Origin of the sequence: Sodalis endosymbiont of Henestaris halophilus (genome assembly GCF_900161835.1) — a bacterium.
In the GTDB taxonomy this organism is placed as follows: Bacteria; Pseudomonadota; Gammaproteobacteria; order Enterobacterales; family Enterobacteriaceae.
Genome location: NZ_LT897836.1, coordinates 1,384,117 through 1,499,459, shown reverse-complemented (window position 1 = coordinate 1,499,459; position 115,343 = coordinate 1,384,117). Strand labels below are relative to the sequence as shown.

The 115,343-nt window shown below is 34.4% G+C and carries 31 protein-coding genes, 3 tRNA genes and 1 pseudogene; 17 read left to right on the top strand and 18 right to left on the bottom strand.

Going from position 1 to position 115,343, the window contains the following annotated elements; genetic code table 11:
* The first annotated feature begins 1,079 nt into the window (after positions 1 to 1,079).
* Both pgl and HBA_RS03630 read left to right on the top strand, forming a co-directional pair.
* The gene (gene pgl, locus HBA_RS03130) at positions 1,080 to 2,075 is read left to right on the top strand and encodes a 6-phosphogluconolactonase (RefSeq protein ID WP_097032550.1); all 996 of its coding nucleotides are present in this window, start codon (positions 1,080 to 1,082) and stop codon (positions 2,073 to 2,075) included.
* A 3,278-nt stretch (positions 2,076 to 5,353) separates the two neighbouring features.
* Positions 5,354 to 6,303: pseudogene (locus HBA_RS03630) on the top strand (excinuclease ABC subunit B); the annotation flags it as partial.
* Between the two features lie 16,175 nt (positions 6,304 to 22,478).
* On the opposite strand, the gene adk reads toward HBA_RS03630, so the two are convergent.
* The 5 genes from adk to apt all read right to left on the bottom strand — a co-directional run bounded on the left by adk (position 22,479) and on the right by apt (position 29,068).
* Positions 22,479 to 23,123, bottom strand: a complete 645-nt coding sequence (adk, locus tag HBA_RS03120; protein ID WP_097032548.1) for an adenylate kinase — start codon at positions 23,121 to 23,123, stop codon at positions 22,479 to 22,481.
* A gap of 3,093 nt (positions 23,124 to 26,216) precedes the next feature.
* Positions 26,217 to 26,396, bottom strand: a complete 180-nt coding sequence (locus tag HBA_RS03535; RefSeq protein ID WP_457920943.1) for a DNA polymerase III subunit gamma/tau C-terminal domain-containing protein — start codon at positions 26,394 to 26,396, stop codon at positions 26,217 to 26,219.
* Between the two features lie 50 nt (positions 26,397 to 26,446).
* Positions 26,447 to 26,647 carry a hypothetical protein gene (locus HBA_RS03110; protein ID WP_097032546.1) on the bottom strand — a complete coding sequence of 67 codons (201 nt, stop codon included), beginning with the start codon at positions 26,645 to 26,647 and terminating at the stop codon, positions 26,447 to 26,449.
* Positions 26,648 to 26,657: 10 nt separating this feature from the next.
* The gene (gene dnaX, locus HBA_RS03105; RefSeq protein ID WP_097032545.1) at positions 26,658 to 28,439 is read right to left on the bottom strand and encodes a DNA polymerase III subunit gamma/tau; all 1,782 of its coding nucleotides are present in this window, start codon (positions 28,437 to 28,439) and stop codon (positions 26,658 to 26,660) included.
* A 77-nt stretch (positions 28,440 to 28,516) separates the two neighbouring features.
* Positions 28,517 to 29,068 (bottom strand): adenine phosphoribosyltransferase, encoded by a 552-nt coding sequence (gene apt / locus HBA_RS03100; RefSeq protein ID WP_097032544.1) that lies wholly within the window; start codon positions 29,066 to 29,068, stop codon positions 28,517 to 28,519.
* 350 nt (positions 29,069 to 29,418) lie between these two features.
* Between apt and priC (HBA_RS03095) the strand changes: the two genes are divergently transcribed.
* From priC (HBA_RS03095) to bamC, 6 genes are all read left to right on the top strand, one after another.
* The gene (priC, locus tag HBA_RS03095; protein ID WP_097032543.1) at positions 29,419 to 29,616 is read left to right on the top strand and encodes a primosomal replication protein PriC; all 198 of its coding nucleotides are present in this window, start codon (positions 29,419 to 29,421) and stop codon (positions 29,614 to 29,616) included.
* Complete coding sequence (gene priC, locus HBA_RS03090) at positions 29,559 to 29,894, top strand: primosomal replication protein PriC (RefSeq protein WP_097032542.1); 336 nt, start codon at positions 29,559 to 29,561, stop codon at positions 29,892 to 29,894. The genes priC (HBA_RS03095) and priC (HBA_RS03090) overlap by 58 nt, the downstream gene beginning before the upstream one ends.
* A gap of 6,018 nt (positions 29,895 to 35,912) precedes the next feature.
* Positions 35,913 to 36,065 (top strand): hypothetical protein, encoded by a 153-nt coding sequence (locus tag HBA_RS03530; protein ID WP_157774260.1) that lies wholly within the window; start codon positions 35,913 to 35,915, stop codon positions 36,063 to 36,065.
* A gap of 2,456 nt (positions 36,066 to 38,521) precedes the next feature.
* A complete protein-coding gene (gene upp / locus HBA_RS03085; RefSeq protein ID WP_097032541.1) occupies positions 38,522 to 39,148 on the top strand; it encodes a uracil phosphoribosyltransferase in 627 nt (208 codons plus the stop codon).
* A 1,376-nt stretch (positions 39,149 to 40,524) separates the two neighbouring features.
* Complete coding sequence (dapA, locus tag HBA_RS03080) at positions 40,525 to 41,403, top strand: 4-hydroxy-tetrahydrodipicolinate synthase (RefSeq protein WP_097032540.1); 879 nt, start codon at positions 40,525 to 40,527, stop codon at positions 41,401 to 41,403.
* A 16-nt stretch (positions 41,404 to 41,419) separates the two neighbouring features.
* Complete coding sequence (gene bamC, locus HBA_RS03075) at positions 41,420 to 41,752, top strand: outer membrane protein assembly factor BamC (RefSeq protein ID WP_097032539.1); 333 nt, start codon at positions 41,420 to 41,422, stop codon at positions 41,750 to 41,752.
* Positions 41,753 to 44,154: 2,402 nt separating this feature from the next.
* On the opposite strand, the gene HBA_RS03070 is transcribed toward bamC, so the two are convergent.
* The 4 genes from HBA_RS03070 to lptF form a co-directional block, all read right to left on the bottom strand.
* Positions 44,155 to 44,227: transfer RNA gene (locus HBA_RS03070), tRNA-Phe, on the bottom strand.
* A gap of 2,469 nt (positions 44,228 to 46,696) precedes the next feature.
* A tRNA-Leu gene (locus tag HBA_RS03065) sits at positions 46,697 to 46,778 on the bottom strand.
* A 3,279-nt stretch (positions 46,779 to 50,057) separates the two neighbouring features.
* Positions 50,058 to 51,128 (bottom strand): LPS export ABC transporter permease LptG, encoded by a 1,071-nt coding sequence (gene lptG / locus HBA_RS03060; RefSeq protein ID WP_097032538.1) that lies wholly within the window; start codon positions 51,126 to 51,128, stop codon positions 50,058 to 50,060.
* Positions 51,128 to 52,228 carry an LPS export ABC transporter permease LptF gene (gene lptF / locus HBA_RS03055; protein WP_097032537.1) on the bottom strand — a complete coding sequence of 367 codons (1,101 nt, stop codon included), beginning with the start codon at positions 52,226 to 52,228 and terminating at the stop codon, positions 51,128 to 51,130. Before lptF ends, lptG begins: the two co-directional genes overlap by 1 nt.
* 306 nt (positions 52,229 to 52,534) lie before the next feature.
* Here lptF and pepA point away from each other — a divergent pair, with 306 nt between their 5' ends.
* The 3 genes from pepA to HBA_RS03040 all read left to right on the top strand — a co-directional run bounded on the left by pepA (position 52,535) and on the right by HBA_RS03040 (position 57,443).
* Positions 52,535 to 54,046 (top strand): leucyl aminopeptidase, encoded by a 1,512-nt coding sequence (gene pepA / locus HBA_RS03050; protein WP_097032536.1) that lies wholly within the window; start codon positions 52,535 to 52,537, stop codon positions 54,044 to 54,046.
* Between the two features lie 78 nt (positions 54,047 to 54,124).
* The gene (locus HBA_RS03045; RefSeq protein WP_097032535.1) at positions 54,125 to 54,571 is read left to right on the top strand and encodes a DNA polymerase III subunit chi; all 447 of its coding nucleotides are present in this window, start codon (positions 54,125 to 54,127) and stop codon (positions 54,569 to 54,571) included.
* Positions 54,572 to 54,587: 16 nt separating this feature from the next.
* Complete coding sequence (locus HBA_RS03040) at positions 54,588 to 57,443, top strand: valine--tRNA ligase (protein WP_097032534.1); 2,856 nt, start codon at positions 54,588 to 54,590, stop codon at positions 57,441 to 57,443.
* 2,538 nt (positions 57,444 to 59,981) lie between these two features.
* On the opposite strand, the gene pssA is transcribed toward HBA_RS03040, so the two are convergent.
* The 3 genes from pssA to HBA_RS03020 form a co-directional block, all read right to left on the bottom strand.
* Positions 59,982 to 61,343: a CDP-diacylglycerol--serine O-phosphatidyltransferase gene (gene pssA, locus HBA_RS03035; RefSeq protein WP_457920942.1), complete on the bottom strand. Its 1,362-nt coding sequence runs from the start codon at positions 61,341 to 61,343 to the stop codon at positions 59,982 to 59,984.
* Between the two features lie 10,064 nt (positions 61,344 to 71,407).
* Positions 71,408 to 71,962, bottom strand: a complete 555-nt coding sequence (gene speG / locus HBA_RS03025) for a spermidine N1-acetyltransferase (RefSeq protein ID WP_097032531.1) — start codon at positions 71,960 to 71,962, stop codon at positions 71,408 to 71,410.
* Between the two features lie 42 nt (positions 71,963 to 72,004).
* Positions 72,005 to 72,334 carry a DMT family transporter gene (locus HBA_RS03020; protein WP_097032630.1) on the bottom strand — a complete coding sequence of 110 codons (330 nt, stop codon included), beginning with the start codon at positions 72,332 to 72,334 and terminating at the stop codon, positions 72,005 to 72,007.
* Positions 72,335 to 79,779: 7,445 nt separating this feature from the next.
* Between HBA_RS03020 and HBA_RS03015 the strand changes: the two genes are divergently transcribed.
* The 6 genes from HBA_RS03015 (at position 79,780) to ubiD (ending at position 100,458) form a co-directional block, all read left to right on the top strand.
* Positions 79,780 to 79,856: transfer RNA gene (locus HBA_RS03015), tRNA-Pro, on the top strand.
* A gap of 11,170 nt (positions 79,857 to 91,026) precedes the next feature.
* Positions 91,027 to 91,842, top strand: coding sequence for a uridine phosphorylase (gene udp, locus HBA_RS03005; RefSeq protein WP_097032529.1), 816 nt, complete (start codon positions 91,027 to 91,029; stop codon positions 91,840 to 91,842).
* Positions 91,843 to 92,453: 611 nt separating this feature from the next.
* On the top strand, positions 92,454 to 93,983 hold the full coding sequence (gene rmuC, locus HBA_RS03000; RefSeq protein ID WP_097032528.1) for a DNA recombination protein RmuC: 1,530 nt from the start codon (positions 92,454 to 92,456) through the stop codon (positions 93,981 to 93,983).
* Positions 93,984 to 94,134: 151 nt separating this feature from the next.
* On the top strand, positions 94,135 to 94,893 hold the full coding sequence (ubiE, locus tag HBA_RS02995; protein WP_097032527.1) for a bifunctional demethylmenaquinone methyltransferase/2-methoxy-6-polyprenyl-1,4-benzoquinol methylase UbiE: 759 nt from the start codon (positions 94,135 to 94,137) through the stop codon (positions 94,891 to 94,893).
* Between the two features lie 639 nt (positions 94,894 to 95,532).
* On the top strand, positions 95,533 to 97,167 hold the full coding sequence (gene ubiB, locus HBA_RS02985; RefSeq protein ID WP_097032525.1) for a ubiquinone biosynthesis regulatory protein kinase UbiB: 1,635 nt from the start codon (positions 95,533 to 95,535) through the stop codon (positions 97,165 to 97,167).
* 1,824 nt (positions 97,168 to 98,991) lie between these two features.
* Positions 98,992 to 100,458: a 4-hydroxy-3-polyprenylbenzoate decarboxylase gene (ubiD, locus tag HBA_RS02980; RefSeq protein WP_097032524.1), complete on the top strand. Its 1,467-nt coding sequence runs from the start codon at positions 98,992 to 98,994 to the stop codon at positions 100,456 to 100,458.
* Positions 100,459 to 106,397: 5,939 nt separating this feature from the next.
* Here the strand turns inward: ubiD and rapZ are convergent.
* The 6 genes from rapZ to kdsD all read right to left on the bottom strand — a co-directional run bounded on the left by rapZ (position 106,398) and on the right by kdsD (position 113,041).
* Positions 106,398 to 107,252, bottom strand: coding sequence for an RNase adapter RapZ (gene rapZ, locus HBA_RS02975; protein WP_097032523.1), 855 nt, complete (start codon positions 107,250 to 107,252; stop codon positions 106,398 to 106,400).
* A 93-nt stretch (positions 107,253 to 107,345) separates the two neighbouring features.
* A complete protein-coding gene (gene ptsN / locus HBA_RS02970) occupies positions 107,346 to 107,825 on the bottom strand; it encodes a PTS IIA-like nitrogen regulatory protein PtsN (protein ID WP_097032522.1) in 480 nt (159 codons plus the stop codon).
* 1,850 nt (positions 107,826 to 109,675) lie between these two features.
* Positions 109,676 to 110,401 (bottom strand): LPS export ABC transporter ATP-binding protein, encoded by a 726-nt coding sequence (gene lptB, locus HBA_RS02965; RefSeq protein WP_097032521.1) that lies wholly within the window; start codon positions 110,399 to 110,401, stop codon positions 109,676 to 109,678.
* A 29-nt stretch (positions 110,402 to 110,430) separates the two neighbouring features.
* A complete protein-coding gene (gene lptA / locus HBA_RS02960; protein ID WP_097032520.1) occupies positions 110,431 to 110,949 on the bottom strand; it encodes a lipopolysaccharide ABC transporter substrate-binding protein LptA in 519 nt (172 codons plus the stop codon).
* A 137-nt stretch (positions 110,950 to 111,086) separates the two neighbouring features.
* Positions 111,087 to 111,518, bottom strand: a complete 432-nt coding sequence (lptC, locus tag HBA_RS02955) for an LPS export ABC transporter periplasmic protein LptC (RefSeq protein WP_457920923.1) — start codon at positions 111,516 to 111,518, stop codon at positions 111,087 to 111,089.
* A 536-nt stretch (positions 111,519 to 112,054) separates the two neighbouring features.
* Positions 112,055 to 113,041, bottom strand: a complete 987-nt coding sequence (gene kdsD / locus HBA_RS02950; protein ID WP_097032519.1) for an arabinose-5-phosphate isomerase KdsD — start codon at positions 113,039 to 113,041, stop codon at positions 112,055 to 112,057.
* Positions 113,042 to 115,343: the final 2,302 nt, after the last annotated feature.

The window sequence follows — 115,343 nt, the reverse complement described above, 5'->3', positions numbered from 1 at the left end:
CAACAAAGACTAGCTTACCCGTTCGCTTTACTACTTCTTGTGAAGAAACATACAGGCCATAGAGCGGCTCATATCGCATCAATAAATCCGGTGATGTGCCATAAACAGCTACTTGTACAGCCATAGTTTATATAAGATTAGTCGGTATAAAATATTTGAATAACCGCATTAGTAAATAATGAATTATTAATTAATATAATAAGAGTTGTTAACTTATATTATTTATTAATATGTTATTAAACAATTTTATCTCATTACTGCTGGTATTATCTTAACCGAGAATCATCAGGTATGTATTAATCTGCTGCTACTTTGCCCCCAGCCGCTAGCCTTATCTTAAAGATAAGGCATCAATTCTCCTCATAATTATTGCATTTTTTTGCTAGATTTAGCGTATTTTTTTCGCTATCGTTGACTGCAGAGACAGCCCCTTTTAACCGGTATAAATACATATTTCCCCAAAGGACAATAAGTAAATATTTTAAAGCAAAATACAAAATTTTCAACTCACGATATTAATCGTGTCTTTAAACACAATTATTATGGTAGATCTTAAAAAATTGTTGCGAGGATGTAGATTATATCAATAAGTTTTTAGCAAAGCATGGTACGGATTACTTTGTTACATAAAATGTATTGTGGTAGGTTGAGTTAACGATAACTTCAAATTATAGATTACCGGACGCATAGCATCGTAGTACAGCTGTTTTCTTATGAGGATGGAATATTATGTGGATAAACCTTTGCTAACCTTTCATGGTTTAAATCCTAAGCGTTTTATAGTAGCGTTCTATAGTTTAGTGCCTTCCGTAAGTGCGAAAAGAAACAATGTTAGTATTGTTTTAGTGGAAAGTAACGTATTGTTGCTCCGATCAGGCGCAATACAGTCGATAATTAATAAAATTTTTATCAGGTAAGTATTTTAATCATATTGTGATATTGTACCCTGGTACAGTAGTGAAAACCGGGGTGATTACGGCTGCCAATTTGTAATAACGGTGACATTAATCAAATGGATACAGTCAAGATGATTAATGTAATAAAGGCTATATATCACAGATGCACAATAAGGATAATAAGTGAAACAAATTGTCTACGTAGCCAGTCCGGACAGTCAGCAAATACACGTTTGGCAAATGGATGGTCAGGGAATGCTAACATTATTGCAAGTAGTCAATACGTTAGGGAAAGGGCAACCGATGGCAATCCATCCAAAGAAAACACACCTTTATATCGGTATCCGACCGGTTTTTAGCGTGATTAGTTACTGCATTGATGAAGAAGGGTTGCTGACGGAAGACAGCATAGCTCCGTTGTTGGGTAGTCCGACTCAAATTACCACCGATTTGCAGGGTACAACCCTATACAGTGTTTCTTATAGTAGCAGCTACCTGAGCGTTAGCCCCATAGATGAGCGAGGTGTTGTCGGAGCACCGCAGCAAACCCTTAAAGGTTTGACCAATTGCCATTCTGCTAACGTCGATACGACTAATCAGGTGCTTTGGGTGCCTTGCTTGCAAGAAGATCGCATTCGACTTTATAAGATTGGCCAATCCGGATGTTTAATGCCCTTCAGTCCCGCGGCACTAGAATGTGTGGCAGGCTCAGGGCCTCGCCATATGGCTTTCCATCACGGTGGAAATTATGCTTATGTTATTAATGAACTTAGCGGTACAGTCGATGTAATTGATATTCACTCTGCGGGTTTTGGTCCGCGTATTATACAAACATTAGACATCATGCCAGCTACTTTCAGCAATATTCGCTGGGCGGCGGATATTCACATTACCATCGATGACCGCTGGCTTTACTGCTGTGATCGTAAAGCCAGTATCATTAGTCGGTTTTCGGTGTCGGAAGATGGCTCTGTATTGAGTTTGTTGGGTTATCAGGCAACAGAAACCCAGATTCGTGGTTTTAATATCGATCCTCAGGGACGGTTCTTGGTAGCGGCGGGGCAGAAATCAGATCATATTGCTGTATACGCCATCGATGCGCAATCGGGCGTTCTATCATTAATAGAACGTTATGCGGTGGGGCGAGGACCAATGTGGGTGTCTATCTTGGTGATGTAAGTCTCCACGTACATCTATAGTGATCTCTCAGTTTTTATTTTTTTCACTCGTATGCGTAAAATAAGTCTCCGTGTTAGCAACGCTCCTAGTCATCGGTGTACGGTAGTTTATTGAAAACAACCTGTGTTATACATCAGGTGAAAATACATGTTACAGTCAATCATTGCCCTGCTGGTGTTTCATTAATATTTTTAGATAACTAACTTAGTTAGCATATGTCCTGTAAAATGATAGCGATGAGCTGTTCTTGAGTTGATGGCTTTGTCATAGTCAGTGCTGCTGACATATTCATGATATTTTTAGCCTGACCTGTATTTATTAGCCAATGGCCTCTAATTGAAGCCCGCATCTTGGGAGTAGCATGCCGTGTGTATACCGCTAGAATATTGATTAGCCGTTAGAGCTGGCCATGCCATGTACCATAATCAAAAGTGGTCTTCGTAAAACTTTTACGATACTCATAAATATATTATCTCAAGCTAGATGCTTAAAAATATTATTACTTCTGTATATAATATATATGATTATGATACTTATTTTATATCATTAAAGATGTGATACGTTGGTAACGTCGGTTTAGAATGCAGTTTACTTTACTCATATAAGGTAAGTATTTGATTACTTACTCATTAGATCTTATTGATTAAATTTTTAATAAATTATGTGTGATATTATCGTTAATGTGAAGTTTTTACTAGTGAATTTATATTACTATTTATAGCTTAGTATGGCTACCAACTTTTGGTATGTTCAGGTTATCCTCCCTTTTGCAGTAGAATTTATTATATACTTAAAAACGACATTATCTTGGTCAATTCAACCCCTTGTTATTCGTTATTGGTAAAACTGTTTACACGCTTACTTTGGCTGCTAGCAGTGTGCCACGTTAGTTTTTTCATGGCTCCAATATGCATGCTATGCATATAGCAGACGGTTACAATCGGTTTGACATCATCTAACGTTTGCTTATAGTAAACGTAATAAAATGATGGGATTTATTCGCTACGTACCGCCAGTAGCAATGGCCACGAGAGAATAAAATAACGCATTAAAACTTTTTACCCGCCGCGTATTTATCTTGATGGGTCTGCTAACGCCCCTATTACTAGGAGCATTAGGTGAGTAAAAGTTTTGTGCCAGGTTATCTGCGCGTCCAGCTTTCACTCCTTTAGACTAGTAGTTGTTAGCTATATAGCTAATAATATTCCCCAAAATTATTAATTCTCAAGATCATAGCAATTTTTTATCTCTCGATTAAGACGAGAGAAATAATGACGTTTAATGAATTACGCGAATTACTGGTTCCTTGAATTTATGTTTAACGATCATGTGACTAGTTACACGCATCAGCATGGTAAATCGCCGTAGATTAACTAGTAATATAAGAACAAACTAAAGCTGGTTTTTCCTCTAGGGAAAAACAATGCTAGTTAATGCCTGTTGTTTGTATCCAATGGAATATCGGCAATTCTGATACTGAGTATTATGCATGTGAATTTATCTTAATCATTCATTTCTCATAGCGCTTGTAATGCCTCATGCGGGGCTTAGTATGAAGAACATAAACCTAATCCCTTTTCATGATGCTGCAAAAAGGCTGTCGACTTACTTTTGTGAGAAATAATAAATTAAATTATTGGATTTAACACCGTAGAACATGTGTTGTCGACAGAGTATTTTAGTCTGGTTTTGTCTCCTTACTGTTTAAACTAGATTTTCTGACGCAAAAGTATGGCGATGCCATTTATGTCTTTGTCATCAGCATGTTATCTCTAATAAGACATTTTGTTACAGTAGATAGATTCAACATCAGATAAGGATCTAATTGTGTATTAAGGTCAAAAATTCTAGATAGAGTGTTAAAACAACGTTCTATCCTTTTTGTCCAGTGAGCCGCCATGGGTTTATATTGCGTTCGCCATAAATCAGACAAAGCAATGATAAAATCAAAACTAAATTTCGTGCTGCATGATTCAAAGAATATAGTATAGTTCTTGATATATTATCAATAATAAGTCGCTATTGTTATAGTCGAGAATTAACAGCTTTAATTTTCATCATGGGTGCTATTATGTAGCAATGTAATGTAGTGAACATAGCGTTCAGATCATTTCTTACAATTTATTCTTGGTAGATTCATTATAGCCGTCTAGCAATGACGCCTTATATATTATTATTTTATACTTAATTAAGGACAATGTGTCACCATTGAGATTGTAACATAACCGATGCTGAGCAATGCACGCATTGCGGCGTGATACATAAACAAGTTTTGTCCCCTATTCTGGTTGCCAAATGACGTTGTCTACCCACATACGTCCTGGTAGGCAATTGATTAAGGTAATTGTGATAATTCCGTGTCGCCTTAAAAGTTAACTATATTTACCGTACGACAACTTTAAATGAATCTATTACATAGAATTTTCTTGATCGGCTGTGGAGTTAATTTACCGTGTTCATGGTAGTGGTATCATGTTATAATGGATAACTTACTTTGTAAAAAGCCATCTTAAGATATCTGTATATCGCTGCAAGCAACTTCGCGGTTATGCCGACTATAGGTTTTAGCAACTATTAAGCAATCAGATCCAACCGCTAGCGTGATTGATAGTTGTGCCGAATAGGTTATAGGACGTCTAAAACATATAAATTCTTTATAAGAACGGTTTTTCTAATATAGAAAAGTAATTTGTTTTGTCTTTTTTGAGCGCATATTTTGTGATTTAAATGTGCTTTAAAGTATTTGTAATGTGCGCCAGCGTTGTTTACTTAACTATAGCGGAGACATTTTGCCACTTATATTGACTTTGTCAATATAATATTTGATTATATCAAAACTGATAATAGTTAACCTCGTTCATTTTTTAAGTTATGTCGTTTTATATAAAAGATATAATTTAAATAGTACACGTTATTTGTTATTCCCATCGATAACCTTTAAATTAATTAATTTTAGGAAAACGTGTAGATGCGATAGCTAGTTATGCGTTACTTTTTTTTGCTTTTTTTGTTTATGTATTTATAACAAGTGCAGCATGATGAACAGTAGTTGCACTTCTCTCTAAGGGATGTATTTATAATTTTGTTTAAGCATTTACTCGGAAAGTTAATACTTTCCCTTTATTGAAAATAAAATATACAATATAGATTGTAGATAATTACTGGTGTTGTATCTAGGTGTTATTCATTAAAAAATAATATTTTATTTTATGCTCATAGATTATTCTATGCCCACTGTTCCTAACAGTGGTAATCGTAACTAACGAGTAAAATTTAAACTGGTTTCATTGTTTAAACCGTCCGAAGATCAATCGAATGCTATTCGTCGTTTAGAAAATAGTTAAAAATAATTTAGCTCGTCAGCGCCCATTAGGCGTGACCGACTCAGCTATAACTTTTGCCATAGCAAAAGTTATAGCTGATTATCAATCGGCTACCATTGTATTGGCACCAAATAAAACGCTGGCGGCACAGTTGTATAACAAAATAAATGCTTTGCCCCCGAAAAAGCGGTAGAATATTTCGTTTCCTATTACAGCTATTATCATCTGGAAGCTTATTTGCCTAACTCTGATACTTTTATCGAGAAAAACGTGTTAGTTAACGAGAGTATATTGAGCAAATGAGATTATCCGCTACGAAAGTCTGCTAGGGAGGCGTGATGTCATCGTAGTAGCGTTAGTTTTCTATATTTGTGGCTTATAAGTTCCAAGTAATTGTTTGAAAACCATTCTTCATCTAATGCGCGGTATAATAATCCCTCATAGTAGTATAATGAATCAGCTCTTGAAACTGCATTATACCCGCAACGATCAAGTTTGTCAGCGCGGTCGTTTCCTGGTACGAGGTGAAGTCATCAATATTTTCTCTGCTGAGACCGACGGAATTGCGTTGCGTATTGAACTGCTTAACGATGAATTAGAGCATCTATTGTTGTTCGATTTACTAACAGGATGGATTGTTCAGACAACATTTAATTATACTATCTACCCGAAAATACATTATTTAGTTTCATGGGCGAGTTTGTTGCAAGCAATGGAAGAAATTAAAAGCAAGCTATCTGAAAGACGCTAGATGTTGCTAGCCAATGGCAAGCTTCTAGAGAACGACTATATCAACGTACAGCCTTTGATCTAGAAATGATAAACAAGCTAGGATATTGTCGGTTATCGAAAACTATTCTAGTTACCTGTCAGTCCGTAGGCCGGACGAGACGCCGCCGACTCTTTCTGAAATCCGCTCATATAATAGAATTTATGCAGCTAAATAAAAGCAGTTGCGCAATAAATAATTGAGCAGGGTAATCATGATGAATTTATTAGTTACATGGTAAAACTGCTCGCTAGACTCATCGAGCAGTTTTATTTTACCTAAACTATCAAAGCCTACCAGGCAGTAATAGTGATGCATGTTATTTATCTCAAATAGGAGATGCCTAACTGTGATCATATGACTACTTTAGTTAAAGTATGATTTCTATATTCCCACCACAGCGCGTTAACGTTCGGCATGTTCAGTCTATTAAGTCGGACATCTGTTAGCGCGCCAATGCCGTTAAAACAGCCCCAAATGAAAACCATGAAAGCACATACTTTGCCGGACATTACTACCAAGAATTATAATACTAGGATAATCAATCAAATAAGATTTGATCGCAGAACTAGCTATGTAGTCGCATACATCAACACTTGCATCTATGTACTTATCATAAAAAAGTCACATAAGATTATTTTAACATGGTTATCAAAATAGATATCAAACTTGCCTAATAATGCTAAATAATACAACATTCTCTTATTTTGCAGAATTAACAGAACGCGTTTAATAGTAATAAACTAATACTAAGAGGTCATGTATTTAGGTATCCTAAAAATCTAACGAAAATGTCTATTTCTAAACAGTGATTCCACTGAAGGTGAAATATATTAGACTGTAGATTATTTAGAGCACACTAGCTCCTAATAAGTTATAATCATGAATGATCTTATAGCAGCGCCCTAATTGTTTAGCTATTTAGTCGAGCTAAACTTCGCCACCAACTCATTGGCCTAAATAAATTTAGGTTTGCAATATGTTTTAGTGAAGTAATAATTTACAAGATTTTCATTTTTTGTGCTAATACTTTGCTTTAAAGAACTGTTGCTTTACCTCCGCTCTTCTGCACTGGTACGCAAGTGATCGTGGTTCTATGAATAAGCTCTAGTCAAAACTAAACTTGAAGCTCAAAAAGCAGGTTAAAACTAAAAGGAGCTAGACATAAACCTCTTCGATGTCAGTTTTGAATAATGCTGATTCTAGCTACTGTGTATATCTGTCTGGTAACAAATAAATGTCGTCTAACTCATAGTAAACGCAGTTATTCGACCAGTTCCGTAACTTTACAAACTGGGGCTGGACCGCGCATATGTACCCATCTGGATCAGTCCTGTGATATCGTCGGTAGGCTGCTATTTACACTCAATCCCTAAATTAAATTAAGAGTTATTGCTAAATATTACGCAATATTCTTGCAATAAGAATGATTCTTGATACCGTACATGTTAATACTGACGCGCGATTATGTTCAAGTAGTTTCTTCATTAAGTAAGCGGTACCACCTTTCGGTTAGCATTTATTTAACAACTAGCTTTGGGAGTGGAAGGTTGCAGAGCAACAGCTCTTTCGTATTTTTAAAAATCTATTAATTTAACCGTGCAGCTAACATTTTTAAGCGTAAGAAATTTAGTCGTTAAGTAAATTTTGGGTGAGAATGTTATTCTATAATTGTTTATTAAAAATGACGTCCATAAATTATAGACCATTCATCTTTGCCAAAAATTTTGCGTTAATAATTTTAACAATCAGCTGTTGCTGATTGTGCTTGTGAAGATTAGGTGTATATGGCGGCATAGCAGAATAAATGCACTTTATCGACTATTTTTGAAAGAGGGCAGATTTTTCTGGTTCATAAGATCTATTTTTTGCCATAAACCTCTTGCATTATCATTTTATTTACTCACTACTCATTGATAATAGAGCGAGCTAACGCAAGCCGCGAGATCTCTGTATGCAAAAATATCTTTAATGATTACTTCCCAGAAAATAATCTTCAACGATATTAAAATTTATATTGTTTAGGAGTTTATCGATTTGTATCGTTTGTGCTGTATATTTTCTGGTCGGCTATCTTGCTAAAAATTATGAAAGATATGCAAACATGTTACACCATGCTATATATAATGATATATATAGTATATACATCAAAGATAATAAATAGGCTAAGTAAGTAAAACTAAAAGCCGGGTTGTAGTAAATACTTTTAGCTAAACTTCGATTATATCAATTCGGGTTTGAAACAGCATAGCGCTAGCGAACTATTCAAACAGGATCGTATTAATCAACTTAGCAGTTAGTTAAAAATAGTGAGAGTTAGAGAAGCATATTGCTTTCCCATCTTAGTTTGCAGTGTTTATCAGGAGAGCTGTTATCCCTGATGAACACAATGATATTACTGACAACTAATCAATACTATTTACCGAGTACTATACTGCCATTCTCAGAAAACCATATCTTTTCGGTAGATCTTCGGTTCTTTAATGAGCATAAATGAGAACCAATGAAAAATTGGAGGTGCATTTGCTCAACTACTATCAAGCGTTAATGACCGATCATTTATTGTGTTTATATTTTTGTTTAGTAGTTTAGTTTCTACTATGATTAAGAAATTATCATTTACGATGTCGGCTAGTCCCTGTTATGTATAATCGATAATTCTTTATTTGCGTTCACCAGCCTCATACTTTAAATATTTTGCTTGCCGGATGCAATGATCAGTTTTCCTCAATTTTGTCTAATCGTGCCGTCAATGTATTTTCCATCGCATTGTACAATTTAGTGAGATTATGAGCATCGATCTGTTATTTTCTGGTCTCTTATACTTATAAGGTGAATTTATTAACTACCTGATCTAGCTTAACATCAGCTTTTTCGACGATTATTGCGCTACTATCGGGTATGGATTTATAAAATTAATATTTAGGTTTCATTTAGAGCTCTGCACGCCCATTACATTGTCGTGCAGAGCTCTTTAAAAGATACTGATGTCTTGCCAAAGTTAGAGGAGAGCAGGCATCGTCGCTGCGGAAATATGTCAGTTAGCAAAATGTTACTATTTTTTAATCGTTATTTACATAGATTATGTAACTACTTTATAGAGATACATCACCGTTCGGCCACTATATAAACCAGATGCCGCTGATGTTGCCCATATGGCCTCGCACTAAGCCAAAGTTTCTGATTGTCAGATTATGGATTTTGCCAAGTTGGCACTATTATTTTCATGCACTTTTTGGCGACTAAGTAGCTAGAGCTGACTCGTATGTTTTACAACCTTGTATTGCAATAATTTCCGGATACGACTTTGCTTTTCTACTCTGATTAACATATTAATTATGTAATTAATTAAGTAAGGTATAAACATGGTGAAATAATGGTACCTTGGCAATAACCATGAGGATATTTGCTTATGTAATAAGCATTTTGTTGCTGCATCGGCGATTTAAGGCTCTACCAAGCGCTAATGCCAGCTGCAATATAACTGATAGAGGAACAGTGATGTTGTTATGCTGAATAAGCATGTATTGTATTAATTATACACAATGAAATTAATCTTTAGTTTATTGACAGCATGCGCAGGATACATATCAACGCCCTTAAGTAGTTTGTATTTGAAATTGTTTTGATTTGTGCTATTTAGATCCTGAATATTCCTTGATGAATATCAACCTGGGTACTATTTTAGTATCCCTTTGCGGTAAAGGGATTTTTTGTTCACCACACATTATGACATATAAAATTACTTTTAATAAAGTATCTACTTTAGATACCAGTCAATTTCTTTTTTAACTGAAAAAAATTCGGTTAATTTCATCGAATATTTTCTCAACTCTATTAAAATAGAAGTTTCTTCAAGAAGAATCTTTCTATTTTTTTTGATTAATTGCTGATGTTAGCAAAAATCATCCTAAAAAGGGCACAGCTATAATTCGTCTTATTTTGAATTAAACCTAGGATAATCTATAAAAGATTTTACAATAGAATGCGGTTGCGAAATAAATTTTGTTGCGCTGGAAGGAAAAGTGACTCGATTACACCGTTTATATTTTAACGATAAAATAACTAAGCAAACATTGTGTTTAATTTTAACAACAACCTATTGTAGATGATTGCCGATACCTACTTATATGTCTCTGGTATGAGGGTAAATGCTAAATAGTTTATGTTATACGGCAACTGGTATGATGCAGTTTTCATCTTATGACTATGGTTATATTGCGTTTATCTATGACTAGACAAAAACTGAAAACTTCACCTATAATTTACATAAATTAGTGGGTGCTCCTGCATTATTAATTATTTTAAGAATATATGCGTATGAGTATTTGTAATTATAAAAACTTATCTGATGACGCTTCGTTAATTTGTGGGTTAAATTATATGTGAAACTATTCTTTCTCTTAAATGCTAGAGAAAAGCTTATGATTTATTATTGCAATCGCAAGCAGATATAGTACTTAACTTTATTAGGCGCATAGTATCTCATGTTCTAAAAGAGAGACAAATTCAGTACGTTTCAGTACCTCTCTTCAGAGAATGCTACTACCGATAGATAAAATTGATTAAGAGACTTGCAGCCAGCAAGTCGCCGGCACTCATATATTAACTTTATGTTTATGCAATTAAACTTCACGCCGATATTTACGCAGTTTATTTTCACTGCTGATTATATGTATAACGATGCTGAATACTCCCGCAGCTATCTTGTTTAAAAATACCATTGCCGCGAATCTTGATTGTTATCTCTTACCATCTTTATTCTTACTATTAATGATGGAAATCTGCGAGCCTGCTTTTAAAATTGGTTATGGCCAAACAGCACAGCTGGTGGCATCAAGAGGAATTGTTACATAATTTAGCCCATGAGGCTTGCAAATTCTTTGTGGAAGTCATGTGCTTTTTTTTACACATATTCTTTTCCATTTTGCTATCATCTTGATATTTTGCGGCATGTAATGCGCTTTACTTTCCTACTCGAGTTTTTTCTATTGGCGATATTCTCAACTGCACGTTGTTGCTGCATTTTGCGGTATAAGAAGCTCATGTTAAAATATTAGTGAGTATCTTTTGCATTATACGTGTAGGTTTGCTGACCCAAGAGGGTTAGCTCAGTTGTGCTAGGAGCAGGAATATGATTTCTTCTCCTAAAGTCTAAACAGGATATTGTTAATCGCATGTTTTAACCTGCGACTGAGTAATTCAATTATTGTTGTAAGTGCTGACTATTATTTTAATAGAGTAATAGCAAGTTTACGGCTTAGTGTTGGAATGGCTAATGTGTGTTTTTGTCTGCGCTAAATCTTGCTACGGACATCAAATTTTGAAATTATTCAATGATGTTTTAGTATCTGCCGCCTAATTCTTTTGGTTATATAGCAAAATTTGAATGCTACTAGGTAGCGGATGACGGACGTCTCTACCTAGTTGCCTTCGGCTACGATATCAAAAATCGATCGACAAGTGCGGACGTGCAAAGCAAGCTTAGCCTGTTGATTACTTTTATTCTATAAAATATATACGAATAGTAGCTCGATATCAGGCTGAGCCTGGTTGAATTTGTATTAAACGGTTTACGGTTCGTTAAGCATCATAAAATGTGACATATCAGTGCTCTTATACAGAGACATCAACGGATGGTGTACTAGCATTTCTGTAAAAAGTTGCTGCTAAAGCATCCACGTATGTTTAACAAGACTAGATGCTGAAAATTAAGTTTGACGAGCAGCACTAAGCTCTACAGTAGTTCAATCAGCCTAAGTATAGCACTCCTGATAGGAGTGCGCGCAGCCGATTTATAGTTAGTTCAGGCTGTCTATGATTTTTGATAAGTACAATTTACAGATTAAGCGTTTAGTATGCAAACCTCCAGCTGTACGAGGAGATAAGTTAATCTGATAAACCGATTGTTTCGGTATCTTAATCATGCTGTGGAGATCAAAATGTTCTATTTTAATCAAAATTTGGATTTTTATCCAAAACAATAGCGTTTGAGTGAGTTTTTACAGCGCGGTTAATATACAAGAAAAACATTAATTTTTAGTAACTAACTGATAATGTTAGCACTCAGGGAGCTAAAACGTTATTTTAGCGCTATAGATAAGCGCATCGTTATTGCAATCATGATCGTTTCGCAGCAGCAATCTAAACAAAAATAAATTCAGAAATAGTATAATTGAGTATTAAAATATTTACGACTTTTGGGGCATAAAATACTTTGCGAATTGTCGGTGTAAAATTGCGTCACGTTACATAATCAATCGTATACATATTTTGGTAAATCATTCCATTGTACTAGTTAACTAGACAATAACTACATCAATGCTTATACTTTACTCTATGTTAATTTGGTCAAAAGTTTATGTCTATTTCCTCTTGGTATTTATAGTTATTTTAACGAAATAACCTGACGTTATGTCAGTACCTCTTATTTGCTGAAGAATTATATTCTGATTTTTACTTTGCGGAATACGCGCCAGTAGATAGCGCCAGCAACTTTTGCTTACAAAACGGTTAAATACGCAAAAAAGGGGCAGTTTACCCCTATATGGGGTATGTTTTTGTTACGCTGGGCTTTCAGCGACGCATTTAAAAGCTTTAGGTCGAGTTATCTGTATTAATTGCTTCATGCGAATAAATAGTGCTCAGATAAAATTCTAGTTGCTGCATATAGTCTTGCAGAGATCAAAGTATAAAACCATCGCACAGTATTCCTCGCGTCAAACAACGACAATTCGTATTGTTCAATCTCTTTTTTTAAATAAAGTATGTAACCATGTTTGGTTAAGTAAAAACATTATTACATCGGAAGTAGCTAGTTCTTTGAGGATAATGTGTAAACTGCACAAAGAAGAAAATTACGATAGCCATATGCGTTATGTAACATGAGAGCAACGATACGGAAGCTAAGATCGCCAGTTGTTGACAAAACGTAAAGCAGTGTATGTGACAGTAAAACATGGTATTTGTATAATTAATTCGGTAAAAATATGCACTGAGTTCAACAAAATAAGTATAGCCAAATCTGGAGCATAGATCTGCTGACCACATCAATTAAAGAGACCACTACCTTTTGAGATTTACTGGTGAATTCTAATAGAAGGTAAACACGGTTGCATGTGTTCAATAGGCGCACGCTGATGATGGATAATGTTGCTTTACTGTAGTTTAAAGCGACAGTCTTGTTGTCAACATTGTATGATGAATAGTGTGAACCTTGTTCTATTAATAAGGTTAAATACAATAAAACGCTGACAATGACTTGCGATGACGCATCGCGCCGGTTATCAGAACGGTTTTATTGCATTGATAACATTCAACAGTAAAACTATGTGCGTTATCTTCTGGTCTGATTAAAATAAGGATATGAGTCCAGGACAAAAAATTTATTTACTCCTACTAGGAGTGCACCATTATATAAAATAACCGTCTTAATTAGCGATATCTAGTTACTTTTATTGCCTAGTTGTAGTACCCCAAAATTCTGAAGGAGAATCTTATTCTCTCCTTACCATATAACAATAATTTGTAAAATTGATTTTAAGTCTGAACTTAATCTTACCTACTTAGCTATTACTAGCAACTAGTTTATAACTAGTAGCAAACTATGATGTGTGTATTTGCAATAAAGCTTACAAAATAGATAGCAACGCAAGTTGCGTTAAGCTTATTTAGAACAGTAAGGGAGTATATTGAAACAAAATTAATAAATATACTTTTAATAAAGTTAACAAAACTCGCTTTAATGATGTGACTGCTACAATCTTCCTTTAGTCAAAATTAATCAATGAAGTTTGAGAATAACTACCGATAAAACTGCTGTATTATCAATGTTTCCTGATCACGTAAGTCAAATAAATAGTCAATATTCTTTGTTGTAGTTTATGATAAATAAGAATTGTATGCTATTACGTAAGTTCAGCACTTAAATTAGATAAATTTTCAAACTCACGATATTTTAAGGGCAGGTTAGATAAAATCGATATTGCAAAATAGAAAATTGCTGTTAAAATAGAGATCTTGACAAGAAATATCTATGTGTTTTTGTTAAAACACCGTAGGTGGAATAATAAAAATGAGTTAAAAGCTACTATAACCCAGTGATATATAAGGTGACTATTTACTCTAGATAATGGCAGCATAATTAAGAGTGTAAAACTAGTTGTTTGCGACGATATAACAATTTTCTCTGATCGAAGCAAAATGGTTTTATTACCTAGTACATAACTTGCAGCATATATATGCGTTTAAAGTATCGATGCTTGTATCGCTAAATTAATAATATATTTCTTTGTGATTTTAGATTAAAAGACTGCATTTTTATGCAGTGCTGATTAAATTATAAAAGTTAAATTTACCTTAGTTATTGCATTTTAGTAATACTATAGTTGGTAATTATACCCATAAGCAAAAATGCTATAACTATCAATATTAGCTGTAAATTATCATGATCATGTCATGGAGCTGAAAGATCGCTTCTTCTACTAAGAAGATTACCCATTAATTAATTTAATGTTACTATTGAGCAATATTTAATACAATACTTATTGTAAGTAATAATATATTTGTCAGTAAATTAGCAGGGATCTAAGTGACTATAGCACTGTTTAAGGGCTCGTCATTTATCAGCCTTGCTGTTAAGTTAATTTAAGCAATTTAGGTTATTGGTTTAGCTATTTGCGCTGAGAAGTATACCGACATAAATGCTAACAAAAGCATTTTATTAATTACTTGAGAGTATTACCTAGATATCATCAAATTTATAGTTATCAATACATTTACGATACTTAAAATTACAATTAAGTTATTTATGTATTTTATTGTTTTCTTTCTCCTCTGATTTATGCAGGTTTTGATTGACTTTAGTATGCTAAACTGATTAAATTTTTAGCGCAGCTTAATTATTAATAAAATTAAAATTAGTAATTTATAATATTAAATGTTTTATTTTTTGCAAAAGATCGCATGCAAAATTTTGTTTAAAAACGTAATATCGATACATTTTGTTAAAAGTATTTTAATTTAGAAATAACTTTTATTTAATTTATTCTAAGTTTATTAATTAATTTATCATTTTAAATTTTAATCATGAATTAATTTAATTGTTTTAATAAAGCAATTAATGATATCACTTAACAAGTGTGTAAATTCTTTGTTTAATTGAATTTTTTAAATAAAAGACCTGTTTGTATGTTAAATAGTTGTAATTTATCAATTTTGGTATTTAATTATATTAAATAATTTGTTTTGTATGTAAAATATATAGTAGGGTTTAGCATATCCCGTGTAGTTATGTTTATGACAGCATTATTTATATAAATATTTATTGATATTTATATAAATAATATTGTATGATCACATCATAATATATAATGATGTAATTAATAAAACAAATAACCTAACAGTAAGTAATGCATCACTTACTTATGACTAAGTGTAGTTTACATAAATAGTAAATTATTGTAATTAAGTATGTTGGTTAAATTTAAATTTAACCATGAATATGATTATAATAACTGCATATTATCAGAGATAATTTATGACTGAAATCAGTCATAGATAAATTATTAGCATAATAGATTATTTACTTCTGGCAAGATAGTCAACAGACAGCTTTATAACTAAGCAATAAAACTTATTTTTAAAGAAACTTACACACAAGTTCTCTGATCATTTTCAGGAAATATTTTGTTGTATATGTTTTGTAATCGTTATGCGTTCCATTGATAATGTTGTTCCTCGATACTATGTAAGGATAGATTTGATGTCTAAAGTGGCGTTTGCTTTACTGTAAGGATAATTAATAGTACTTCAAGATATAAAACTTTGATCTTGGTATCTTTAACAAATTTAGCAACCGCCTAAACTCTATAGTTAGTACTGCATATATTGCAGCTATAAATATGTGGTTTTAATAACTACAGCAAAAACATATGTCGATTGATTAGTCTAGTGTAAAATAAGTTATGTAATCAAATGATTACGTAATATACAAATCCGGAATATTATTACTTTTAATAAAGTATTGTCTTGCGCAAAATGCTGTTACAGCACGGTGCTAACATAATGCATCAAGCGAGACACGATCAGCTTTTTTAGTAGTCTTTACATTAAATAAAAATAAACTTAGATAGTATCTCATACTATGGTTTTTTTTGAATAGATATATCTAAATACTATTTCTTGATGGTGTTTTAGATAACACTGCTAAATGTTATTACTATAGTATTTAAATTGAAGAATTGCTACAAATAAAGAAGGCAAATAGATTTATAAATATTTTAGTTGCATCGTTTTCTCTAATAAACATGGTTTAATAATAAATTATGTTGTAAAAGTAAGTATTTATTATCGTCTACGTATGACTATGATTATATTTCTGCATGTTATCAAAATTATTAAGTCATCAATAAACTGCAGTGGTTATTAATATCGTGACTCATATTGGTTGATTTTGGATTATGATCCTAGTTGGCTAAAGTATTTTACAACTAATGTTTTATTTTGAGTGGTGTCTTTTGTTTTAATTCCTTATTTCATATTCATTGTAAAATATTTGATATGAATGATCACTTGAGAATTGAGCATAAATATGATAAATTTTATTCAATTATATGTTTGATCAGCGTTAAAGATAAAACGGTTAATTTTATCTACCTGATAGAGATGATATCAGCTTATTTATAGCAATAAAATTACATTTATAAGATATGCATCTTAAGATTATTAAATAGGTTTATTTAATTAAACATTATTTGATAAGTAAAAGACAAAACTAAAATAGAGCAAGACCTATATATAAGTACACAACTTATGATAATTTAATGTTAATTATCAAGCCTAGTAATTATTTGTCTTATGCAACTCTAAGTATTTTATACCATAAGTTTTATATGTTTCTTTATGCATTGATATTTAAGAAGTGTATTTGATATTAATAATAAGTGATATTTAAAAAGATAGTATATATACTATCTTTCATTTTTAAAATCGTTTAGTATAAGATAATATCTTTATACCTAATATCTGTATTTACTTTTGATAGAAATTTAGTAGTATAGCATATCACTAATGTTTTTACGTTGTGATTTCCTCTTATTATTACTTTAATAAGGTTAGAAGATAAAATACGCTTAATAAATTATGGATACTCCTAAGGTTGGTCTTGGATTTATTCGTTGACCGCTATATTAATATAGCCTTAAGACATTAGTTATGTTTGCTTGATAAGCTTTATTAATCTCTAGAAATTAGTTGTTTTTAAAGTAAAAATTTATGATAGCGCACAGATGATTTTAAATATACTTCCGTTCGCAGTAAGGCAATTATCTACTAAGTTTGATGTTTATCAAACTATTTTTTTGAATTGCGAAAACTTTATAATGTAACGTTAGATTAGTAATCAGTTGCCTATAATTTATCTTATAACAGTTTTGCGAGCTTAGATAAAGCTATCAATGACGTTTAATTTTGAAAGTGAAATAGTTAATAAGCGCATCCTAATCTTGGTTAATAAACTGTTAGTGGTAGATATTTAATGCATAAATTAGTTAAAGGAGTCGTTTTCATGGATATTATATTTATCGTTGATAAATTAGTGATTTTTTAAATCGATCGTTAGCAGTTTAAAAACCAGAATAAATATTCTATAACATTTATGTTAATATATATAAATTTTAAACACGACTAATATTACGCATTTTGTTTTATAAAACAAAGTTACCTAAGCATGCTTAGCACATATATTTTATATACTACAGAAATATTTTGTTAAATTAAAATAATTAAGCATGACTTATTGTCAATTGTAGAGAAAAAATTCTGCAGAGAAAATTAAACACAAAAATATTTTGCACATCATAATCAACTGACATGCTTTTACTATTATTTATGAATATAAAAGAGTTTTAATATTAATGTATTGTCAATTAACAAAGCTACTATTGCATTTCAAGATAATGCCGATGTATTAAAATGTGATAATTGTTAGCTCACTATTTTGTTTCAAACGCAGACGTGCTGCTAGTAATACATGCATATAATAAATTAAGTATCTATGATATTTTGTTTATTTAATTATCACAACGATGCAGATTTTTTTATACGCTATGCATAGATATATTTAAATAAATTTTAGTAAATTTATATTTTATTTATGTAAATCGATATGATACTTAGTACGTTGTTTATACCTTGTGTTTTGACGTGATGCAATTGCAAATTTAAAGATAATTAAAATAATTGCTTTTAAGCACGTATATTATTAACGAGTTATTAACAGCATTAGTGTTGTTATTTGCACACTACACGTTAATTATGTTGATGGCTATAGTTATTAAATTCCAGAATGGAAAGTTGAGATTTATATCTTATCACACCTTGACTGGTTATCGGTGATCTTTCTAACGCTGACTGTTATGGTTCGTAATTTACGCTTTGCAGCAAGAAAAAATATAATTATCAGTTTGGTTATACTTAACTCCGCACTATCACAGATAGTCTTGGTATGTAAGCTACACGCCTAGGACATCGGAGCCTGTGCTGCTTAACAATTAATAGGACGCAATATTTTTCGGGCGATATCTGGCTTAAAGTGGTTTTATGCTGACCGATGCGTTCAAGTTACAATATAATCGCCGCCGCGGCAGATACAGATAGCTTGTTATTTATTTAAACTAAGCATGAGTAAGTAGACCACGCGCTAGACAGAATAATATAGCAAATACTACAGAAGTAAAAGCAGTAATCTATGCGCCATGTATAATCATTTGGCTGAATAGAGATATAATAGGTGTTTATGCCCCGTTATGGTAGTCATCGTGTTGATTAGTGCTGACCTTGGATTGTGTATCTAAAGCACAACGCTTTTGCCTATAACACTGGTTGGTATTAAAACATTTATAATTTTTTCTCTTTCCGCAGAAATCTTCGCTACATACTTATCCTAGCTATTTCCATGTTTTTATTGCTGCCGAGTGGATGTATCAGAATTCTGGAGTACCGATGTGTGATGCTGATGAGCTTTAGCAATATACTAACATTAATATCTAGTGCTAGATAAGACCGTATGATCATTGGATTATGGTACATAAATGGTGGCTATCAAGATTCTTTTAAAGTTTAATGTAGCTATTATGTTATGGAGTTAACCATGATTATAAAAAAGTACTCTGATCATTTATTTTGCATCTGCTATTTGCACGTGCACAAGGACAGGCTTTGCCGTCGTAAATTCAGCCGTAACGCACTTCTTCTGCCCCACCGCTAGCCAGTCTTGACGTTATCACCCGGTTGCGAATCATTTCTTTTTACTTTCAGTTACAAATTTATAACTACTTGATAAGTAATTAATCATTACTAAAAATTTTGTTACAACAAATGCCGTTGGGTACCTATGTAGTGGCTGGTTAGCATCTTTTACTTTAATCTTATTTATTTATTTTACGTAAATAACGTGTCTTCTTATGCAAGACACCGTAAACTTAATACGAAATATTTTAAATTAACTGATAACAGAAAAGTTTTGATGCATCAGGAGACGCCTCTTATTAATATCATTGTATGAAGGATTATCCTTGCATTTTTCTGGAAAATAATTAGATTAATTGCGTATCTATCTTCTAGTCGTATATATTTACTACCAGTGTGTGTTAGTCGTCCCCCACGGATTAGTTGCCCCCTAGTTAACTATTAAGCTAACAGAGCTGGGGGATTTTATAATGTTTGACTTCAGTCTACATTTCTCCTTAAAGATTTCATTGCGATTAAACACATCGCCATTCTGGGTGCCGTCGCTCAAATTGCGGTAGTGATGTTTATTAGGATGGCTTGTTTCCTGCGTTATGAGCTAAACATTGCTCAATGTCCTGGTATTTTGGTTTACGTCTATCTATCACAAACACTTTAGTGCTACTACGCTCTTTGTAAGAACAATAAGTTTTATTGATAGATAGCTGCGTTCCAATTGCCATTGGCTAGCTTATCGTCAAAAATTTGATTATAGTGCTAAAGCTGGTATTATTATCAGCTGTCTGCTATAACATCTCGTACCCAGAATGCTAGCATCGCTAAACGTTGTCTCTAGCTGTAATATTCAATATCGTTAAAGTAGGTTACTTGTATCACGATGATGATCGTATTAAGTTACCATTCTGTTGTCGTTGGTATTAGCAAATAGTGTGTTAGTGCCGAATACTGTGATTTGTTCATCACTGCTGTACTTGCATTAGTACTGAGTATTGATTTCGGTGCGGTCGAGCTCTTCGAGATCTTTTTACTTTCTGCGCTTTTGCTAGCGCAGGTGTTAAATAAATTTGAATTCAGCCATTAAATCGCATACTAGACAATGTCGTTACGTGACGCATTACCATGCTATTGTTTGTCTTCGTAGGTATGCTGTTTGACTCCACTATTTTGCTGTGTGATCCGCTGGTAATGATGGTAACTATGGCTATTATTTTACTGGGAAATAAGTTGCAGCTCTCGTGGTAGTCAAGTTGTTCGGCGGGACACAACGAACTACCTTGATTATTGCCGTAATAAGAATGGTTTAAATTGGATAATTCGTGTTTATTTTAGCCGGTCTAGGAATCATGCTTAGTATACTTTACGAACAAAGACATCATTTAGTACTGATTGGCACGATTCTATCAATAATGATTAATCCTTTGATATTCGCTCTGTTAAAGGGTTAACTAACGAGTTATGCTAATAAAAGAGATGTTATCGAACCCAAAAAGGAGCACAAGGCTCCTTTACCTTTTTGATAAGTGATCCATACGTCTTGTTCGTAGTTTATGGCCTTGTCGGAATTATGATCGGAGTAAATCTGCTGTGCAGGTGGGTATGCCCGATGGTAGTGGAGAGCATACCCGCTCTCGTGTGAATGTTCTACGTGATTAGGGTACAATGCGGTATTAGGAAATGCTGTGCGCGCTGAGATTATAAAACTAACGCGACTAGATACAGCCCGCTAATTTTTAGTGACTTATTCTCAATAGTTTTTTAGGCTAGGGTTGTGGCGCTCTGGCTCGCTAACATTAATACGATTTAAAGATTATAGTGCGTGAGCACTATGATAAGGGTGATTACATCACCAGCGTGGAGCAACGTAGGTAGTTGATCAAAGGCGAGAAATTGCCAAAGTATGATTGCTCTGCTCATACAGGAACTAAAGTAAATAGTTTTGCATTCTACCGCTTTGTTTAGTGTGCGCTACAAATATGCACTGGCGCTTATATTAGAGAAAAGTGTCAGCAAGTATGCGGCAATGATTGTTATTAACCCGCCGTAATAAGTTAAAGTAGCATCTTTAAATAATTTATATTGCCTTTCAGCGACGTAATATATAGCATATTTATGCTTTCCAGCATAAATTTAACTATTCTATAGTTTTATCTCGATATGTTTAATTATTTAGGTAATTGCATCGAAATTAGATTAATTAAACACTCTATATTACCCTTATCTTCGGTAAGGATTTATCGTGTTATGCTTGTATGGAAAGTGACTAAGAATTTTTGGTCAAATCTTATTGATACAGTACGGCGTTAGCCTTTTTAAGTTGTATACATGCTACCGCGTCCCAAATTGAGCCTCTGTTCTAGCAGTAACATTATAATATTACGTATATGGCAATAGAATTATAAATTGGCAATTTATTGATTACAATAAGTAGCGCTTGCACGCTATTCTACAAGTTTATCGGTTCATGCATTCTTAATGTTTTGATACATTTTAGCCATATTTAATAGACATGATAACATACATAGCATCGTACAGCATTTATAGTAAAATGCACGCTATGCACTACCATTGTTTATCGTTGAAAATTTGGCTAAATAGCGCTCCATATGGAATAAAAATTTTAGTGTAGTAAGATCTATCATTAGTATTCCGTATTTCTGAACTCATTACCGGTTTCTTATGGATTCTCGTCGCTAGTTACAATAGTATAAATTTATAAAAGTTAATACATGCTGTCGAAGGCGGTATTGTAGTAATAATTTATTATTAATTGCATTTGTGTTATTTAAAGAAATGCAACTAGCAGTGTCAACTGCCCACAGGGGAGAGAATACAAAAGTATAATCGATTTTTAGAAAAATCTTCTAAAGACGCGATGTCAACAAAAAACTAAGAGAGCTAAGGTTTACTCATGAATGTTTCTGGATGTAATGTCCACTTTTTCTCTCACCCATTGGCCGATAAATAGTGACTTGTAGTAAGTAAGGTCTATTAATTTTGTCTTAATTTTATGTTAATTAGTCGATTAGTTATACAAAAATAATATAGAATAATATAGTAGATGAATTAGCCGAGTATAGTTGTCAGTTTGGCTCTAATCTCGTTAACTTGGCGAGTGCCGTCAATAGTAAAATAACGAGTATGACCGGCATTTGCTTCTTTACGGTAATAATCTATTAAAGGTATAGTTTGTTTATGGTACTCTACCAAACGTTTGCGTATGGTTTTCTCCTGATCATCCTGGCGGGTAGTCAATAGTTCGCCGGTTAAGTCATCTACACCCTCATTAATGGGTGGATTAAACTTCATGTGATAAATTCGTCCTGAAGACGCGTGCACTAGACGACCGACGATACGGTCAATGATAAGTTCATCCGGCACCGCAAACTCCAGCACATAATCCACTAGGATACCCGCTTCTTTCATAGCATGTGCTTGGGGCATGGTACGAGGGAACCCATCTAGTAAAAAACCATTACGACAATCATCTTGTTTGATGCGTTTTTTGACTAAAGCTATAACCATTTCATCGGTTATTAGCTGACCATCATCCATAAGTGCTTTGGCTTGCTTGCCAGATTCGGATTGTGTTTTAACCTCAGCACGTAGCATATCTCCGGTGGATATCTGCAGGATACTATATTTCTCTGTAATAAATCGTGCTTGAGTGCCCTTACCAGCTCCAGGAGCACCAAGTAGAATAATCTGCATTGCGTTAATCCCCTTTGCTAATTCAATAATATTATAAAATATAAAAAACACAACAATCCACGTAACTACTAGTACGTATTTTCATGTATTTTTTAAGCTATTATTTTCAATATAAGATATTTTCTTAACTTTTGGGTTTCCTTAAAAAACCACATGAAATAAGTGTATTTAATTACAAAGCAAAATCGTTCTAGCGATGCCAAAATACCCTATTATAGGGAAAAAGGTTTATTGCCAGATGACGAAAAAATTTCCCGTTGATGAATGTAGGAGGCTTGATTAAAGTGCGCTCTACGTGCAAAATTCTAAGAGAACGCAGTCACAAACCGAGCATGGCACTACACAATAGGAAGACCTTGCATAGATAAGTGTTTATATGGTCGATTAACTGATGAAGTTCCTTATATATATCTTGTTTAAGTAACTGCTAATTTAGCAACAACTCTACTTATCTGTCGATGCAAGGTCATTAGCTATATAGGCAGTACCTTTTATTAGCGGGTATTACAAAGTAAGTGTTAAATATATTTAATTTTCGGCGCTACAATGATTCTAGAGTAAATGGTTTGCCTATTTGCACATTTGTGGAATTTAAGTTAGTGGTGACAAACGCTAGTGGATTAGTTACGTGCAGTGTTTAAATACGCTTGTTAGTAGCTAATTCATATCCTTCCCTTAAGGTTAACTGCTTAATAAAATATTGTTTTATATGCTTGTAGCGTATCACATCTATTTTATTTCTAATTTTCTGAAGAGAGACGTTATTTAACTGTGAATGCGGCAGTGATGTCGTAGATTAATATTTTGCATTATTCTTGGCCTCACACAGTGCCTATCAATTTTTACGGCTAGTATAAAGGAGTTATTAGTGTGTGGCTATTGTGGAAGTTTAAATGAGAAGTTTAACCACGCGTTCCCTAACCATCTAAAAGCTTTAACGGTTAGGGTTCAGTCAGGTTAGAACGACATCATTCAGTTTACTAAGTTTACGGACAAGCAAATTCAACATCACCTTAAGATAATTCCAGAACTTACTCGTCCAGATGTCAGTAATGTGGTTCCAGATCAAAAGAGGCTATGTCTATAAGAATCGACAGTCGAGAATATCTGGCTTTCCAACGTTTGCTTTGCCTGCGAGTTTGTGTCTTTGAGTTAACAACCAAACATCTGCTAATAATGGCATTAGGTTGCTAACTCTTAATATTTTATTATTAATAATACGGCATTGTTGTAAACATCAAAATTTTGGTGTAACGATGGTCTTAGGTATTGCGCTTTAAGCGCATCTATTAACGCGAACTGTTGAGTAAATTTTATATCAAGAACAACCTATTTTTAACATATTGTTTTACACTTTAAAAGTATTTTGCTTGATAACTATATCTTCAACCTGTTTAGGAAATGAATAGCAAATTTTGCGGAGATTTTTCCTCGGTTGAAGCGAGCGATTAGACATGTATACGGATAACCAAACGGCTGACGTTTTATATATTTAGAGCTGACTTTTGTAAACATGTAAAGTTGTTCGAGTTCTTGTTTGGTTGTTTTGAGTCTTAATGTAGCAATAAATGCTTTTCTTAATTAAATTACTTATAAATATAAAATATTTCAAATATTAATTGCTTAACCCTAACTTATGAGCTAGTGGCCGCGTGTGACCATTTTTTGTTAGTATACTTATATAAGGTAAGCTTGTCACACGCTAAGTAAAAGTATTTAAGTGCTTTTTGAACTCATAATTCTTTTCTTTTTACTGTTTGCTAGTTTATACATCGCTGGCTTATTAACTTGACTGTCAAGTCATATCAGATAGTTAATTATTTATTTGTCAATAATACGAGATGAGAGTAGGTACATGTTGATGCTTTCTTAGGTATCAACTACAGATGGAGCGACATAGCTTTTGGGGGAGGATAATATAGTGCATTCTTCATGTACTCAATTTACTCTTCTGTTAAGAAGATTTGTGTCTGGTTATTTCTGTGTTTCTATGTAAAATGCAATGGGTTAGCTTATCCTTTTCATTGAAAAACTCTTTGTTCGTAACTTTTTTAGCACAAAAACTTGCCAAAATGATTGATAAATTAAGTTATCAGTTTTTACTGATTTTCCAAGATCTACATATCAAATTTGATTACAGTTGTTTTTAGATTGTACATAGTATGAGCTAATTGAGCTGCACGATTTTGCGCGATAATTTCAGTAACAGATCATTGTAATCAATTAATTACTTCACAAAGTGAATATATTTTAATATCTCTCATTCTATAACATTAATGATGAATATGTTCAGTACGTAGATATTTAACTCGTATTTTTGATTTCGGTTCTGAATATATATACTAAATTACTTGCATTTAGTAGTACAATGTATTTAGTTGTATATGTATATTTTACTATAGTTTTCCTTGTGTCATATTATCTATTAAAGTAGATAAGATACATGTATATATATTTTATATTCTTTGTTACAGCCGATAGGCATCGCCGCTCGCGGTAGTGCTAATATTTATTAGGTTTTATCAAACCAAGATTTATTTGGAACTATTATTTTATTTTTTTGGTATGCGTCTCAATTTACGTCGTCACTTATTCAGTAAAGTTGCATAGTAATTCGTGTAGTGTTCGGTTGTGGTATTGTGCGGGTTCAGCATTTGCTATAGCGCATTTTATCACTACAATTGCGTAGCAGTAAATAGAGCAAACTATGCGCTGATCCGATCAAGTTTTCAGCAAATTAGAACTGGCTTCTACACGATAGCAATTATATGTATCATTGACCTTAACTTTAATTTTGACCAGACTAAAGTTTGATTTACTATTTATTACCTCTAGTTGTACGAACTATTCTTGCATCCGCTGCATTTTTCCTATATTTATGGGTCTTGCTGCATTAAAATTTATCATTCTATTTTTACTAAACATCTTCTTCTCCCGCATCTTTTATTGGCATTTAGTTGCCACTGGCAATATCTTGTCGCATTATGGTGAATTATACTGATCGGATACTATCTTCATCCCACTCAGCGTCAAAAAAAATTCTGCAGCATTTGAATCTTCGAATCGGTTATAAGCACTTCCCGTGTGTCCGCATTAACTTCTCTTTATAAATGGTTTGATGCCATTCCATGGGTGTTTTATCGCTAAATTATCATCTTCCGTTACAGTTAATTCAACTGACGTCCCTAAATCTATACGCAAAGCTCTGCGCAGAGTGCTTTGTGCCGTAATTGAATTTAGATGATGTTTGGAGCCACGCAGGTGTAAACAGATCTTTCTTGGTACTAAATCTTCTTTCCAGTAGTTTAGCGCAAGCTGCTGTACTAGTTGTAGGCACTTTCAGCCGATTCACTTGTTTCTGCCCAGGCATCGTATTCCAACGCATATTCCTCTATGTACAATTTAATATTCGATGTTTCTTCATGAGTAAATGTTGTGCGCAGAGCTTGCGAGATATTTACAGGCATGAGATCAGCTTCATGTTGCTGGCTGTTATCACGCCAGCGGTAAGCTTTCGTTTCCAAGGGGTATTGTTCACCAGTTTTTTCTGTCCACCGTCTGGTGGACGCGCTCCTTTGCCTGTTTTCCCAAGGCTGCCAGTCTAGCCAGCGCACTTATAACTGTTTTCTGGCGTCTTTGCGCGGATTGATTTTTTTTAGTTTGTTGGTTTTTCTTCTGTAGAAGTAAGGCGGTGCGATCCTGCAAGAGCTGTACGGTCATGTCAGGCAATAAGTTATCGCCTGGCAGAAAAGATGTATGTCCCTGCGTCAACGATTGTGACGCCGAAAAATCACAGGGGACTAGTTGATGTGCTGGTGTGTCTAGTTTAATATCATTACGAGTACTTGCATTTTGTGTTAAGATTTCAAACGGATAATAATTATTCCCAGTGATATGATTAGTATAAGCAGCTTGTTCAGACACGGATTTCGTCTGTTTAGGGATAGGAGGCGTAGCTGACGATTCTTTGGTAACATGGTCACCCCCTCTATAGGGATTATGTACTATTTCAGATCTTGTTAAAAAGGAGTCTTCGGTTACTACCCCAGGTCGGTCCTTAATGAGAGGTGAGAAATCAGTGTTGTTATGCGATGTTTTGCATCCTCCTGTAGCGCTACCACCTGATATAATATATTCGTCATTTAAAAAGATACAGTCACTGGCAATATCGTTAAATTCAGCCGTTTTTTTTTCCTTGTTAGCTGGAATAACTTTTGCTTCCTCTGCGAGGGGATGAAATGCTAACGCACGCAGCAAGGTCATTTCAACCCCCATTCGGGGGGTTGGTGCAAAAGAGAGCTCCTTGCGCCCTATAAGCAATATTTGGTAATACAGCTGCAAATTATCCGGGGTCAGGATACGAGTTAATTCTCGCAAACGCAGCACTATAATAGGATCTTCTTCATTGTTTAATTGGTCAGGTAATAATTGCCCCATCGCGAGATGGTGAAGTAAAGAGAGCATTTCAAGAAGTAGACTTTCCCAATCCATACCGCTCGCGGCGTATTGCGCAAGTTGCGCCATCATCGCGCGGCCGTCGGCGGTGGCTAACGCTTCTATAAGCGACAGCGGCTGCTCGGTATTTAGCGTGCCTAACATCATGCTTACTACTTCAGCGCTGACCTCCCCATGTCCCATAGCGATTGCTTGATCTGTTAGACTAAGGGCGTCGCGCATGCTGCCGTCTGCGGCGCGAGCAAGCAGTTGCAGCCCGCGTGGTTCGGTGGCAATACGCTCTTGCTGCAATATCAGCGATAGCTGGCCGTAAATTTGTTCAATGTTAAGCGCTTTTAGATGAAATTGTAAGCAGCGTGAAAGGATTGTTACCGGTAGTTTCTGTGGATCAGTAGTGGCTAGCAAAAATTTTACATGCTCTGGCGGTTCTTCTAGTGTTTTTAGCAGCGCGTTGAAGCTGTGGCGAGACAGCATGTGTACTTCATCAATTAGATACACTTTAAATCGTCCGCGAGACGGTGCGTACTGTATGTTATTTAGTAGTTCGCGGGTGTCTTCAACTTTAGTACGTGATGCAGCATCGATTTCAATTAAATCAACGAAGCGGCCTTGCTCTATTTCGCGACAATTATCGCATTCGCCGCATGGTTTAGCGGTTATGCCGGTATCACAGTCTAGCGCTTTTGCTAGAAGACGGGCGATAGTTGTTTTACCCACACCTCTAGTGCCTGATAATAAATATGCATGATGAATCCTACCTAATGATAAACCGTTTGCCAGCGCCTTTAGAATATGCTCCTGACCTACTACATCGGCAAATGTTTGCGGACGCCACTTACGGGCTAAAACTTCATAGCTCATGATCAAAAACTGATTTTAGAGTAATTGAAGCCGTCATGTTAACATATCCGTATTCTGCTACGCGAGGTGTTTGTGATTTAGTAACCATGAAATAGTACTAGACTGTAACTTTCTACGCCGATACTGTTAAGAAAAGTTTCACCGCCATGGTCTGCCAGACTAATAACAAACGCTGCATTTTGCACATCTCCGCCGAGCCGCCTGATCAGTTTTACCGTGGCACCGATTGTACCCCCGGTAGCAAGTAGATCGTCCACCACGAGTACTTTATCGCCGGGAATGATGGCATCTTTGTGAATTTCTAAACTATCGGTACCGTATTCAAGCACGTATTTTTCGCTGATGGTTGTTCTTGGCAGTTTACCAGATTTACGCACTGGAACAAAACCGAGTCCCAGCGCCAAAGCGACCGGTGCGCCGAACAAAAAACCTCGTGCTTCTGCACCGACGATTTTAGTAAGGTCGTCATCACGATGACGGCTGGTTAGTAATGCGATGCTGGCGGCATAGGCATGTGGATTTGCGAGTAAGCTAGTAACATCGCGAAACAGAATACCAGGTTTTGGATAGTCCTTAACTAACTTAATGCTTTGTTTGATTAATACTAATTGTTGTTCTGTAGCAGTCATAGGGAGTGTGCCTGAAAAGCCTTAATTCATTATTAACGTGGTTCCTGTTATATCTAAATAAGATTAACCGCGCATGAACGCGTTTAACTCTATGCAAAGTTGCGTAAAAACGCAATTTCTAGTAATGCAACCGCGCTAGTAATTTTGCAATAATTGACATTATGTACCATGCGTTGTTGCCCCCTCGCATTAATACGATGGTATAGTAAAAACATGATATGTTTTATATAAGTTGATTTTGATATTTTGCATTATAGTTAAATAGCTTACACAAATCTCAATTAATTACCTCTCTTGGCCATCGCCTTAAAGATTAAGCTTCATGCATTGAAGCCTAGGTAGACCCTGTAGTGCATCAATCCCGCTTCTATCATCTTCTGTTTAGAACTAATTGCAATCAGCTTATAAATTACCTCTCTGAGAGCCGCATAACGCTTGTGCATTTGACCCAAGTAGTGAAAAAGCAGGGGAACCTTATCAAGCTCGTGGCATGGCTTGCCCAGAGATTAACCGATCAAATGTTGGCTTCTTTATCCTCTGTGAACTAGCTACTCACAATTTACGTCAAACTCTTCCTGCTACAGTTATGGAGAATATTTACGCTCGTCTGGCTGAGTATTATGGCTATAAACGTCGGTTGCTGGCAATGATCCGTGATCGTTATAGTTTACACGATGCTGTGGACGATCTTGTCTACATCAAGCAGTTGCAAAAGGAAATAGCTGCGCTGACAAGTCGTCTGCAACGTTGTCGGCAGGCGCTGGTTCGTCTTGAATACAAAATAAAGTTACGCAAGGATATTGAACAAGAAAAATATGCGCTTTAATAAGATTTATTTATGTAATTCTGCTTATTAAATACGTTTAATATAACTTAATGTTATTTATACTTGTTGGGTATATAATTTGAGTTGTTCAAGAAAATATGTAATACGAAAATTTGCCGCTAAAATTAAGATGACGGTCTCTTTCTATTAAGAAAGATAAAAACTAACATCGGAGTTGGTGCTGTTTACTCTGTAGATTGTCCGGATGATTATTTGCTCACAGTGAATGAAGTGGGGTAAACGTTTAAAGTTATTGTTTATAAACAACTTTATACAATTTTAGAAGCACGTTATTTTGACCTCAAGGCAACTTATGCATATGGTGATTACCATACAGAAGATGTGCAATTCCTTTAGCTAATCAAAGATATGCTAAAGCATAAACAATCAATTTATAAGGCTATATAGAGCAATGCGCAGTACTATTTACGGCACCACAATAGCGCATACTATTGTCAGTTTTTTCTGTTCCATATGTGTATAAATGGGGTTACACGCCGTATTAAATGTTTATTAAAATTGCAATCGTAATCACTAGTATAATTACATTTTACCCACGAATTTACATTAAGGCAAATTATAATTCTATTTAATTATACCAAAGGTAAGTGAAGCTGTTAGTGTCAAGAAATAGATTATTTAAATATTGTATCTTATGAGATATTTATCATCATTGATCTTATTATCACTATATAAAGTGTTTCGTGAAATAACCAATTTTATTTATTAAAAATTAATAAATTTTACTATATTTACCCTGATCAAGTACGTGACGCCATTGAATTACAGGATTTAATTACAGTATCCTATGTATATTAAAATATTTATTAAATATGTAATTGAGTTCTTATTCATATAATGCTATTTTGAATGATTTTTTAGATGTATACATGTAAAGAACACATACAATATAGAATTACAAACAATATAATACGTTACTGCTCTTAGTATTTATAATTGCTTTATTATTAAAACAGTAATTTAACGTTGTATTTATAAGTAATAAATAAGACTCTTATATCTAACGTTTGTTCAGATGACCTCCTGTAATTTACTTATAGTAGACTATGATAATAAATAAAATCATAAATAGGTAATTAGTGCAGGCTCCCAAGTGATGTTTTGTTAATAAATTATCTCTTTCTGTTACCATCTATATATAAACTTGCACCCTTCAATTTTCTGGTAAAGTAAGTCTGTATATATAAACTATAGGATTATCCTAGTACTCACTTTAGTTGAGTGCAGCGATAGTTACTGCAGATGTGGTTTCTAATAGATTAATCTAGTTATCTATCAGTTCGTCTCAAACAGCTTCAAAAGCAATTGAACGCAAAACGATTAGTTTGTGTAAACAATGCTGAAAACCGTCAGTACCAATTTTGGTATACATTCGTTTTTATCTTTACGATAACCGCTTAGTAGTTATACTTAATGTATGTTGATGTTACTGATTGAAGCAATGTCTTTATGCTGTTTCGTCAATAAAGCTGGAAAAGTATATTGAAATTACACGCCAGTAAAGTAACGGCAGCATTTCTGATAGAAATCACTGCTAATCCACGCCAATAAATATTTTAGCGTTTGCCTATGTGAACGATATAATGTAATTATCGGTTTCATTATACCGCGCGATATTGTCTCTCAGACTAATATGCAGTTGTCAAATATGCTTATTGCCGCTAAAATAAATAAAAATTTGATACAATGCATTATCGTTGCCTCAACAAAGTATTAGAGTAGTATTTAAATAAATAGTAACGACGTGCATGATACCGGTGGTAGTTAACAGATAAATAAAAGTGCAATCCGTCAGATCACAGTGTTACAAGCTATCTGCGATAAGAAGATTTAATCATTCTCGAATGAGATAACCGAACAAGAATAAAATTAGCCGTGCATTTCTCAAAAGTCTTAACAGGAAATGGGTAACCCGTATTATTTAAATACGTTACCGATAGCTTTGTATTTTCCTTAGTGGATGTTAATATAATTATATTTGTGGTACATTTGAGATAATCAAACTACTTATAAGACAAAGATCCGGCTATAATCTCGTCTGTTGTTGGATCTGTATTAACGTAACCACCTCGGTATATATACAACAAGGTTGTCAAGATAGTGTGACTCAGAGATAAATGTATCAGAGGAATATGAACAGCATAGGCCATCTAATGTATAATAATGTTTGTATATAACTTTTGAAAATGCTTTATTAAGCATGGCCACTAAATTAATCAAACTGTTCAATCTGGTTTTAAACTATATATTTTGCTCAATTGCATGTGTAAAAAATTGCAATTCGCTATGTTCTTTGTTACTCCAATAATTTTAGTAATAAGATGTACAAGTGCAGTAATCTAGCGTTCTTATCCTTAAATGAAAATCATCTATTTGATTAGATGATCATAACAATATGCTTTAATAAGCTGTTATTGTCTATGTTGTTTTCTATAATCAAGAAAACCATAAGCTACAGTAATGATATAAAGTTCAATTGGTTAGTAACGAATACGCGACACGTACCTAGTTAGGTTCCAATAAGTGCAATAATTTTAGCTAATATTAATTTATGTCATCAGAGTTCTATAAGTCTAAAATAACTATATTACTAGCGGTTAGACGAGTAGCTAGTTAGCTATGAATGGGTAAGAAAAATTAATGCCTTAATCATCATGCATAATTTACTAAAACTCCGTCTAGAGGTACGGAAAATTAGTTGAAAATCAATCCTTATGGATTTTTAGTGTAGTTTAAGGATGTGGTTATTATTGAGATCAGAGATTAAAGTTACGATTTTATCGTCTACATCAATGGTCAATCAGCTATCATAATCTGGGTGTTTAAACTCTTTCTTGGTACCAATGCGAGCTGAATATCACAAACTCGGTAAACACTAAGTTGTCGCGATTTAGACTAATATCACTGCGGGACTAGAAACAAGTTCTACCTTACGAGACCACGCCGCTCATAAATAGTTCTCTTCACCCAGGTGGTACATTTTAACTGGATATTATTATTTTAGTGTTTTTAGTAATGTGTTTATTATTGCGGAATTTACGAGCAAGATGTTTATCTTGACAATAAGCGTGGCAAATATTCCTGCTAGGAGGAATATTTGCCATTATTGAGGCATTAATTAAGCTATATAGTCAATGACTATCATCATGTTTATGTACTCGTGTGCCATCATTCTTTTGGGTATATGTAGTGATCTTTATGGTAAAAAAACTGATCGAGTGATTGCCCAATTAAGAACTAAATTTAATTGAAGTAACTTAGAAATAAATGGGCTATGCCGATAGTACCTTAGTAGATGTTTGCGCTGTTGGTATGTCTTATCTTTCGTGTTTGTACGACGGCCTTTCTACGACTCCTCAATCAGTACCTGTTACCATTATTGCTTTAATTACCCGACGTGTTGCAAAATTCTATCAATGATTATGGCCTAATTTTGATCTCATCACTGTACGTAATTTTGTCTACGATATCAAAAAGCGATAACTATAATATATTATTGGCTTTTAGCCAATCCTAAAAGTTTAAGCAAAACTGCTCAATATAGACCACATATTAAACAAATATAGATTCTATTTATTAATATATCTGTTTATTATTAATAAATATAGTGTCATTTTTATTTATCTTTTACATTATTTTGTCAGATAAAAAACAGAGATTCTTTCCTAGTAATTGATTTTCTGCCTTCGGTGTTACTCAGGAATACATTCATGAGATAATATATGAAGTGACTTAGTATTATTTAAGCAACGAAACATATAATTTTAGGTTAATATTCATTGTCAACAACTTTTGTTTCGTCGGACGTTAATAAAACTTAGGTACCTTTGCTGGTTTATAACTTGCGAGTGATTTTTATACAGTAGTTATTATACGGTCTCGGTTTTGCACTGACGCATGAAGTTTAGATCAGGCATAACTGATTGTGGCGAGAAATTAGTTCTTGGACATAGCAGCGTAACATCTTGATATGTGGGGGTGTGTTTGGACTGATTGTCTATATAAGACACCTAAGTATAAACTAGATTTCGATTAAATAGAAAGTCTTTGTGAAAAGTATAGAAAGAGAAGGGATCTTTGTTAAAGATTAACAGCTCTTCGTGTGGCTTTGCGTTAGTCATTTCAATAACTTCATTAAGCATAGTAGGTTACTACTCACTCATCTATATTATAACTAATTATCTTTAGATACTGTAATACAGTGAAAAACTGTGTATGACTAATTTAGTAATCAAATTATTTTCGTATATGATAGCACTATTTCGCGCAAGTAATACTATTCATTTTGTTGAGCTCATTGATAACAACTTGCCGTCAAGGTAAATCCAGAGGAAAGCTGATTCTGATAACCGTTTCAGTAGAACAATGATATTGATGATGTATAAATTATCAAAAACTGGAATCCTTTATCAAGGACAGTTTATCAGCAACTAGACTCCATTTTTGTATGCGATATTAAGTATTATCTGTGTTCTACGTACTTATGCTTGTTTGAAAAGGGGTATTTCGTTGTTCTAGGCTATTTTGGTAAGTTTCTCTGAAAGGGGAACTTTGCTCTTCGCTACTTTGCGTATATAAAATAATCTTAGCGATTAATTTTCTTTTCTATAGATGTTCTGTGCTCACGATCATAGAAATACTAACCCAAAATAGAATACTAAAATGTTGTATTAATACTGAAGTAGATTAATAATCTTATGCAAGAAAATGTAAATGTACGATAGAATAAACCTTATTAAAAGCGGTACGTTTTTACCTCTAATTCTAATGAATTTACTAATTTTTCTCCTCCCAGAATGCTACTCATATTGATCAGTAGTAGTACTGACTTAAGCTTGCAAAATACAAGGAGGTATCGTTGTTATCTTCGGGATAGTTATTTCCATACTGTTGACTATTTTCTTTTTTATCGTTATTATTTTGCTGATCTTCCACGACTTCGGTAAAATACCTATAAGATAGATCTTGAGAAAAGTACTGTTTTAGGCAAAGGTTATCATCAATGTAATGGCCGTTTTTTATAGTGGCTCTCCTTTAACTCAGGCAGATTTTCCAGCCATAAATTATATGCTTTGCGTTTTTTGTAAGGTTTATTGTACGAGTAATACATAATATATTCTTATGTTAAGCTACAATAGCATAACATAGCAAATAAAAATTATGATGATATTCTCTATTTAACCATCTTTATCACTAAGTAGTTTTTACGGTACCACGACCAAAAACGTTTGGTTTAAGATCAAATCAACTATCGCTTATGAAGCGCGCTCGTTAAGATGCAAGTCATAGACTTATCTATAATTTAATATCTTTAAATGTATAGAGAACATCGCATACGTATTATACAGCAATACCTTTAGCTATTGATAAAAGCCGCACGGTAACTTTAGATATATCAATCCAATCAACTTTAATCTTTTCCTCGTACTATAGTATAGTTATCGGACTAATCTAATAGATCCTAAATCAGGATAGTTGTCGCCTTTAAATAAAAATTAAAAAACTAGATAGCAAATATAATGCTAATAAGAACTAATTACTTAAAGGTAAAACAGTTATGATCGTTAAAGTTACATTACTTTATAACGAGTCAATTGTTTTAATTACTCGTTTCAGGGGGGGGTGAATCAACAAGTTTTACGTCTGATGTTCTCATACTAAAGTGTTTTACCAAGATACAAATGCGAGTGATAAACCTAAAAATTATTATAAATATGATTTTTATCGTTCTCTTTTCCTTGCAATAAACATTTATTTTCATAACATTACCTAATATTATTGCTGTCAGCGCCTTGATTCCTGAAAGGTACAGCGGTAGATAAAGCAACTTATGTAGCTCTTATCACGCGGAAAACGGTGATCCCAAAAGAGTAAAAGAAAATGCAAGATCTTAACCGTGAAACTACCTCTTAAAAAATAAGATTTCTTGTAAAAAAACTGCTGTGTTATTTACACTAAATAAATTTTAGTGTGTTATTTACATGAAAATGATAAAGAATGACACTTACTAATTACAAGCATCAATCGATGATGATGCTACAGCAATTCCTAGATGCTGTCTGCATGATGTCAAAAGCACTTATCTGTAATGGATTTGATAAAAAGCATGACGATATTAAAAAATGCCTGATTAATGAGCAGTTAAAATGACCTAGTAAATGAAAAATAAACTTAGTGCTTCTAAAGAAGCACGTTAGGTTATGAAATATCTTATATGGTTGCGTTTCACTATCCCTCCAATAGGATTGTTACATTGTAACATTCTTAAATAAATTAGATTAGCTATATAGCTCGCGAATCTATTTTCTATCGCGTGTAGTTGACATTTGGCAAATAGGCCCAGTCTTTATTTGCCGGGACGAAAGCGGTGGAGAAAGCCTTTATGTACCTGGAAAAAGAATACTCTATACCAACTATAGACGTAAAATATTTCCCTAAATAAAGTCTTTAAAATCTGATCGTTAGTTCTACTAACTATCTGATAGATATGTTCAACAGAAAAAATGTTGGTTATGACGTGTACTCTGAGTAGATAAATGAGTCAAAGTTGCTGACGCATGGGGATGCTTAGTGAGCTGTTGCTGACAACAGTTACTAGTGCTGCATGTGGATCATGGTGCACGGATAGAATTTCAAGTTCTGCAAGTAAATATTGCGGAACCGAGGATGTTTTATCCTATATTAACTAACTAGTTAGCTACTACAATGCTTATATTGAATTATTTCAGAACGCGAAAATACGTACTAGCTTGTTTAGCTGGAGAAAAGTTTCGCTAAGCTGTGTAGTAAGCTAACGCTTAGTTTTAGTAGTACTACTAAAATTTGTCAAATAAGCCAACGTCGATGATACATGCTTTATTTACATACTAAGCCCGTTGGGCGCGGATAATATTATCGCAAGCGCATGCATACATAGTGTTCGTCAAGCGCACTTATAAAATATAAGTTCAGAACAAGATTTTTGTCTGACAGTAACTTAGTATGCCGTGTAACTCTGATAAGCAAGCAAGGGGTTCCGCTTCCGTACTTACTAGGCGAGAAGCTATAACGCTCCCCGGTCAACAACTAATGGCTGTTCAACTAATAACATGGCATGTATTGCTTTTTATCGTCTTTCACAGAGATCTGCATCGGTGCTTATAAAATATCTAGTTTCTATCTAGTTCGTGGTAACAAATTACATGCAAGAAAAGTGTCATGCTTTTGCATTTAGGTATAGAGCTAAACACTCTAGCGATGGTTATTTGATCTAATGTAACATGTTATTAGAAGCAATGGGATACATATCGTGCATTTAGCCGGTACCAACGATAAAAGATGCTTACATAATCTTAATACTCTTGGACAACGCGACGATAGTGGATGTCCCTGCCGATAAGGGTTTAAAGAGTTACACTAAACGCTTGATACCCAAAAACTACATTAGTTAAGCGATTGTAGCTTAGATATAAGCATCCATGAATTGCGCCGCAATTACTGATAACTGCGATGTTTAGATTTAACCGCTAGTAAAATTTATAGGAGCGCCTATCAGTTTATTTCTTTCACTAAAATCGGTATAACAAGGTTTTTTATAAGTAAATAATTACCTGGTGCACACTATAACTGAGATAAATTTTGCCAAACACTACTTTAGGCGTCAATCCCAGATTTGTGGGAATTACTAGTGCCTGAATAGTGTTATCGTAGATACGTCTATAACTATGCTACTGTCGTTAAAAATACTTTATAATTTCATGCTAACTAACATTGCTTAGTTACTGCTCGTCAGTAAAATAATTATACGAATATTGTTAACTGTTTCATTAAACTCTATCTGGGTATCATCTCTCTGAATTTGTGGAATAATTTTACAGAAATGACCGTATATTAAATGCACTACTGCCTGTTTATGGTTTTATCATCGATACGGAAAAGTCATGCGTTAATGTAGATGTGCAACGCTGTTATCAGCGTATTACCAGCCTGTAAGTTTGCTACCACCCGTCGGCGTTATCATATTTTCCTGCATATGTCCTTAGACATGTTAGTAAACGCAGGTAGCCATAGTATTTATAGAGGAAAACATTTGTTCGTCGCTCTGAACCACTAGTTCGTTGATGTCTATGGCCACTAAATCGTGCCGAAAGTATCGTAACTTCTTAAATTTATAGCTAGACGTAATTTTGGCTTGGCACTGTTGCTGCTTGAAACAAAAATTAGTTTACTATATTTTCGCCCGTATAATAACCAGTGCACCAAAATAACCTGACTGCCGATAATTTTTGGGTGTTTGTTTTGTTTAACAGCGCCTTTTATTCAGTCCACCCATTCATGTCAACATAGATATCTAAACTTGTGTTTTTGTAAACGAAATAGTTTTTGTTGGTTATTGCAGAATATACATGGAGTACAACCCTTTACTTAAAGTAAATTACTGTCAATTTTAACAACTTAGATAATTGGTTGCTAGAGCTATTGCATTCGCGTCGAAGTTTTTGTTGACTGCAATAAATTACATATAAGCTTTGATCCTAAACAGTTAAATATTCATGATGCCGCGAGAAAGTAGTTAACAACATGCGTTTTTTGACTATTAAGCACCCTAAGAGCAGGAGAGAGACAACATGAAGATCGTTGAAGTTAAACATCCTCTAGTAAAACACAAGTTAGGGTTAATGCGCGCCCATGATATCAGTACAAAACGCTTTCGCGAATTGGCATCGGAGGTAGGAAGTCTGTTGACCTATGTAGCTATTGCCGATATGGAAATAGAAACTGTAACCATTAGAGGTTGGTGTGGAACGGTTGAAATTGATCAAATTAAAGGGAAAAAAATCACCGTTGTACCTATTCTCCGCGCCGGCCTAGGAATGATGGATGGAGTACTTGAAAATCTACCTAGCGCGCGTATTAGCGTGGTTGGCGTCTACCGTGAGAAAACAACACTAGCACCAGTGTCTTATTTTCATAAGTTAGTATCGAGTATCGAAGAACGTATGGCACTAGTAGTAGATCCGATGTTAGCGACCGGAGGATCAATGATAGCAACTATCGATCTCTTGAAAAAAGCCGGCTGCCGCTGTATCAAGGTATTAGTTCTCGTGGCGGCGCCCGAGGGTATAGCTGCGCTTAAAAAAACGCATCCAGATATAGAACTTTACACTGCGGCTATAGATAACGGACTGAACGAAAAAGGTTATATTATTCCTGGCCTAGGTGATGCAGGTGATAAAATATTTGGTACCAAATAATCTTAAATTGGCAAATAAGTAGGTTTTTAACTGTGCAGTTTGAGGAAAATCTATATCAATTACCGCACCATCAAGGTATCAAACCTTATCCACTGTTTAAAACTATCCTGTTAATAATGCAACATCTGTTACTCATATGTAACGTCAGGAGTTGGGTGTTTATTTGATTCTAAATCAAACAAGGTCAACCTTTTGTTTTAACGGTATTAAAAGTTTGCTGTAACTTTTTTTGTTTTTTTACGAAAAGTAGGATACCCGTTTATTTTGGTTTTGGCTTTAAATTTTATTACCACGATGATACTTTTAGTATCGCTCTGCTATGAGCGGTATTAGGATAGGTATAGATTGCGTTGCATGATTCTTCTTATTTACCTTATCGCAAGGGGTAAAAAGAAACTAGATCGATATAAATTCCTATTCCTTTTTTATAATCCAGATAACTTCTTCGTTTTCTTAGTACTACTTTTAGTACTTCTATCCTATCCATTAAGTTTCTACATATTTTGGTGTAATTGTACACTTGTATGGTACAACATGGTGTCAACCTTTTGAGATAAAATAAAGTTAATTAATGTTTGTTGTCACTAAAAGTCAGTAATAACTGATTGATTACAATCCTTATTTAGTAAATTAAATTACGGTACTATATCACCATTTTCGATTAGCATAATTGTAATATTCTATCTTTTTTCTGATGTTGTGTATATATTGATAATTATCATATTGCCTTGTGCTTACAAGTTTCGTATAGTTGATGACATTATTTCAATAACCAAGGCTTAAATTTCTACTAATCCGTACACACGCATCTCTAAACGATAACCTTACCAATGTTGTCTAGCTGCTACAACAACATAATTGTTATAGCGTTCGATTAATATAAAAGGATGTTTTACTCTCCCACCGTTAAATTACACCCTGGTCGAGTATGTGTGTTGCAGGTTTTTTTTAAGCTCTAATGAACTTCATGATAATCAAAAATTGTATTTCTGACTATTTTAGCAGCAAAGTAGTATGTAATCTGTGCAATAGCGTCTCACCTATTAGTGAGTATAATAAATAGAGATACACTACTTCCTCCAGTCTGTCAAAGTAGTTATTTTAATAAGATCACATGGTTATACGCAAGAGTTGACGTGACAAATAATAATGTCGACAAAGCTGTACTAGCTTATGTCCAGTTTGATGATAACTAAATAATATTTGCTGTCATTGTGGAAAATGCTGCTTTCTGTTTTTTAGAGTATGACTTACATGCAACTCTAAACAATATGTATTAAGGACTACCTGGCTTTATATTAGTTTGCTTTTAAGTTAATAAAAAAGTATTATATACAAGCAGTGTTATAAATAAGACTGCTTGTGGAGAAATGTTTATGTTTACTGGAAGTATAGTAGCACTAGTTACTCCGATGGACGAAATAGGCGCTATCGATCGTATTAGTTTAAAAAAATTAATTAATTATCATTCTGATAGCGGTACTTCAGCAATTTTAATTATGGGAACAACCGGCGAAACGTCTACCTTAACCCACGAAGAGTATGGTGATATGGTAAAGTGGACCCTTGAGTTCAGCAACGGGCGCGTTCCCGTCATCGTTGGCACTGGTACGAATTCTACTGCAGAGGCCGTTTCGTTAACTCGACGCTTCAACGATAGTGGCGTTGTGGGATGTCTTAGCGTCACGCCATACTATAATCGTCCTAGCCAGGAAGGTTTGTACCAACACTTTAAGGCCATAGCTGCAAGCAGCGATTTGCCGCAGATCCTTTACAATGTCCCGACGCGGACCGGATGCGATATTTTGCCGTCGACCGTAGCTCGTTTGGCAGAGATCAAAAATATTATCGGAATTAAAGAAGCTACGGGTAACTTAAGCCGTGTCAGCCAAATCCAAGAGTTAGTTAATGCTGACTTCCTACTTCTAAGTGGCGATGATGCCAGTGCATTAGACTTCATGCAACTCGGCGGCAAAGGAGTGATTTCCGTAACTGCTAACGTAGCTGCGAAGGAAATGGCACAACTTTGCGTTCTGGCAGCAGCTGGCAATTATGTTGATGCGCGACGTTTTAATAAGCGCTTGATGCCTCTGCATAAAACATTATTTATTGAATCTAACCCTATACCAGTTAAATGGGCTTGTAAGGCATTGGGATTAATAATGACCGATACTTTGCGACTGCCTATGACGTCCCTGACCGAGGCAGGAATTTGCGTAGTGAGACAGGCTTTAACGGATGCATGTTTGTTGTAACCCTTAATGAAATTTTATGGCTTATCTAATGCAACAGTTACTGATATTCAAAGTGGTAGGCATCTCGCTTATTTTATTGTTAGAGGCTTGTGCTAACTATTCGCACAATAAACGTCAGCCACATGAAAATGAAGAGAAATACCTGACTGCGCCATCTCTTCACGCACTTACTATTCCCACTGGGATTATTCTTCCATTGCACAATAGTGACTATGACATTTCTTCTTTTCCGTGCAACAAAGCTGTGAATAATGGTATGGACATCTTTCCTCCCACTAAAACTCTAGAGTTGCAAAATGATGCTTACCCGCAATGTTCTAACAATAGAGCCTTTATTCAATTGAAATAAAGATGTGCAAAGTCGCGATCTTTAGTTGCAAGTATGATAGTAGTGCTTAAAATAAAGTCTGTCGTCATATCCTCAACAGGACTAGTTAAATCTTTTTAATATGTGTTGATAACAATTAACAACACAGCGGCCGTTATTAGATAATACTTGTTAGCTTAAAGCTAACAGACTTCGTCCTTGATCTGCAGTAGCGGGATAAGTTAATCATTAACTCTATTTGAGTACAGCTTTATATCTTCGAGATGCTGAACGGCGTCGTGAATAGAACTATATCAGCTTAATTAATAATCATGCCAGCTTGTTGTATTTGCTTAGGACAAGAATACTAAGATGATCTTGCAACTTCCCGCCGAAAGCGGGTTATTTGTTTCTGTTTGTATTTCACTATATAATAATATTTAATATTAAGTAGATACATCTAACGTTGTCGTTTGCATTTATCCGACATGAAGGTAAAATATAACATTCGACCCCGCATAAACTTATGCCTTTTACCTGTGGCGATATGCTGTGATAAAGTAGCACTTGAGATTACATTCTAGTTGCTAACAATTTGGATTTATACAGTATAATTAAAAGGTCGAGCAATTTCCATAACTGGCGTACTTTGTAGTTCACCAACCTGCAAAGAATATATTCTTTAAAATAGTTGCAATGCTGCATAGCTATCCTTGGCATGCTATGCAGCATTCATCGATATATTAATAAGTTAATGAATAAGGAATCCAATCCTTTTTTACCTATCTTGCAGCATAAATACGTAAATATGCAAAATTTAGCTAATTTGTATTGCAACAAAACTGAAATGGTATACGATCAAATCTACGGTTTACGTATCGAATAATTCGTGCGAAAAGCATACTACATTAGCCATCACTATTATTTAATCTATATTTAAAAATAACTTCTCACTAGCTGAGAATTAATGATACTTATATCAAACGACCTTTGGTTAGTTTAATAGATTTAATATAGCATATAAAGCTATTAATTTATAAAGGTAATTATTTAGTTGGTAAAATTTATACAATGACAAGCTATATTCTGGTAGCTTTTATCTAAATATGTAGACCGTTTAACGGCATGATTGTGTTTGTAGCATGAATATACCTTTGATGGTAGTCATTTGTAATGACAAACACGCTATTTTAAATTAAAGAATGCTTCCAGTTTAGCGCCAAGGATTGCGTTATAAAAGTTCATGATAAGATCTCTAATCTTAGAGATTCTAAGTGAGAATAATCGTTAATTTTACCTGGGTTCATAAGGTTTACAGCTTATCTGAGATTGTAATGATGCATTCATTAATAAAAAAGATTTCAAGTTAAGATAACAATATGTTAGTAAAGTAATTATGAAAATAATTATATGGAAGAATAGATGCATGCAAGTTATCTGGTCTTGGCAGTATCACAGTTCATACTGTTGATTTGCAATAAAAGCAATATTTTTCTGATGATTTTGATTGGTGGTGAATTATAATGGTATCTATCCTCATGCCTTTTCTTACCGGCGGTTCATTTAGGTGTGGTTAATCTCAAAAACGTACGTTTGGCTATCATGATAAGAAAACTGCAAAAGTTTATCACCTTTATGTCCTTAACTACAATCAAAATCACTGACGGTATACTTTTTAAGTAAATGGATAAGACCTATAAGTTATTGACCTTAGTTATTTATAGTGCAACGTATATAGGGTACTTTATCTGCTAATTAATTATATACAAGTTTATTACTAGGTATAGATAGTGTATGTTGATTTATTGTTTTAAGATGATATAAAACACAGGCTCCGTGATCAAATCACTTTATTTCGCAGCATACCTCCTCGTCGATCTTTTCTTTTATCATGAATTGGGTCTCGACGCTTTTATGCGTACGATAGACAAAGCCTTTCTAAGAGAACCTTAAAGGCGGTTAGTAGCTCTATCTCAGGTAGGTAGGAAAAAACACCCCGGTATCGTTTAGTCGTTGGAAATTTAACTCTGCAAGACTAAAATATTATAGTCTTAATATGCTATTCGTAGCATGACGCCGCATACATAGTAACACTATTGCATTAAATATTTTTTATTATCGTTTGCTGATCTGCGTACAACAGTGCTGTGCTCAACTGGGATAAATATCCATTAGTATCTTTATGCGAATGAGTTATATCTAGACTTATGCTGGCAACTTATAATAAATAAGCATAAAAGTCATTATTCTAATTGGTTTTGTAAACACAAAAATCGATTTTATACGTCATTATGTTGACATAGTCAATTGTATCTACTAATTGTGAGATAGTTATCTGCAATGGTAAAATACAGGTTTTTAGGTAATATGTAAGAGAGTTAAATAATCATGCAAACTACAAATCGTAGTATTTTGATCGCGCATTTTAAAAAAATAAGTGTTGATGCCCGGACTCGGAATTGAACCAAGGACACGAGGATCTTCAATCCCCTGCTCTACCAACTGAGCTATCCGGGCAACAAACAATATTAAATCTTATTAGTTTAATATAGTCAACGAGTTTATTCGTGAATTACTTAAGTGGTTATTACATTGATAAGTTTTAATTAAATGTGGCACATTTTGCTTAGACATGTCATTTTACGACACAAGGTTAAGTGCAGAATATTTTGCGAAATAATGCGCTGCTGCCACATACTAATCTTTGTGTTTGACTAGGAATTTGTTCAAGTATTCTTATACTATTAATTTTTTGACTGATAACAATAGGCAGAGTGTTAGTTTGTTATATTAAGTAGCCAATAGGTTTATAATGTAGTAGTAGGGTCGTTTATTTTTTTGATCTGCCGAGACTTTGGAATAATAATTCCAAATTGTAGGGTATACAAGAGCTGCAAACGATGATAAATAACAATTAAAATGACGCTGTTGCTTAATCTACTTTGTTAAGATCACATGATCTTGCTATCAATTATTATGCATAATTGCATGATTTTTGCTTATCTCATCCTTCATGTTTTTAAATAACCATAAAGCCACGTTTTTCGATCCCGCCACAGTAAAGGATGTGATTAGCTGAGTTAGCTACCACATCATTTCAATAGTAATCATCACAGTCATCGTTATTTATGCGAAACTCTATTGTTTAAGCATGTGTTTTGTTGCAGACTTTTGCTTAAAAGTGATGTGTAATTTTTGTGACTGTATATTTTATAAGTTTATTAAAAGAGTTAATAATATAGATACTGATATTTAGTCTAAGATTATTTGTATGTATTTCTGTATTGTACTAACTTTAGTAAAGTTAGGATCATTATGTAACTATTAGATTAATAAGAAGATGCTAGAAAGCTAACAAATCTTAAATAAATATAAAAATAATAAATATATTAAAGATACTTAAAGCGTGCTATAGAGCACGTACGATCAAAGCAAGGATAGTATTGAATATGATCATTGTAAGGTAATAACCTTAATAAAAATAAAGGTTATTTAGTAAAGTTATTGCCCTTGTAATTATTATAATGTTAATAAAACATTAATAATATATTGTTAGATATGTAACTATATTTATAGTGATTGTTTTGAATTAAAAATTAACTATACTTATATTAATAAGTATAGTTACGAGAAGATAAAACATTGCATTTGCTGCAATATTTTAATAACTTAAAACAATTTGTTAGTATTGATAACTTATTTATTTGTATAAATATTTAAACCTTAAGTTGTATATCGATATTTCGTTAGCTATTTATGATTTATTTGCATTTAATATTATTTAAAGAAATTAAAGTTTTTGACAAAGATTTATAGATATTAAGTATAAATATTTATAAAATAAGTAAAAAATTATATTTTATCATGTATTTTGCTGAGGATGTTAATGATATTTAACAGCAGAAATATTGAATATCTGTTTATCGTAATAAGATAGATAATAGTTAAATAACAACAAATCTTCATTGCATATAGCAATACATGCTCTTTAATCATAAAGTAAATGCCAGAAAATATAATAATATGTTAAAGTTAACATCTCTTATTTTTAATACATAATATATTGTAAAATAATACGAATTGCAGTTGTCGCATTAAGATATTGAATATTTAATAAGTATGGCACAATAATAGCTAAAAACTTTACAACTAATCTAGACTTGTAGTCATACGCTACCAATAGCCACTCAAATTAAAATTTAATGCTACCTTTCAATTATTTTGTAGGTTACTTAATGAGTTATAATTTACTGCAAATATATATTTGAAAAGCTAAAATAATAAGCTGCTATCCATTAGCCATGAATGTTTATTTTTAATTTTCCTTAAAATAGAAAATAAACTCCTACAAAACCATAAAGAACCGCATTGGTAGTAACTTATAGCAAGGTTACTATGAACTGTTAGTTAAACAGTTGATGCGAGAGTAATAGACACGAGTCTATAAGTTTTCACTACAAATACAAACGCTCAGGTATTAAATATCTTTAAAGATAATAGATTTTTTATCAGACTATTTAACATACGAGCACCATGGGTGTGTTGACTATTTCTTAATTGCTAACGCAATGATCGCTTCCTAATTAATGCCTTACTTTGGTAGTTTTTATTTTTTAATTAATTATATACATTATAACTGGTTATGAGTTTTGTTTCACTGCCACTTTAGCATAAGATAGAGAAAATTAGGGGGGTATTTATACAACTTTAACACTTTTTTCTGTCAAAGAATATAATCTCTTTGCTAAGGGTTGTAACCGTTAGGGAAGGTACTTATAGCATAACTGCGTTGTTTATAAGTAAGCTTATAAGCTTATGCGTTAAGTTGAGATGCGCAAATATTCATATAATTCTTGTAATAATAAGTATCCTCGCCATGTTATCAAATTGAAATGTAATCTCAAGTACACGCAAGAAAGTAAGTTAATATTAATCAAATTAAATTGATTAAGTGTTGAGCAAGAGATGTTAATTTACTTTTAGTAATGCCGAAGGCCGGATTCGAACCGGCACACCCGAAGGCGGTTGATTTTGAATCAACTGCGTCTACCGATTTCGCCACTTCGGCACTGAAATAATTATATACAGTAATACCAAAACGTATAATACCATTAATAGATTATGACGCAATATGATTTCTTCCGTCTTTTTCAGTTGTTTAATTGCTATAAAATAGTTTTATAGTGCGTTATAGTACCTGTTGTCTAACATTAGCATAAATTCCCCCCGATCTCTGGGGGGATACTTTTCGAGTTTACTTCTTACATTCAGCAGTCAAGACACATATATCTTCCTATGTTTACAGGCTCGTAAGGGCAAGGCAGATACCAATAAAAAACGACTGGAAAGTAATTTTTAATTTCGTAGTCGCGGTATCAACGTACTTTCCAGTGCGGTGAAACGCGCAAAAAACATATCTCCCTAGTAATCTTTAGTGTTTTGCCCAGAGGGGTTTAAGGTAAAAGCAAAATGTCAAGTACAGTGTGAAACACTTAAGTCATTTTCTGTCCCTACTTGATAACTTGCGGTTCACGCTGAGCTGTCATAGCCAAGTTTATCGTAGAGTTGTCACTTGCAATAATTTCCTAGTCTAGCAATTAAGAATTAATCCCGTATTAATACGGCAAGTGAGATAATAAGAAAATCGTTTTGATATTAAGTCGTATTTGTAGAGTGTTTAACTATCAGTTTCTGAAAAGCGTTTGCGTTAACTTCATCTGCGCTTTATATATTAGCACTATAGGTGCTATCAACTTTGATTATTTGCATAAACCGAACAATTGTTTTTATACTATTAGAGTACCAGTTTATTAGGAAAATATGTCAAGGGCGTTTTACCCTGTAACCTAGATCTTATCAAGAGTTTTCCTGGTTAGCTGTTTCTTTTATCATTTTAAATGATGAAGCCTTAAAGTAAGTTAGAATAATTGGTAAATATGATACCGATAACATTAATTTATTGAGTAATCTAATATATTGCCGGTGTTGGGTATTTCTCTTTTTTGAATTATGGTACATGTTAATATCAGGATCTGTTAAAAACTTCTCACCAAAGATCAGGTGCATAAACCTTTACCATTTTATCAGTTACTTTTATCTGACGTCAAAGTATCCAAGAGATCTTTACGGGTGCTACCACACAATCTATCTTTTTAGGTAGAAAATTTCTTGGGGATTTTAACTATTGTCCCTATACGCATATCTCGGGTAAAATGACAAGTGTGTCTTGCACTACTCGCCTAACTTCGGTTAGGCAATGACTTGTGTAACAGTTTTAAATAGATCATGCCCATGGGATCCGTCGCTTATTACCGCTAATATTTAAATTATAATAATTAAAATAAATAACCTGCGCGTTGTGATAGTATTCCTAAAGAAAATGTGCCAAAAAAAACTAAAAGTTTTTACTATCGACAATACATAGCTTGTCTGACAGTTAGTTAGCCGAGGACACTTAATAAGGATGACAGTTAATGGTAGCGATATAGCTGATTAATCTCGGCATTGCGATCATATCTAATATCAATCTAAGTGAGTTGATAATATTTGTCATTAAGATAAAATCTTAATTTTTTTATTTTCTGTGAATGGGTTTTCTCATCTCTGGAGATATGGTCAACAAATGCATGTTAATTAAAAGAGTATCAATATGTTAAACTACTCGATTATTATCGATGTCGATTACTACGAAAAGATAATTATTTTCATAATTAGAGTTAAAATGCCTATTTTTTATGGTATGGCTATAGTATAGGGGGATTGTATAGAGCTAATGTCGATCAAATCTATCAGTGAGTCCTTGCTTATCAACGGAATCAGCCTATAAGTGTTACCGCGTGTTGTCACATTTATGCTATTGTTTTGAGTAATATTTACTCATGCATTTTTATAAATAAGATTTTATCCGGCACTCTATCTTATAGACCAAAATAAATTCCGATAGTTGCTTTAGTTAACAATACAATTAGCCACTTAAGCAACTTTGCTAGCGTTTAAATTGCCGCGATCATTTAAACATAAAAATTAATTGTGTAGTTGATAGCAACATTGTCTAGAGTACTTATTACCTGCAATAATATCTATATTTATATCGGTTATTAGAGAGAAAGCAGTATTATCAGCAAAATATGATAAAATACTCGTATTAATAACGATCGTGAGATATCAAGAAAAACTGAGAGCAATATTATACCGTATTTCTAAGTTTTTACTAAGTATTAACTAATTTATAGATTAATAATAGTATCTTTTACGGAATGATCATTTAATTAGTAATTACATACTCAAAGACTTATTTCATGTTGTTATTATTACAATTAAAATAAATAACCAATTGCCAAAATCAGTTTATTGATGTTCATAGTATAATTTTGTTCCCCAAAAAATTTATAAGTAGATTATTACTGAGATTATTTATTATTAATTTTCCGATAAATCTCATAAGATAATTTTTAGCGTGTGGTGTTTGTAGAATTTATTTTAATTTATTATTAGTTCTTAACTTCTTGTTAAAATTTTATATTAATTATCTAGTTGTCAGAAAGTAAAATATTATTGTGTTAGCTATAAATATTTAATAAAATCACGAGTATTATTTTATGAAGTTATATTTTAGTGTTCGTTGGTAACCACATGATTTTTACATCCTAACTCATTATATTCGAAGATGATGATACATAGTATATTACTTATGTTGATATATATTAATATTGATCTTATTTATCTTAAACGTATTTATATTTTGTAAAGTTACGCACCGCGCGTTGAATGTGTTTAAAAAATGATGTTTAACTAATACCAGGATAGATGTTTTTTCCTTTTTAATAAAATTAATATCTATCTCAGTGAGATATAGAGTTTAAATCATCATATAACTATTTATACTATACGCTAGACAAAGTATTATTTATTTGTCATTATCGACACTTTAGTTTGGTAAAATAAAAACATAAATAATTTATCGAAACCAATAAAAAATATTTTATTAGGATATAATAAACGGACATAAATATTTTTATCCGTCGCTTTATGTAATCAAAGATTGTATCACCGTTACAGGATAACAGGGAATAATATTCCTCATTCAAATTTATTGGCAATTATTTTAATGCTTTCGGCATTACAATAAAAAAGTAAAAAATTTAGTAAAGTTTTTAACTCTGATTTATATTTTAGTAATTACAGTATTATATAAGAATAATATTTAAAATGTCATAATTCACTATGTAATAAATAGTTTAGAAAAACTATCATAATATATTTATTGATAGAATAGGTTATTCTACTAAAATCATAACTTAGCATTCACTATTATAAAATAGTGTTTTATCAGAAAAGATTGACTGCGTCACCGACACCGTAATAGTAGTACGATACTTATAATAAGAAATACCATGCTAGGCAACAATGCCCCGATCACGGGCGGTGTGTTATACACCACACTCAACGGACCAAGGATCTTATTCAATATGTAAAATAAGAAACCAATGCTTATGCCTGTGACCACTCTTACTCCCACAGTCACACTGCGTAACGGTCCAAAAATAAATGACAGCGCCATAAACATCATCACGGCTACTGAGAACGGTAAAAAAATCTTGCTCCACATATTCAGCTGGTAACGGTTGCACTCCTGCCCGTTTTGTTTTAGGTAGTTAACATAATGATACATTCCTGAGATAGACAACGAATTTGGCTTCAGTGAAATGACCCATAACTTATCCGGCGTTAGATTAGTTTTCCATTCACCGGTTAGGGTTTGCCGGCTAATAATTTGTTTGCAGTCAGTCAAATCTACTTCATTTATTTTCGATAATTTCCATTGATTGTTGCTGAAAATAGCGTTGGCAGCATATCGTAAAGATTGTAGCCGGTTCGCCTTATCGAAGTGATGAATATTAACGCCGGCTAGCTTATCACTGCTTACCACCTGTTCAATAAAAATAAAGTCATTACCATCCTTAATCCACATCCCGTTAGAGGTTGATATTATTGAACCATGGTACATCGCCTTTGTGCGGTAATTATAAGCTATTTTTTCGCTAGCTGGCGCAATCCATTCGCCGATGATAATGGTTAAAAACACCAAAAAAATAGCAGTTTGCATAACGAAACTAGCTATCTTAAGCCGACTGAAGCCGGATGATTGCATTACTACTAATTCACTGCGCGTTGCCAGTGAACCTAGGCCTAGGAGTGCCCCCAGTAATGCTGCCATCGGAAAAAAGATCTCGATATCCTTGAAAATACCAAGTAAAGTAAAAATACCAGCACCGAGTGCTGAGTAATCACCTTGGCCTACTTTACGCAATTGCTCGACGAATTTGATAATACTTGATAACGATACCAGCATGAATAAAGTTATCATTATGTTATTAAAAATGATGCTACTAACATATCGGTTTAATACGCTAAACATTAAACTGTTCCTATCGTATGTAGCCAGCTACGCATCTTTCTTGCCGGTATGCTGTCCCACAAATATAGTACCAGAGCTAGTGCTAGATATGCTACATTAGTTAGCCACATCCACAACATCGGATCAATTCTTCCTTTAGCGCCGTTGGTACGCAGAGAAGTTTGCAGTAGAAAAAAAAATAGATACAATAACATGGTGGGCACCATGCCTAATACTAGGCCATATCGCGGTTTAACGACCGATAGCGGCATCACTATCATAGCCATGATGAGTACTGATACCACTAGAGTAAACCGCCAGTGCAACTCCGCGCGTTCCTCTGGCTCTGTCGCGTGCCAGAGTTGACACAACGTCATTTTCGCGGCGTTGGTACTTTCTGCAGGTACCGATTTGTAGTCAATAATTGCTTGATATCGAATGAAATCTGTAATGCGGAAATCTCGTAGCATCGCTGTTCCTTCATAACGTGCTCCCTTGTCTAATATGACTAATAACGATCCGTCCTTTCGTTGGATCATATGTCCTCGGTCTGCAATAACAACAGAAGGGCGCGCATTGCCTTTTGGTTTAATTTGTGCCAGGAATAAATTTTCAAACCCTGTGTCTTTAAAGTTGCCTATAAACAGAACCGCATTGCTATTTTTTGCTGGTTTAAATTTTCCCTCAAGCATCGCTAACATGCTCATGTTGACCTTGGCTTCTAACATAATCAAATCATGATAGCGCGATGACCAGGGAGAAAGCCATATTACATTGACCGTCGCAAATATCGCAGTAATCAAGCTGAGCAATAGCATTGCACGGATTAATATGTTTTTACCTAGGCCACAGGAGTGCATAACCGTAATTTCGTTTTCGGCGTACATGCGGTTCAGTGTCATCAATAGCGCCAGAAAAAGACACATTGGAAGAATTAATTGTGCCATTTCGGGTATGCCTAAGCCGAGTAACGGTAAAACTATATTTTTTGGAATGTAACCATTTATTGCCGTTTCTAAAATTCGCACTAGCTTTTGACAGGAAAAAATAAAAAGCAGGATAAAAAAAATAGTGAGCTGGCTTTTAAATGTCTCTCGCACTAAATATTTAGTGATTATCACGCTTATTTCGCCTGTAAAACTTGATGTTATGCAAAAATCGATAAATTTATCGTTAATTTATTATTAATAGATCTAAAAGATCTATCTTTATTGGTAAATAATTGTATAAAGTATAAAAGTATAATAGCATTATACCGCTTGGTTAAGCTAAGAGAACGGATGTATGTTTTTAACATAAAAGCTCATTCTTATTCATCATGTTAATAAATACGCCAATTAACACATGTGGTTTAATGCAGAGGCGAGATATTACTGAAAAATATTTTCCCTGCGCCAAACTTTTTTCTTTAAGATGCAGGAGAGTGTATGGAGTTCAGTATAAAAAGCGGTAGCCCAGAAAAACAACGCAGTGCCTGTATTATCGTCGGAGTTTTTGAACCGCGTCGTTTATCCCCGATCGCTGAACAGCTGGATAAGATTAGTTTGGGCTATATAAGTGCCTTGTTGCGTCGTGGTGAATTGGAAGGAAAGGTGGGTCAGATGCTGCTGCTGCATCACGTCCCTAATATATCCTCCGAACGTATATTACTTATTGGTTGCGGTAAAGAGAGAGAGCTAAATGAACATCAGTATAAGCAAATTTTTAATAAAACCATTAATACTCTAAACGACACCGGCTCCATGGAGGCTGTTTGTTTTTTAACCGAGTTGCACGTTAAAGGGCGTAATACCTACTGGAAAGTTCGCCAGGCGGTAGAAACGGCAAAAGAGACGCTATATACTTTCAATCACATGAAAAGTAATAAAACTGAGCAGCGTCGGTCACTGCGAAAAATGGTACTAAATGTCCCGACGCGACGCGAATTAGTCATTGGTGATCGCGCTATCACCCACGGGTTAGCTATCGCTTCTGGCATTAAAGCCGCTAAAGATTTAGGAAATATGCCTCCTAATATTTGCAATCCTGCTTATTTAGCTGACCACGCGCGGCAGCTGGCCGATGGTTACGGCAAAACAACCACGACCACGGTTATAGGCGAACAACAAATGAAAGAATTAGGTATGCAAGCTTATCTAGCGGTGAGCGATGGTTCTGCCAATGAATCGATGATGTCAGTTATTGAGTATAAAGGCAACCCCAACGCTGATGCTCGGCCGATTGTGCTGGTGGGTAAAGGGCTAACCTTTGATGCTGGTGGCATTTGCATCAAGCCCGCTGACAATATGGATGAAATGAAATACGACATGTGCGGCGCTGCTACGGTTTATAGTGTAATGTACATAGCTATGGAACTTAATCTGCCATTGAATGTTGTTGGTGTGTTAGCTGGCTGCGAAAATATGGTGGACAGCCGCGCGTTTCGGCCCGGTGATGTGTTGACCACTTTATCTGGACAAACAGTAGAAATTATGAATACCGACGCTGAGGGTCGGCTTGTATTGTGCGATGCCCTTACTTATGTCGAACGTTTTGATCCGGATGTAGTAATAGATGTTGCTACGCTAACCGGCGCCTGCGTTATTGCACTGGGACATCATTTAACGGGGCTGATGTCAAATCATAATCCGCTAGCCCATGAACTTATGGACGCCGCCGAGCAAGCTGGCGACCGCGCCTGGAGTTTGCCATTGTCAGATGAGTTCCAAGAGCAGTTGGAGTCTAATTTTGCTGATATGGCAAACATCGGTGGCCGGCCAGGTGGCGCTATCACTGCTGGATGTTTTCTATCGCGTTTCGCGCGGAAATATAATTGGGCGCATTTAGACATAGCCGGCACCGCTTGGCGATCTGGTAAATCCAAAAGCGCCACGGGTCGGCCGGTGGCTATGCTTTCTCAATTCCTTCTTAACCGCGCTGGACTTGGAGGTGACGAGTAATCTCAAAATACATGCTAATACGGGTAGATCTTATGTTTGTTGTTTGTTCGTTATCTTCTATAGTTAATAAAACGGCAAATGAAAACCGCAATCTTCTATTTGCTAGACGAATACTCCATCAAAGATGGTTTGACTTCTGTGGAGAGAACTGCTTGCGATTTAGCGGCCGATAAATGGCGAGAAGGGAAACGGGTAGTTATTGCCTGTGATGACGATTCCCAAGCGTTTCGAATGGACGAGGCTCTTTGGACGCGTGATCCTGATGCTTTTGTCCCGCATAACCTGGTAGGCGAAGGTTCGCGCTATGGTTCGCCGGTGGAAATTTGCTGGCCACAACGCCGCAGTAATTCTCCGAAGGGTCTGCTGATCAACCTTCAGCAGACCAGCGTTGCTTTTGTCTCCGCTTTTAATGAAGTTATAGACTTCGTTCCAAATCAAACGGTTTTAAAACAGCTCGCTCGCGATCGTTATAGAGTATATCGCAGCATCGGCTTTCAATTGACTACGGCCCCATCGCCAATGTAGTGATTAATAATGCATTATGGATAAAATATATAATCCTCAAAATATCGAGCAGACTTTGTACGAGCACTGGGAGCAGCAGGGCTATTTTAAACCAAATAATGATACCCGGCAGGATAGCTATTGTATCATGATTCCGCCGCCAAATGTCACCGGCGTCTTACATATGGGTCATGCCTTTCAGCAGACTATTATGGATATCTTGATTCGCTATCAACGTATGCAGGGTAAAAATACATTGTGGCAAACTGGAATAGATCACGCCGGAATTGCGACGCAGATCGTAGTGGAGCGCAAAATCGCTGAGGAAGAGGGTAAAACCCGTCACGATTACGGCCGGGACGCCTTTATTGACAAGATTTGGCAATGGAAAGCGGAATTTTGCAAAATTATCACCTATCAGATGCATCGTCTAGGTGCATCTGTAGATTGGGAGCGCGAGCGATTTACTATGGATGAAGGATTATCTATCGCGGTAAAAGAAGTTTTCGTGCGTTTGTATCAAGAAGATTTGATTTACCGGGGTAAACGCTTGGTGAACTGGAACCCTAGATTACGCACCGCAATTTCTGACCTAGAAGTAGAAAAACGCGAGTCAAAAGGATTAATGTGGTACCTGCGTTATCCGTTAGCTGACGGTGTGTGCACCGTTGATGGTCTTGATTATCTAGTGGTCGCTACCACACGACCGGAAACAATACTCGGCGATACCGGCGTGGCTGTAAACCCGTTAGATTCCCGCTATAGTAATTTGATTGGTCAATCTATCATACTACCGCTTATCGGCCGCCGTCTTCCTATCGTTGGTGACGAGTACGCGGATATGTTCAAAGGCACCGGCTGCGTTAAAATCACTCCAGCGCACGATTTTAATGATTATGAGGTAGGTAAGCGCCATGCGCTGCCGATGGTTAATATCCTGACATTTGACGGCTATATTCGTCAGGAAGCTGAGGTGTTTGACACCCACGGCGAGGTCAGCTCAGCACTTTCTGGCGAAATTCCGGCAGTTTTTCGTGGTCTAGAACGTTTCGAGGCTCGTAAGGCAATCGTGGCGGCAATTGAACATTTAGGCCTGCTGATCGAAATAAAGGCTCATGACCTTACGATCCCGTATTGCGATCGAGGCAGTGTAGTTATCGAGCCTATGTTAACTGATCAATGGTACGTACGCACCTTGCCTCTAGCAAAAGTGGCGGTAGAGGCGGTAAAACAGGGTGAGATTCAGTTTGTGCCCAAGCAGTACGAAAATATGTATTTCAGCTGGATGCGGGATATTAAAGACTGGTGTATTTCTCGTCAGCTTTGGTGGGGCCATCGCATTCCAGCCTGGTACGATGCGGATGGTCAGGTCTACGTAGGACTTAGCATCACAGCAATCCGTCAGCAATATCAGTTGGCAGCCGATATACCTCTTCGCCAGGACGAAGACGTTTTAGATACTTGGTTTTCCTCTGGATTATGGACATTTGCCACCTTAGGATGGCCAAAAGACACTAAAGCGTTGCGCACCTTTCATCCGACTAGCGCGGTGGTGAGTGGCTTTGACATTATTTTTTTCTGGATAGCGCGCATGATTATGCTGACCATGCATTTTATAAAGAATGACAATGGCAAGCCACAGGTACCGTTTAAAACTATCTATATAACTGGTCTTATACGTGATGAAAAAGGGCAGAAAATGTCCAAGTCGAAAGGTAATGTTATTGATCCTATAGACGTAGTGGATGGCATTTCGCTAGCTGATTTAGTCCAAAAGCACACTAGCAATATGCTGTTTCCACAATTGGCGAATAAGATCCGTATGTGCATTAAAAAACAATTTCCGAATGGCATCAAGCCGCACGGTGCTGATGCCCTGCGCTTCACGCTAGCAGCTATCTCCTCTACAGGCCGAGATATTAACTGGGATATGAAGCGACTAGAAGGATATCGTAATTTTTGCAATAAGTTGTGGAATGCTAGCCGTTTTGTTTTGATGAATACCGAAGATCATATATGTGGTTTTGACGGCTGCAATAAAGTATTTTCACTAGCTGATCGTTGGATCCTTGCAGAATTTAATGAAACAGTAAAATTTTTTCGCGAAGCACTGGATAATTATCGTTTCGATTTAGCGGCTAGCATTTTATATGCATTCACATGGAACCAGTTTTGTGATTGGTATCTGGAGCTATCCAAACCGGTGATGCGCAGCGGCACCGCCGCTGAACTACTAGGCACGCGGCATACTTTGATCAAAGTGCTAGAAGCATTACTGCGTTTGGCTCATCCTATTATTCCGTTTATTACTGAAACCATTTGGCAGAGGGTGAAAATTCTTATCGGCGAACAGGGCGCTACTATTATGTTGCAACCTTTTCCTACCTATGATATAGCGTTAGCGGACGTCGATGCTATCACCGATTTAGAATGGATCAAGCAAATTACTGTTGCGGTACGCACGATGCGTACCGCTATGAATATTTCACCAGGTAAGCCTTTGGCAGTTTTATTACGCCATGCTTCACCGGTAGTAGTGCGCCGGGTAAACGAAAACTTGAAATGTATACTCACTATAGCGCGTCTTAACAGTCTTATTCTACTGCCAAAGAATGATAAAGGACCAGTTTCCTTCACCCAATTTATCGATGGTGCTGAACTGCTGATCCCGACGGAGGGCCTGATCGATAAAGCTGCCGAATTAAAACGTTTGGCGAAGGAAGCTTTACGCATTGAAGGCGAGATCGGTCTTATTACCGCCAAGCTTAATAGTGTGGGCTTTATTAGTCGTGCACCGGATACAGTGGTGGCAAAAGAGCGCCAGAAGTTGGAAAGCTATCAGCAATCCAGGGAAAAATTATTAGAACAACAAGAGATTATCTCGAGTTTATAACTATGTTTCTTCGGTTTATATATGCACTACCATCGTAGATGAGTAAGTACTTTTATCGACTTTGAGTAATTATCCCTGGTTGCCACGTTCTTCAGGCAACGATAGCCTATGCTGTTATTTGCCTAGTTATCAATGAGTCGTAGTGTTATAGTTTTTAACTTATCGTGCTTTAAGTAAAGTCTATCCGGATTATTACCATGCTTGTTTACAATCGCAAACTGAATTTAGCATTCCTGGCAAAAGGGATGCATATCGTTTAGCGCTTTGGAGATTTTCAATCCTATACTTATTTAGACAAGTATTTATGTGTCGTGATTATTTTGCGATGCATGTCTATGAGCGTACCTTTGAAACCTAACATTTTTGCGGCCAAAGAATTATTTTGAGATAGGATATTTGGGTTTCTCAGCTTCATGACGATTATTATTTTGAAATATAAGGCAATATAAGTAGGAAAACCGGATGCATTTAGGTAAAGCTACCAGGGTTGTAATAAGGAAAGATTCTTAATCTTCTATTGAATTCCTTGATATTGAGTAATTCGGAGCTATGATAGATGCGGAGTAACTTCCATGTAGTATCAATATTAAGAGTTTGGTTTTCTACCATATTAAATATGGCTAGGTCGATCTATTTTAAATAAATATTAATGCTCATGAATACTTAGGTGGCGCGAAAATTTCGTTATAAACCTGATAGTAAATCAACGTGGTTGTTAGCCCATTATTTATTAAGATTTATATATTATACACTATTTTAGTGCGGCCGTAAAGGAATATTTTTTATCCGAACGATTACGATTAGCAATTCATGCGTATTCACAAGGCTGTATGTCTTTGCCAGCATTTAAGGCTCAATGCAAGGATCTGACATAAATTTCATTATCATTTATTAGTAGATCATTTAGAATCTTGTATCCGCCATTGTGATTTGATTTACCCCAGAAAATATATAACTCGTTATCATAAATCATTCTATGCTCAAAGGTCATGCAGCTAACTAATAAACATTAAAAAATGGTATAATCCTTAAGTTGAACATGGTTTTCATATTGTTAAAATCATGATGTAGCTAAAAGCAAGGAATGTAACGTTTATCCTTAAGTTATAAGGATATACTTAAACTAGTTACTAAAATAGGGCGGTATTATGTTCATAAAAAATTTAATAATAATTATTTTATTAGTAAATTAATTATTATTAAATTTAGCTTTTAAAATATTAAAAGAAATCATGATAATATCATTTTAATAAAATAGGGATAAGTCTATGGATGTTAATCCACAAGTTATATTTTTCTTTAAAAATTCTTTTAAATAGCAAAGAAAACTTTTAAAAACTTGTTATTCGCTGTTTAATAAATTAAAACAATAATAGGTGGTATCACACAAAGGTTACAGGTGCTATTGATTGCATATTCATTCAATTTTTGTTATAATCGGCACACTCAAAGCATTATATGTTATAGTATAATTGTATTTGTATTTTTATATTTATTACAGCAAATGATTTCTAATATCAATGCTGTACTAATAATCTTTATTATTCAGTAGATTACTATTAGTAAATAAGCTTAATAAAGATAGCAACAATCTTTTATTTGTTTACCTATCAACGGATAGTCTTTAGTTGAAGGTTGTTTGTGTATTTATGTTGTTTGTTGATTAACCGTTAACCGCGCAAGCGCTTCAGGTAGCTTGGAATCTGCGTGGTTAATATTTTAGTGCGTAATGTTAGTTTCAAAATGTCTTTCATGAATACATTATTATAAATAATGTAGCGCTCTTGAATAATGTAAAGGATGAGTTCTTCTTTATGAGATAACTGCTGATAATGACAGTTTTATCGAACAGCTTTGCATCATTCAATAGGTAAAATAGTTACCTAGATATGTAACTAAATCAGCCCTGACTAAGGCAAAACGTTCAATGGCTTAATAGATGATGTTTCATAAACATTTAGGTAAAATGCTAGTATTAATTGCTTACTATCTTGTGTGTTTTGTATCAGTATGATAAGGAGCATTTAGATCTTAATATCTTGCGGTGATATTTTGACTTTATAATTATACTGATGTGAGCTATAGACATCCGTGCTATATGCATTGAGAGGGCCGATAAAGCTCGTGCGCAATAGAGCTCATTGCTAAGTTTTATCTTTGTAAGATAAGCGAGTAACGCTGTTAGCGTAAATAACAAAAATTAAGTTGCGTTATGGTTTAACACGATGATGTAATAACCTTTATCAGGTGTAGCCGCTAAAATCACACACCAATGTGTTAAGCTTGTGATTAATTTAACGTGAACTAGATAAGTAAGTCAAGCAGTAGGTGTACTTACTATATTTTCAGTATCTTAGGGTCTAGATTTTTGCGATATGGACAGGTTGCCTTAACTCATGAAGGTTGTGAAGCAGGCTCCTTATTTTCTCAAGTAATAGTACCTCCCGGTACCTTGAAGATTTTACGCTAGATCAGTATTACTTAAAATCTTTTAGTAGTTTAGGACGTTACAAATTATAAAGCTCTACTTCTCTACCTTTAGATAATACGACTAATTAAACGATCAATACGGATACGACGTAACCGTCTAATAAAATTGCGTATTTTAATTGGATAGTCGTCGATAGTTTGCAGTTCAGTGAATTGCTGTATTGTCTGGGTATGAGTGCGGATAAGGGTGAGTTCACATTCCCGCTGCTTGCGCAACTCTTGTACGGGATCGTGAATTAACAGTGCGTTTTCCAGATCGAGCCGCCAGGATCGTGGGTTAAGGTTGTTACCAGTCAGTAATTGCCATTCTTGGTCTACCCACACACCTTTCAAATGAAAACTGTTATCTTTATCTTTCCACAGACGCGCAATTAGTTGACCTTTGTCAATATAACGTTGCAGGCGGCTAAGGAAGCGTCGTAGGTTTATTTCGTAGAGATATGGCAGGGCGCCGATTATTTTGAACGGTTGATTCTCCGGGATATAGAAATCGTTGGCGGTTTTATCGCCTACAATAATTTCCACCCTTCTTCCCAGGCGCAACAATCTTATTAAGTCACGGGCTAAAACTGCTGGTAAATTAAAATAAGGAGTACATAACGTTAAGTGATCGCGAACTGAGCACAATAAATAGTGGATAGTTTTGTTTAGCAGACTTTTTTTGCCTAAACCAACCAGCGGGGTTATTGCGAGTTCATGGAGATTTGCCTTACCTTCATAACAATAGTTAGCTTCCCGTAGAGTCTGGCGAAGCAGGCGGGTATCATGTTTTATTTCTATGATTTTCAGCCTGTTAATGTTATCCAACCGGCTGACCGCCGGAGCTGTAAGCAAATATCGTTTAATATAGTTTAGCAGCGTTTCGGCCAATACCTTATTACGAATAGTTTGATATCGATCATAGCGATATTTATTCTGCTGCTGTAGATAGGCATCGTTTAGACTAGCGCCGCTATAAATTACCTTATCGTCGAAAACGAAACCCTTTAAATGCAAAACACCCAAAGCTTCGCGCGTGTTAACTGGAACGCCATATACTGGTACATCCACACCGGGATGGGCTTGCGCCATCCGGTAGTACCAGTCGGCGTTTGTGTCTACGCAATTGCTATTACTACCAATACGTCCACGTTGCGCTCGGTGCCAGTCAACCAAAATAACTATTTCAAGTGTGGGGGTAGTTCGTTTGGCTTGATATAGGGCCTCAAGAATTTGTTGACCGCCCTGGTCTTTTTCTAGATACAGTGCGACCAAATAAATCTTCTGTCTAGCATCAAAGATAGCTTGTATCAGCGCTTTATAAAAGTCTTTCGGGTTGTAAAGAGTTTTAATATTTTCAATTGTTTGAGGGATTTTGGGCAGTTGTGCAAGATGTTGTTGGTATTTGCTGCTTTTAAAAGTTAACAAGATCACATTGCCTTTTTTTTATATTATCGAGGTAAAATTACTATATGCAAAAAGTATATGCGTTTAATTGTCCATAGTACCACTACTTATGTAAATTAGGTGGCTTCTTTAAATTTGCTTGTTTAATATTTGATAGCTACTTCTGGCATTTGCATCTATATACGATTAGAGCATCTGCACCTGCATGCAGATGACATCTTACAATTAAATATTTACCATGAATCTTAATTTTTATGTTCTTATTCTCATTCCACGGTTATGAGTCATAAGAATGACTGTTAGCTACAGTAATTATGAACTGTGAGCTCTAGTTTAATCAATCATCTTCTTTAATAGCATGTATCTGAGCTTTAGTTTTTAAAATTGTGATGCATTATCACTGCAGGTTATCTATTGAAATTATTAAAATTAATAACGGACGCAAGTGATTTTGATGATAATCTTATGTTTTGTTATTGCTTACAGTCTATTATCCTCTATCGATCGTATTTTATTTACATAATATGAACTCAATATTCATCTCTAACTTAGAGAAATTGGTCGAACTAAGTCATTACCCTAGTAACTAATATAGGGATTCATGAGTCATCTATCTTATAAAATTTTATAAATTACAGAATAAATAGCATTGTTTATTATTGAGTGGTCTAGGACCGATGCAGGTATTGCAGCTGAAGAAGGTGGTAGGAGGTATTTTCTCTTAACCTCCCGCGCCGTCGAGATACACACTTAATTATAAGTCGATATTTAGTGTCATCATATCTCTAATACAGGATAGCCATGGGGATATTAGTAGTGTTCAAAATGCGTGAATTTTTTAGTAATTCACTAAAATCAAAAGTTAAACGCTTACACCAGTAGTTAGCTAAACGTTTTTTTAATTACTACAATCCTATATGTTTAGTCAGTGCTATATTGAGCTGGCGGTAAACCTGTACTATCATCACTTGAATGCAAGTCGTTTTCATTTTCTTTTAATCCCATAAATAAGCTAGGGGGAGATTACATTCTTGTTCTATTTCATGCTCTAGATCGGCATAACTTGATTTAAATAATGTATGTTTGTTTAGGTGTTGTTGTGTCTGTTACAGTATCGCGGCGCTTATTTTTGCTATTTTACTTTGTTGCGCATGTGCGATATCGGCAAAAAGTATCTTTATATCACCAGGATGATCTAGTCTGTTCCTGAGCCTCATAACTCTTTGCTGTCAATAAAGAGTTATATAAATAAGATTTTAATGCTTTTTTATTTAAAGAATGGCCTAATATAGTAGAGTTTTAATCGAGTCATACATTTTCAGCACTTAGTCGGTCATTTTTGATGAATATGTGCCACATTAACGGGTTAGGCAACCAATCAATATAGCTAGCTTCTCCATAAACTAATGCTGATTTCTGTTCATGCGTACAGCCGTTAAGAATATAGAGAAAGTATGAATAGGTTATTAGACTCTTTCTGTAAAAACATAAATTGTCTGTGATGCAGTATATGAATTGCTGTTTCAGTGAGTCAAGATAAAGCAATCGGCGAAGAGCTTAGTTTTTAGCATACTATGTTACTGCTATGCTCTGACTGATGAGTACAGTAGTGATTTATAATATGGATTATAAATATTGCGTCGTAAGTCTTAATGCTATAATATTGCCAATAATGTAAAGCGATAGAAGTCTTAAACACATCAATTGCGAAATTGAGTTAATAAGTTGTTAATGCTAACGGTTATGGATATGGTAAGTCGAGTATTGTGTGTGCAGTGTTTTTACTGAGAATTATTATGCGCTTGCAACCTAAGATTTGCATGTAATTTAAGATTTTTCATAGCCGAAAAACATAGTTAATTGTTGTTGCGTTCTGACCATTAAATGGCTAAGTAGCTACTAAGTAAGTACGCAATCATTGCATTTGGATAGTGCGTTTGCTTTTAATGTCTAAAATTATAGTTGATTACGTGCAGCACTGAAGGCGTCGAAAAGAGATGTTTTAGATACAGCGCTTATTACGCTAGTTTCGCCTTTTACACTAGAAATTTAGCATGTCGTTGACATTAATATCGATTCTCTAAATGGAGTCAAGAAAATAAGAGATTAGATGTGGCGTTGCTGCTCTTAGTGAAGCACGGTATTATAAACCGCTACTAATTAAGATATAAACTTAGTTTGCTGCGTTTGGGTATAATCAGTTGAAAATTAATAATTATTGCTAAGTAATTAGCAGTCCTAAACTGTTCAGCGCTAGTATACTAAGATTAAAAATCTTAGTGTAGATACCGTAGCTTATCAAAGTATTTTGTCTAAGGCGATCGTTAAGAAACTACCTGTCGGGTAGTGAGCATGTTATTGTGTGTAAAAACATTGTGTTAATTATTGCAAACAGGATTTACGCATGGCCAAAGAAACAGTTTAAGTCATGAGGTGATCCGCGTTAAAAAACAGTATGAGTAAACCTAAGAACGGTGGGGTATTATGGATAATGCATTTTGCTTCATGTCCGCATTATCGTTTTACAGCCATAACTCGTGGCATGTATTTTAATAAATCGGCTCTACTTTCAGTGCAGATACAGAAAACGAAAAGGTCGTTAGACGGTAGTTTAAATTATTCTATTGCCCATTTTGGGATGAAATTTTCCTTAATAGGGGGGATTAAGTAAATCTTGCTTTAGACCAAGCCGGTCTGCTTCTCATATGGCTATTTTTTAATTGCGCTATTGCAAGCGGTGCTATGTTATAGATGAATGTAGAATTAACTATTAATAATCACTGATCAATCACTCAGCTTGAATGTATCTGGCAGCCACAGGATTTGGTTGCTGGGATAATCAAAGCAAAAAAACACGGCTTACCAGTGATTTTGCTGTAGTAAGCAGTACAATACGCTTTGTAGCACATATTTTACAAGATAAGAGTATCCTGCATATTTAAAAACTTATGGTTTAAGCGATTTCTAATCGCTGTGTTCGCATTTCATGCGACATCGTTTTATAAAGTAGGTAATTATGCTATATGGCAAAAAATATCTAGAAACATTTGATGAGCTAAACAACGGCAGTCATTGCTGCTCTCTATTACGTTCAATGCGCTGCATTTTTAAACTCATTCGTAATGCGAATGACATCATAAAGTTTGGGGTAGTTCAGCGTTGAGTTTATTGTTGTCTACCGAACACTATATGGGCTGGCCTTATATTCCAGCATTACCAATGCCATAAACAAGATTTTAATTACTTAGTCTTTCAGTACACAACTGGGTATTTATTTACTTCACATATAAATAAACAAAACTTACTGAAAAATAAATGAATGTTTTATTGATTTATGCCGTTAATATAGATTTTATCTAATTAAACTAGTTTTTCATCTTAATCACCTTATTAGTGACATGATGCATAATAAACAATATATTTATTTGTATAGACACATAGTTTAATGTAAGTTTTATTGATTTACAAGAATGTCAAATTCATGGTGTTTTATTGCCTTGTAAAGGCAATGTATTGATTTTTTTTAGTACGTTTAATTACAACATAAGTAAGCGTGAATATACCACACACTATATATCAGCGTACCGACCAAAGCTGCAGTTAGCAAAAATTTACAAATAGCACTTGTTGCATCCCAACTATAGTTGGCGTTAAGCCAAACATCAATAAAACTATTATTAAAACATAAGATTAATTAACGTGCAGATACCTAAAACTATATTAAGGTTTAAAGCTCAATGATTATTATCTAATTTTTCCCGTTTAATACAATTATTTTTGCTAATGAGATTAGCATAGTGACGAATTTGTCTGTCAGATAGATACTTTCCCAGGTTCTTTTAATCAGGTAGGGTACTTATCCTTGTTAGTTATGTGTTTGGCGTAAAGTGCTTTAATGAATATAGAAATCACACACTTTTATGTGTCGTGACCGTTCGTGCGGCTATTCACAACACAACGCCTCTACTTAAAATGTTGTAGTAGTTACAAACTGACTCTTATCGACCTATAATATATGACCTTTAACGGTCATAAAACTGAGTTTTACTGCGTTCAAGTCAAAGGATTAACGCCTAAACCAACGCATAACCAATGATAATAGGAAGGTTTATCTTGTATTCAATAATTTACTGTAATTATCGCTTCTTTTTCAATATGTTAAATATATGTAGGTACGATAAAAAAATCGCTTTTTTCCTTTGAAAACCGACTTCGTTCTAGATCTTGCTTTTAAGCCGTTATGGCGGACTCCAGTGCCCCAAGTCTCTATCCGTAAAATAGTTAGTTATGTGACAAAATTTCAGGATATTAAATGCTTCCCCCATGTAGATAAAATTAGCATTTTGTCAATGATATAAAACTCCTCTACATCTCTAGAACGAGCATATTCATGCCGAATGTCAACGACAGCTAATTATATTATTGATGCTAAAAATAAATAGCATCTAGGAGAATAACGGCAAACTCCTCATAAAGATCTTGCCACCTTTGGAGCGCTTTCAGGGATCGTTTAGCAGTACTATAATCCGCGCTCTAGAAAATAAAAGTCGGTCAAAAACGGTTCTTGATAGCATGATCAGCAATTAAAGACCGCTACTAGACATTAATTAACACGCCTAAGGAGGATATCACGAATAAATTGTCAAGTTTGGCCGGTTAGTAGTATCGATCTAACCGGGATTGTAGGCAACATAATTGTTGGCAACGGCCAGATCTGTGATAATATTAATGACAAGCATTAATGCTTGATCGAAGATTTAAGCTTGAATAATGTGTAGAAAGTTTTTTAAAACAATCTGTTAACTAAAGAGTAAACTAAGGTTTTTATGCCTGTGCCTATTTACATTCTACATTAACTACCTAAAACCCCATTTTGCATTTCTCCTTGTTCTATACACGCGTTTTGTGCAATTAATATCAGCAATTAGTCGATCTATGATCAGTTTGACTGATATTAGCTTAACCGCGGCTTATTTTTGTTATCGACTATAAGCATGCTTCTATGATTATGCTATAATTTGACCTTGTTATAACCTTAGTTTTAGTGTTTGCTAGTTGCAATTTTTAATGTCTTAACGTGTTAGTTTATGATATTGTAGTAGATCTTAGTAAAGATACTAATCTAGTCTTATCAAAGAGATTAGCTAATAACGAGATTGCGTAATTAATTTAACGTGAGAATGTTTTATTTGCTACTATCTTTGTATCGATCAAATAACCTTTGGTTTTTTTGACGATTTAATGATCCATACGGCAAAATTTATCATTACGCCTTGGTATGGACATACTTTTTATCATTTACTTTTTTAGTTTATAGTTTGATAAGTGATAACGCAGTTGGCGCACACGTTATATGTGAACTTGTGATTTATTGACTTAGTTCATTAGAAGTATTAGCCTAATTTTAGGATTAATTGTATCGTCTGGGATTTTATCAAGAAAAATGATAGCACAGATATTCTGTATGAATAGCGATGTTATCTCTAGTGCACAGGTAATTGTGTAGTAAAGTTACAATAATGTCTGCCATGTTTAGGCAGAACAACAATTGCATTTTGCCATACTACTATTTGTTAATGATAGTATGTTTATTTGCCAATATTTATTAGTTATAAATAATCACTAAAATATTGGTGAATAGTCAATGCTCGTTTAAATTAAGGTGATTTTCTGGTCGTATATAGCTAAACAGTTTTAGTTAATATATAAACATACTGTTTATATCTATATCTGCACCGTAACTTTTAGTGCTTTTGCATCAGTTTTGCTACAGTAACAGACGTATTTTGTATTATGTTGAATAGGTTTTATTAAGTGTATTAAAATTCAGTATCAGCGCAAAATACCGAATTAATATAATAACTTTACGTCTCATATCGCTTATATTTTGCTTAAATTTTGTCACTGATTTTCTTACTTGTAAGGAAATATTCTTCCCGAGTAGCTGTGAGCAGTATAGTAAATTAAATTTAATATTTTAAATCTATTTTATATCGTATATTAAACACAATTTGGTACTAAAGTGCCAGCTATAGCGCTAATGATGGTCTAATGACGAGTATATAGTTTTGTGGTTTAATCATCGTAGATAGTTAAATAAAATAATATGGAAGCATTAGTTTTAATGCTCACACATCTTAAGAGAGATGTGTATATTGATGGTAAATTCTTCAATTTGCTGGTGAAGAAGGTGCTACATTCTACGAATTATTCGGAAATCATATTAATGCGGTAATTACCGCATTATTAATCCAGTATTTATACTGATAGATAAATACTATAATTATGCCTAAGAGTTAGGCCTTTGTGTTTATGAGTGAACTATACTATGGACTTAGGTACTTGCTAATAATTAATAGTTCTTACATGATTAAGTATTTGATTGCTGTCTATAGCAGTTATAAAATTTATTATCCATGTTTTTGATATTTAATGTTCACGTTATGGTTTTTGGTGTGAAATACAAGTTTGTTTCAGTATAAATAGTAATAATTTTAATTCGTCTTTATTTTTGATGATGTTATATGTTACATAAGTTCTGACACTACATTTGGGCATTTATATCTAAAATACATTAGATGTAAATGTGATCTACACTAAAATTTAAATTATTTATTAATGTTATAGGAAAACTACATTTTCATGAAAAATAAAGATAAATCTTCTCTAGCTATTTAGCTGATTTATTCCAGGTTATCTTTAGTTAACGGTAATAAATTTTATATTAACGTAAGCGATGATGCTTTTAGATTAGTTACTAACTATGCGAACATCTCTTATGATTACCCCAATGCAGAAGTAATGTATAAATTTATTAGAATTTTTCTACAACAAAGTTTTCATGTATCAATCCGTGGCATATGGCCTGCTATAATTAGCACTATCATGCGTGTATTGGTGTTATCTGATGTTATTATTTATTTAGTTACGCGATAATCGTACAACTTAGCTTTGATTTTCTCTTTTAGTTTACTTAGTTCTTCCCAGGTTATTTTATAGGTTGTTTGCAATAGCAGTTTTATGGTACTTTTAGTAAAGTTACATGTTTTTGTAATAGACTTCTTATTTTGTTCCCTATTTAGGAGGTCATTTGAGACTAAATAGAAAAATTCTGCTTTAGGAATTATTCTTAAAAGGCAATAATATGGTTTGTATTTATCCCATACATGGAGCAATTATATCACTTATGCTTGTAATTTTGTGAGGCATGTAGTCAGTTGGCAAATAAGGGTTTACAAGATAGCGGTATGTATAGTCAACTCACGACCTACTTTGAGTTAACTTGCGCAAGTGTATGTATTAGTCGGTCTAACTTACACTTTTATTACCCCTTTAAGGAATCAATCGCGCTTCAGTGATCGCTCCTCTTAGAAAAATAAACCTAGGTCGACTATCATGATCACGTTCTTATTCCGTGATAAATATTTCTTAGGACGAGTCAACTATTTCATGATGAGTTTAAGCAGTTTTAAGGTGTTGCAAGCACGTCAAATAACTTACGAGATCATATGTTTTTCTTAATTTCAATTACTTGTAATAGTGATATGTATATTCATTGCTACATGTACTGTTTAAAATGTAGTAAACATTGGCATTCATAGACAACGTGAATTCGGTGAATTCAATAAACCTGATAGGTTTATATTGCCTTACTTTCATTATGACACTACAAGTAAGTATGGAATTAGATCTTGTTCCGTAAACAAGCTACGAAGCTTATTGTTTAGAATCTTAATGTAAATATTAGGTTACGGTAATTTTTTGCACAGTTTAATAAGAGATCGACAAATGAATTTGGCAGGAAGAGATCATTTGTTGCACGCTAAAACCAAGCATTAATAATTATTTGGTATTTTACGTACAGTTTTTTAGAACGGCGCCAAGATTTTTTCTTGACTAAGGTGAAATTCATTACTATCGACTTTAGTAAATGAAGAGGAAAGTATCAAAAGAGATATGTTCTGACAAGTTGTTATTGCTAAATTTATTGCATATTGGCTGCGTAAGCTAGCCTTCCTTATCCAGCAGCTACAGCTAAGATATACTAATTACAGCACAAATTAGACCAAATAATACAAGGCCACCAGCATGAACGGTATCACATTGCCGTCAAACATTGCTTCGCTGAAATAGCTTTTATAATTTTAATAAGATCTTCAATCTTGACATAGATTGACATATAGCCCGTTCCTGACCGATATACGAAAATATTGATGCTTTTATTATAGTTATACTCAAATTGGTCTTGAGTTGTTGATCATGAGTGACAATATGAAATGCTATTCATCACCTATTCATTGATGTATTTATTTGGTATACTAAAAGATAGTGCAATTCATCTCTGTTTAGTTATCTTGCTTATTTATAATTTAATTGGCTTTCATCAGATTCTTTAGGAAAAGTGATCGCACTTAGTTTTCCTGATGAATGATGAGAATAGAATAAGAGTTCGTTGCAATGTATAACATGATATATTATGTAATATGCCTTGACTTTCTAATAAGTATAATGTAAACATATATGAATAGACGTGATAGATTAAATCTTGTAATAATTATATTTAATTATTGTTAAAATAAATTAATTATTTTATAAAGTAATTTCCGTTACGTGATACAATAAGCTAACTCTATAAGAGTTTTATTCCAGATGAATACTTCTATTTCAGTACTTATGTATTTATAAAATAATGTGATGAAGTATAATGTGATTATATTATACTGTAAAGTAGTTTTATTTTCTTTACCACCTTTGACAGTATTGTAGCCAGAAGCATTGTTCTAGCTAACTAAAAGAGTGAGTTAGGTTGCATTTATTTAGTAAATGCACGGGAAGATATTGCTAAGTCTATATAATTTTAATGTTACGGTTATGGCTTGGCCTTACCTTAGGATTATTACCCACAACGGGTAATAATGGTTATCTACGAGTGAAAAGCAAGATAAGTAGTCTATGATTTTTCTATTATTTCTTTTGCATCAAATGTCGTTATGTTCTTCACAAATCGGTTGGAAAATGATCGTAAATTCCGTGTTTTTCTACAAGGAAATTCTGTCCTGTTTTTAATAGATAATTTATTTTATAATAATACATTACATAAAAACAAAAATTAGAAACATCTTGATACCTCTTGTAGAGATTTTGTTTAGTCAGATAGGAATATAGCGTGATTTCTCTTCTATGAGTGTTTATATTAATAACTTAATAATATTAAGTTATTTGCTCTACAGGGAAACTATATTTTGTTAAAATTTTGACTTTTTGTAAAAGATGAATATTTATTTTTTGTAGTTACTTTATATAAAGTGAATGTAGTGACCGAAGTATTTTACCATAAACGTATATCTTCTCTGTATGAGCAAAAGCACGCTAATATTAAGCAACATTTTATGAATTGCATAATCAAAAGGTATAAGTTTATTGTAGCGATCATGTCGGCTGTGGTAGCAGCTAAATGCTAATATTTATTTAAAGTATGAGGTTATGTACTTAAATGGTGATTTTATTTTTATAAGGTATGATGTGCAAAAGTAATTTGATATTAATAATAGTTACGATTATAATATTTAAGACAAAAGATCTGTGGTGTGTAAAAAGAAAGTAGCGTATCTTATCGAAATAAGAGTGATTAATTTTAGTAAATTCATTAAAATAATAATTGTTTATTATTACATGTACGGTATGGGACATATATTGTTTCTGGCTAAATTAATTAATAAATAAAATAAGCAATCGTGTTATAACTAACATATTTATTTTAAATTTATACAACATATTAATGTTATCACCTTACTGTATTAAGAGTTAAATTACTTACATTAACATCACATTAATTTGTAGTATTTACTTACTCAATACATTATAGTATGACGATCTAAGATATATGAGTCTGACCAATTTTAATTAAGTATCAGTTATTACTAACAAGTATATTGGCGTATGCAGAGATATTATGATCGCCTTTAGAATATTTATCCCTTGTTTATAATTATTTGCACTCTTCTTGATCAGAATTATATATTTTTACTTCAATATTCAGTGAAGTTTTATTAGTTAATTAAATTGCGACTGTAAGTTATTTAGCGTTTTCATTCAAGTACTTTCACGCGGTAGTCTTGATATTCGTGCTGGAATAAGCACATTCTCAGCGTATTGTGGTATTGGCCGTTAATGAAAAATTCTTTTAGTAAAATCCCTTCCTGCTTAAAACCTAATTTAGTATAAATGTGTATAGCTTTGGTGTTATTTTCATCAACGATTAAGTATAGCTTATGCAGATTAAGCACCATAAAGCCAAAATTTATCGCTAAATGAGTTGCTATACTAGCATAGCCTTTGCCTTGATGCTCTGGTACTATTAGAATAGAAAATTCGGAGCGACGGTGAATATAATCGATGTCTACTAATTCTACCAGACCAATGCTGATGCCCTGTTTGTCAACAATAAACCGCCTTTCGCTGATATTGTGAATATTTTTTTTATAAAGATCTTTTAATTCCATATAAGCTTCGTATGGTTCTTCAAACCAATAGCGCATCATTATTTCATTATTATTAAGCTGATGAATAAAGTGTAGATCTTCACGTTCTAATGGTCGTAGCTTAATATGATGATCTGCTGAAATTTGGTTATTTTTTTTCATTAACGTACTCTCCACTTTTTGTGTGAAACATAATGAGACAGGTTAATGATAGGCAGTTTTGGAGAATATATTCATGATTAAAACGCCTCCAATAATCATGATTATACCACATATTGCCACTACATCTAATTTTTGCCCATATAAGAGATAGCCTACGATGGCAACAAAAACAATGCCTAGACCAGACCAGCTCGCATAAGCGATACCAACAGGTATAGTTTTAAGCACCAGCGATAACAGCATAAACGAAATGGTATAGCCTATTATTACTACGATAGAAGGCACTAGTTTACTAAAACCAGCTGAAGCTTTGATAGATGAAGTAGCAATAACTTCTGCAATGATAGCAAAAAATAAATAGAGATAAGCCATATTATGATTATAAATAAAATAAATAATTATTAATGTTAACACTTTTTTTGCTTGAAAAAATACTTGAGCAGTGACCTATTTCGCAAGCTAAATAATAGTTGATATTGATCTAAAGAAAACTTATCATAGCTAAAGTATTAGGAAGCAAACCATTTTTTAATGTATTGACCTGAGAAGTTAATATAGTAATATTTGTTAATGCTAGGCAAAAAATAATACTTTAATATTATTTATTAACAAATAATTGTCACCCAAGTAATAGTCAGTTACCTATATTTTTACTTATGATTATCATCACTACCATTTATTGTTTTCTGTATTGCTAAATCTCTATAAAACATGTTAGAACCGTAGAGTCTTTTATTAGTACTTAGTTTTATCGCCCAAGGTTGCCACCCTAGTTAATCTATTAGCAATGTTTATTGTAAAATGCAACCATAGAGATGGTGGGGTTTATACAACACCTATCCTTACATTAATAGGATAGCCTATTGTAAAACGGTGGATCATCAATATCGCTATGTAGGGATAGCTTACCCTCTAGATTCGTCACTTATGGTTATAAGCATATACGGATCCGCTAGTCAATAAATCTGGTAAAATTTTGGTCAATGGTAACTAACGTTTTCCTGAATATAATTATGTAAAAAGTTATTAAATGGTTTATAACACGTTTCTCAAACACTTTTAGGGAGCGCGTTTTTAGACTCACCGCCTTTACGGTGGTGAAAATATATAACTTGATTAGAAATCACTAACACATCGATGGCGCTAGTTAAAATTTATTGGCAACATTAAAACACGCTTCATAAATCGCCTCATTTATGAAGCGAGGCAAGGCGTATCGCGCTTCAAAAAACGTAAGCTGAGTTTTGTGTTTTTGTTATTCTAGATATCTCTGCTAGTTTCCCTCTACTGAAGATGTAGTTCCTAATTCGCGGGGTCCTCAGAACAAGCCTATTTTATTGCTGTGCTTAAAATGATAATTTTGAGCAAAAAAGAAATCATAAATTATTATGGGTAATGAGTATTATGCATTTTTTAGATAATTATGGTCAGGATAAAAAAGAAACATACAACCCTCTTCATTAAAGATTACCGATTATGAATATGACAACGCAGAATATTACGTTAGCACACAAAAGCGATTCAGTGCAACAACTTATCTCTGCCATGTTTTGCTAATAACTGTGATTAACAATCAATTTTATGTAGCGCTAAACTAGGCAAACATTTTTTGTCCGGCAATAAGTTTTATTGCACTACTTTTACATTGACTTTACTATTGTTTCTATTGTTTTAACGTGAAATAGGCTTGTTTGTCTTACGATCATAGATCTGCCTTTGAAGCTGATCTATTTTAGGATGTTTATCTTGTAAATTTATAACGTGCCATCATACGGCGTTCGAAATGCAGTTTATCCATCAGCTTATCCGAAATTTTTTAGCGTCCAGAGTAATAGTGATTGAGTTTCATCTATTTGGCCATAAGATTGATGTTATGATTCTTTGTTATTGTTGCTGACGGTTTTTTATTTATTGTGTCGTAGAAATGGCTATTTTGGGTGTGGTTGTGGGAAAATAGTTTAGCTAATTTTGTGCTATTCATTTTGTGTTTACTGTATTATTTTGCCTGTTTTGAGACAAAACAAGCGGGATATCATTATTTTTCTGTCATTGTTCGCCAAGCTGTTTGCTTAATAAAAAGTGCATGGTACTCGTATTAATTTATCGGCTATATTGCCGACAGACTTTTAATAACGATTAGTTTTTTCTGGCATCGCATTGAGCTATGATTCGACATGTAAGGTCTTTTTGCTTAGAAATATATCATCGTATGATGACCCCACTGTTTGTCTCCAGTGGTATAATATTATTCATTATAATATGCGTTATTGCAACATAGGCGGCGAGAAATCTTCAGGATTATACTGGGCATTAGAGTCTAATGCGTATCTATCTTTATAATGATAAATTAAAGATCTTTTCTTCAATAATTAATGAGTGAATAATGTCGTAAATCCATCTTAATAGATGAATCATAATAATTTTATGACTGTGTGAAATCATAATAATTAAATGGTCTATTTTGGCTTTTTAGACTAAAATATAAATATTAATAGAATTTTGCGGCGGATGATATCGTGATTTTCATCTCTAGAGATGAAGTTTCGTTGATGTACATTTGCTACTAGCTGATTTGCAACTTTGCTGGTGCATATGTTAATTTGACTAGTTAATTGTGCTAAATGCTTGAACTAAATATCGCTGCTATCGACGACCGGTTAAGAAGTTTTATTTTCTGAGGAAATGTTATTGGCTGCAGATAAGACGTGTGGCTATAAGTGCGATGAAATGTTGGTCTAATAAATACTGCAGCGAATTTTTGGCTTCAAGTACGATTTAAAACTCACTAGCCAAAGCTTTTTACCTAATCTAACAGATGGACGGTAGCGGTCAATTTATTTATGTAAGCAATAGGCGCTATAAGCTTCTGTGTATTGTTAGTAGGTTACTATAACCAGAGAAGTACAGTGGCAAGACAAGTTTCATAGTTTAATAAATGCAGCGCTATCAACATTACCTGCTGTCATATTTTCAAGCTTCCGATTTGTGTTGTTACCGGCTACGTCAGGTTACGACGTAGATTTAGTTTATAATCCTTGTATAAGGTCGCTAAGCTGCAGCTGTGCGACAGCAGACATCTCTTGTGTCATAATATAAAAAGAAAAGCTTTCTAGCGGCTATTGTATGCACCAGGGACTAAATAAAGTGCTTAGATAGACGATTTATCGCCGTTGTTAGATGCTTTGTGGTAGGTGTAATTACTAAGCTTCTGACAGTTATAGAGCTGGTTTCATCAATTTGGGTATGAGGTGTTATGTTTTTTCTCGTTGCTAGATACATAATCAGGATTTACCAATACCCTTTTGTATTTAGTACGCGTGCCTGTAATTAGTTGCGTATTTAATTAAATTTCTGGATTGTAGATGCGAATGAGGTTTATCAATTTAATAAGATTTTTGATATTCTGCTGGTTTGAGGCTAATTATTTCAACTCTCATGCGTTTTACCTGTCTTTATGTTCCCTTATCGACTTGCAATTGGTTGCTATCTGCGAATACTGCGTCTTTTGTAGCTTATTTTAATTCGAAATTTATGCTAAATGGTTGTTCTAATAGATAATTCGATAACTTTAAATTAGATTTACGTTATTGTTAATTATCTGCGCTATTGCTGCAATAAGAAGAAATTGGCTTTTAGTTTGACTCTAATGACGTCTATCTGTCAGCGGATTGGATCGACGTAGTGTTTGTGATTACCTATGCTGATGGTAAAGTAATGTTGTTACTTCTTTATTTTATTAGCTTTAGTATTTTATGCACAAATGGTTAAAGATTTTCTTATTGGTTTTAGCGCCGCTAAAACTTCTATAGATTTACTACACAGGTTATTAAAAAGTTACAGTAAAGTGTATCTGCAATCGCTTCTAGAGCATTAGTTCATTTAAGATTATGAGACACACGAGTATTGTTGTTTTGTGCGAAGATATCAGTGTAGTTCCATCATGTCATAGCCGTTATTTATAATAGGTCTACACGTTATTTTATAATTGTTGTCATAAAAGATTTGGCGTTGCAATGCATACCCCAGCGCCTATGCAACAGCATTTCTATCTACTTTATATGAAATCTAGTAAGATAAAAATCAACTGTTCACAACATATATCTATCTCTGTTTGCGGTCTGTCTCTACCATATTCACCGATAGCTACGAATAAGGTTAATGTAAAATCCGTATCTATTTCAACGCATTTATCAATCTTATAAAATGTTCCAGGATTTTCTGGTCGTAACAAGCGACAGTATCTTGCTAAATATTATGGAAAATATAGAGGATCGTGGTTTTGACCTGCTCTACCTTATATTAAGGAATAGCATATTATTTGTTGTAGACGATAGAAAGCAGTGATTGCTGAGCTGAGTAATAATTAAAATAAAGTTTATATAAATCTGATAAGTGAGCTAAATCAATATATTTTAGAGATTAATATGTACGGAAGTCTTTACATAAACCAGATGTGCCAAACTACCAGTTAAGTTGCTACCGGTTATTATGACACGACGGTAGATGTATACGTTATGTTATGTTTTGAGTAGTAGCAAACTTATTTTGCTAACGTTAAAGTGAAAATTAGTGCGACGTAGGCGGACTGAGCGTATAAGCACAGCTATCTTTTCCAGTACGTAAATATTACATTATACAACTATATAATAGTTGGCATTTTTCCAATATAAAGCAGTATCATATCGCATGGTCATTGTTAAAAGCATAAAAATAAGTAAAGAAAGTCGATCGGTACGAAAAGATAAAGAATTCATTCGGCAACTAATTATTTATGCATAAATAATAATTTATTTTGTTATTACAAAAATAAACAGAGCTTTTAGCGCATGGAAGTATTAAATAACATCATAAGAATATTTTTGTGTAAACAGCAAAATTGCTGCATCTAGAATATTTATTCTTTGTCATGAAAAATTATTTTATGCTTTATTCCATAAGTTGCTTACTCCTTACAAAAGGATGAATTGTTCTTCGAACGAAGGTGGTAGCAAAAAAAAGAAAACAAGTAATAACTGAAAAGTTAACAAGCTGAGCTTTTTACAAATAGAATTAACGCAATCAAAATTACTTCAAGGAATTTGCAAAATTATGTGTCAATAAAAGTAATCATTTCTTCATAACGAAATGTAATTTATGAGTTAAATATTGCTTAATAAGCGAATGATTTAAGTATCACTTAAATTTAGTAATTTGTAAATCAAACAGCATATTGGTAGTATACATGATATGTAGCATTTAATAAAATTTATCATAGAACACTATTAAATTGACTGACTGCAGTCAGGTAATGTGATTGTTTTTTTAAATAAAGAAAGGAATAAGATTAGACTGACTTCTATATTTTTTAAAATAAAATGGCATTTTATATTTATTTCTATCTAGTTATTTATCTTTGATAATCGACGGGTATACTTTAAATGAATAAATTTTAGTTAAACTTTAGCATAAAATGATGCACTCCAGTTTTTATTATTTTTTTTGGAAATTATAAATAGTGCATAATGCGTTTAAAACTCATTTCATACAAAATAAATATAGTTTTTTATTGTTACACTAGGTTTGTGTCAAGATAGTTAACCTCTTTTGTCAATTATATTTCATGTGTCTAAAGCTTCATGCTCTAGATGTTACAATGCTTTTCTTTACTAATTACAGTACAGCCTTGTAGGCTAACTAAGCCAGGCGGATCTTGCATTTTTGTTTTTGCTGCTTCATGTGCTGATTTATGTCGTGCGAGTATCAGCAGTTTTTGTTTTTGTATCTCTGATCTGGTATTTTATCCTTCATGCCAACCATGTTGGTGCTATTTTGTTGTCTTAAGCGACATAATTTCCCCGAAAAATCGCATTTTTTCCAGCGTAACTAAGACTTTTACTCGCCCGCCAGTGACGTTTATTATTGAAGAGTCCTTAGAAATGATTCAACAGAAGCGTTTTGATTGCTCAACTGATGAGAATGTACGATGGCACATTATATTTTCAGTGCAGTACGCTTTACCTGCAGTACCAAATCCTAGATCGGCTATTTATTACCCTCATGTCAGTATTAATAGTTTCTTCAGGAATTACTTGTGTAGCACTATACGAGTCAGAAATTTTACTACATTTGCATTTTAAGAGAATAAACTGTATGATGAATTATGTTAGTAACAAGTTAACCTTATTAAGGAAAATTAATTGCCTGATACCATCAGCAAGTCTAGCTAGGGAATACCATACGTTCATCATAGTTAATTAGTGCTAGCGCTTTCCAGATTATCGATAGTTTTAGGTTTCCGTTATTCACACTAGCAAATCTTGACTCTTAGCCGATGGCTATACGCTACTGCCGCTTCAAGACGGATTGTATTTCGGTACTGACCGGATGTTTTAGTTTATGAATTATCAGGTTCGTATGGGGCAACATTGCCTCGTTTTGATCGCTTACTTATTTCTCTTCCTAGGCTTATTTTGTACATCCTAACTCCGATGGTTACTATGGCTTATAGCAACATATTGATCGATCGGTAATCTGTTAAGCAGTACCTGTCATTCGTTTCGCTTATTTAGTAAAATAAACTTTATTTTTATCAATAGCGGAGTGTCTTATGTCAACGCTGCATTATTTCTAGTTTTTATAAATATAAAACTATTGAATTTATAGTTGATATTTTATCACAGCTTTCTAGCAGGCTGTGCTGCATAATTTTTTCTACTGCTATACTTACCTCAAAATAGAAGTAGATTCTGACGGTGACAGTATGATTAGCGAAGATCATGACTAGAAGTACTACTTTCTTAGCAAGAACGTTAAAGTATGCTGGTTTCAACTATATTTTTTGCGGTAGTTTATCACTTGATTTCTAATCCTAATGTTGGCTACAAAGTGTAGTGTGAGAACACCGAGTTTAAAACATATTGTTCAGATCCTTGTAAATGAGCTATTTGAAAAACTGACTGTTAATTTCAGGGATATCATTCTGTTAATTACTGACGTTTAGCGTTTTGGATGAATTGGTTTTCATTCATATCGTTCCTGTGCTCGATTGATTTTATTTAAAAGTGACTAGGCTATCTTACAGAAAGATAGGCGATTGTTTCTTGTATAAACACTAGGCGTTACCAGGTTTGTTTTATCTATCAAAACAAAATCATGTAGCCTATTTAATAAACAACTTTCAGTCAATTACATGCACATTCAAGTTTTTATTAACTTAATTATCAAGATGTATATGTTTGTAACAGTGTTTGTCTTTTGTTTTGTGCAACTTAACAAAAACAGATAGTTCATTAATGGAAAATTATATTTTTTAAAAAAGACTTATTTCTCCTAATGTGTTGTGATATGTTACATAGAGTTGTCGTTTTGTGGTGTGACTTAATAAGTCTATTTACGCTATTTAGCAAAATATAGTGTATGTCTTGAATTTATTATGCGAATAACGTTTAGCTTGATGAACTTGCGTGATTAGTTGAATTTCACGCTAATCCCCTTGTAGAAGGAATTAAAGAATATTTTCTAAAAATGATAACTGAACGTTGCTGCATATCGATATACTGGTTGAGGCATTGCAATTTTGTTTAGAGAGCTTCAAAAATTATGATGCTTGTATGCAACTAGAATAGCAAGAGTACCTTAGTGCAATTGATCGTATGAAGAATTATTTAATGGTCTGTTATCATGCAAAACAGAAAGTAGGAAATTATTGATATCAAAAAACTGGTTACAAACCTCAGTACCACGATTAATCTTGATACTGAGGTTTGTAACCAGTTGACTATAAATATAAAATGATTGATGTTTTTAGAGTAAAAACAGAGTAGGGTGCAATTGTACGACGGTGAGTAGCGCAGGCTGGTAGCGCAATACGTTCGGGACGTATAGGTCAGAGGTTCAAATCCTCTCTCACCGACCAAACGGCTGCCATAGAATAAGGCGATTAATGACACATAATCGTGTAAAAGTTAATTAACATAACATGGAAACCACAACCTACCCGATTATTTACAATCGGTTGCACTGATTTGTGGGGGCACTACCTCATCTTCGCTATGGGGTTAATAACTATGGTTGTAATACCTACCCTATAGTATTATAATTAGCAGATATTATTTAATACGTCTTCGTTAGCCTGCTCGTTTTAAAGATTCTTCAACTTTAGCCTTATGACCACATAACTAGGGCTTAGAATTATTCTTCTAGAAGTTACCTTGATTGATGATACTTGGCATGATTCTTATAGCGTTATAGTGACTGCCGATATTTACTGCGGTTTAAATAATAACTCCCAGGCCCACCTACAGCTTTATTGGCTAGTCTTAACCTACTTAACGATTATTACCAAATATATTTAGTACCGTTTCAGATAATACCAAAATTTCCCTCATTCATATATTAGTGATGGCGCTACCCTACATATTAACTTTAGCTATATCACTGATAATTGACGATTAAGAAAATTCAACATGCTAATCTGTATTCTTTGCGTCTTCTTTATATTTATGAGTAGTTAATTTATTAGAGCAACCTATTATTAGTTATTAGCTAATCAGTTAGCCCAGTGGTTATAGTGACGATGAAAGTTATGCTGTTTAGCAGCATCGTAGCCCTCTCTAGAGTTTTCAAACTTCTTTTACTAAACTGTGCGTCATTATACGTAGTATAGTAAACGTATCGGCGTAGGTTGTTAATTATCAATAGCCGTTTAGTGAGCCCTACATTAATCATGCCTTTAGTTTTTGAGTTTGTATCTTGCATTTTATGGTTTGGTATTTCCTCATTTATAATTTTTGTATTCAATATATCTATTAATTAATAGCAATTCTGCTAACGTTTTTTCTGCTTATTGCCATCTGAATAGCAGGTGGTTTCAACTGGATGGTTAGTAGCCGTAAAGTTAGATTTTATATCTTTAATTACATATTCATTAGGATAATTGTCATTGACAGTTAGCGCGGCTATTCCAAGCCTAAATACAACAAAAACTGTTTCGCGCATTTACTACGGTAAAAGTTTCTTTATGTCACTACAAAGTTGACAAGATAAGCTAATATAGCTTATTGATCAAGAGTCGCGATGAATATAATGCAGATTTTTATATTTTGTAAGTTTTCGCCAAGTATCATACATAGATGAAAAAAATTGAAAAAATATCGAAAAGAAATTTAACATATTACAATTTTCTATCATCACACGGGGAGTGAATGAGAACGATAATCTTATTTAATTATCTTTTACGAAAATATAGTGCTAAGAAGTTGACGTGTGAATTCCTGTAGTTAGAGATAATAACTATATGAATAATATTCAGCTCATTAAGCTTACTTAGATACCTGGTATTTACTAAGATGATTTAACTTGCTAGTTTTGGTGACAAAGCAATATTTCATTTAGAAATGGTAAATAAAATTCACGAAGCATCAGAACGTAACTTAGCATAACTTCCATACAATATATTTACTCACGATGCTATTGTTCTAATCATTGCTCATCAATTATAAATCAGCGTGTTGAGCATTAAAATTAGACGCAATGCAGCCATAAAATAAGCAGGTTTGTTTGATACCATCTTGTTATGCTTCGCTTCTTTTGTCTTATTTTAGTATATGATTCATATCATAAGCATATCGTTAAAAGATATGTGAGTATTAGGGCGTTATTTAACTAATTGTTAGTCTCGATGTGTCTTGTACTACGTTTTTGCTAAGCATCGCCAACGATATTATTATAATGCTGATCGCAACCTGGATTAACAATGTTAATATTAAATTTGTTAATGGGAAAACTATGATATGGTATTATTATAATTTTGCTAATTTTATTCTTAGGTTTTTTACTGCATATTGTACGAATAGTTAAAGAAGCTTATTTTTTGACTGATATTTTTACTTTATTTGTACTAATAATGATCTGGTTCTAGTTATCAAACAGTAGTGGGAACAAGAAGATAAACTACATAAGTTTACTGTCAACTTATGTATAGTGTTTACATTGTTCTTGCTGTGAGTCTTAATGCTGCGATTAAGAAAACCGAAATTAACTTTTCATTTTTATCCTATAATAATCACAGCCGGTTGGTTATTAGTAAATTCCATTATTTTGATTTTTCTTTTATTATAAATTCAATTCTTTTGCAACCGGTCTTTAATATAACTGCTGACAAAATATATTGTCAAAATTAATCTTATAGATATCAATATTTGCAGTTTTAGGCGTGACAATTTTGTCATGAATCATCTTATGTAAGACTCGCTACTCACTCAGGTACTGCTATTTCTATGGGAAATTTGCATGCATATCGCTGCAATAAAATAAACAGAGAATTCTCTACTTTAGTAGACTAGTATCGTTGCTGATGAGGGGTTATGCAGCATTTTACTGAATGGGAGATATGTGATATCTAACGTCACTATTTTAAAGGTGACCGATATGTCAAAACAATAGTATTTATCACTGTTATTGACGAAGCGGTACTTTCTGTCTATTTGCTATTCGCAATAATTATGTGATCGATAATTTCTTTATAGCTAAAGGTCGTTAAATGTAGAGCACATTTTTCAATATAAAATAGATAAGAATTTTATAGATGCTAAATATTTCTAAAATCTTTTATTAGGATTTCTATAAATATTAATTTATAGAAATTAATTTCTTTTTAGATCAATTTAAAATTACTTAGGCTCTTTTTGTGTGTTTTATAACAGCGGAAATTAAAATACCAGAAGTTTTCTTGAGGTAATAAAATTGTTAATGAAAATTAAGGTGCTAAATATGATTAAATCTTTTAGGTATATACTATTATTAACCCCAATCAGAATATCCATAACCATATTAAATTTTATCACCTTATTTATAGTAACCATCCCGGTCAATTAATTATTAATGGCGTTAAACGCATGAGTAAAACCCTTTTGCTTTCTCAGTGTTAAAAAGATTTTACCTAGTGACAAAAAGCGCTAGGTCTATGGTTTGTGTTGTAATACCTAAGTGAAACTGAGTGCACCAAGCATATTAGCGAATAAAATAGTTTGATGATCATCTAATTAGTATTAGCGCGCTGTGCGCTATCAGTAAACCATTTGGCGTTGATGATAGCGTCCCGGCGGGCATGCTCTGGCATGCTTGATATTGATAAAATATAGTCGACGTAATTTTGTTTCCCGCTGCCGTCAGCGTCTTTTATACGGAAATCATTTTACGACGTGATCTTCAACGTTCACCTTCATGCGCAGAGGCTAATCTAGTCTATAAAACTTAAACGATCACCCTCAAAGATTACTGTAATATAATCCTAACCCATCATGGTTTATCTACCATAAAAACTACAATGAGATAAAAATTATTTTTAACGATATTGAGATTTTGTAATATTGTATTACTGAATTTAAGGTTGCCACAATTTAGTAAAATTTTAAAACTATCTTTACTATTTTGTATCTTCGCTTTTTGCAGTAATATAAAAGGTAACTATAGTAAAATATATGTTTATAGCGATTGCTGTTATTTGTTTTGATTAATTTAATTGTTATGTGCATGAACATGACTCTAAGCCGGAAATTTATCAGTTATTTTGCGCGGCGTGAAACGTATAAGAGCCTTAGTAATTATTTTCAATAATTATTCGATCATATTTGGTTATGCAATCGCATACGGATTGTTCATGAGAGACATTTTAGTAGGATGTTTGCAACGATGCAAACAGAAAAAATATTATGTAGTTTGTCGCCTACATTTATTAAACTTATTCTTTTAATTAAGAATTTTTAATTAAAACCACTGTTACGTTAACGTATTGTAGGGTTCTAAAAAATTAACTCTCTTTATTTTACTAATAGAAAATAGGATTTATCAAGATTATTATGATCATTGTATAATATTGATTAGTTTTATTTCACCTTATTTCTTTAGTAATAATTCATGTAAATGTACATTACTCTATTTTCCTTCGAGTAGATAGTAAAATTTTGACGGCGTTAATTGTGTTTATGTAGATTTTTTACCTCTCTTATTCACAATTCACAGCGAAACGGCGGCTTGTTTTGTTGTCACTATAGCTATGTGACGGTATAATAACATGGTTATTGCTATAATAATAATGTGAATCACCTTCCAGATCTTTATTGCTCTCTCCATCATATACAGCATTTTTAAAAAGTAAACAAAATATTTTGCAAAATATTTTGTTTTAGCAAGTAAGGGATCTTATTAATTAGCAGATATATCAGTAATTGGCATGGATAGTCTTAATAAGATGCTCTTTCTCCGTGATGGGATAATAAAACCGTTAATAGGCAGTGTACTGCGTATTATACGTCTATCTCATATATCGTTATTCGGCATTTAAGATATGTAACTTTAGGATGAATATGACAGAACGGTCATTATCTATTAACTTACTAACTAAGCTGTATGGTAAAGTAGGATTATGTGCATAAACTGATCATAATGTGTTATTACTTAACTGTAAGTTTTAAGAAAACATAATTAACCATTAACTAATTAATTAACTTAAGCATCATATTATCTGTCACTTCTTTGTAGAAGATACTGGCATCTCAAATTATTGCATTATGCAATGCGATGTTGTTAATTATTATACTTATTTATCAAGTTTATTCTTTAACTTAATAAGTAATTATTTTGCTGGTTAAGTAAAAATATTTTGCAATATTAGTTTGATTAACGTAGATAATGCTAATTTATTTATTGACGTATATGCTACTAGCGTATATATAGTAACTAACTGTGGTTATTTCTTTTCGTTATATAGTTGTTTAAAGATAAGATCTATTTTATTTTAACGTGTAAATTTTGCTATTCGCTTTGTTCACGATTCTGTATGTTATAATTATCTACTATCGTTAACATAACCAGCTTTGCATCGTAGTTGTCAAACTGATGCACTTATGATAGAAATCAGTGCAGATAATATATGTGTTTTAATTATTTAACTAATATTTATTAGTAATATAAATGCTAGGGATAGTGAACGGCATCTGTAATGTTAACGCGTAATGATATAAGAAACACCACATTGTGTGTCTTTCTTATATCATTACGCGTTAGCACGGTTACTTTGTTTATTTATGTTTATATGAAACTATGAAGCTCCATTTGGGTCATCATCGCTAAGTTTAGCATCATTAATAATATACATGTTCCTGGAGGCTTGTTGATTAATGTAGCTCTCTGACAGAGAGCTACATTCTTTCTTTGTTTAAACTTTATTGTTGGTGTGACTGTAATTGTTATCTTGCTGTTGAGTACATTAGCATGGGAAGTTGTTGATAGGAACATGTAAGTGTGAAGATATATGTGTGAATATATCGTGGTTTTTGTGATACACTCTTTTAGTTTAAAACTATATGGAATTGCTGGTGTCAAAGTGTGCAGTGTAATCTACATTACTTAATTTATACCTAGAATTTGCACCTGAGATAAATAACGTAGGTATTTTACGGAAAAGATAACATCTTTGTAAGATAATATATATGCTCTGGTGTTATAGCAGTATAATAATGTGAAGTGCTATTTATTTAAAAAAAAGTAATATCTGTTAAATAGCGATCGCGACTTGTATTTGCAATATTAATTACCATTACTGAGTTATATTTGTAATAAGTTATTAGAATAACTAATATATTGGTTGCTATTTTTGATAGATGATAAATAATTATTTAAGGTAAGTATAACAATTTAATGTTCTAAATAAAGACGTAACATGTTGGTGTTTATGGTAATGTAGTTTATTTTAGTCTTAAAATATCTTTATTGCTGTTTTGTTTTATAAAACATATGTGAGACACGTTAATATTACTAATGACACTACGAAAGAATATTAGTAAATAAACCTTACTAATAAATGATCGTTCATGAAGTAAATCAGTAACTTGTTTCCCTTATAATATATTATAAAATTTATTTAAAGTGGTTTATTAGTATTTTAGAAAATGCAATGAAGTGCAAGCAATAAGGTGTTAGTTATATATTTTGTAAAAGTACTTATTTAAGTTTGCAATCGTAATACAGCACTTTAAATAATAACTTATTAACAAAAGAAATATTCTAGCAAATTAAATTTTTTAAGGAATGTTACAACTTACTAAAGTAGACATCTTCTGTTGAGAAGCATAATTACGTAAAATTAAACTAAATAAGTTGTAAGAATTAAATCACGAATACCTTTAATTAAATATTAAAAGCATCAAGTTTATTATATATTAACAATAAGTAAAAGACAATCTTAATAAAATTAACTTAATATTATATACGTTATTTTCAAGGGCACTTGTGGTTAGTTATAGCAAGGAAATAAACAGTTTTTATTTAGTTAGAATGCTATATAATATATGATAACTTATACATGCCCAAAGTGCATGAGAGACGTATTTATCTTGATGAGGCGTTTTACTAAATGGTTCAGCTGTAAATTAAAGAAAAGTTATTAATTTAAAAATTTTTATAAAATGCTATTGTTGCTACAAGTGATAATAAATTTATTTATAATTATATGTTATTTTAATATGATGGTTAAGAAGAAATTATTAGTAAATACGCTACTATATAACTATGCTATTATTTAAATTGAAGACATTATCTTTATCTATAAGATAATGTAACTTTGTTAAAGCAAATTTATAATATCACTAATAGATATTTATTAGCAGAGAAAGTCGGTTAAATTTTACTTTATTTAAGAGATACTTTATTCTAAAGTAGTAACTTACTAGACTGATCTAGTAAGATATTAGTTTTGTTTATGTCAATTTTGTTGTTAGCAGATATACTTCTTGCATTTTCATTGAGTTATTGCTGGCGGCAGCAAATCTGTAATTTGCATAGCTGCATGAGACATAATTAAAAAATTCATTGCCTAATTTAGGTCAATTTGGGACAGACGACGTGAAGTGGCACTTAATCGCCTTTCGAGAAGAAGTTAGCATATGTTAAGCCGTTAAGGAGGTTGTTGTTCACGCTAGCTAGAACAAATAGTTAAAAGTAAATACCAAGCCATGCGCTTTACCCTAATACAACCTCATCTAAGTCATTAATGTGTGATATGAAGTAATAAATCATCTGTTATTATGCGTTGATCTATTATCAACTATTAGTAATAGACTCGTTGTTTGTCAGTTTTTATTAATTATCAGTTTTTAAGTAACGTTAAAAATTATAGATGTGTCTAGACACGCTAGCATAAAGCCAATAAACACGAGTGTTTTGTTTGGTGTCTTGAATAAATTCCTTTATTGTTTTATGGTGCTACACCACTGCTTAACATAGTGGTGTAGAGAAATTTTACAATCTTTTAAAAATTTTCAAAGGATAGATGGTGAATAAGCCCTTTTACCTATTGATATTCAAAACTTTTTATAACCTAGTGTAGCGCCATTTAAAGATGGCTGTGCGTTCAGAAATTATTTAAATTAATATTTATAGTTTATCAATATCTTAATATAGACCTAATATTTGCTATGAGCAGTTAGTGATGCTAAAATACAGATTTTATCATATCAAATAACTTAATAAATTAATAATGTTTCAGACCAGAATTTTGCGGTGCAATTATCTCCTTTGGCCCCTAGAGACTGATACGGCAATAAAAATTACTAAACTTCAAATTAACACATTAAAATAGATAATAACCCGTTGGGTTTCAGGATATCACAGGTTAGCACAAATTTAGTTTACCCTTTTGTAATATTTAGATTTAGTCACAAGTAAACAACTGAGCAAAAATATGAGTACTTGTGGTCTTTGCTAGAAAAACTCAGTTAGCACCATAGCAGCTACTGAATACATTATTATGATATGCGATTTCTAAAAACTTAGAATTTCTGTATTTGCCTTCATACAGCTTTGCTGCGTCTAAGTGTTTATAGATATTTTAGTGTGATTACAATCAGGCATGTGTCATATAATATTAAAATATTCACTTTTGTGAACGTGTATATGACATTTTTATCTTACAAATAAAATATATATAAAATTCTAAGAGAGATAGGAAATAACTCTTATGGTTTAAACACCAAGCTGCATTAAAAATGCAGTTACTCCTCAAGAGTTAAAAAAACTGCAAGCAAGGTATTTGTTTGGAAATATCGACTAGCAACCATTACTTAAAATAGCCTCTTACTGTAAGCGCTTTATTATTAAAAGAAAAATACGCTGCAGTAGACTTTCTACTTTTGTGTTATGTTTTTTTTGCAAAACTAAACCCTTATTTTTCCAATCTGGTATCAGAAGATAACGTCCCGTCACGCGACCTAAGTGTCTTAAATATCAGCAACATCAGAAACTATATTTTATATTGATCGTCGTCTATGCAGATGTACAAATTAATTTAATACTAATTAAAACTATTATAATTCCCATGTTTGTCTTATTCACAGCATTTATATTTAGTCTAGGCACAGTTGCTAGAATAGTTATCTCTAGATCATTGCGTCAAGTTAGTGTTTTTGCTTGGGTTGGTTTGTCACCTAATGTTAAGATAGCGTTGCCAGTCGTAATATGTAGAGTGCAATAGGCCTAACACACTGATCTATCAAGCCTGAATAAGGGCAAGTAAAGTTATTGTTGATGAACGTTTTCATAACATACGGTGGTATGTTAAATATTGTTTTGGCACTATCGATGCCAGGGATGCATATTTATTTGATATGTTGGCTTGGGGGAGGCACCTTAGTTGAATTGCTATGTAGTTTTTGCCGCAAAGTGTGTGTTATCTGCTATGATGTAATCAACAAGTTTAATGTCTAGTACGGCTATTTTCATGACTGGTTTGAACAATCAGAACTGTTGGAAAGTTTATGCAAATTTTGCATATAATATTTCTATATGCTGTTTGATAGTTCGATTAAAATGTGCATTTAAGGTACGGTTAGATGAACAAGTAAAAAATTCATTGGCTTTATGCGACAAAATTTGTCAAGATTGGTTTGTGCAGGACGCTCCCTTTGATTAGTTTACTGTACAATAAGCCAAAGGCTCCTTCTTTCAGATAATGGCAATCGTCAATTTATCTCACTATTTCAAGCGAGATCATTTGGCTAGGTGGCCGCTAGCATTCCTAATTTATAGAGCATATTAAGCATTTGATTTTAAAGTACGAGCTAATATCTTTCATATTTGTAGTTTACGGCAACACTGTAACGCAATAAATAATGGGGTATTTTAGGTAGGGACATCTGGATAAATTCGTTGTTTTTAGAGCTGGTTATCCAAAACTATATGTTTTGCAAAGTTTGAAGATACTCATTATTATGAGTTATTATATTAGCTATCCTAATACGATAGCTGTCTAAAGAAGAGTTTGGTATGCCTCATTGTTTACCAGCAAGTTCGTGAAATATGCTAACTAGCTCGATAACTATGTTTTTGATTTTTCCTACGAAAATAATTTAGGATATTATGGCGTAGTGGATTTAAAATAGCCATCATAAAAATGATTCATTATCGCAAAGTCGGCGATGTGCGATAGTCATATGCTAACGCCTTAAATTTAAGGCGACTATTCAATGTTAGAAGTGGAAATCTTTTCCCGCTGAATATGTCAGAGAATTCGGGCAACACCTATTACTATTTGTAATTTATAACAATTGCATGATATTATAAACTGAGGCACTACGCTTAATAAGTAATTTCTATTAACATATAAACATTACGAGTATACATAGTGTGTCTGAAAATTTTAACACATCAGATTATCTCAAAACAATCAGACGTGTCATATATGACGAGGTCACTTTCTAAATGTACTAAAGTTGGTAAGTTAGGTCGTCTCGTTGCTGCGTAAAACTGCCCAGAGCGTGTTCTGGCGAAGACTCTATAAATAAATTTTAATTACGAATTTACCACTCTGCCGAAAATGATCATTGCTAGTTAACATGGTAATTGTTAGGTAAACCACCCGTGGTGAAAAAAACAGCATTAAATACAAGCACTGTATAGCAACCAGTACTTAGATTAAAAAAGAATTGTATTCTTCTGGTCCTTGCTCAAGAGCTTTTTTGTTGGTCATATCATGTGTTGTACGGAAATATCATTCATGGGTTAAAAGAGGATACGCATAGTGATTCGCAGTTACGTTGTTAAGCTTTAACCTCAAATACCCTCATATCTCGCAATATCGTTAGCGATAACCACCTTTGTGCGGTCTATTATTTTGCTGAGATTAGGTATACTATATTAGTAATATTTAGCGGTTAACTTATACTACGAGTTTGTATTTAGCAATGAGCAATTTCTTGGATTTGCATCTCAATAGTTTAAGGTAAAATACAATTTTTTGTCATGCGCTCTGCTATATAAATATACGTAGAATGTGCGTAAGTAAGAGCTGCAGTAACCACATCCCCAGAGTTTTGGGACCAGTCAAAGTTTTTTGACAAAAGATTTGTCATATGAGGTAACGGCTTTTAATCCTAGATTATGAGCTACATAAAATCAATTAATACTAGCTTCCCATCAAAACTATGGTTTATCGCTACCCAGCGGTTTTGAATTTTCCTAATTCCTTAAATATCATATCAACATCATAATATTTCGTTGGATCTTTTTTGACGGGAGTAAAGATAGAAGTGTTAACTCAATAACTTTATTTAATCAGATGGCGCTAAAGGTCTTTGATCTGTTTATAGAAGTATAAATCCTGCGTGCTAATCAACGGGCGATTTATCCAAATATTTATGGTACCTACTTTGATTTAAAATGGTGTTAAAGTCAAAAATCAAATTTTGACTATCGGTAATGATTTTTATAGATAATATCCTGCTTTTGACACGCACAATAAAACGGTCAGTTCGTGTTGTGGTAAGAAGATGATTAAAGACATTGATAATTGGTAGTAATCTTTTATCATCATTTTAAAAGCAACTACACCTATCAACTTAGGCAACTACCATGAAGTCTATTAATATTGCTACGGAGTAGATCTGTGTGCGCTCTTCTTGTGCTGCTATTTTTTAGTTGTGTTCTCTTTGCTGTGAGAACTATAAATGTTTGTATTAAAATTGTATCGTGGCAATTATGGATAATGAATAATATTGTTAAAGTATAATTTATGTTTTTAAGAGTTATATGTCATGGCGCGTTTTGACGTTTTTCATCTTGGTTTGACACTTTTTGATTTTGCAGGTGCATCCCTTGCCATTTTACCGGGAGACCCACAGCGGGTAGAAAAAATAGCTGGTCTTATGACGAATCCGGTGCATTTGGCAACTCATCGTGAGTTTACTGTTTGGCGTGCTGAGTTGGCAGGTAAGGCGGTGATCGTATGCTCCACTGGCATTGGTGGTCCTTCTACTTCTATCGCGGTAGAAGAATTATCTCAGCTTGGCATTCGTATCTTTTTACGGGTGGGCACCACCGGTGCCATACAAAATACCATAAATGTGAGTGATGTTTTGGTAACCACAGCTGCTGTGCGCTTGGATGGCGCTAGCCAGCATTTTGCACCGCTAGCATTTCCAGCAGTGGCGGATTTTGTCTGCACCACCGCGCTAGTGCAGGCGGCTAAGAAGAGTGGCGCTCGATTGCATGTAGGTGTAACGGCTTCATCTGATACCTTTTATCCAGGCCAAGAGCGTTATGACACTTATTCTGGCCGGATATTAAGGCAATTTAAAGGATCTATGCAAGAATTGCAGGGTATGGGAGTGATGAATTACGAAATGGAATCTGCTACTTTATTTACTATGTGCGCAACTCAGGGTCTGAGCGCAGGTATGGTTACAGGGGTTATTGTTAATCGTTTGCAACAAGAATTCCCTAACGATTTATTTTTGTTGCAGCAAATAGAAAGCAACACCGTGGTTATCGTCCTGGACGCTGCCAAGACACTGTTGACTAAACCTGACAGTGAGGATCAATCTAAGAACTTCGGTCGGCCTTGTACATAATTTTCATTTTTTCTATAAGTTAATGCGCTATGCTGCATTATGTGGTTAGAAATATTAGTTAGAAATAATTTTAAGTAAAAATGAAATTTCCCTATGTTATTCATTTTATGCATATAATTTGTCTGCTAAAACTAAGTGCAGTTGTTGGCTTTTATTTTTATAAGCGACGATTATTCTGCTCTGGGGGTAAGAGGCTAGGTTATGCATTTATTTTAAGTCGGTTTTTTATTGTTGCCGCTGTCGCTAATTTTTTTCGGCGCTGGTGTTCTCCTCATTGGTTAGGTAACCACTATCATTAATGGGTCGATGACCTTTTTTGTATGTTTATTAGCTATACAGCAATGCTGTAGATCAGTTACACATTGTTAAAAACCTTAATTAATGAACATAATTTTTCTCGTTAGGGTTACACCCGTTAACTGTTGTTGTAAATTTGCATGGCATGCTGAAGCTAGGGTTTCGTTAGTTAATCTTTTATCCGGGGCGGCGCTATGAGCGTTCGACTTGCTAACCTATCCGTTGCATTGCTTTAATTAATAAAAGATATGTACTTCTATACAGTTCCCCCTTTAACGTGATTATCAAAATAAATGTTTTGTGGCGAAGGTAATATGATTTATAACTCTTTGTGCGGTATAGGTGGTGCACTTATTGGTTTTTTGCTAGGTTGGCTTATTGCTATCGTCCGACAGCATAAACGGTATGTATCTAAGGAAGCAGAACGAGTAAGTCTTGAGCAGGGACTGCAAATAACTCGTCAGGAACTGTCAGATGAACAATATGCTCGCCGGTTGGCCGAACTAGCGTTGCGTGATTGCGAACGAGAGCAGTGCGAACAGTACAGCCGTCTAGCTATAACCGAAGAGCGGTTGAACTCTTTTGTGCATTTTCGTCAAGAGTGCGAACAACTCAATCAAGAGCTGCGGTCCCAGCGAGAAATCAACAGCCACCAGAAAGCAGAATTACTGGAAGCAGCTATTCGTTTGAAGGAAGCTCAACTAGCAGTAGAAGAAAAGCAATGCTTGTTAAGTAACAGTGAGCAGCAGTTGTCGACGCAGTTTGAGAATTTGGCCAATCGCATCTTTGAGTATAGCAGCCGTAAGGTCGATGAGCAAAACCGCCAAAGTCTTGATCGGCTGCTGATACCGCTGCGTGAACAACTGGACGGTTTTCGACGCCAAGTACAAGACAGCTTTTGTCAAGAGGCGCGTGAGCGTCATACATTGGCGTATGAAATCCGAAATTTGCAGCAGCTAAATGTGCAGATGGCTAAAGAAGCCGTCAATTTGACTCGGGCTCTCAAGGGCGATAACAAGGCGCAGGGGAATTGGGGTGAAATGATACTCAGTAAGTTACTAGAAGCATCTGGGCTACGCGAAGGTCATGAGTTTGAAACTCAGTTCAATATTCAGCAACTAAATGGCCAGCGGCTGCAGCCTGATGTGATAGTTCATCTACCTCAGGGGAAGCATGTGATCATTGACGCAAAAATTTCGCTGGTAGCCTATGAACGTTATTTTAATAGCGATAATGATGCTGACCGCCAACTTGCGCTAACTGAGCATGTCAACTCGCTTCGATCCCATATCAAATTATTGGGTCGTAAAGATTACGAACAATTATTAGGGTTATGTTCGCTAGATTACGTTTTGATGTTTGTCCCTATTGAGCCTGCTTTTATGGCGGCGATTTGTCAACAGCCGGAATTGATCAGCGAAGCTCTGGGACAGAATATCATGTTGGTCAGTCCTACCACGTTGCTCGTTGCGTTACGCACGATAAACAATTTATGGCGCCATGAAAATCAAAATCGCAACGCTCAGCATATCGCTGAGCGCGCATCGCGCCTCTATGACAAACTACGGCTATTTATAGATGACATGAATGCTATCGGCCAAAGCCTCGATAAAGCTCAAGCTAGCTATCGACTAGCAAAAAATAAATTATCTGATGGGCGTGGTAATATTATTCGCCGGGCAGAAGAATTCCGTGCCTTGGGCGTGGAAATTAAGAGACCTATCGCTTCGTCTTCCATCAACGATGTTCCTTTACCCAATTTCCCCAAGCAAGATGCTTTAGCGTCATCGGTACCCCACCACCCTGTTGTCACTGATGCTCCCTGCTTGGGAAAAGGGAGTTGAGTTAACTGCGAACGTGGTGCAGGACAAGGACGATCCCCATTACGGAGGGCACGTTTAGAAGTATCTTACTTAGGAGTGACGCACCGTTGTGGTGGATTGCACTACGCATTTATCATACTTATCTTAAAGATAAGTAAGTAGGATGACGTACATGATAGATAAATATAAGCATGAAACAACTAATTTTGGTTTTCGTACTGTTGCTAAAGATCAGAAAGCAACTATGGTGACGGATATCTTTCACTCCGTTGCTGCGAAATATGATTTGATGAATGATTTGATGTCTTTTGGTATTCACCGTATTTGGAAGTGTTGTACTATACAGTACAGCGGTGTGCGCTGCGGTCAAAAGGTTTTGGACCTTGCGGGCGGCACTGGCGATCTGACCGCGAAATTTTCGCGGATATTGGGTGAAGAAGGGAAAGTAGTGCTAGCAGATATCAATGATTCCATGCTGAAGGTAGGTCGTGAAAAGCTGCGTAATCGTGGTATTTTAGGCAATGTCAGCTATGTCCAAGCTAATGCAGAAGCACTGCCTTTTCAAAATGATACCTTTGATTGCATTACTATTTCATTTGGCCTGCGCAACGTGACTGATAAAGAACAGGCGTTAAAGTCAATGTATAGGGTCATAAAACCCGGCGGACGACTGCTTATCTTGGAATTTTCAATCCCTACGTGTAAGCTACTGCACAAAGCTTATGATCTTTATTCTTTCCACGTTCTGCCGTGCATCGGCAAAATTGTAGTCCGCGATGCTAGCAGCTATCGCTATCTAGCAGAATCTATTCGTGTGCATCCTAATCAAGAGACAATAAAGGCGATGATGTTAGATGCAGGGTTTAATAATGCTGAATATTTTAACATGACTAATGGTATCGTAGCTTTACACCGCGGTTATAAGTTTTGATCGGGAGATGAGATTTTGCTAATACCACTAATAAGTATAATAAAAAAAGCCATACTTAAATGCATACTTTATCAAAATCAAGATCACAATCGTACCATATTAGTTATTCGTAACCAGCTAAAAAGCAAAGCTTTGAGGTTGAAAGTAGTTACATAGGAAAACGTCGATTATTTTGGTGTTAGGTGAACTTTCCAAGTGGATGTGCTTAACTCATGTAATTATGCTGTAGAGTGCATAATGTGCACTTATTTTGCTACAGCGCCTACACTATTAGAACGCAATAGACTAATACATATAATAAATCAAGGTTTTCTTTATGTAGATAGAGATCTACAGCGCATGCATTCTTTAACAGCATTGCTGAAGATGGTTGAATGCGATCCAGCAAAAAAAAATCTTGGAGCCTTAGAGTGGTGATTTTTCCACTGAAGGGCTAATACAAGCAATTGAGAGCTGGCTAACCAATTGCACGACAACTTTTATACACTGGTAGGTTATTCTTATTAACTCAGGTAATTACCGACGAATTGCACTTGGTATCTTCAGCTTCAAAATTAGCGCGGGTTTGCGATGAAGTAAATAATGTGTTCCGAGCCTGTAAAAGTTTTTTACTTGTTTAAATAAACTGGAGGCCAGTAGATGATATTCGGGGAGTTCCGTCGCCTCTATTTTATTATTCACGTCATGCTCAGTTATGGATTAGAGGAGCTTATCCCTAAAAAACGACTTACTCATCCTTTGCGGTTAGGTCGCAATTTGATATTTTGGATGCCAAATAACCATGGTCAGCGTATGCTGGGCGAACGTTTGCGACTGGCATTGCAGGAGTTGGGACCAGTATGGATTAAGTTCGGTCAAATGCTTTCAACTCGGCGCGATCTGTTCCTGCCTGACATTGCCGATCAGTTGGCACTGTTGCAAGACAGGGTACAGCCTTTTGACGGCTCCATAGCGCGAGTCCACATCGAACGCTCAATGGGTCAGCCGATTGAAAACTGGTTCGAAGATTTTCAGTATGAGCCGCCACTTGCTTCCGCCTCAATTGCTCAAGTTCATACCGCCAGGCTAAAAAATGGTAAAGAGGTTGTAGTTAAGGTGATTCGACCGGATATTTTGCCAATAATTAAGGATGATATACAGCTGATGTACCGGATGGCTAACTGGGTGTCGTATTTTCTTCCGGATGGCCGGCGGTTGCGGTCCATGGAAGTCGTACGAGAATATGAAAAGACATTGCTTGATGAACTCAATTTGCTGCGCGAAGCGGCCAATACTATTCAGTTACGGCGTAATTTCAAAGGTAGCCAGATGCTGTATATTCCCGAGGTTTATACGGATTATTGTAGAGAAACCATTATGGTAATGGAACGTATTTATGGCGTACCAGTCAACGATGTAGCCGCGTTAGAGAATCAGGGTACTAATATGCAACTACTAGCCGAGAGAGGGGTGCAGGTTTTTTTTACCCAGGTTTTTCGTGATAATTTTTTCCATGGAGATATGCATCCAGGTAACATATTTGTCAGTTTTCAACACCCAGAAAATCCTCAGTATATCGGTATCGACTGTGGTATCGTCGGGTCGCTGAACAAGGAAGATAAGCGCTACCTAGCGGAAAATTTTATCGCGTTTTTTAAACGAGATTATCGAAAGGTTGCTGAACTGCATGTAGACTCCGGCTGGGTGCCTTCAGATACTAATGTTAAAGATTTCGAGTTTGCTATTCGCACTGTCTGTGAGCCTATTTTTGAAAAGCCTCTGTCAGAGATTTCATTTGGTCACGTATTACTTAATCTCTTTAACACCGCACGCCAATTTAATATGGAAGTGCAACCACAGCTAGTTTTGTTGCAAAAAACGCTTTTATATATTGAAGGCGTCGGACGTCAGCTTTACCCCCAGTTAGATTTATGGAAAACTGCCAAACCATTTCTAGAAAAATGGATCAAAGAACAGTTAGGTCTGCCAGCTATTTTGCGCTTGTTAAAGGAAAAAGCACCCTATTGGATAGAAAAAATGCCTGAATTGCCCGAACTAGTCTATTACGGTCTTAAAGAGCAGCGCTTGTTGCAGAAAAGTGTTTATCGTTTGTCGGTGGAAATGAAAGTTCATCATGTGCGGCGAAGTCAATCCTGTTTTTTGTTTGGCATTGGCGCCACGCTTCTGTTTATTGGTACATTTTTGATACAAAACACTGATGAAGGATATTTACCAGGATGGCTTATGGCCGCTGGTATTGTAAGTTGGATTATAGGTTGGAAACGTATCGTGTAGCCGTAGGTTCAATTGTAGCTGCATTTATTCTCCTTTGATAGGGAGAAAATTTAAATTAGTATTTTAGCATTAAATAATGATATTTTTATTTGTCACTAAAAATTGCGTAGTTGTAGATTAAATTTAAGAGCCTCGATTAAAGCATTGCAAAAACTTTAGTAGCTAATTAGCTAAGATCATAACAAAGCGCCTCTATTGTCTTAGGAGATTGTCAAGGACGCTAACTTTTACTTTATAGCTTATCGCGTCAAAAACTTATTTAGTACAAACGAATACAGATATAAGCTGTGTTTAATATTAGATTGAGTGATTTTGTGATGATATTTGTTATCGTATTAGTGATGTTTGAGTCAAGAAAGTCTGTTTATTGCGGTTAAAATAGTGACAAATTAACATTGTGAGTGATATATAATTACCTTGACGGTGCAAAATTAATAAATGCAAAATATTAAGCACCAAAGCAGTAAGCCAGCTTAAACAATTTGAAGATAATATTAAATTTTTGGTGCTCAAGACTACAAATACAGATAAAACTGTGTAAGCACCGAAATTTAATAAAAGTTTAAGGACATTAACTAACTCTAAACTAGAGTTAGTTGAATCATGTAACCCTTCTTTTAATCAATTTAGATTTGTTACATGATGATGTTTAAACACACTAAGGTAAAAACCGGATTGTAAGGCTGCCTACGCGCAATTCTTCCAGTATCTGCCAATGTGGGGCTAAATTTCCAATTACCTACTAAATAAAAAGCTTTTATTCATAATTAATAATATATAAACCCTTGATCAGTGACTACTTCACACCTCGCAAGCGACCTAACGCTTACTTATTTAGTTAATAATTATTATTCACTTCGTCATGGCGTTGTTTATGACGTTTGTGTTGTCATTTAAAGTGTCGGTAGAGCTATTTTATTTATTATAGCTAAAGAGATACGCAGTGACGCTATCGGATCTGTGCAATAAGCAGTCTTATGTAATAATTATTACCTTTGCTTTTGTATAAAAGTTGATACCATTGGATATTTATACAAATTTCGTTGATTATACTACACTTTATATACTTATTGTTTGCAATCGACCTTTTACGTTAACTCCCTATTTATAAGGCACAAAGGTGCCAAGGAAGCAAATGATCTTGAGAATTATGGATCTATAAATAATGTCGCAACATTTGCAATACCGTTTATTAAAAAAAAATTCTTGGTAGTCTACTATGTGTAAAGTAACTAATGTTAATACACAATCACCTTGTGATAACTTCAGGGCTATTTTCTCAAAGCCAATAAAGCCGTTGTAATGCATTAATTTTTCTAGAATTGGTTATTTCATTTTTAAATAGTTTATTATCTAGGTTTAGTATAATGGGCGTATTTTATATTAAAATTGGTAGTAACATGAGCGCGTTACTGTCAGGTTATATGCAAATAACTTGCAGTTTTTAATGGCGATAGTATGCGTTATTTCCGAATTTAATCCGATAAACAAATAGTTTCGATCTGTCAGTTCGAAAGCGTCTATGTGCTCACATTCAATAATTTTCAGTATTATCATTGGTGTTAAATAGTTTATTACCTACTATTTTAGGTATTTTAATATAAAAATCACATATAATCAGCGTTAGGTGTTTGCAGCAACAACTTACTGATATCATTAAAGTTCAAAAGACCAATTTATCAAACGTAATAATAAATATATAGCACTGGATACTGCCGGTGTTGAACCACTAGGGCAATTTATTTTATCGTTCTTTAGTAAAAGAACAGCAGGGTTAATAAACAAATCTTATAATTTAAAATAAATACTATTCATAATGATGCTATGAAATACTATGACTTACGAGACTTTCTCTACCTCCTTGAGCAACGAGGAGAATTAAAAAGAATTAGCTTACCCATAGATCCCTATCTGGAAATGACGGAAATAGCTGCTCGTACAGTGCAAGCAGGTGGTCCGGCGTTGCTGTTTGAAAACCCTAAAGGTTATATTATGCCGGTGTTGTGCAATCTTTTTGGAACCACAGAACGAGTGGCGCTCGGTATGGGACAGGAAAATGTTAGCGCACTACGTGATGTCGGTAAGCTTTTGGCATTTTTAAAAGAACCTGAGTTGTCTAACGGCTTTCGGGATCTGCTGGATAAGCTTCCTCAATTACGCCAAGTTTTGCATATGCCGACTAAAAGGCTAAGTACGGCACCTTGCCAAGAGCAGATCTGGGAAGGGCAGAATGTAGATCTTAGCCGTATTCCGGTTATGCACTGTTGGCCGGGCGACGTAGCGCCACTTATCACTTGGGGACTGACGGTCACAAGAGGACCGTACAAAAAAAGGCAAAATCTCGGTATTTATCGTCAGCAGGTGTTGGGAAGAAATAAGTTAATTATGAGATGGCTTTCCCACCGCGGCGGCGCGCTTGATTTCCAGGAATGGACGCAGCAAAACCCCAGCAAACGTTTTCCCGTAGTGGTCGCTATCGGCGCTGATCCGGCAACGATCCTGGCTGCAGTGACACCGGTACCTGATGCTCTTTCTGAATACGCTTTCGCTGGTTTGTTGCGGGGTTATAAAACTAAAGTGGTAAAGTGTATCTCCTGTGACTTAGAAGTACCGGCCAGCGCGGAGATCGTTTTAGAAGGATACCTTGAGGTGGGAGAAACAGCGATTGAAGGGCCTTATGGCGATCACACTGGCTATTATAATGCGACAGATAGCTTCCCTGTCTTTACCATAACTCATATGACCCAACGGCGCGATGCGCTGTATCACTCAACCTATACTGGCCGTCCGCCTGATGAACCGGCGATAATAGGTGAAGCGCTGAATGAAGTATTTGTTCCTATTTTATCAAAGCAGTTTCCGGAAATCGTGGATTTTTACTTACCGCCGGAAGGGTGCTCTTACCGCTTAGCGGTGGTGACCATCAAGAAGCAATATGTCGGTCACGCTAAGCGAGTCATGATGGGTATTTGGTCTTTCTTGCATCAATTTATGTATACTAAATTTGTTATTGTATGTGATAGTGATATTAATGCACGTGACTGGAAAGATGTGATATGGGCAATAACGACTCGTATGGATCCTGTGCGCGATACGATCTTGATTGAAAACACACCAATAGATTATCTTGATTTCGCCTCGCCGGTTTCCGGACTAGGATCTAAAATGGGCATGGACGCTACAAATAAATGGCCAGGAGAAACACAGCAAGAATGGGGTACCACCATTCAAATGGATCAAACGATCCGTACGCGCGTTAACGCTATTTGGGACCAACTAGCCATTATATAAATGGTTATGCGTCTTAAGGTTATGCAGCCCTGTGAAACAGTGATTCATAACTCGAAATGAAACTGCATTACATGTAGGTTTCATTCGTGTATGTCATAAACAGATACTTTTTACTACCCAATATAAACTGATACAGGGAATATGTTTCCACTTTTGCGCCGTTTGACATTATCTACCAATCGGTAATTAATGTGGTGTATCTAACTGCATATTGCGTTTCTATACTCAATGTGTATGAGATATCCTTTATAGATTATTTTTAAAATGAGGGATCACCGTTTAGTTTTAGTATAAACAAACCTGGTTGCTTGATAATATCATCAAGCTTAATATTAAGCCGTCTGTCGTTGTCAATATCGTAAACAGTAATTACTCTTATAAAGATCAAAGAGATAGTGAGGATTTGTGTTTTTGTATATGTAACTATAGGTTTGTTAATTACCACAATCGTGAATGTTGAGTACAACATTCATCACATGATAGTTTTGTAAGATTTTATTCTTCATGTTAATGTCGTATATATCCTTTCATGCCATGAGTTTAATTTATTTCAGGACATAACATTAAGTATGTCTAGGTTTTTTCTGTTTTAGATAAATTTTACTTATCTATCTACTGATAGTCAAATGATTAATTTGCATAACGTTAGCTGCATTTTTATTAGTAAATTTTAGATTGAGTGCTAGAACTATTTGGGTTTATTTAAATCGCAGTTCTGCAATAAATATTTACTTATTAATTTACATATAAATATGTTTATTGACATTTAGCACCTTCATTAGGTAGCCAGTTTTAAGGTGCCGTTACTATAAATGTACGTGGCGATAACGCCAAACTAAGAGTTGCCCAGAATTGTTATGAAAGTGTCAATTACAGCAATTATACTTGTTAGTGCTTTGTTTATTACATGGCGGATAACGATCGCTGATTTTCTCAAAAGATTGATAACTCTAATAATAGTTCAACATAAGATAATATAACAAATATGTTCGATACCGAATAAGCTAATTTATTGAATATAATAAATAATTCGAATTAGCTGCAATATAACATATTAATCGACTATTTTCATGATAAATAAAAATACTTGTTAGACAAAGGTAGGAAATATTATGTGCGTGATTAAGTCCACTTATCGTCCTGGGTCAAAGTAATTCACTCCTCTAACTTTAAAAAATCTATGGTAAGAGACAATACAAATGAAAACTTATTAACCTAAGAGTAATGGTAATCATGATCGCATCATGGCGATATTGCATAACCATTCAATTGTTCAGATTGCGAGCTTAAAAAGGAATTTAATTAATGTATTTATATTTATTTTCTTAGTTTGTCATTTCTGATTAAAATGCGGAAGCAGGTGGTAAATTACCGCAGAATAGTTTTATAAAGCTCATGTTTTTGTTCTTATTAACGTGAAAACTACCTTTCCAAAGGTTGCTTAGAATATTTTCTTAGTCTGGTGGCTTTTATGCTATGCAGATACAGTACAAAGAGCAATTTATGTATTCTATCCCCGGGAAAATAATGATTAAAAATAGTAAAAGTAAATTTAATAGCTTATTTAAATAGTATTTAAAAATCAAGTGTTTGCAGGAGTCAACTATGCTATTTGTTTTGCAAAATATAAATATTTATATACAAGAAATAACAAAAACAAATGATCACGTCCTGTTTACAGGATACAGTTGATGACAATGTTGTAGTAACCCACAAAACGTCTAGCGACATGATGTGCAAAGTCCTGGCACTCGAGAGATTTTGCACTAGTATGGTGTCGTTAAAAACAAGCACGTGATAACACTGAGTAATTATAGAGTTCTCACCAGTGCTAAAAGAAGTTCAGTCTTGAAAAGAAATAGTGAATTTTGATCATAAAACATTAGTCTTAATTCGCCAAATTATTACTTCTAGGGGTAGATAATTGCCACGCTATGGCAGTTTAGTGCTTTTATATAGCTAGATATGTCTAGCAAGGCAATTTTATGTTGAATGCTAGTTTAACTAGCAGAAAGTACTATTATTCTAAAAATACAAAAAGACATAGAAGATGCTTCATAAAATTGCCGATTATGAATTGTTTTCTATTAAAAGTAAAAAAATGCAATAAAGTTTTTGTCGCGTACAATGCTAAATACGTATGACTGGTATCTGTAGCTAGTGTTTCATCTAGATAAGGGGAGGGCTAAATTTTTAGGCACTGCATTGAAATTTGCTAAGATAAATAAGATTTAGTATCAAGATGTAGTTGCCATAGAAGGGCAAGCAACTAACAATGTATATGTTAAATCTTTTTTAGAACGATGTGGTACGCATCAACGTAGCCAAAGAAAGTTTCTTTGTGCTGAAACAGCTTGATCTCGATCTGAAACATTTTGTTTCTGATAAGAAGAAAGCACTTTGTTGTTTAGTTATTACTAAGAACACCACCCATAGTCACATTCGATAAATAAGATTAGTTTAGAGAGATAAGATAGTTATCTACTGTCGCCGTGTAAATCAATATATTAGTTAGTAGCAATTTGAGATTTGCATCTTTTATTAGATTAAATGCAGAACTAAAGTTAGCAAAATTTATATCTAAATACAAAAATGTAGAGTTCGCGCAAATAAATTAATAAATTGTCAATTACTTCTATCAATACCAATAAAGATGACTACCCGTCTTCTTCATCTATCCATATCTGGGTTAGAATAATTACATTTTCATTTTTAATTATCTAACTTGTTGTTGTAAAGATATCAAAATAAATAAAGCAATAATGCCGATTGCTGTCAATAAAAATTCTTTAAAAGATTAGCTGTTTCATGGGAAGAGCATTTCAGCATTATGCTAGCATACAATAACAAGTTATTAACCAGAAAAAAATAGAAATATTTTCAAAGGCAATTAATATCATTGCAGTTGTCTGGCTTTGATAGGGATTTAGTTCCATTAACAGACATGGATTTTTCTAAAATTATGGCGTCGGTATATAAGGAAACGCAAAAGAAAACACACTAGGTAATTAAACTGATGCAAAATACCACTTATTTTCAGATAAGAATTAATGTGCGTCAACCCAACCTGATACTCGCGTACTAGTGCGTTATAAGAATATTGTTATGCATTGTCTTAAGAATTGTATAACAAAAATAAAACAGAATAATATCTAAACAAAATACCGTATTAATAAAATGTATTAGCCGTAAGCTATACTTTAATAAAATAATACTAGAACTATGTATTTTAGATGTAGTTGATAATAATTAATAACACTGTTATATTGCATACAACGAACGCTTTCTTGTTTAAAATGGATACTACGGCGACATAGTTTATCATGACTAAATCTGTATTAATTAAGTAGTTGAAGTTAGTCATTAGTATTTTCAATTAAACCCCTAATCAATATAATCTATTTGTTTAAATTTAGACTATAACTAGTAATGATTTACTCAGTTTATTTTTTAAATAATTAATTGCTTGCCATTTAATTGGTTACCAAAGGGTATAAAACGTTTTCTTTTTTTTGACATTTATCGAATAATAGATGATATCCGTTGTTCTTCTTAAATTATCAATACTACCTGATAGTTCTATTCTCACAAAAGGGCAGTAGGAAAATTTAAGCTGTAATACTTAAGATGGCTAATAAAACAGCACATCTTTCAGTGTGCGTGCTGCTTCTACGGTTAAAGATGATATTTGATACTTAGAATAGGTCTGTTACGGGCAAAGATATAACCATGATGATTAAGTTGCTAGTTTTAGTCTAATATCATTTTTATATTTAATATATTTGTAAGTTTACGCCATAAACTAGCGGGTATTTTTGTATTTAATCGCGTTTATGTTTCGCTGTGAGCGACTTGTTTGCCTTACCCGTGCAGGCTAAAAATAGCTATATTTGTAAAATAGCTAACCGTAATATTATTAATGATGCTTGCTAAGCATCCGGTGTCATCTTCGAAAGATCGATTGATGTGGGTTTATTTATACGCGATAAGTACGGTATTTATAGACGGTAAATTTTAGTATCTATTTTAGATTATACAATAATATACTTAATAATTAGCACCTAGCTTTTATCCGAGGAGCTGCATGCCGATAGTATCAGAGACCTAAATAAATTTTCTGTATAGGTAAACAATAGTTCTAGACAATTGTGCGAGTTTTATAACTCGATTATTAAGTCATATTAGCTATTTCCGATATTACGGGTTGTAAAAAAACTACGGGTCGTAACTTTTACGCAACATTATTACCGCTTAATTCTCCTTTCAAATCCTGTTATAAGATAATGCAACTATAGGTTATTGCTGCATTTTATATAATATAATGTTAAACTCTACCGACTAACTAGAGTCATAACTGTGCCGTGGTGGGGGAAGGGTATCGTCACTCTTATATACACTCGCCCGTATAGAAATCGTGCGAGATATAAAATTTAACATAACGCCAAGAAGTCAGCCCGCTTAACTTTGCGCTGTAAGTCTAGAGTTTGTAACACGTGGCCACGCTGCATAAGCGCAAGATTAGTTTAATAGTCGGCTTTGCGCAAAAAAAAAGTTAATAATCACGTTCACGAAAATACCGCATTAAATATGATTAATGCCACTACCACATATCTTGACGAGGAATGCACGATAAGCGGATCTTTTTTCGAATATGCCGAAAAACTTAACATGTTAGAAAATTTAACAAAGGGAAAGTATCATCCTCTCCACTCGTCATTGGTTTTGGTAGTACGATTGCTGCTAACTATTTTGTTTTTTTAATAGCTCGACTATTTAATTTAATAATGATCAGATAGATAGAAGTAGTGAAACAAGTTGGTTTGCTTATGGGGCATAATTTTTCTAGTAGAATTTACAATTCGACGCTAATAACTAGCGTTATTTATATTTTTTAGTATAAGTGATAATTCAAAAATTATAAATAATATGTGGTCTGCATAGTGCAGTTTTTCTAACTTATAATTAATAACAATTAGAGTTTGCGCTGATAAAACAGTATTAGAAATATATTCATATAAACTTCAGGAGAAGTATTTAAAGTATGATTAGCTAGCTTTTAGTGGCTTGTAGGTATCGGAAAGCATTTATAACTACATGCGGTCCTGGATAATACGGTTTAGCAATTAAATTTATGACATACATAGCGAGATGTGAAATTTATTTTGTTCAAAACCTTAATGTTGGTGTCCGTGTGTCTGTTGTTGATTTTTGATATGCATATTAAAATAACTGAGGAGTGTTAATGCATTAGAAAGTACCTAAGGTATTAGGTATTATCGATAAAGCAATGTCAAGGATGACAATACAACAGTTTTTTCAATGTATCTCTTTATTTATTGGTTACGTTTTTTATTAATCACCATGAATTTAAGTAACTAATTGATTTATTATGAATTAAGTGCTAAAGAAATAAACAGAATGAGATGGCAATCCTTTAGGGTGATACCTTTTAAAAAAGAGGTAATCATCAAACATAAAAGATAAAACTTAAATTTTAGATGCAAACTTGCATTAAAAATAAAATATAAAACGGGATTAAAATCCCTCTGGTAAGTAATGTAATTACATGCTTGTGATATTATTTGCAGTGGTATGTATAAAAGCAAATTAGCTCGTACTGTAGCTCTGATAGTACGGTCGGTAAAGACCGTTTAATTTTTCAGTTATCTTTGATTCCTAATTAAAAATAAAAGCTGACAAAATCTTATAAGTGTTGTTATTGCCTGTACCTCTTCAAGACATATGGTTTTCACCTCAAACATCCGCGTTTTAGTAAAGTTTTAGTATTAGTAAACCATCTGCTGTTGTTACCTTTTTCTAGATGCAATTATTATTGCAAAGCAGTACTTTGATATAAATCTATAGCAATTTAAATAGATTTATTACTAATAAGCGTACATACTTAAACGGTTTTTAGTTTTTACCACGTTGTTTGGCTATCATGATTTACGCTTTTCTAGATTTCGATGGCAGGATTTAACGTTCTTTCCGCGGGAACGAAAATAGTCTGCCAGTTGTTCGGCAATATAGACTGATCTATGTTTACCGCCTGTACATCCTATCGCCACCGTTAGATAACTTCGATTGTTGGTTTCGAGCATTGGTAGCCATAGCTCTAAATAATTGCAGGTGTGATAGATAAATTTATGCACTTCAGTATGACGATCCCAAAATGCCGCTACTGGGCGATCCAGGCCAGTCATCTGCCTCAGTGTAGGATCCCAGTGTGGATTGGGAAGGAAACGCACGTCAAACACATAATCGGCGTAGATGGGAATTCCGTACTTGTAGCCGAAAGATTCAAACACCATTGTTAATTCTCTTTCGCGCTTACCCAATAGACGGATGCATAGCATTTCGACCAGCGAATGCACTGACATTTCGGAGGTATCAATTACTATATCAGCGCGCGACAGCAGAGGTTCAAGCAGCAAATCTTCTTCATCGATGGCGCTTTCTAGTGACAAGTGACGGTAAGAAAGCGGGTGCAGCCGGCGGGTATCGCTATAGCGACGGATAAGGGTATTGCGATCGGCGTCTAGAAACAGTAATTGAGGAAAAAAATCCTGGGGTAGTTTATCAATAGCCTGTTCAAAAACTTCTGGTGATGCCGGCATATTGCGTACATCTATACTTACCGCGGCAGAGATATTACTCGTAGCCAGCGTATTGGCAAGTTGTGGTAGCAGTACCACAGGTAAATTATCGACGCAATAAAAACCCATGTCTTCCAACGCCCTTAACGCAACGGATTTGCCTGAACCGGATCTACCGCTGACTATCATAAGCACCATGATAGTGAACCTCTCTACCTCACGTCTTTAATTCCCTAGTAATGTGTCCATACTTCGCCAATTTCATAATGCGTTCGAAACGTCAACGCAAGGTCAGTCGCCGTCTGTAGTTTCGGCTATAAGCTGGTACAGCTCTTCATCGCTTTGCGCGGCACGTAACCGGTTGCATACGGTTTTATCTGCTAGTCGTTTGGCGACCAGCGATAGTGTATGCAAATGAACCTTGCACTGCTCCGCTGGCACCAGCAGAGAGAACAATAAATCCACAGGCTGATTATCTATAGCGTCAAAGGCAATAGGTTGTTCAAGTCGAATAAATACCCCGACTGCGCGCAGGGTATTTTCTGATAACGTACCGTGAGGAATAGCGATGCCATTACCGATACCCGTACTGCCAATAAGTTCGCGCGTCAACATGGCGTCAAAGACTACATGTGGCGACAGGTTGAGTGGCTTTGCCGCTAGTTCGCTGATGATCTCCAACGCTCTTTTCTTGCTTTGGCAGTGTACGTCGCTGCGGGTGCATTCAATGTTCAACACTGAATAAATTTGCATTTCTGTATCGTTAGTCATTTCGGGTCACTTAGGCGTTGGTTAACCTTTAAGACTCCTCGGCCCGTTACCGTATAGTAATAACGAGCGGGTGTGGGGTTTAAGTAGCATTGTCGGCTACAATTAAATTAATATTATTCAGTTTCTATTTTTGCATGTTCAACTAATGTGTGAATGTTGTTCATCAATAGTTTGATGTCAACGTATATATTATCTGATTTAGCAGTTGCGTGCAGAGTTTACCACTGTTGAGATGCACTACTGCTTCAGTAAGTTTTTTAATTTCTACACCCTCAGAACAATATGAACCTTATGCATGCGCTTAAAAAAACTGTTCGATCTTAGAGAAGCTTGTTCTAACAAATTCCCTAAAGCATCGATTATGATTAGATATTGCCTGATAGTTTTTAGTTGCATAGTGTCTTCCTTCTCTGTATAGGTCAAACTAATTATTTTAGTAGTTCTACTATGGAATAAATCAATATTGTCTGCACGTTGCTACAGTATACTAATAAACTGCGCTGTCGTGATTTACTGTTCGGAAAACCCGTCAGTTCGTTACTCTCTTGCTAAGAGGTAATTAATTTTTACCGGCGCGAGAATAGCTGTAGAGGATGCTGCACTACCCCGTTTAGGTATTAATTTGGTTGGAGAAAATATATTAATGCAAATATTCTACGTAAGCTGTATAAATGTTTCTAGGTAAGAATGTACAAGATGGTAAACTCGCATAAATTTTATTTAGTTTAAACAGTTCTCTGTTGAGAGGTAGCAGAACTCGTAACTTAAGCAATATTTTATGACAATTTTGCATTCTTTAATCAGTTGACGCATATATTTACAAATATCTGAGGATAAACTGACCAGCAGAATTATTGCAGGCAAGTGCTGTCGAGGTCCGCGTACTTATGATTAATGTGTAGGACTAAGATACTTATTCTATTGAATACAACTGAGTTATTAATATCCAACATGTGCGATTTTTTGGTCTTGATGGACTGCGTCTTGAATACAGATCTGTAGGTTATATCATATAAACCTATAGCGGGTCTCAATATTTTTTCCAACTTAGTTAAACGTGTAGAATGGTGCGTAAATTATAGTCTCCTAGTATTATTAAGATAATCATTCTAAAATGAGCTAAACCTCATTGAAATAGCGTAAATCTACTAAAAATTGCAATAGTTGAATCAACATGTTGTCTAGCATATCCATGCATTGTGCCCTCCCTATTTATCAATTTAAAATACTGCATGCGTTCTAGTACTGTTGTTATGTTTTTTATTTAAAGTCATATTTGCGTTTATGTTGTCGAGAATATCATTCGTAATATTGAAAATAACAAGAAAGGTGATGACGTCAACTATGAAATTCACCATAACTTTTATAAAGTTTTAGATAAAGTATGTTAGCTCTATACCTGAATCAGGTAAAATTTTGGGATTTTGTGTTTGCATTTTTTGTAGGAAGAAAGTTTTAGTTACAGTAATCAATATTGACGTTAGACAATTTACTCGCATTATACATTTAGCCGCAACTGATGAACGGCAACAGCTTTACGGCATGTTTTGTTTCTTGAATATCCTCAAGAGGATTCATAGATTTAATGCTTGTAAGATTTTTGCTCTACCACGTAATAAAATAGTCTTGCTCAAATAAGTAGTGACTTCGTAATGCTATCAAAATTTTGTTAGAATGTCAGTATGTACAATAACAATAAATGGACTGCTTGTTGCAATTGCAGGGAGCACAGCTAACTGCTGACTTAGTTTAAGTTGCACACATTATTTTTAGCAAACTTTGTTTTATATAATATATGTCATTTAATGCGTTAATTATCTTTACGAATCACAGCTATAACTTTCCTCTTATTAGAGGCGGAACTCTTGGCCTAGATAAACTTGTTTGACTTGCTCATCGAGCAGGATTTCTGCGGGTGAGCCGTGAGCAATAAGTTTACCCTGACTAACAATATAGGCCCGTTCGCACACATCGAATGTTTCACGCACGTTGTGGTCGGTAATAAGTACGCCAAGACCGCTATCACGCAAATATTTAATAATTTTTTTGATATCGATGATTGAAATAGGATCCACGCCGGCAAAAGGCTCGTCAAGAAGTATGAATTTAGGATTTACGGCTAGAGCTCGTGCAATCTCCACTCGGCGTCGCTCACCACCCGATAGTGACTGGCCGAGATTGTTTCGCAGATGATTAATTTGAAACTCTTCCATTAGATTTTCAGCGCGGTTGTTGCGCTGTTTGCTTGTAAGATTTTTGTGAATTTGTAACACTGCCATCAGATTGTCAAACACGCTCAGCCGGCGAAATATCGAGGCTTCCTGCGGTAAATATCCGATACCACGGCGTGCTCGAATATGCAAAGGCAGAAAACTGATATCTTCTTCGTCGATTACAATACGACCGGCGTCGTGGGGGATAATACCCACAACCATATAAAATGTAGTTGTTTTTCCCGCCCCGTTAGGTCCTAATAATCCTACAATTTCGCCAGAAATTATCCTAATACTAACGTCTTCTACGACTCGATGACCTTTATATGCCTTAGCCAAATTTTCTGCAAGTAATATTGACATAAATATAATCTTGATTTAGTTAGCCGATTTTACTTGTGCTGTAGCGCCGTTTTATTCTGCAATTGTAACGGCATCAGCACGGTAGTGACCTGTTTTCCTTTGTTACTGATCGCCTCTATATGTTGTTTGTTGACCATATAGGTAATGCGATCGCTCTTGACATTGATTTCTAATTGTTCTAGATAGGCATTTCCTGTCAAGACTACCAGATTGTTAGCAGTTTCATATCTTATCTTTTGTGAATGGCCGCGTATCGGCTTGCCGTTGTCTTGTAATTGATAAAAAGATACTGGGCTACCGTATCCTTCTACCACTTCGTTACCTTTCTTCCCGTCTGGGATAGTAATTACGACCTTATCAGCTCTAATATCTATGGAGCCACGCTTGATTATCACATTACCGATTAAGGTCGCGGTGTTGGTTGCCATATCCACTGCCTGTTGCGCAGAGTTGATATGAATCGGCTGTTGGTTATCGTTAGTGAGCGCCCATGCGTTCGTTAGCATTAATTTGCCTGCAAGAAGCAGGCTAAGACGTATATTTTTCATTCTAAGTGTTTGTCATCAAGCGTCTTAACCTTGTCAATTAACTAGGAGGTCTTGTGCTAAGATTTTTGCACATTTTATGTAAATGAAGTTAAAGCTAGGATTATATATAAAGTAATTTCATTATCTAAGGAGTCGTCCTACATAACCAGATTAATAATTGTGTTATTTGTTGTAATGCGTGTAGGATGTGAGCTATCGTTCAGGATATCCATCTGAACATGACCATACAAGTAAAGCTTTTTGTCTTGAGTTAGTTTGGCCTTATCGGCCTTTAAGATCCAGATCGGTACTGTTTTTTCATCAAACGTGGTGGCGATCGGTTGAGTTAACCAGGTAATCTGTGACTCGGAGAAATAATTCATTTGATCGGCTATTAGCTTATATTGGATTCCTCCTACTTTATTATATACTACCATAGTAGTATATTCGCTCTGATAAGTTGGTTCTATCGTATTGATCGGCGCTTGGGCGGGTGACGAGTCAATTTCCATTACATTCCATCCTATAAGTACGAGTGCTAATAATCCTAATACCAATATAGTTGTATTCCAACGCATCGTCTTGCTCATAATTATTTCTCTCTGGCGTCTTGTTCTGCCAACATAATTAGGCTTTACTAAGCCGTCATAGTGGGTGTGGATTTGATATTGGAATGCTAAAGATCGAATTTTTGTGATATTAATCTAATTATCAAGGCCAAGTAGTCCCTTAGTAGGGTTGTCAACTTGTTTATCTGCTAATTTTAGTTAACTCAAAACGTTTTAAAACCGGACAGTTTTTATTTGACTATCACTGGTAAAGATGCGTAATGCTAATTATTTCACCGGTTTTTGAAGTAACCTTGCAATGTAACTAATACAAATAATAATTACCTACCTGACCCTTAGGTAAGGGTAGGCGATAATGTATCTGCCGTGGTTGTTGAACGCATTTATGTATTAACTATAATTTCTCATTTAAGTAAAACTAGATCGTCGGACATTTCATCATTCATATTGAAAATCAATAAACAAATATTTCGGACGCGTTTTAGCACGTAACGCACTATAATTAGTGCTAAAGCGCACGCTTTTCACGGTGTACCCGCCTTGCATTATGTTATTGTTTATATTACTCCAGCTCGGAGCATATCATGCATATGTACCACGCCTATCAGATGGTCTCCTTGAGCCACCATTAGAGAAGTAATGTTTCGTACTTGCATTAGATTAAGCGCCTCCATAGCTAACGTGTCAGGTTCGATGCGGACACCTCCAGGAGTCATGACATCGGCTATGCGCACTTTGTTAAAATTGATATCCATATCAAAGACCCGTCTCAAATCACCATCGGTAAAAATACCAGAGATGATGTTTTGCGTATCGCAAATTACAGTCATGCCCATATTTTTACGGGTTATTTCAAAGATTGCTTCACGTAGTGAAGCCGTGCTAGCGGTAAGTGGAATATCATCGCCGCTGTGCATGATATCGCTTACGCGCAGTAGCAGTTTGCGTCCTAATATCCCGCCGGGATGAGATAAGGCAAAATCTTCAGCGGTGAATCCACGCGCCCTCAGCAAGGCGACTGCCAGCGCGTCGCTCATCACTAGGGCGGCGGTTGTGCTAGCAGTTGGTACTAATCCAAGTGGGCAAGCTTCTTCCGGAACATGTACACAAAGATAAATTTCTGCTGCTTTACTCATGGTGCTATCAGGTTTGCCGGTAATACAAATAAGTGGAATGCGTTGGCGCTTGAGTACTGGAATCAGCGCTAATATCTCGTGGGATTCGCCGGAATTAGATAGCGCGATGACGATATCTTTTGACGACACCATGCCAAGGTCGCCATGACTAGCCTCTCCTGGATGAACAAAAAACGCTGGGGTGCCGGTGCTGGCGAAGGTAGCAGCCAGCTTGCGGCCTATATGGCCGGATTTTCCCATACCCATAACTACCACTTTGCCGGTGCAAAGAAATAGCATTTCGCAGGCACGTCGAAAATTGCTATTAATGTATTTATTTAGCTGTGCGATACCCTTCATTTCAATAGCAAGAACTTGCTTACCAGCAGCGATAAAATCAAAGGACGGCACTAATTTATTCTGTGACATAAAACGTACCCTGATTGTTCGTGGTACTGTAATCTAAATCAACAGCACCGCAAAGTAGGAAATAAACCTACAAAACCGAAAAGATCTCAGCAGGTAATTTATCTGGCGTGGTTCATGCAAGTAAAGGGCAACGAGTAACATGCTTGCCGCCAGCGTGTTTTAATAATCGGAAGAAAGACATCAGGATTTAAATTAGACATAATGATTGTCCATACTAACAATAAATACAGCAAAATTCATATTATAATTAGTACTATACTGTGACTTTGTCAGTTGTTAACAACTTAGTTTGTTACTGCACTTATGCCTAGCAATTAGAGAGATGGTTACGATAATTAGTAAATAACTTTAACCGTGACTAGCATTAAAGACGATATCAAGTCTACTCAAAAACCATGATACACTATCAGCAGGACTAATAATAACGGCAGCATACAGCAGTATAGGCATCGTGCGTCGCACAATATTTGAGTGGAAGTTGTATAGACTAATAAACGTTACGCCGTATACGATCAACATAATTTTGATAAAGTTAGATTTTTGAATCTAGTTTACCGACATGTCGATCTAATTATTCAATTATTCCTAGCTGCAGGAACTGACATCGATAATGATAGTAACCAGATGCCATAAGCAGAAATAGTGCAACCGCTCAGTCTAAACAAGACTTCTAGTGATTGACTTAACATCTCTGTACTATGGATCAATCTGTTGTCGCTATAGACCAATAAAAATGAGAATGTTTATTAACATATTGTAGCTTAAGCATTATTAATGCTTAAGCAAATTTTTTGCTAGCAAATCTAACTCTTTTTTTAAAGGATTTAATAATAGTGAAATACAGGTTACACGCGGCACAATCACCGTAATCATGGTATCGTCAGGTATTAACAAAACAAAATTTGTTGCATTTTATTGGCGGACAGTTGCTGACTCGTATAGGTAAATGTTGAGTAAATACCGACAATATTACCACTATCATGTGCTTTCCTTCTCTATGAGAATACGAAACTTAGAATTTTTAGTTTGTTACTTTGTTAACAGAAATTACTAGTTTTTTAAACTGGGCTTTTCTTTTTCTGTAACATACCTTTTATCAATGCTTGTATTGATAAAGTTTGAGTTTGTGGGTTTAAGAGTAGGGGCTAGCAGCTATGATGCCTTTGATTTTTTTAGGCAAAATAGCGATAGCGCGCTATTTAGATGATTCATAAACTTATTATTTTTGATTAGCTATTTTTGAGTCGGGAGATCTAATGACCATGGTAGTTTAAGTAAAGATTATCTCAGGACTGATGAATTAAATTTTTCGTGTAACTAACCTGCATAGTCGTATCTCACGATGTACCTGAAGTTTTGAGTGTGTTACCAATTACTCTTAACCGCTCTATAGTATGGTGCAGTGGAAGGTAACAAGATTATCTTGCATAAAAACCAGGATTCCTCGAGTATAGAAAAATTTCTATATTATAGCTGATAATATCAGTGATTTTTCATGTTTCTACCGAAGTTATCATAATTTAAGTTATTGTGCGTTTGTTGTTAATTTCAGTTATAATGCTAAAATATATTATTATTTTCGGACATAAGAATATTGACGTATATTACGGTTTGGTTTTTGCCAGCGTTATGCTGAGTTAAACTAACTAATATTGTAGAAAACATGCCTTGTGCTAAAACGCCGTTGCAAGCGGATATTTTCGTTGCGATTAGCATCTGTTTATGCGCCATGGTAAGCGTAAAATGGAAAGATATCGATAAACGTATTCTTCTTCTGACATGCACTGTAAGTTCGCTTATACTTGTAATAATAGTATTATTTGGCTTAATGTCTAATTAAGAATATTGTTTTCTATGTCCCAAATACCTGGGTTGCTATATTTAATACAATAATTACGTCTCAATTAGGAACACCGTCAGAATGAATGATTTAAAACTTGTCTCATATGAACAGGGTAAAAAAACTGCCTGGTAGTTAAAACTTTATTAGAGGTATTAGAAGGATCTATTACCGCTAATAAAGTTTTAAAATTGAATAAAAGTATCATTTAAATCAGTGTGTTTATGATTACTACTCTCTTTACCATTGTTTTACCTTTCTGAAGGTTTTATATATCTACTTTAATTAGTAATATTTTAACTTATAAAATATCTAATCAGTATATTATTAACTATAATTAGCGTTTTTTTAATAAAGTCGGTTTACTAACAGTGTACTCATCGGCAATGGTTGATAGAATCGTCATCATTCAGGTATCGTATATTACTTTTAACTACAAACGTATTACGTTGAAAGACAACT

Excerpts from the sequence above, each read along its gene's own strand:
- pepA (WP_097032536.1), top strand. The coding sequence starts at position 52,535 with ATGGAGTTCAGTATAAAAAGCGGTAGCCCAGAAAAACAACGCAGTGCC.
- dapA (WP_097032540.1), top strand. The coding sequence starts at position 40,525 with ATGTTTACTGGAAGTATAGTAGCACTAGTTACTCCGATGGACGAAATA.
- adk (WP_097032548.1), bottom strand. The coding sequence starts at position 23,123 with ATGCAGATTATTCTACTTGGTGCTCCTGGAGCTGGTAAGGGCACTCAA.
- lptB (WP_097032521.1), bottom strand. The coding sequence starts at position 110,401 with ATGTCAATATTACTTGCAGAAAATTTGGCTAAGGCATATAAAGGTCAT.
- ubiD (WP_097032524.1), top strand. The coding sequence starts at position 98,992 with ATGAAATACTATGACTTACGAGACTTTCTCTACCTCCTTGAGCAACGA.
- lptG (WP_097032538.1), bottom strand. The coding sequence starts at position 51,128 with ATGTTTAGCGTATTAAACCGATATGTTAGTAGCATCATTTTTAATAAC.
- priC (WP_097032542.1), top strand. The coding sequence starts at position 29,559 with ATGGCTTGCCCAGAGATTAACCGATCAAATGTTGGCTTCTTTATCCTC.
- rmuC (WP_097032528.1), top strand. The coding sequence starts at position 92,454 with ATGATTTATAACTCTTTGTGCGGTATAGGTGGTGCACTTATTGGTTTT.
- ptsN (WP_097032522.1), bottom strand. The coding sequence starts at position 107,825 with ATGACTAACGATACAGAAATGCAAATTTATTCAGTGTTGAACATTGAA.
- bamC (WP_097032539.1), top strand. The coding sequence starts at position 41,420 with ATGGCTTATCTAATGCAACAGTTACTGATATTCAAAGTGGTAGGCATC.
- HBA_RS03045 (WP_097032535.1), top strand. The coding sequence starts at position 54,125 with ATGAAAACCGCAATCTTCTATTTGCTAGACGAATACTCCATCAAAGAT.
- HBA_RS03530 (WP_157774260.1), top strand. The coding sequence starts at position 35,913 with ATGACACTTACTAATTACAAGCATCAATCGATGATGATGCTACAGCAA.
- HBA_RS03040 (WP_097032534.1), top strand. The coding sequence starts at position 54,588 with ATGGATAAAATATATAATCCTCAAAATATCGAGCAGACTTTGTACGAG.
- kdsD (WP_097032519.1), bottom strand. The coding sequence starts at position 113,041 with ATGTCACAGAATAAATTAGTGCCGTCCTTTGATTTTATCGCTGCTGGT.
- dnaX (WP_097032545.1), bottom strand. The coding sequence starts at position 28,439 with ATGAGCTATGAAGTTTTAGCCCGTAAGTGGCGTCCGCAAACATTTGCC.
- HBA_RS03020 (WP_097032630.1), bottom strand. The coding sequence starts at position 72,334 with ATGGCTTATCTCTATTTATTTTTTGCTATCATTGCAGAAGTTATTGCT.
- lptA (WP_097032520.1), bottom strand. The coding sequence starts at position 110,949 with ATGAAAAATATACGTCTTAGCCTGCTTCTTGCAGGCAAATTAATGCTA.
- rapZ (WP_097032523.1), bottom strand. The coding sequence starts at position 107,252 with ATGGTGCTTATGATAGTCAGCGGTAGATCCGGTTCAGGCAAATCCGTT.
- ubiB (WP_097032525.1), top strand. The coding sequence starts at position 95,533 with ATGATATTCGGGGAGTTCCGTCGCCTCTATTTTATTATTCACGTCATG.
- apt (WP_097032544.1), bottom strand. The coding sequence starts at position 29,068 with ATGACTGCTACAGAACAACAATTAGTATTAATCAAACAAAGCATTAAG.
- upp (WP_097032541.1), top strand. The coding sequence starts at position 38,522 with ATGAAGATCGTTGAAGTTAAACATCCTCTAGTAAAACACAAGTTAGGG.
- ubiE (WP_097032527.1), top strand. The coding sequence starts at position 94,135 with ATGATAGATAAATATAAGCATGAAACAACTAATTTTGGTTTTCGTACT.
- speG (WP_097032531.1), bottom strand. The coding sequence starts at position 71,962 with ATGAAAAAAAATAACCAAATTTCAGCAGATCATCATATTAAGCTACGA.
- udp (WP_097032529.1), top strand. The coding sequence starts at position 91,027 with ATGGCGCGTTTTGACGTTTTTCATCTTGGTTTGACACTTTTTGATTTT.
- lptC (WP_457920923.1), bottom strand. The coding sequence starts at position 111,518 with ATGAGCAAGACGATGCGTTGGAATACAACTATATTGGTATTAGGATTA.